General features: G+C 71.8%; 107 protein-coding genes and 2 pseudogenes (1 of these 109 only partly in view). 55 read left to right on the top strand and 54 right to left on the bottom strand.

Annotated features, from left to right (window positions below; genetic code table 11):
• Together ACIQM0_RS23340 and pip are read right to left on the bottom strand one after the other, a co-directional pair.
• A protein-coding gene (locus tag ACIQM0_RS23340) for an aldo/keto reductase (protein ID WP_401289704.1) crosses the window boundary here: on the bottom strand, nt 1–191 show its 5' end (the start). The gene continues 805 nt to the left of window position 1, outside the view; the window shows 191 of its 996 coding nt (coding positions 1–191); the start codon lies at nt 189–191; the stop codon falls past the left edge of the window.
• Nucleotides 192–280: 89 nt separating this feature from the next.
• Nucleotides 281–1,258: a prolyl aminopeptidase gene (gene pip, locus ACIQM0_RS23335; protein WP_401289702.1), complete on the bottom strand. Its 978-nt coding sequence runs from the start codon at nt 1,256–1,258 to the stop codon at nt 281–283.
• 261 nt (nt 1,259–1,519) lie between these two features.
• Between pip and ACIQM0_RS23330 the strand changes: the two genes are divergently transcribed.
• Nucleotides 1,520–1,795 carry a hypothetical protein gene (locus tag ACIQM0_RS23330; protein ID WP_401289699.1) on the top strand — a complete coding sequence of 92 codons (276 nt, stop codon included), beginning with the start codon at nt 1,520–1,522 and terminating at the stop codon, nt 1,793–1,795.
• Between the two features lie 31 nt (nt 1,796–1,826).
• Here ACIQM0_RS23330 and ACIQM0_RS23325 read toward each other — a convergent pair whose 3' ends face one another.
• The gene (locus ACIQM0_RS23325; protein WP_401289697.1) at nt 1,827–2,816 is read right to left on the bottom strand and encodes a LuxR C-terminal-related transcriptional regulator; all 990 of its coding nucleotides are present in this window, start codon (nt 2,814–2,816) and stop codon (nt 1,827–1,829) included.
• Nucleotides 2,817–2,961: 145 nt separating this feature from the next.
• Between ACIQM0_RS23325 and ACIQM0_RS23320 the strand changes: the two genes are divergently transcribed.
• Together ACIQM0_RS23320 and ACIQM0_RS23315 are read left to right on the top strand one after the other, a co-directional pair.
• Complete coding sequence (locus ACIQM0_RS23320) at nt 2,962–3,468, top strand: hypothetical protein (RefSeq protein WP_401289694.1); 507 nt, start codon at nt 2,962–2,964, stop codon at nt 3,466–3,468.
• A 47-nt stretch (nt 3,469–3,515) separates the two neighbouring features.
• Entirely contained in the window at nt 3,516–4,121 is a 606-nt protein-coding gene (locus ACIQM0_RS23315) for a response regulator transcription factor (protein WP_363027863.1), read from the top strand.
• Nucleotides 4,122–4,255: 134 nt separating this feature from the next.
• Here the strand turns inward: ACIQM0_RS23315 and ACIQM0_RS23310 are convergent, their stop codons facing one another.
• The 4 genes from ACIQM0_RS23310 to ACIQM0_RS23295 all read right to left on the bottom strand — a co-directional run bounded on the left by ACIQM0_RS23310 (nt 4,256) and on the right by ACIQM0_RS23295 (nt 9,536).
• Nucleotides 4,256–5,371: a 3-dehydroquinate synthase II gene (locus ACIQM0_RS23310; RefSeq protein ID WP_363027864.1), complete on the bottom strand. Its 1,116-nt coding sequence runs from the start codon at nt 5,369–5,371 to the stop codon at nt 4,256–4,258.
• Nucleotides 5,343–6,308 carry a 2-amino-3,7-dideoxy-D-threo-hept-6-ulosonate synthase gene (locus ACIQM0_RS23305; protein WP_401289691.1) on the bottom strand — a complete coding sequence of 322 codons (966 nt, stop codon included), beginning with the start codon at nt 6,306–6,308 and terminating at the stop codon, nt 5,343–5,345. The genes ACIQM0_RS23310 and ACIQM0_RS23305 overlap by 29 nt, the downstream gene beginning before the upstream one ends.
• Entirely contained in the window at nt 6,205–7,986 is a 1,782-nt protein-coding gene (locus tag ACIQM0_RS23300; protein WP_401289688.1) for a class I adenylate-forming enzyme family protein, read from the bottom strand. The genes ACIQM0_RS23305 and ACIQM0_RS23300 overlap by 104 nt, the downstream gene beginning before the upstream one ends.
• Before the next feature lie 65 nt (nt 7,987–8,051).
• Nucleotides 8,052–9,536 (bottom strand): multicopper oxidase family protein, encoded by a 1,485-nt coding sequence (locus tag ACIQM0_RS23295; RefSeq protein WP_401289686.1) that lies wholly within the window; start codon nt 9,534–9,536, stop codon nt 8,052–8,054.
• Nucleotides 9,537–9,801: 265 nt separating this feature from the next.
• On the opposite strand from ACIQM0_RS23295, the gene ACIQM0_RS23290 reads away from it, so the two are divergent.
• The 3 genes from ACIQM0_RS23290 (at nt 9,802) to ACIQM0_RS23280 (ending at nt 11,904) form a co-directional block, all read left to right on the top strand.
• Complete coding sequence (locus tag ACIQM0_RS23290; RefSeq protein ID WP_401289684.1) at nt 9,802–11,334, top strand: SagB family peptide dehydrogenase; 1,533 nt, start codon at nt 9,802–9,804, stop codon at nt 11,332–11,334.
• Nucleotides 11,335–11,519: 185 nt separating this feature from the next.
• Entirely contained in the window at nt 11,520–11,687 is a 168-nt protein-coding gene (locus ACIQM0_RS23285) for a thiazolylpeptide-type bacteriocin (protein WP_207319007.1), read from the top strand.
• A gap of 49 nt (nt 11,688–11,736) precedes the next feature.
• Nucleotides 11,737–11,904: a thiazolylpeptide-type bacteriocin gene (locus tag ACIQM0_RS23280; protein ID WP_363027874.1), complete on the top strand. Its 168-nt coding sequence runs from the start codon at nt 11,737–11,739 to the stop codon at nt 11,902–11,904.
• A gap of 121 nt (nt 11,905–12,025) precedes the next feature.
• Here the strand turns inward: ACIQM0_RS23280 and ACIQM0_RS23275 are convergent, their stop codons facing one another.
• Nucleotides 12,026–12,616 (bottom strand): hypothetical protein, encoded by a 591-nt coding sequence (locus ACIQM0_RS23275; protein WP_401289680.1) that lies wholly within the window; start codon nt 12,614–12,616, stop codon nt 12,026–12,028.
• A 279-nt stretch (nt 12,617–12,895) separates the two neighbouring features.
• Here ACIQM0_RS23275 and ACIQM0_RS23270 point away from each other — a divergent pair, with 279 nt between their 5' ends.
• The 6 genes from ACIQM0_RS23270 to ACIQM0_RS23245 are packed head-to-tail and all read left to right on the top strand — an operon-like array spanning nt 12,896 to nt 22,999.
• Nucleotides 12,896–14,074: a hypothetical protein gene (locus ACIQM0_RS23270; RefSeq protein WP_401289678.1), complete on the top strand. Its 1,179-nt coding sequence runs from the start codon at nt 12,896–12,898 to the stop codon at nt 14,072–14,074.
• Entirely contained in the window at nt 14,071–16,680 is a 2,610-nt protein-coding gene (locus tag ACIQM0_RS23265) for a lantibiotic dehydratase (protein WP_401289676.1), read from the top strand. The genes ACIQM0_RS23270 and ACIQM0_RS23265 overlap by 4 nt, the downstream gene beginning before the upstream one ends.
• Entirely contained in the window at nt 16,677–18,548 is a 1,872-nt protein-coding gene (locus ACIQM0_RS23260) for a hypothetical protein (protein ID WP_401289674.1), read from the top strand. Before ACIQM0_RS23265 ends, ACIQM0_RS23260 begins: the two co-directional genes overlap by 4 nt.
• Nucleotides 18,538–20,472 (top strand): TOMM precursor leader peptide-binding protein, encoded by a 1,935-nt coding sequence (locus ACIQM0_RS23255; RefSeq protein ID WP_401289671.1) that lies wholly within the window; start codon nt 18,538–18,540, stop codon nt 20,470–20,472. Before ACIQM0_RS23260 ends, ACIQM0_RS23255 begins: the two co-directional genes overlap by 11 nt.
• Nucleotides 20,469–22,016, top strand: a complete 1,548-nt coding sequence (locus tag ACIQM0_RS23250) for a nitroreductase family protein (protein ID WP_401289669.1) — start codon at nt 20,469–20,471, stop codon at nt 22,014–22,016. The genes ACIQM0_RS23255 and ACIQM0_RS23250 overlap by 4 nt, the downstream gene beginning before the upstream one ends.
• Before the next feature lie 35 nt (nt 22,017–22,051).
• Nucleotides 22,052–22,999 (top strand): thiopeptide-type bacteriocin biosynthesis protein, encoded by a 948-nt coding sequence (locus ACIQM0_RS23245; protein ID WP_401289666.1) that lies wholly within the window; start codon nt 22,052–22,054, stop codon nt 22,997–22,999.
• A 116-nt stretch (nt 23,000–23,115) separates the two neighbouring features.
• Here the strand turns inward: ACIQM0_RS23245 and ACIQM0_RS23240 are convergent, their stop codons facing one another.
• The 3 genes from ACIQM0_RS23240 to ACIQM0_RS23230 all read right to left on the bottom strand — a co-directional run bounded on the left by ACIQM0_RS23240 (nt 23,116) and on the right by ACIQM0_RS23230 (nt 25,614).
• Nucleotides 23,116–23,655 (bottom strand): YceI family protein, encoded by a 540-nt coding sequence (locus ACIQM0_RS23240; RefSeq protein WP_401289664.1) that lies wholly within the window; start codon nt 23,653–23,655, stop codon nt 23,116–23,118.
• 142 nt (nt 23,656–23,797) lie between these two features.
• A complete protein-coding gene (locus tag ACIQM0_RS23235; RefSeq protein WP_363027891.1) occupies nt 23,798–24,628 on the bottom strand; it encodes an ABC transporter permease in 831 nt (276 codons plus the stop codon).
• Nucleotides 24,625–25,614 (bottom strand): ABC transporter ATP-binding protein, encoded by a 990-nt coding sequence (locus ACIQM0_RS23230; protein WP_401289661.1) that lies wholly within the window; start codon nt 25,612–25,614, stop codon nt 24,625–24,627. Before ACIQM0_RS23230 ends, ACIQM0_RS23235 begins: the two co-directional genes overlap by 4 nt.
• Nucleotides 25,615–25,868: 254 nt before the next feature.
• Between ACIQM0_RS23230 and ACIQM0_RS23225 the strand changes: the two genes are divergently transcribed.
• Complete coding sequence (locus ACIQM0_RS23225; protein ID WP_401289658.1) at nt 25,869–27,116, top strand: FAD-dependent monooxygenase; 1,248 nt, start codon at nt 25,869–25,871, stop codon at nt 27,114–27,116.
• A gap of 35 nt (nt 27,117–27,151) precedes the next feature.
• Entirely contained in the window at nt 27,152–27,643 is a 492-nt protein-coding gene (locus tag ACIQM0_RS23220; protein ID WP_401289655.1) for a hypothetical protein, read from the top strand.
• A 48-nt stretch (nt 27,644–27,691) separates the two neighbouring features.
• On the opposite strand, the gene ACIQM0_RS23215 is transcribed toward ACIQM0_RS23220, so the two are convergent.
• The gene (locus tag ACIQM0_RS23215; RefSeq protein WP_401289653.1) at nt 27,692–28,639 is read right to left on the bottom strand and encodes an aldo/keto reductase; all 948 of its coding nucleotides are present in this window, start codon (nt 28,637–28,639) and stop codon (nt 27,692–27,694) included.
• Nucleotides 28,640–28,726: 87 nt separating this feature from the next.
• Between ACIQM0_RS23215 and ACIQM0_RS23210 the strand changes: the two genes are divergently transcribed.
• Together ACIQM0_RS23210 and ACIQM0_RS23205 are read left to right on the top strand one after the other, a co-directional pair.
• Nucleotides 28,727–29,374: a TetR/AcrR family transcriptional regulator gene (locus ACIQM0_RS23210; RefSeq protein WP_401289650.1), complete on the top strand. Its 648-nt coding sequence runs from the start codon at nt 28,727–28,729 to the stop codon at nt 29,372–29,374.
• Nucleotides 29,375–29,983: 609 nt separating this feature from the next.
• Nucleotides 29,984–30,073: pseudogene (locus ACIQM0_RS23205) on the top strand (DUF4157 domain-containing protein); the annotation flags it as partial.
• Between the two features lie 113 nt (nt 30,074–30,186).
• On the opposite strand, the gene ACIQM0_RS23200 reads toward ACIQM0_RS23205, so the two are convergent.
• The 4 genes from ACIQM0_RS23200 to ACIQM0_RS23185 form a co-directional block, all read right to left on the bottom strand.
• On the bottom strand, nt 30,187–31,332 hold the full coding sequence (locus ACIQM0_RS23200; RefSeq protein WP_401289647.1) for a methyltransferase domain-containing protein: 1,146 nt from the start codon (nt 31,330–31,332) through the stop codon (nt 30,187–30,189).
• Nucleotides 31,333–31,352: 20 nt separating this feature from the next.
• Entirely contained in the window at nt 31,353–32,219 is an 867-nt protein-coding gene (locus ACIQM0_RS23195; protein ID WP_401289644.1) for a radical SAM protein, read from the bottom strand.
• Between the two features lie 792 nt (nt 32,220–33,011).
• Nucleotides 33,012–33,311, bottom strand: a complete 300-nt coding sequence (locus ACIQM0_RS23190; RefSeq protein WP_401289641.1) for a hypothetical protein — start codon at nt 33,309–33,311, stop codon at nt 33,012–33,014.
• Nucleotides 33,308–33,562 (bottom strand): hypothetical protein, encoded by a 255-nt coding sequence (locus ACIQM0_RS23185; RefSeq protein WP_401289638.1) that lies wholly within the window; start codon nt 33,560–33,562, stop codon nt 33,308–33,310. The genes ACIQM0_RS23190 and ACIQM0_RS23185 overlap by 4 nt, the downstream gene beginning before the upstream one ends.
• Before the next feature lie 114 nt (nt 33,563–33,676).
• Between ACIQM0_RS23185 and ACIQM0_RS23180 the strand changes: the two genes are divergently transcribed.
• Both ACIQM0_RS23180 and ACIQM0_RS23175 read left to right on the top strand, forming a co-directional pair.
• The gene (locus ACIQM0_RS23180; protein WP_401289636.1) at nt 33,677–35,023 is read left to right on the top strand and encodes a tetratricopeptide repeat protein; all 1,347 of its coding nucleotides are present in this window, start codon (nt 33,677–33,679) and stop codon (nt 35,021–35,023) included.
• A gap of 433 nt (nt 35,024–35,456) precedes the next feature.
• Nucleotides 35,457–35,888: a hypothetical protein gene (locus ACIQM0_RS23175; protein WP_401289634.1), complete on the top strand. Its 432-nt coding sequence runs from the start codon at nt 35,457–35,459 to the stop codon at nt 35,886–35,888.
• Nucleotides 35,889–36,051: 163 nt separating this feature from the next.
• On the opposite strand, the gene ACIQM0_RS23170 is transcribed toward ACIQM0_RS23175, so the two are convergent.
• Nucleotides 36,052–36,642: a TetR/AcrR family transcriptional regulator gene (locus ACIQM0_RS23170; protein ID WP_401289631.1), complete on the bottom strand. Its 591-nt coding sequence runs from the start codon at nt 36,640–36,642 to the stop codon at nt 36,052–36,054.
• Nucleotides 36,643–36,758: 116 nt separating this feature from the next.
• Between ACIQM0_RS23170 and ACIQM0_RS23165 the strand changes: the two genes are divergently transcribed.
• Together ACIQM0_RS23165 and ACIQM0_RS23160 are read left to right on the top strand one after the other, a co-directional pair.
• Nucleotides 36,759–37,883, top strand: coding sequence for an ABC transporter permease (locus tag ACIQM0_RS23165; protein WP_401289629.1), 1,125 nt, complete (start codon nt 36,759–36,761; stop codon nt 37,881–37,883).
• Nucleotides 37,880–38,563, top strand: coding sequence for an ABC transporter ATP-binding protein (locus ACIQM0_RS23160; RefSeq protein ID WP_401289626.1), 684 nt, complete (start codon nt 37,880–37,882; stop codon nt 38,561–38,563). The genes ACIQM0_RS23165 and ACIQM0_RS23160 overlap by 4 nt, the downstream gene beginning before the upstream one ends.
• 81 nt (nt 38,564–38,644) lie before the next feature.
• On the opposite strand, the gene ACIQM0_RS23155 is transcribed toward ACIQM0_RS23160, so the two are convergent.
• Nucleotides 38,645–39,634: a helix-turn-helix transcriptional regulator gene (locus tag ACIQM0_RS23155; protein WP_401289624.1), complete on the bottom strand. Its 990-nt coding sequence runs from the start codon at nt 39,632–39,634 to the stop codon at nt 38,645–38,647.
• Between the two features lie 141 nt (nt 39,635–39,775).
• Between ACIQM0_RS23155 and ACIQM0_RS23150 the strand changes: the two genes are divergently transcribed.
• Nucleotides 39,776–40,186, top strand: coding sequence for a VOC family protein (locus ACIQM0_RS23150; RefSeq protein ID WP_401290205.1), 411 nt, complete (start codon nt 39,776–39,778; stop codon nt 40,184–40,186).
• Here the strand turns inward: ACIQM0_RS23150 and ACIQM0_RS23145 are convergent.
• From ACIQM0_RS23145 to ACIQM0_RS23135, 3 genes are all read right to left on the bottom strand, one after another.
• The gene (locus ACIQM0_RS23145) at nt 40,183–40,797 is read right to left on the bottom strand and encodes a hypothetical protein (protein WP_401289622.1); all 615 of its coding nucleotides are present in this window, start codon (nt 40,795–40,797) and stop codon (nt 40,183–40,185) included. The two genes, ACIQM0_RS23150 and ACIQM0_RS23145, sit on opposite strands and share 4 nt — an antisense overlap.
• Before the next feature lie 4 nt (nt 40,798–40,801).
• Nucleotides 40,802–40,963, bottom strand: a complete 162-nt coding sequence (locus ACIQM0_RS23140) for a hypothetical protein (RefSeq protein WP_401289619.1) — start codon at nt 40,961–40,963, stop codon at nt 40,802–40,804.
• Nucleotides 40,964–41,541: 578 nt separating this feature from the next.
• Nucleotides 41,542–41,685: a hypothetical protein gene (locus ACIQM0_RS23135; protein ID WP_401289617.1), complete on the bottom strand. Its 144-nt coding sequence runs from the start codon at nt 41,683–41,685 to the stop codon at nt 41,542–41,544.
• Nucleotides 41,686–41,807: 122 nt separating this feature from the next.
• Between ACIQM0_RS23135 and ACIQM0_RS23130 the strand changes: the two genes are divergently transcribed.
• The 3 genes from ACIQM0_RS23130 (at nt 41,808) to ACIQM0_RS23120 (ending at nt 43,426) form a co-directional block, all read left to right on the top strand.
• Nucleotides 41,808–42,002, top strand: a complete 195-nt coding sequence (locus ACIQM0_RS23130; RefSeq protein WP_401289615.1) for a hypothetical protein — start codon at nt 41,808–41,810, stop codon at nt 42,000–42,002.
• 94 nt (nt 42,003–42,096) lie between these two features.
• Nucleotides 42,097–42,753 (top strand): TetR/AcrR family transcriptional regulator, encoded by a 657-nt coding sequence (locus ACIQM0_RS23125; protein WP_401289612.1) that lies wholly within the window; start codon nt 42,097–42,099, stop codon nt 42,751–42,753.
• A gap of 43 nt (nt 42,754–42,796) precedes the next feature.
• Nucleotides 42,797–43,426, top strand: a complete 630-nt coding sequence (locus ACIQM0_RS23120) for a helix-turn-helix domain-containing protein (protein ID WP_401289609.1) — start codon at nt 42,797–42,799, stop codon at nt 43,424–43,426.
• Here the strand turns inward: ACIQM0_RS23120 and ACIQM0_RS23115 are convergent.
• Nucleotides 43,362–44,120, bottom strand: coding sequence for a GDSL-type esterase/lipase family protein (locus ACIQM0_RS23115; RefSeq protein WP_401289607.1), 759 nt, complete (start codon nt 44,118–44,120; stop codon nt 43,362–43,364). The genes ACIQM0_RS23120 and ACIQM0_RS23115 overlap by 65 nt on opposite strands.
• A 58-nt stretch (nt 44,121–44,178) precedes the next feature.
• Here ACIQM0_RS23115 and ACIQM0_RS23110 point away from each other — a divergent pair, with 58 nt between their 5' ends.
• Together ACIQM0_RS23110 and ACIQM0_RS23105 are read left to right on the top strand one after the other, a co-directional pair.
• Nucleotides 44,179–45,165, top strand: coding sequence for a WD40 repeat domain-containing protein (locus ACIQM0_RS23110; RefSeq protein ID WP_401289605.1), 987 nt, complete (start codon nt 44,179–44,181; stop codon nt 45,163–45,165).
• 64 nt (nt 45,166–45,229) lie between these two features.
• Nucleotides 45,230–45,745: a GNAT family N-acetyltransferase gene (locus ACIQM0_RS23105; RefSeq protein WP_401289603.1), complete on the top strand. Its 516-nt coding sequence runs from the start codon at nt 45,230–45,232 to the stop codon at nt 45,743–45,745.
• A gap of 10 nt (nt 45,746–45,755) precedes the next feature.
• Here the strand turns inward: ACIQM0_RS23105 and ACIQM0_RS23100 are convergent, their stop codons facing one another.
• The 9 genes from ACIQM0_RS23100 to ACIQM0_RS23060 form a co-directional block, all read right to left on the bottom strand.
• Nucleotides 45,756–46,265 carry a DinB family protein gene (locus ACIQM0_RS23100; RefSeq protein ID WP_401289601.1) on the bottom strand — a complete coding sequence of 170 codons (510 nt, stop codon included), beginning with the start codon at nt 46,263–46,265 and terminating at the stop codon, nt 45,756–45,758.
• A 59-nt stretch (nt 46,266–46,324) separates the two neighbouring features.
• Nucleotides 46,325–47,062, bottom strand: coding sequence for a Uma2 family endonuclease (locus ACIQM0_RS23095; RefSeq protein WP_401289599.1), 738 nt, complete (start codon nt 47,060–47,062; stop codon nt 46,325–46,327).
• Between the two features lie 159 nt (nt 47,063–47,221).
• Nucleotides 47,222–48,340: a phosphoserine transaminase gene (serC, locus tag ACIQM0_RS23090; protein ID WP_401289597.1), complete on the bottom strand. Its 1,119-nt coding sequence runs from the start codon at nt 48,338–48,340 to the stop codon at nt 47,222–47,224.
• A 106-nt stretch (nt 48,341–48,446) separates the two neighbouring features.
• Nucleotides 48,447–49,655: a cytochrome P450 gene (locus tag ACIQM0_RS23085; RefSeq protein WP_401289594.1), complete on the bottom strand. Its 1,209-nt coding sequence runs from the start codon at nt 49,653–49,655 to the stop codon at nt 48,447–48,449.
• A complete protein-coding gene (locus ACIQM0_RS23080; RefSeq protein WP_401289592.1) occupies nt 49,652–50,917 on the bottom strand; it encodes a cytochrome P450 in 1,266 nt (421 codons plus the stop codon). The genes ACIQM0_RS23085 and ACIQM0_RS23080 overlap by 4 nt, the downstream gene beginning before the upstream one ends.
• On the bottom strand, nt 50,914–51,564 hold the full coding sequence (locus ACIQM0_RS23075; protein WP_401289589.1) for a GTP-binding protein: 651 nt from the start codon (nt 51,562–51,564) through the stop codon (nt 50,914–50,916). The genes ACIQM0_RS23080 and ACIQM0_RS23075 overlap by 4 nt, the downstream gene beginning before the upstream one ends.
• Entirely contained in the window at nt 51,545–51,910 is a 366-nt protein-coding gene (locus tag ACIQM0_RS23070) for a DUF742 domain-containing protein (RefSeq protein WP_401289587.1), read from the bottom strand. Before ACIQM0_RS23070 ends, ACIQM0_RS23075 begins: the two co-directional genes overlap by 20 nt.
• Entirely contained in the window at nt 51,907–52,344 is a 438-nt protein-coding gene (locus tag ACIQM0_RS23065; protein ID WP_401289585.1) for a roadblock/LC7 domain-containing protein, read from the bottom strand. Before ACIQM0_RS23065 ends, ACIQM0_RS23070 begins: the two co-directional genes overlap by 4 nt.
• Complete coding sequence (locus tag ACIQM0_RS23060) at nt 52,341–53,885, bottom strand: sensor histidine kinase (RefSeq protein WP_401289583.1); 1,545 nt, start codon at nt 53,883–53,885, stop codon at nt 52,341–52,343. Before ACIQM0_RS23060 ends, ACIQM0_RS23065 begins: the two co-directional genes overlap by 4 nt.
• A 266-nt stretch (nt 53,886–54,151) precedes the next feature.
• On the opposite strand from ACIQM0_RS23060, the gene ACIQM0_RS23055 reads away from it, so the two are divergent.
• The gene (locus tag ACIQM0_RS23055) at nt 54,152–57,013 is read left to right on the top strand and encodes an FAD-binding and (Fe-S)-binding domain-containing protein (RefSeq protein ID WP_401289580.1); all 2,862 of its coding nucleotides are present in this window, start codon (nt 54,152–54,154) and stop codon (nt 57,011–57,013) included.
• Here ACIQM0_RS23055 and ACIQM0_RS23050 read toward each other — a convergent pair.
• The 3 genes from ACIQM0_RS23050 to ACIQM0_RS23040 all read right to left on the bottom strand — a co-directional run bounded on the left by ACIQM0_RS23050 (nt 57,010) and on the right by ACIQM0_RS23040 (nt 58,772).
• The gene (locus tag ACIQM0_RS23050) at nt 57,010–57,414 is read right to left on the bottom strand and encodes a type II toxin-antitoxin system VapC family toxin (RefSeq protein ID WP_401289578.1); all 405 of its coding nucleotides are present in this window, start codon (nt 57,412–57,414) and stop codon (nt 57,010–57,012) included. The two genes, ACIQM0_RS23055 and ACIQM0_RS23050, sit on opposite strands and share 4 nt — an antisense overlap.
• Entirely contained in the window at nt 57,411–57,692 is a 282-nt protein-coding gene (locus tag ACIQM0_RS23045; protein ID WP_362955933.1) for a prevent-host-death family protein, read from the bottom strand. The genes ACIQM0_RS23050 and ACIQM0_RS23045 overlap by 4 nt, the downstream gene beginning before the upstream one ends.
• A 147-nt stretch (nt 57,693–57,839) precedes the next feature.
• Nucleotides 57,840–58,772, bottom strand: a complete 933-nt coding sequence (locus tag ACIQM0_RS23040) for a LysR family transcriptional regulator (RefSeq protein ID WP_401289575.1) — start codon at nt 58,770–58,772, stop codon at nt 57,840–57,842.
• Between the two features lie 170 nt (nt 58,773–58,942).
• Between ACIQM0_RS23040 and ACIQM0_RS23035 the strand changes: the two genes are divergently transcribed.
• Nucleotides 58,943–59,905, top strand: coding sequence for an EamA family transporter (locus tag ACIQM0_RS23035; RefSeq protein ID WP_363027946.1), 963 nt, complete (start codon nt 58,943–58,945; stop codon nt 59,903–59,905).
• Nucleotides 59,906–59,912: 7 nt separating this feature from the next.
• On the opposite strand, the gene ACIQM0_RS23030 is transcribed toward ACIQM0_RS23035, so the two are convergent.
• On the bottom strand, nt 59,913–60,818 hold the full coding sequence (locus ACIQM0_RS23030; protein WP_401289572.1) for an alpha/beta fold hydrolase: 906 nt from the start codon (nt 60,816–60,818) through the stop codon (nt 59,913–59,915).
• Between the two features lie 305 nt (nt 60,819–61,123).
• Here ACIQM0_RS23030 and ACIQM0_RS23025 point away from each other — a divergent pair, with 305 nt between their 5' ends.
• Together ACIQM0_RS23025 and ACIQM0_RS23020 are read left to right on the top strand one after the other, a co-directional pair.
• The gene (locus tag ACIQM0_RS23025; protein WP_401289570.1) at nt 61,124–62,278 is read left to right on the top strand and encodes a DUF3103 family protein; all 1,155 of its coding nucleotides are present in this window, start codon (nt 61,124–61,126) and stop codon (nt 62,276–62,278) included.
• 265 nt (nt 62,279–62,543) lie between these two features.
• Nucleotides 62,544–63,041, top strand: a complete 498-nt coding sequence (locus ACIQM0_RS23020) for a phospholipase (RefSeq protein WP_401289568.1) — start codon at nt 62,544–62,546, stop codon at nt 63,039–63,041.
• Nucleotides 63,042–63,131: 90 nt separating this feature from the next.
• On the opposite strand, the gene ACIQM0_RS23015 is transcribed toward ACIQM0_RS23020, so the two are convergent.
• A complete protein-coding gene (locus tag ACIQM0_RS23015) occupies nt 63,132–63,386 on the bottom strand; it encodes a hypothetical protein (protein ID WP_401289566.1) in 255 nt (84 codons plus the stop codon).
• Nucleotides 63,387–63,581: 195 nt separating this feature from the next.
• Here ACIQM0_RS23015 and ACIQM0_RS23010 point away from each other — a divergent pair, with 195 nt between their 5' ends.
• The 10 genes from ACIQM0_RS23010 to ACIQM0_RS22965 all read left to right on the top strand — a co-directional run bounded on the left by ACIQM0_RS23010 (nt 63,582) and on the right by ACIQM0_RS22965 (nt 75,002).
• Nucleotides 63,582–64,382 (top strand): TIGR03084 family metal-binding protein, encoded by an 801-nt coding sequence (locus ACIQM0_RS23010; RefSeq protein WP_401289564.1) that lies wholly within the window; start codon nt 63,582–63,584, stop codon nt 64,380–64,382.
• A gap of 38 nt (nt 64,383–64,420) precedes the next feature.
• Nucleotides 64,421–66,151 (top strand): acyclic terpene utilization AtuA family protein, encoded by a 1,731-nt coding sequence (locus tag ACIQM0_RS23005; RefSeq protein ID WP_401290203.1) that lies wholly within the window; start codon nt 64,421–64,423, stop codon nt 66,149–66,151.
• Nucleotides 66,148–67,746, top strand: coding sequence for an acyl-CoA carboxylase subunit beta (locus ACIQM0_RS23000; protein ID WP_401289562.1), 1,599 nt, complete (start codon nt 66,148–66,150; stop codon nt 67,744–67,746). Before ACIQM0_RS23005 ends, ACIQM0_RS23000 begins: the two co-directional genes overlap by 4 nt.
• A gap of 8 nt (nt 67,747–67,754) precedes the next feature.
• Nucleotides 67,755–69,713, top strand: coding sequence for an acetyl/propionyl/methylcrotonyl-CoA carboxylase subunit alpha (locus tag ACIQM0_RS22995; RefSeq protein WP_401289559.1), 1,959 nt, complete (start codon nt 67,755–67,757; stop codon nt 69,711–69,713).
• Nucleotides 69,710–70,885, top strand: a complete 1,176-nt coding sequence (locus ACIQM0_RS22990; RefSeq protein WP_401289557.1) for an acyl-CoA dehydrogenase family protein — start codon at nt 69,710–69,712, stop codon at nt 70,883–70,885. The genes ACIQM0_RS22995 and ACIQM0_RS22990 overlap by 4 nt, the downstream gene beginning before the upstream one ends.
• 145 nt (nt 70,886–71,030) lie before the next feature.
• Nucleotides 71,031–72,635: a 4-coumarate--CoA ligase family protein gene (locus ACIQM0_RS22985; protein WP_401289554.1), complete on the top strand. Its 1,605-nt coding sequence runs from the start codon at nt 71,031–71,033 to the stop codon at nt 72,633–72,635.
• The gene (locus tag ACIQM0_RS22980) at nt 72,632–73,366 is read left to right on the top strand and encodes an enoyl-CoA hydratase family protein (protein ID WP_401289551.1); all 735 of its coding nucleotides are present in this window, start codon (nt 72,632–72,634) and stop codon (nt 73,364–73,366) included. Before ACIQM0_RS22985 ends, ACIQM0_RS22980 begins: the two co-directional genes overlap by 4 nt.
• Entirely contained in the window at nt 73,354–73,935 is a 582-nt protein-coding gene (locus tag ACIQM0_RS22975) for a TetR/AcrR family transcriptional regulator (RefSeq protein WP_401289548.1), read from the top strand. Before ACIQM0_RS22980 ends, ACIQM0_RS22975 begins: the two co-directional genes overlap by 13 nt.
• A 114-nt stretch (nt 73,936–74,049) precedes the next feature.
• Nucleotides 74,050–74,406, top strand: coding sequence for a DoxX family protein (locus ACIQM0_RS22970; RefSeq protein ID WP_401289545.1), 357 nt, complete (start codon nt 74,050–74,052; stop codon nt 74,404–74,406).
• 53 nt (nt 74,407–74,459) lie between these two features.
• On the top strand, nt 74,460–75,002 hold the full coding sequence (locus tag ACIQM0_RS22965) for a GNAT family N-acetyltransferase (protein WP_401289542.1): 543 nt from the start codon (nt 74,460–74,462) through the stop codon (nt 75,000–75,002).
• 17 nt (nt 75,003–75,019) lie between these two features.
• On the opposite strand, the gene ACIQM0_RS22960 is transcribed toward ACIQM0_RS22965, so the two are convergent.
• The 3 genes from ACIQM0_RS22960 to ACIQM0_RS22950 all read right to left on the bottom strand — a co-directional run bounded on the left by ACIQM0_RS22960 (nt 75,020) and on the right by ACIQM0_RS22950 (nt 78,011).
• Nucleotides 75,020–75,640, bottom strand: a complete 621-nt coding sequence (locus ACIQM0_RS22960; protein ID WP_401289540.1) for an RloB family protein — start codon at nt 75,638–75,640, stop codon at nt 75,020–75,022.
• Complete coding sequence (locus ACIQM0_RS22955) at nt 75,624–76,895, bottom strand: ATP/GTP-binding protein (protein WP_401289539.1); 1,272 nt, start codon at nt 76,893–76,895, stop codon at nt 75,624–75,626. Before ACIQM0_RS22955 ends, ACIQM0_RS22960 begins: the two co-directional genes overlap by 17 nt.
• Nucleotides 76,896–77,072: 177 nt before the next feature.
• On the bottom strand, nt 77,073–78,011 hold the full coding sequence (locus ACIQM0_RS22950; protein WP_401289536.1) for a MarR family transcriptional regulator: 939 nt from the start codon (nt 78,009–78,011) through the stop codon (nt 77,073–77,075).
• A 495-nt stretch (nt 78,012–78,506) separates the two neighbouring features.
• On the opposite strand from ACIQM0_RS22950, the gene ACIQM0_RS22945 reads away from it, so the two are divergent.
• Together ACIQM0_RS22945 and ACIQM0_RS22940 are read left to right on the top strand one after the other, a co-directional pair.
• Nucleotides 78,507–79,292: a Scr1 family TA system antitoxin-like transcriptional regulator gene (locus ACIQM0_RS22945; RefSeq protein ID WP_401290200.1), complete on the top strand. Its 786-nt coding sequence runs from the start codon at nt 78,507–78,509 to the stop codon at nt 79,290–79,292.
• Nucleotides 79,289–79,588, top strand: coding sequence for a DUF397 domain-containing protein (locus ACIQM0_RS22940; RefSeq protein WP_401289533.1), 300 nt, complete (start codon nt 79,289–79,291; stop codon nt 79,586–79,588). The genes ACIQM0_RS22945 and ACIQM0_RS22940 overlap by 4 nt, the downstream gene beginning before the upstream one ends.
• A gap of 103 nt (nt 79,589–79,691) precedes the next feature.
• Here ACIQM0_RS22940 and ACIQM0_RS22935 read toward each other — a convergent pair whose 3' ends face one another.
• From ACIQM0_RS22935 to ACIQM0_RS22910, 6 genes are all read right to left on the bottom strand, one after another.
• Nucleotides 79,692–80,513 carry a hypothetical protein gene (locus ACIQM0_RS22935; RefSeq protein WP_401289530.1) on the bottom strand — a complete coding sequence of 274 codons (822 nt, stop codon included), beginning with the start codon at nt 80,511–80,513 and terminating at the stop codon, nt 79,692–79,694.
• Nucleotides 80,510–80,863 (bottom strand): PadR family transcriptional regulator, encoded by a 354-nt coding sequence (locus tag ACIQM0_RS22930; protein WP_401289527.1) that lies wholly within the window; start codon nt 80,861–80,863, stop codon nt 80,510–80,512. The genes ACIQM0_RS22935 and ACIQM0_RS22930 overlap by 4 nt, the downstream gene beginning before the upstream one ends.
• A gap of 87 nt (nt 80,864–80,950) precedes the next feature.
• Complete coding sequence (locus tag ACIQM0_RS22925) at nt 80,951–84,826, bottom strand: AAA family ATPase (RefSeq protein WP_401289525.1); 3,876 nt, start codon at nt 84,824–84,826, stop codon at nt 80,951–80,953.
• Nucleotides 84,823–85,254, bottom strand: coding sequence for a hypothetical protein (locus ACIQM0_RS22920; RefSeq protein ID WP_401289523.1), 432 nt, complete (start codon nt 85,252–85,254; stop codon nt 84,823–84,825). The genes ACIQM0_RS22925 and ACIQM0_RS22920 overlap by 4 nt, the downstream gene beginning before the upstream one ends.
• A gap of 16 nt (nt 85,255–85,270) precedes the next feature.
• Nucleotides 85,271–87,484, bottom strand: a complete 2,214-nt coding sequence (locus ACIQM0_RS22915) for a PQQ-binding-like beta-propeller repeat protein (protein ID WP_401289521.1) — start codon at nt 87,482–87,484, stop codon at nt 85,271–85,273.
• 10 nt (nt 87,485–87,494) lie between these two features.
• Nucleotides 87,495–88,085, bottom strand: coding sequence for a toll/interleukin-1 receptor domain-containing protein (locus ACIQM0_RS22910; RefSeq protein WP_401289518.1), 591 nt, complete (start codon nt 88,083–88,085; stop codon nt 87,495–87,497).
• Between the two features lie 123 nt (nt 88,086–88,208).
• Here ACIQM0_RS22910 and ACIQM0_RS22905 point away from each other — a divergent pair, with 123 nt between their 5' ends.
• From ACIQM0_RS22905 to ACIQM0_RS22895, 3 genes and pseudogenes are all read left to right on the top strand, one after another.
• Entirely contained in the window at nt 88,209–89,396 is a 1,188-nt protein-coding gene (locus ACIQM0_RS22905) for a helix-turn-helix domain-containing protein (RefSeq protein WP_401289515.1), read from the top strand.
• A gap of 161 nt (nt 89,397–89,557) precedes the next feature.
• Nucleotides 89,558–90,298 (top strand): hypothetical protein, encoded by a 741-nt coding sequence (locus ACIQM0_RS22900; RefSeq protein ID WP_401289513.1) that lies wholly within the window; start codon nt 89,558–89,560, stop codon nt 90,296–90,298.
• A gap of 161 nt (nt 90,299–90,459) precedes the next feature.
• Nucleotides 90,460–90,917 (top strand): annotated as a pseudogene (locus ACIQM0_RS22895) (VOC family protein).
• A 15-nt stretch (nt 90,918–90,932) separates the two neighbouring features.
• On the opposite strand, the gene ACIQM0_RS22890 reads toward ACIQM0_RS22895, so the two are convergent.
• Nucleotides 90,933–91,580, bottom strand: coding sequence for a hypothetical protein (locus ACIQM0_RS22890; protein ID WP_401289511.1), 648 nt, complete (start codon nt 91,578–91,580; stop codon nt 90,933–90,935).
• A 264-nt stretch (nt 91,581–91,844) separates the two neighbouring features.
• Nucleotides 91,845–92,954: a citrate synthase 2 gene (locus tag ACIQM0_RS22885; RefSeq protein WP_363024181.1), complete on the bottom strand. Its 1,110-nt coding sequence runs from the start codon at nt 92,952–92,954 to the stop codon at nt 91,845–91,847.
• A 225-nt stretch (nt 92,955–93,179) separates the two neighbouring features.
• Between ACIQM0_RS22885 and pdxH the strand changes: the two genes are divergently transcribed.
• Both pdxH and ACIQM0_RS22875 read left to right on the top strand, forming a co-directional pair.
• Nucleotides 93,180–93,824, top strand: a complete 645-nt coding sequence (gene pdxH, locus ACIQM0_RS22880) for a pyridoxamine 5'-phosphate oxidase (protein WP_401290197.1) — start codon at nt 93,180–93,182, stop codon at nt 93,822–93,824.
• Between the two features lie 373 nt (nt 93,825–94,197).
• Complete coding sequence (locus tag ACIQM0_RS22875; protein ID WP_401289507.1) at nt 94,198–95,628, top strand: PAS domain-containing protein; 1,431 nt, start codon at nt 94,198–94,200, stop codon at nt 95,626–95,628.
• Nucleotides 95,629–95,676: 48 nt separating this feature from the next.
• On the opposite strand, the gene ACIQM0_RS22870 is transcribed toward ACIQM0_RS22875, so the two are convergent.
• The gene (locus ACIQM0_RS22870) at nt 95,677–96,432 is read right to left on the bottom strand and encodes an SIS domain-containing protein (RefSeq protein ID WP_385029401.1); all 756 of its coding nucleotides are present in this window, start codon (nt 96,430–96,432) and stop codon (nt 95,677–95,679) included.
• 208 nt (nt 96,433–96,640) lie between these two features.
• Here ACIQM0_RS22870 and ACIQM0_RS22865 point away from each other — a divergent pair, with 208 nt between their 5' ends.
• Complete coding sequence (locus ACIQM0_RS22865) at nt 96,641–97,333, top strand: metal-dependent transcriptional regulator (protein ID WP_363024186.1); 693 nt, start codon at nt 96,641–96,643, stop codon at nt 97,331–97,333.
• A 603-nt stretch (nt 97,334–97,936) separates the two neighbouring features.
• Nucleotides 97,937–98,830, top strand: coding sequence for an alpha/beta fold hydrolase (locus tag ACIQM0_RS22860; RefSeq protein WP_401290194.1), 894 nt, complete (start codon nt 97,937–97,939; stop codon nt 98,828–98,830).
• Nucleotides 98,831–98,865: 35 nt separating this feature from the next.
• Here the strand turns inward: ACIQM0_RS22860 and ACIQM0_RS22855 are convergent, their stop codons facing one another.
• From ACIQM0_RS22855 to ACIQM0_RS22845, 3 genes are read right to left on the bottom strand one after another with little or no spacing between them, the layout of a single operon-like run.
• Nucleotides 98,866–100,515, bottom strand: a complete 1,650-nt coding sequence (locus tag ACIQM0_RS22855; RefSeq protein ID WP_401289504.1) for a transporter — start codon at nt 100,513–100,515, stop codon at nt 98,866–98,868.
• Entirely contained in the window at nt 100,512–101,342 is an 831-nt protein-coding gene (locus tag ACIQM0_RS22850; RefSeq protein ID WP_363024190.1) for an ABC transporter ATP-binding protein, read from the bottom strand. Before ACIQM0_RS22850 ends, ACIQM0_RS22855 begins: the two co-directional genes overlap by 4 nt.
• 39 nt (nt 101,343–101,381) lie before the next feature.
• On the bottom strand, nt 101,382–102,068 hold the full coding sequence (locus tag ACIQM0_RS22845) for a bifunctional DNA primase/polymerase (protein ID WP_401290191.1): 687 nt from the start codon (nt 102,066–102,068) through the stop codon (nt 101,382–101,384).
• A gap of 294 nt (nt 102,069–102,362) precedes the next feature.
• On the opposite strand from ACIQM0_RS22845, the gene ACIQM0_RS22840 reads away from it, so the two are divergent.
• Both ACIQM0_RS22840 and ACIQM0_RS22835 read left to right on the top strand, forming a co-directional pair.
• A complete protein-coding gene (locus tag ACIQM0_RS22840) occupies nt 102,363–103,745 on the top strand; it encodes a transcriptional regulator (RefSeq protein WP_401289500.1) in 1,383 nt (460 codons plus the stop codon).
• A gap of 266 nt (nt 103,746–104,011) precedes the next feature.
• Nucleotides 104,012–105,505, top strand: a complete 1,494-nt coding sequence (locus ACIQM0_RS22835) for a hypothetical protein (protein ID WP_401290190.1) — start codon at nt 104,012–104,014, stop codon at nt 105,503–105,505.
• 43 nt (nt 105,506–105,548) lie between these two features.
• Here the strand turns inward: ACIQM0_RS22835 and ACIQM0_RS22830 are convergent, their stop codons facing one another.
• Nucleotides 105,549–106,829: an ABC transporter substrate-binding protein gene (locus tag ACIQM0_RS22830; protein ID WP_401289498.1), complete on the bottom strand. Its 1,281-nt coding sequence runs from the start codon at nt 106,827–106,829 to the stop codon at nt 105,549–105,551.
• A gap of 174 nt (nt 106,830–107,003) precedes the next feature.
• Between ACIQM0_RS22830 and ACIQM0_RS22825 the strand changes: the two genes are divergently transcribed.
• Nucleotides 107,004–107,450 carry a hypothetical protein gene (locus tag ACIQM0_RS22825; RefSeq protein WP_401290187.1) on the top strand — a complete coding sequence of 149 codons (447 nt, stop codon included), beginning with the start codon at nt 107,004–107,006 and terminating at the stop codon, nt 107,448–107,450.
• Nucleotides 107,451–107,478: 28 nt separating this feature from the next.
• A complete protein-coding gene (gene purU, locus ACIQM0_RS22820) occupies nt 107,479–108,381 on the top strand; it encodes a formyltetrahydrofolate deformylase (protein ID WP_401289495.1) in 903 nt (300 codons plus the stop codon).
• Between the two features lie 25 nt (nt 108,382–108,406).
• Here the strand turns inward: purU and ACIQM0_RS22815 are convergent, their stop codons facing one another.
• Both ACIQM0_RS22815 and ACIQM0_RS22810 read right to left on the bottom strand, forming a co-directional pair.
• Nucleotides 108,407–109,744 carry a zf-HC2 domain-containing protein gene (locus ACIQM0_RS22815; RefSeq protein WP_401289493.1) on the bottom strand — a complete coding sequence of 446 codons (1,338 nt, stop codon included), beginning with the start codon at nt 109,742–109,744 and terminating at the stop codon, nt 108,407–108,409.
• Complete coding sequence (locus ACIQM0_RS22810; RefSeq protein ID WP_401289490.1) at nt 109,741–110,337, bottom strand: RNA polymerase sigma factor; 597 nt, start codon at nt 110,335–110,337, stop codon at nt 109,741–109,743. Before ACIQM0_RS22810 ends, ACIQM0_RS22815 begins: the two co-directional genes overlap by 4 nt.
• A gap of 386 nt (nt 110,338–110,723) precedes the next feature.
• Here ACIQM0_RS22810 and ACIQM0_RS22805 point away from each other — a divergent pair, with 386 nt between their 5' ends.
• Nucleotides 110,724–111,092 (top strand): STAS domain-containing protein, encoded by a 369-nt coding sequence (locus tag ACIQM0_RS22805; protein WP_363024469.1) that lies wholly within the window; start codon nt 110,724–110,726, stop codon nt 111,090–111,092.
• Nucleotides 111,093–111,165: 73 nt separating this feature from the next.
• Nucleotides 111,166–111,687: an EF-hand domain-containing protein gene (locus tag ACIQM0_RS22800; RefSeq protein ID WP_401289487.1), complete on the top strand. Its 522-nt coding sequence runs from the start codon at nt 111,166–111,168 to the stop codon at nt 111,685–111,687.
• The last annotated feature ends 153 nt before the right edge of the window (nt 111,688–111,840 follow it).

Raw genomic sequence — 111,840 nt, 5'->3', positions numbered from 1 at the left:
TCCTCGGTGCGGCCCTTGTTCTCGCCCCAGCCGTAGACGTTCGCGGTGTCGAAGAAGTTGACACCCGCGTCCAGGGCGGCGTCCATGAGCGCGTGGCTGTCGCTCTCGTTGGTCTCTGGGCCGAAGTTCATCGTCCCCAGAACGAGGCGGCTGACTTTGAGTCCGGTGCGTCCGAGCTGCGTGTACTTCATGGGGTCAACCCAACGCCTTGGAGTCCGCTCGAAGCAAGGGCGGAGTCCCGCGGCGCGGCGCTCTCACCCGGTCCGCCGAACCGGGCCCGCTACGTGTCCGCGAACCGGTCCAGCGCCGCCAGCACCGCACGGCTCGTCGCCGCGCCGCCGAGATGGCCCGCGTCGCCGATCACGGTCAGCTCCGCGTCCGGCCACGCCTTCGCCAGCTCCCACGCGGTGATCAGCGGGCCGCCCAGGTCGAAGCGCCCGTGCACCAGCACGCCCGGGATTCCCGCCAGCCGCCCGGCGTCCCGGATCAGCTGCCCCTCCTCCAGCCAGGCGCCGTGCGAGAAGTAGTGCGCGCAGATCCGCACCAGTGCCTGCTGTGCCCGTGCGGGCCGGCCGCTGTACGGCGGCGGTCCGGTGTACGCCTCCTGGGAGAGCACCGCGTCCTCCCACGCGCACCAGTCGGCCGTCGCCCGCGCCCGTACCTCAGGGTCGGGGCTCTCGGCCCGCCGGGCGTACGCGGCGAGCACGTCCGGGGTCGCGTCGCTCGCGGCCTCCGGGACCCCGGCGCGGAACAGCTCCCGTGCCTCGGGGAAGATCTGCCCGGCGGCCCGGTACAGCCAGTCGATCTCGGAGCGCCGGGTCGTGGTGACGGCCGGGATCACGATCTCGCTGACCCTCTCCGGGTACCGCTCGGCGTACGCGAGGATCAGCGTCGAGCCCCAGGAACCCCCGTACAGCAGCCAGGTGTCGATGCCCAGCCGGACGCGCAGCCGCTCCATGTCGGCGATCAGCCGGTCCGTCGTGTTGAACCGCATGTCGGTGGCCGGGTCGCTCGCGTGCGGGGTGGAGCGGCCGCAGCCCCGCTGGTCGAAGAGGATCACCCGGTAGCGGTCCGGGTCGAAGTACTGCCGGGGCCGCTCCGTGCACCCCGAGCCCGGTCCGCCGTGCACGACGAGGGCGGGTTTGCCGGCCGGGTTGCCGCACGCCTCCCAGTACACGAGGTTGCCCTCGCCGACGTCCAACATCCCCTGCTCGTACGGCTCGACCGGCGGGTACTTCTCGTCCGGGCTGCGTTCCACGGCGGTGTCTCCTCGGCTCGGCGGCGTGCAAAGGGAACAGCCTAGGTGCACGGGTCACGAGGTGGTCCGCTGCTGGGCAACTCCCTGCCAGGCAGCTTCCTGGCCTCGCGGGATGCGGACAGCCGGGCCGCGCCGGTGGTTATCTCATCTCAGCGGCCGGAACGCGGAAATCGCGAACCGGTCCCGGGGGAGCTACGAGTACCACTGGCTCCGAAAGCACTGCCGATCCGGTCATCGTCACGCCTGGAATGGAGACCAGCCATGTCCCGAGCCATCCGCGCCACCCGCTGTACCGCCGTCGTCACCACCCTCGCCGCCGGGGTTCTGGGGGCCCTCGCCTGGGCGGCTCCCGCCCAGGCCGCCGGCGGCGAGGTGGCGGCGACGCGGCACAGCACCTACGACTTCGTGTGGCCGACGGCTCCGGGCGGCACGCCCCGCACGCCGGACGACTTCGTGTGGCCGGTCGCGCCGGGGCACAGCGGCGGTTCGCACACGCCGGACGACTTCGTCTGGCCCGCTCCGCCGGCCGCGTCGTGAACCGGGCCGGGAGCGCGGCGGGGGCCGCGCGTCAGATCCACTGCCGACGCGTCGCCTGCACCCCGGCCTCGAACCGGCTGGACGCGCCGAGCCGGTCCATCAGCTCGGCCATGATGCGCCGCTCGGTGCGGACCCCGATGCCCAGCGCCCGTGCCACCGCGTCGTCGGTCAGACCGGTGGCCAGGAGCTGGAGGAGTTTGCGCTCCTGCGGAGTGAGCCCGCCTGCCAGGGCCTCGCCCGGATGACCGGGGCCGTGCAGGGGGGCCGCGTGTTCCCAGTACGCCTCGAACAGGGCCCGCATCGCGAGCACCACCGGCTGACTGCTGAACAGCAGTGCGGAGGGGCCCGCCTGACCGGGCAGGCCGGCGACGACGGCGGCGGTGGTGTCGACGATGAGCAGCCGCATCGGCAGGGTGGGTGAGGTACGGATCTCGCTGTCCCGTTCCGCCATCCACTGCGCGTGGGCCTTGGTCACCCGGTCGTTGGCGACGCTGTCGAGGTAGATCGAACGGAACCGGACCCCGCGGGCGAGTGCCCGTTCGTTCAGTGGCCGGCCCGCCTCGATCGACTCCTCGGTCAGCCCGCCGACGGGGTGGAAGGCCAGGGACTCGCGCTGGCAGGACTCGGCGAGGGCCTCCAGCCTGATCCGTATGTCGTCGACGTTGTCGAGCTGTTCGGTCTGGTCGGAGGAGGAGCGGCCGGAGGCCGTGTACTCGGCGGCGAGGGCGGCCAGGGCCGCCCGGTTCTGTTCGATGCGCTGCTGGCGCGCGGCCAGTTCGTCCTGTTCCCGCTGGAGCAGTACCTTCAGGCCGAGTGACGGGTTGACCGCGCGCAGCGTTCCGGGTGAGTCCCGGGACGGTGCGAGCAGGGACAGCTGTGAGAGCCGTCCCAGGGCTTCCCGCACTCCGCAGGTGTTCATGTCGAGCAGCTGGGCGAGCTTGAGCGGATCGTGTTCCTTGTGGAACAGGATCGCGCGGTAGACCGCGAGTGTCTCCTGATCTAGCGACGAAACCTCGTCCACGTGTGTCTCCCCCGGTTCGCGGCCGAATCGTGCGCACGTGCTGAGTCGGGCACGTTGCTATCGACGCTGGTTGGCGTCACGCACCACGCAACTCCCCTTGCTCACCAGTTCACACGTTCAACACATTAACTGCTCAGGAGTCTCGGTGTCCCATGCAGCGAGTCACGTGCCTGCGGCCCTCGGGGGCCGTGTCGTCCTCGTCGTCGATGCCACCACCGGAATTGGCCGGATCGTCACCATCCGGCTGTGCGCCGCCGGCGCGAAGGTCGCGGTGGTCGGTGCGGAGCACCGGGGGCGTGGGGACGACGCGGCCACCAACGCGGCTTTTCTCTGCAAGGAGTTGGCCGAGATCGGGATGGTCGCCCTGCCCTACCGGGCCGACATCGAACGGGGCGACACCTTCCGCACGCTGCCCGCTCAGATCGCCGCGGACCTGGGTCCGGTCGCCGTCTGCGTGGTGGTGATCCCCTCGGCCCCCGGGGCCGAGGAGCGGGCGGCGGCCTACCGCGCCATGTCGGCGACGGTCGCCGCCGCGCTGCCGCCCGGCGCCCGGCACGTCGAGATCGACATGGCCGACTGCACCGAGGGTCACGAGGCGGCGGCCCACGCGCTCGTGGACCAGCTGCTGGACCGCAGACCGCACACCTGCTGAGGATTCGCCGCCCAGCGGATCCCGTCAACCATACGGGGGTTGATCACATGTCCGTACGTATCGTCGTCGCCGGCGACCACCAACTCGTCCTGGAAGCCTTCGCCGAGACACTGAACAGCGCGGACGGCCTGGAGGTCGTGGGTCTCGCCACGTCCTACGACTCGGTGCTGCCGGCCGTCGAGCGGCACCGGCCGACCGTGCTGCTGCTCGGCGAGTCCACCATGGGCGGCAAGGCCCTGCGGGCCGCGGCCGATGTGCGCACGCACCACCTCAGATGCGGTGTGGTGCTGATGGTGGGCGCGGCGACGCAGTCGGTGGTGGACCGGGCGGTCGCGGCCGGGGCGCTGGGAGTCGTACCGAAGAACGCGCGGCTGCCGCAGCTGATCACGACGCTGATGGGGGTGGCGGGCGGCTGTCTGACGGTCGATCCCTCGCTGCTGCGGACGGTGGCCGTGGGCGATGCCTCGCTGAGTGTGCGCGAGGTGGACGTGCTGCGGCTCACCGCCGGCGGGGCGACCGTCAAGGAGATCGCGGGGGAGCTGTTCCTGGCGGGCGGGACCGTACGCAATCTGACCTCGGCCGCGATCAAGAAGCTGGGTGGCCGCAACCGGTTCGACGCGGCCCGCATCGCGATCGAGCACGGGCTGCTGTGAGCGGCCCCCGGGGCACCGGCGGGACACACGCGTCGGCCCCGGCACAAGAGGTGCCGGGGCGTGGCGAGGTGATGCGGATCGTGCGCGTGGTGCTTTTGGTGTTAGTGGTGCTTCGCGGACGGGTCCGCGCCGGACTACTTCTCCAGGCAGAACTCGTCGATCGGGTAGCCGACATGGCGGTCCGCCGTCGGCAGGTGGCCGAGGATCGTGTCGCCCGGCTTCAGCTCGGTGGAGTTGAGGACCGCGGCGCCCGGACCCAGGACCCGCACGTGCCAGTCGTCCTGGAGGATCAGGTTGACCGGCTGGCCGCCCGGGGCCACCGCGTCGATGGAGATGAGCGGCCGGGTCTCTATCTTCACCCGGCCGACGCTGACCGGACGGGTCCGGCCCTTGACGTCGACGGCCAGGACCGTGCTGCCGGAGTGCAGTTCACTCAGGTAGTTGGTGCGGCCGTTCTCCGAGACGGTGTACGAGTGCAGGGCGCCGGCGTTGACCCGGAACGGGCGGGTCGGCATGTACGGCAGCGGGTGGGTCTCGCTGACGCACAGGACCATGCCCTTGGAGTGGCTGCCGACGAGGATGCCCTCGTCCTTGCGGAAGTGCGTCGTCGTGTCGACGCAGGCCCGCTCGCCCATGCCGATGTGGGTGGCCTTGACGACGGTCAGCTCCACCAGCCCGATCTCACCGCTGCGGGAGGTGGCCGCGGTGCGCAGGGCGGTGGCGTTGCCGACGGTGTCGGCCCGCATCAGCACCCCGTCCGAGCCGAGTTCGAGCACGCCGTAGATGATCTCGGCCTCCTCGGTGTTGGACGCGGTCGTGATGATCGAGCCGGGTGCGCCGGTCGCCGCCGCGATCACGATCTCCAGCGGGATCTTGGTCGGGTCGCGGAAGTCGAGGATGCTCCACGGCTCCAGCCGGGCCGCCAGGCAGGCGTCCTCCAGGGTGTCGGCGTCCACGATCTCGACGTACCGGCCGAACTCCACACCGGGGTGCGCGGCCATCAGTTCCGCCCTGGCGTCCCGGCCGCCGGGCACGATGACCACGTCGGTGGCGCCGAGGTCGGCGGGGACGGCGTCGAGGCCGTCCTGGAAGAGCAGGATCTTGCGCACGGTGGGCGGCAGGCCGTTGAAGACGGCCGGGTCGGCGGCGACGATGCCGTCGATCCGCTGGTGCATCGCCTCTTCGAGTACGGCGGCGGTGGCGTTGCCGGTTCCGCGAACGTCAAGCCAGCACAGTTTTGCGTCCGTCATGATGCGGACCTCCTGTCAGATCGGAAAGGCGGTGGGTGTTCTCGTCGTAGGGCGCCTGCGCTCCGGGATGGTCCGGGGCGTGGTCGGGTGTCAGCCGCTCGTCCGGCCGGTCGGCGGCCAGGTACGGGTACGCGGCCGGGTCCGGGCCGAAGTGGTGTTCGGGGAAGTGGTGGACGAGCCGGGCGACCTTCGCGGCGAGCCGCTGCGGGTTCTCGGCCTGGAAGATGTTGCGGCCCATCGCCACCCCGCCCGCGCCGCCGGCCAGGGCGTCGCGCACGTACCGCAGTACGTCCTCCTCCGTGGGCAGCGCGGGGCCGCCCGCGACCAGGACCGGCACCGGGCAGGCCGCGGTCAGGTCGAGCATCTCCGCGGTGGAGCCGAGGAAGACGGTCTTGACCAGGTCCGCGCCCAGATCGGACGCCACGGTGACGGCGTGCGCGACCATGTCCGGGTCGCGCGGGTTGGTGATGCGCGGGCCGCGCGGGTACACCATGGCGAGCAGCGGCAGGTTCCAGCGGTCGCAGGCATCGGCGATCCGCCCGAGGTCGCCGATCTGCTGCCGTTCGTCGTCGGAGCCGAGGTTGACGTGGACGCTGACCGCGTCCGCGCCGAGCCGCAGCGCCTCCTCGACCTCGGTCACCACGTACTTGGCGTTCGGGTCGAGTGCCTGGTTGGTGGACGCGTTGAGATGGATGATCAGCGACATCGCGGCGAACCGCTCCGGGCTGATGTGGCGCACGCTGCCCTTGTGCACGACGACCGCGTCGCTGCCGCCGGCGGCCAGCCGGCCGGCGAGCTGGTCGAGCGTCGTGCCCTTGGGCACCACGGGTCCCTCACTGATCGAGTGGTCGAGAGGGGTGATCATCAGGCCGGCCGTGCTGTGGCGGTAGAGCCGCCGCAGTCGCAGTGACCTGGCGAAGTGGCCGTATGCGGTCATGGAGCGCCCTTTCTGTTGCGCGTACCGGTACGCCGGCAGGCGGCGTGGCCGGGCCCGGTGGGCCCGTACCGCGCGTGTCCGCGTCCTCGCCGGGTGACGGGAGGGGAGCGGCGCGCGCGGGTCCTGGGGGGTGGGCCCGCACCGGTGCGGTCACGCTGCGCAGATGGGCGCGGTCCGGTTTCCCGGCGGGCGTGAGCGGCAGTTCGGGCCAGACGGAGACGCTGACCGGGGTGTGTTCCGGGGTGAGCGTCGCCGCCACGTAGTCACGCAGGTCGCAGGAGGTGTGCCCGGCGCCCGAGTGGAGTTCGACGGCCGCGTGCACCTGCTCGACGAGGTCGGCGTCGCGGACCCCGAAGACGGCGGCCTGCCGTACCTGGGGGTGCGCCGTCAGCGCGTCCTCTATCGCGGCGGGGTCCAGCTTGAGCCCGCCGTGCTTGATGACGTCGCCGACCCGGCCGTCCAGGCGCAGATAGCCGTAGGTGTCCCGGTGCCCGAGGTCCCCGGTGCGCAGCCAGCCGTCCCGGAGCGTCCTGGCGGTCAGCTCCGGATCGTCCAGGTAGCCGGCGGAGACCGTGGCCGAGCTGACCCAGATCTCGCCGCTCTGCCCGCGTCCCAGGGCCACCGTGCCGCCGGGTGCCCGGATCTCGACGCGTACCCAGGGGAAGGGCCGGCCGACCGAGCCGAGGAGCTCCGGTTCGCGGTGGTCCAGCGGGTTGAGGCTGGAGATGCCGCCGGCCTCCGTCGTGCCGTACACCTGGATCAGCACGTCACCGAAGAGCCGGACCGCCTGCCGCACCCGCTCGGGTGCGGCGGGGGTGCCGCTGTAGGTGATGCGCCGCAGGGACGACAGGTCGCAGGACGACACCAGCGGGTGGTCGAGCAGCCGGTACAGATGCGGCACGGCGAGGTACACGTCGGTCACCCGCAGCCGGTCGAAGGCGTGGAGGGTGGCGTCGGCGTCGAACTCGTCGTGCAGCACCACCGTTCCGCCGCCGGACAGTACGGCGTCGGCCATCGGCGCGGTGGTGTGGCTGATCGGGGTGACCGAGAGCAGCGTCGCCGGTCCCCGGGGATCGAGGCCGTCCGCGAGCCGCGCGACGAGCTGTTCGCGGGTTCCGTAGCGCTGGGCGACCATCTTCGGCCGGCCGGTGGAGCCGCTGGTGAAGTCGACGACGGCGATGTCGTCCGGGCGGGGCGCCAGCAGGTCCGGCAGCCGCGCCGGCCCGGTCGTCCGGCGGGCGATCGGCAGCACGGTGAGGCCGGGCAGCCGCCGGGCCAGCCACCGGCCGCGGGCGGCGCTCTCCTCGTCCCGGTCGTCCACCAGCAGCAGTGCCACGCCGAGTTCGCTCAGCAGCCGGGTCTGGGTGGCCAGTGAGAACGTCTGGGCGTCGGTCCGCGGGTTCATCGAGCGTACGTAGACGGAGGTGGCCCCCAGCAGGTTCACCGCGTACCGGGCGCTGAGCATCAGCGGGTGGTTCGGTCCGGTCAGGGTGGCGACGGTGGACCCGGGACCGATGCCCCGGGACTTCAGCAGGGCGGTGGTCCCGAGCACGGACGCGTAAAGCTCACCCGCTGCGACCGTCGAGCCGTGCCGGTGCAGGACCGTACGGGCGGGGTCCCGTCCCAGCGCGGCGAGTATCCGGCGCGCGTACGGAGGCGGAACGGTTCGGGTGGTCATGATCCTCCTTTCCTTCAAAGGGAGTTGGGGATGAGAGCGCTAGACGGGAAGAGGAAGGGGCCGGTTCAGGCGATCTTCATCTGGCCCATCATTCCCATGGCGCTGTGGTCGATCATGTGGCAGTGATAGGGATATACGCCCCGGTGCGAATTGAAGGTCAGCTGGAGTTTCGCGACCTGTCCGGGAAAGAGCAGAACGGTGTCCTTGAGACCGGCCTCCGCCGGATAGGGCGCCGCGCCGTCGCGTTCGAGAATGCGGAACTGCACCAGGTGCGTATGGAAGTTGTGCGGAATGGTCTCGCTCTTGTTCACCACCGTCCACACCTCGGTGGTGCCCCACGTGATGTTGGTGTCGATGCGGTTCGCGTCGAAGGTCTTTCCGTTGATGTACGCCTGGTGATTTCCGGTGCCCGGCTCGTCCATGTTCAGTTCGAAGGTGCGCTCGACGGTCGGTGCCGGCAGGGCCGGCAGCGTGGCGAGGGCGGCGGGCACCCGGCTGCTGTCGGCGGTCTTCTCACCCACGTCGAACCGCATGACCTGGCCGACCAGTTCGGTCGGGCCGGGGCCGAGCATGTTGGACAGGGTGAGCTGGGTGCCGGGGGCGTACTGGGCGAAGTCGACGACGAAGTCGATGCGCTCGCCGGGGGAGAGCACCATGACGGGTGTCTCCGCGGGGGCCGCGAGCAGTCCGCCGTCCGAGCCGATCTGCTGCACCGGGTGCTGGTCGGTCGTGCCGTCGGTGAGCGCCAGTACGAAGATGCGCAGGTTGCACGAGTTGACCAGGCGGAAGCGGTACTTGCGGCCCTCGACCCTCAGATACGGCCACGGCCTGCCGTTGACCAGGATCGTCGTGCGGTTGTCCGCGTCGTCCATCGTGTAGACCATGGCGGCGTTCTCGTCGAACGCCGCGTCCCGCAGGACGAGCGGGATGTCGTAGGCGCCCGAGGGCAGACCGAGCGCGTCCTCGTTGCTGTCGCCGATCAGATACGCCCCGGACAGGCCCCGGTAGACGTGCTCGGACTCCAGGTGGTGCGCGTGGTCGTGCGTCCACAGGGTGGCGCCGGGCTGCTTGTTCTCGTACACGTACGTCCGCGAGCGCCCCGGGGCGATGGTGTCCATCATGCCGCCGTCCTGGGCCACCGGGTTGTTGCCGCCGTGCAGGTGGACCGAGGTGGGGGTGTCCAGGGCGTTCACCTGCTGGACGACCGCGGCGCGGCCCGAGCGGGCGCGGATGGTGGGTCCGGGGAACGATCCGTTGTAGGTGAGGACGTCGGTGCGGGTGCCCGGCAGGATCTCGGTGCTCGCCCTGCGCATCGTCACGCGGTAGTAGTCGGCCGCCTTGGTGCTGCGGTACGGGGCCAGCACCGGCGGCACCGTCAGCGGCACCGTGAACTGCTCGACGGCGCCCGCCGCCGCGGTGCGGCCGGTGGACTCCGCGGCCTGGGCCGACTGGCCGCCGGCGAGCAGCTGGAACGTTCCGCCCGCAGCGCCGACCGCGCCGACGGCACCGGTGGTCAGACCGAGACGTATTGCATGACGACGAGTGAGCACGAGATTTTCCCTACCTGTGGTGAGTGCACCGGATGCGGTGCGGTGAGCCGAATGCGTTTTTCGAGCATGGGCCGCGGCCGCCGGATGTCCGAGCGAAAGGCGGGCGCCCCTGTCATGTGTCACGCGAACCGTGACCTCGGTCATCCACGGAAATGCTGAGTGTCATGTGGTGCGCTCAGAAGGGGAGTTGAGGGTGTACGGGACCGCAGAGTGGTTCTCTGCGCGCTGCGCAGTACCGCGAAGTTCCGTAGACCGGAGGCCCCGGATGATCCCCGTATCCACGACGAGACCCGCGAGGACGCACGCCCGCGTCCTGCGGGCCGACGTCCGTGTCGCCCTGGACGGCGCCACGGACACCGTGACCCTGCACGGCCCCGTCAGCTCCCTGGTGCTGCGGCCGGTGCGCGGGGCGCTGCGCACCGTGCTCGACCGGCTCGGCGGGGAGCCGCTGCCCGGCGAGGAACTGTACGAGGGGTTCACCCCGGCCGAGCGGGTCCGGGCCGCCGCTCTCGTGGAGCGGGCCTCGCAGATGCTCGCGCACAGCGTGCTCAGCCGCGACGGGGCGCCGCCGCGGCGGGAGCTGATGCGGCTGGAGCAGACGTCCCGGGACGCCGGGTACGAGCCGGCCCCGGTGGACACCGGCGCCCCGGTGCGGCTGTCCCGGTTCGCGTTCTGCCGCTCGCGCGACGGCGTACTGGTGCTGGAGTCGCCGCTCGTGAAGTTCCGTGCGGTGCTCGCCGACCGGGGGGCGCGCGAGCTCACGGCCGCCCTGGGGCAGCCGGTGGCGGCGGGCCTGGCCGGTGAGGGAACCGGTCTCGGGCCCGAGGAGAGCCTCGACGTGCTCGCCCATCTGACCGGGGCCGGCTTCGTCGAGGCCGCCGGGCCCGACGGGACGTTCGCCTCCGACACCGAACCGAAGCTGCGGCAGTGGGACTTCCACGACCTGCTGTTCCACTCGCGGGTGCGCTCGGGCCGCTACGACGGTGTCTTCGGCGCGGTCTACCCCTACCAGGGGGAGATCGAGCCGCGGCCCGCCGTGAAGCCCGTGCCGGCCGGGGAGACGGTCGATCTGTACCGGCCGCCGCGCCGGGACATCGACGCCCGGGACCCCTCGCTGACCGCCGCGATCGAGACGAGGCGCTCGCACCGTACGTACGGGGAACGGGAGTTGACCGCCAAGGAGCTCGGCGAGTTCCTGTACCGGGTGCAGCGCGTCCGGGTGCACCACACCCCGGACGGGCCCGGCGCCGAGGAGGTGATCTCCCGCCCCTACCCGAGCGGCGGCTCGCTCTACGAGCTGGAGCTGTACGTCACCGTGCTGCGCTGCGCGGGGCTCTCACCGGGCATCTACCACTACGACTCCTACGGACACCGCCTCGCGCTCGTCAACGACGCCGAGGTGGAACGCAGATCACTGCTGAACGTGGCGTCCCGCTCCGTCGGCTTCGACGTGCGCCCCGATGTGCTCATCACGGTGACCTCGCGCTTCCAGCGGATGGCGTGGAAGTACCGGGCCATGGCATACGCGACGACGCTGCGGCACACCGGTGTGCTCTACCAGACGATGTATCTGGTGGCCACGGCGATGGGCCTGGCCCCCTGCGGCCTGGGCAACGGGGACGCCGACATGTCCGCCCGGGTCCTGGGCCTGGACTACCTGGAGGAGTCCTCCGTGGGGGATTTCCTGCTCGGAACGCCCGGTCCGGACCCGGCGATCGCCGGCGACCCCGGTCCGGAATGGCACATGGTGAACAGTCCCGAATGGTCGCTGCCGGGCGAAGCGTCATTCGCCCCGTGATAAATGTCAGCGCGGCGCCGGAAAGTCTGGTGCGGAGGTGGCGGTCCGAGCAATATGGATATCGAAGCCGGACGGGAAAGCGAAAGACGCCGAATGGCTTCACATTCGCAGAACTGTTGTTCCGGGACTGAATTCAGGGAATCCGAATCCAGGTGAATCCCGGAACCAATCGAAGGGAACGCACCATGGCTGCCAACGACATCAAGAACGACGACACCGCGTTCGACGGCTTCGACGCGGACGAGCTGGAGACCCTTGAGGTCGCCCAGGGCGTGGCGCTGCCGGAGATGGGTGCCTCCAGCGGCTCGATCGGCACCTCGTCCTCCTCGTCCAGCACCTGCTCCGCCTGCTGACCCACCCCACCGACATCCGGACCGTCAGGTCCTCGAAAGGAACACAGACATGAGCATCAACGACGTCAAGAACGACGACGCCGCGTTCGACGGCTTCGACGCGGACGAGCTGGAGACCCTTGAGGTCGCCCAGGGCGTGGCGCTGCCGGAGATGGGCGCTTCCAGCGGTTCGATCGGGACCTCGTCGTCCTCGTCGAGCACCTGCTCCGCCTGCTGAATGCCGCTCGGCCGTAACGGCTGAACCGCACACAGAAGGATGCGCCCGCGCCCGGCCCACCGGCCGGCCGGGCACATCCTTGTGTGCGCAGGCGGGGAGAACGAGGCCTCCCGCCGGTGACTCAGCCCTTCACGGCCACGTGGTACGCGGACACCCACAGCACCACCGCGGAGGCCAGGCCCACCACGGCCCGCACGCCCTCGGCCGACAGGCCGGCCCCGATGAGCACGAACCCGACGACGGCGACGACGCTCAGCGCGACCGCCGTCCCCTTGTACTGCCACTGGTCGTAATAGCGCGCGAGCGGGAAGAAGTGCACGCCCACGACCAGCGCGATGGCGGCCGGGATGAACTCCGGGTGGTCCGAGGCGTTGGACGCCGCGATCACCGCGAAGACGGCGGCCACCTCGACGACGTTCACGATGCCGACGGCGCGCGCCCAGTTCTCCGGCAGGCTCACCATGCGGGGCGAGGGAGCGGCGCCCTTGCGGTAGGCGAGCACGATCGCCACCGCGGTGAGCGGCACGGCGACGATCTCGACGGCCAGGGCCGCGCCCGAGGACGCCAGCCCGGACGCGCCGGCGAAGGCCCAGATCACGGCGAACACCGACAGGACGAGGGTGCCCCTGCGGCGCAGGTTCCGGGTGAGCGCGACGCACTCGGCATCCGTGGCCGAAGGTGTGGAGGGCGTCGATGGCGTAGTGGGGGTCATTGGCGGAGAATACAACGATCATCCCGTCGGTTTGGCTGTTTTCGGCCGGCCCGCCCGGTTCGGGCCGGTGGCATCCCGAGGTGATGACATCTGTCACGGCCGGCCGAAGCGGAATCGCTGTTTCCGTGATTCCCGGAGCGGTGTCACGACAACGGTGACGTATGTAAGCGCCGGCCCTCCCGCTCTTCCCCAGGAAATTCACTTGGCCAATAGTGAAGCCACCAGTGAAGCCAATAGTGAATTCGCGTTCTCGATTTCATCCCGGAAGGTGCGAAAGACATGGGGTTTGACGCTCCGGAGCGCAGTGCCGTGAGGCCGGACTCCGCCGGCCTGACGGGGGTGCGCCTCCACACACGGATGCCGGTGACACCGGCCTGGATCGCCCGGCACGTCGTGCCGGCCGCCCGCTCCCTCGGTGAACAGGGCGCCCCCGGCGTCCAGTTGAGGCGCGGCTGGCTGCACGGCCCGCACTTCGACGTACTGGCCCTGGACGCCCCTGGGGCGCCCGGCGGCGCCGTCGACTGGCAGTCGGTCGCGGCCCGGCTGGACGCCGGACCGCTCGACGCGGCCCGCGCCCTGACCGACGAGGTATATCTCGACCAGGCGAGGGAGTTCGGCCGGCTGGAGGCGGTGCAGCCGCCCTATCTGCCGCTGCGCGCCCACGGTTCGGTGGAGATCATCGCCCCGGACGACCCCGCCCTGCGTTCCCGCGAACCGCGGCTGGACGCCCTGCGCCACGTCGTCGGCGGCGCGCTGGCCAGGCCCGTGCTCCGGATGATCGAGTCAATGGCCGCCGAACCGCGCAGCGGCACCCGGCGGCTGGCCGAGGCGTTCGCCGCCCTGGTCGACACACACTTCCTCGGACCGTCGTACGGGGTGTTCTCGCCCCGCTCCCACGTCGAGGCCTTCCTCGCCTGGGCGGCACCGACCAAGGACATGCGCCCGGTGTTCAAGGAGCGCCTCGCCGGGGACGCGGCCATGCTGCGCACGGTCGTGGAGGAGCGGCTCAGCGGTGAGGCGTCCCCGGCCGCCGCCGAATGGCGCACCGCGTTCGCCTACTCCTCCGGCGCGCTGGAGAGCGCGGTCGCGGCCGGCACCCTCACCCTCGACCTCCTCGACTCGGTCACCGACGGGGTGGACCGCAGCGAGATGGGCCCGCCCGGAGCCACCACCGTCGTCCCGCGGGGCGAGCAGCCCGACACCGAGTTCCACCGCGCCGTGCACGGCTCGGGCGCCATCAGCTCCCCGTCGCCGTTCTTCGCGGCCTACCGGCTGCTGACGAACCTCTTCTACCAGCAGCTGCCGCTGCTCACCGTGTCACCGATGCAGCGCTACTACATGTGCTTCGCGCTCGCCGAGACCGTGGACGAGGTGCTGGGCGTCAGCTGGCAGGACCGCCTGGGTGCCGTCACCGGCCCGGCCGCCGCCACCCCCGAACCGACGGGAGCCCCGAGATGACCAGCCCCGAACCCCAGTGGTTCCTCCGCGTCAACCCGCTGCGCCGGGCCCGCCTGGGCGACCCGGGACAGCGCACCCTGCTGGCCCGGCTCGCCCTGGCGGAGACGGAGCTCGCCGCGGCGGCGGACGCCTGCTCGCAGGAGCTGTACGAGAGCATCGGCACGGCCGGGTCCGACGACGAGCGCCGGGCCCTGATCGCCCTGCGCCGCTCCATCCACAACGGCCGCGCACCCAAGAAGACCCCCGAGGACCCCACCCCCGCGGTGGCGCACTGGCTGGCCGCGTACCAGGGGCGGGAGCGGCTCCGTACCGCCGTCGCCGACGGCTACCCGGACGCCGCAGAGCGCGAACGCGTCCTGCTGGCCGAGCTGTTGGGCAACGACGACCTGTTGCGCTCGCTGGCGCTGCTGGCGCCGGAGGTGCACCAGGAGGCCGAGCGCTACCGGGCCGCCGTCGCGGGCCCCGGCAAGCTGTCCGCCCGCACCCGCAAGTCCGAGCGCGGCCTCATCCAGTACGTCACCCGGGCCATGGTCCGTACGAGCCCGCTCTCCCGCTTCACCGCGGTGGGCATCGCCGAACCCGTCCCCGCCACCGACCCGGACGCCGTGCACCCCGGGGACGTCCCCTTCACCGGGGCGCGGGCCGTGCCCGGCCTGGACCGGGTCATGCTCGGCTACGTACTCGGCGGACTGCCCACCGCCCACGCCACGGACCTCACCGAGCTGTGGCTCGGGGTGCCGCCGACCTCCGCACCGGACCCGGCCGCCGGGAAGCTGTTCTTCCTCAAGCTCACCGACCAGGGGATGCAGCGCTTCGCCGTACCGCTGGACGGGCCCGCCGGCGACCTGCTCGACGCGCTCTCCATGGGGCCGCGCCGCTTCCCCGCCGTCGTCGCCAACGTCGCGGCGCGGGCGGGTGTCCCGGAGGCCGAGGCCGACCGCCGGGTGCGCCGCGCCCTGCACCAGGGCGTCCTGTGCACGTTCAACGAGGCGGAGGACGGCGCCGCCGACTACGAGGACCTCCTCACCCCCGAACTCCCCGACACCGAACACACCCCCGGTCTCCGGGAACTGGCCGGGGCCATCCGCACGGGAATGCCCCGGGTGGTCGAGGCCCCGGCCGCGGAGCGCGGCGCCGCACTGGCCGAACTGCGCACCACACTGGGCCGGTTCAGCCAGGCCGCGGGCCGCCCGGCGCAGATCACGGTCGAGGAGGACTACGTCATGCCGCCCCTCAAGGTGGCGACGTCCCACTGGCGGACCCCCCTCAACGACCTCGGCCCCGCCGTCGAACTGCTCTCCGTCTTCGACTGGCTGCACGACGTCCGGGTGCTGATGACCGCCGCGTTCACCGAACGCTTCGGCGCCGGAGCCAACGTCCCGCTCGCCGAGCACGCCGCGTTCGTCGTCGGCGAGGTCTCCCGCCGGGCCGCCGCGATGGACGCCGTCTACGGCCCCCGGGGCACCGGCGACGCCTCCGCGCTGACCGGGATCGGGCCCGCCGACGGGTGCCTGGAGCGCATGTTCCGGTTGCGCCGGGAGCTCTCCGAGGAGATCCACACCCGGCTCACCAAGACCGCCGACGCGGGCGAGGACACCCTCGCCCTCACCGCGGCCGACGTCACCGACCTGACCCGGTCGCTGCCCGACCGCTTCCGCCAGGACCCGCTGATCTACGGGGTGCTGCTCCAGGAGGCCGGCGACCGGCTCGTCCTCAACGACGGACTGCCCGGCCACGGCATGCTGTACGCCCGCTTCCTGGACGCCGACCGGCGCCTCGGCGGCGAGGCCCTGCCCCGGCTCGCCGCGCACCTGGGGCGCTTCTACGGCCACGACGGCGCACGCGTCACCGAGGACCTGGGCCTGCACCGGCTCAACGTCAACGCGCACGCCCCGATCCTGCCCGGCGGCCTCACCCCGGAGGACTGGTTCGGCCTCCGGCTGGCGCACGACCCGGCCACCGACACCCTGCGCGTCGAGGACGCGGACGGCGCCCCGCTGCGCGTACTGCCCCTGGGCACCGGCCACCCCGGCCTCTTCCCGCCCCCGCTGTCGGTCGCCTCCGGCCTCGCGATCAGCGGCCGGCTCTTCAACAGCTTCCCGAACTCCTGGCACGCGTCGCTCCCCTGGGACGGCGAGGAGACCCGCGTCGCTCCGCGGATGAGCGTCGGCGACGTCCTCATCGGCCGCCGCCGCTGGTACGGCGGCGCCGAGCTGGAGACGGCGGTCGCCACCGGCCAGGACGGCCCCGAGCGGCTGCTCGCCCTCACCGCGTGGCGGGCCAGGCACGGAGTCCCCGAGGAGGTCGTCATCAAGTCGGCCCCCGAGGATGAGGGCCCGCTCTCGGTGGGCGCCCCGGACGTCCAGTCCAAGCGCCTCCAGCAGAAGCCCCAGTACGTGGACCTGGCCAGCGCGCTGGCCGTCCGGGTGCTGCCCCGGATGCTGGAGCGCCGCGGCGACGGCCCGACCGGCGGCTACCTGGAGGAGGCGCTGCCCGGCGTCACGGACGGCACCCACGCCACCGAGTGGGTCGTCGAGGTCGGGCGCACGGCAGGCGGCACCTTCACCTACGACCCGGTGAACCACGCGGAAGGAGCGCGGTCGTGACGATCACCACCACGGCCCCGGCGGCCGTCGAGGAGGCGGCCTCCGGCGTACTGAGGGCGCGGCCCGGACTCCACTGCGCACCGGTCCCCGGCGGCGTCTACTTCAGCGGGACGCGCGGACAGTTCGTGCTGCGCGGCTCGGACGTCCTGTACGCCGTCGCCGAGGGCTGCCTGCCCCTCCTGGAGACGGGCACGACCCTGGACGCCCTGGTCACCGCGATCGGCACCGAGCGGGCCCGCCCCGCCGTGGTCCACATCGTGGGCCGCCTCCGGGCGAACGGACTGCTCCTGGACAGCACGGCGTTCACCGCCCCGGAGCCCCCGGCCCCGGTGCGTGCCCGGTACGCCGACTCCCTGGCCCGCCTGGAGTCCCGCCTCGACGACCCGTACGCGGCGTTCGCCCGGCTGCACGGGGCGGACGTCGAGCTGCGGGGCCCGGGGACGGCGACCGCCCCGGCGGAACGCGGGCTGCGGCGCGCCGGAGTGCGCCACGTGACGGCCGGCGAGGCCCCGAACACTTCCGTCGGCGACCCGGCGGCGCACCACAGGCACGACCCAACCCCCGCCGGCGACCCGGCGGTGCGCGGTACGGATGATCCGATTCCCGTCGGCGGCCCGGCGGTGCGTGAGGCGTACGACCTGATCCCCGCCGGCGACCCGGCGGCACGGACGTCCCCCTCCACCCGGACCGCCATCCGCTTCCTCACCGGGGACGGGACCTGGCACGGGCCGACCGGCGCGTTCGACGTGCCCGTGCTGCTCGGCCCCGGTCTCACCCTCGTCGGTCCCGTCGGGGCGACGCCCGCCACCTGGGCGGCGTTCCGGGACCGCGCCCTGTCCTGGGCGGCGGCCGAAGGCACCGGTCCCGCACCGGGACCCGTCGCCCACGCCCTCGCGGGGGCCCTCGCCGCCCAGCTCCTGGCCGACACCCTCACGGGTGTCGCGGAGCCCGGCGAGGCCCACGTCGTGCACGGCGACGACCTGACGGCCGACCGCGTCACCGTCACGGGCGCTCCCGTGACCGAAGCGGCGGCGGTCACGCTGGACGGGGCCCCCGTCCGGCCGTTCCCCGAGCCGGCGGCGGCCCTCGCCTCCGGCGGCGGACTCGCCACCCGCTGGACCGGGCTGTTCGCCTCGGCCGAGGGCGAGGACCTGCCGCAGATGCCGCTCGCCCTGCGCACGGCCGAACACCGCGCGGCCCCGCGGACCGGCGGCTCCGTCACCGCGTGGGCGGCCCACCAGGAGACGGCCACCCTGGCCGCCGCCCTCGCCGCCCTCCGCGACCGGCCGGGAGGTGCGGCAGCCGGACTCACCGAGGAGCACTGGCTCCTGGACGGCGCGCTGCGCCAACTCGCGGGTGCGACAACAGAGTTCATCGAGGAGGACGCCACTTCCCGTTCCGCCGTCCCGCATCCGCTCACCGCGGAGAGCGAGCGCGTCCTGACCGAACTCCGGTCGGACGGCGACCGGTTCACTCCCGCCGTCGCCGTGGCGCCGAGCCCGGAGACCGGCTGGTACCTGGCCCGGGTCACGGCCGGCGGCGACCGGCTCGGCGCGGGCTGGGGCCCGACGCCCGCCGAGGCGGCGCACGCGGCCCTGTGCACGGCGCTCGCCGCCGCCCAGGCACGCGCCACCGGTGGCGGGACCGTCGACCCGCTCTCCACCGACGCCCTCCTCACCGCCGACGACGCCACCCGCGCCGCACTCCGCGCCCGGCTCACCGCACCCGCCCCGGACCGCACCCGCACCTCCTACCGCGGCCGCGCCTCGCGGACCGACCCGGTGCTCGGCGTCATCCCCTTCTGGTACGGCCCCGTGGAGGCCGTCGCCCGTACCGCGCAGGAGCAGGAGACCCACGATGCCGACTGACACGATCGCGCCCGCCGCCGTGGCGGCGGGCCCCGCCCTGGCCCCGTCGGCGCACGGCGACTGGCTGCCCGCACTCGGCCGGCTGGCCGCCGCCACCGGCGCCACCGTCTCGGCCAACACCGGCTGGGACCTCGACTGGGAGCGGGCGCAGGTCACCCGCGCCGGGGCGGACCCGCTCCGCACCCCGCACCTCTCCGTCCGCGTCCACGAGGACGAGGTCATGATCGGCCCGCTGTGGGTCCCCGGCACCGACGCGGGCTGCGCCGCCTGCGCCGAGGTCCGTGAGCGGACGGTCCTCGATCACCCGCTCGTCGCGGACCTCACCCGGCCCGCCGCGACCCCCGCCGCCCCCGCCGCCGTGCTCCCCGGCCTCCTCGGCATCGCCGTCGACCACCTGGCGGCCCGGCCGCTCGCCCCGGGCGAGGCGTACTCGGTGACCGTCCACGGCACCCGCCGCCACCGCATCGCCCGCAGCTTCCACTGCCCGGCCTGCGGACCGTCCGGCCAGGACCTCACCGCCGGCGCCGAACCGCCCGCCCACCGCACCCTCGTCCCCCGCCCCGCCGTCCCCGGCGACTCCACCCGCACCGCCGCCAGCCGCCTCGTCGAGCCCGGAGTGCTGCGCGCCCGGCTGCTCGACGAGCGCTTCGGGCCGGTCCGCGGCATCCTGCGCGAGTCCCACACCCCGTTCGCGATGAGCATGGCCGTCGTCGCGGACGCCCCGGCGATGGGCCACGGCCGGGCCCGCACCTTCGCCGAGACCGAACCCGTCGCCGTCCTGGAGGCGTACGAACGCCTCGGCGGCTACCCGTACGACATCCCGCTGCTCACCGGGCGCTCCTACCGCGCGGTGGCCGAGCACGCCGTCGATCCCGGCACACTGGGCCGCTACACCGCGGAACAGCTCGCCCACCCCACCAGCCGGGCCACCCCGTTCACCGCGGACACCCCGATGGACTGGGCCTGGGGCCACGACCTCGCCGACGGCCGGCCGCTGCTCGTCCCGGCCGACCACGCCTTCTACCAGTACGAGTACGCCTACCGCAGGGACCGCCGCGCGGCCCGGGTCGCGGGCGCCGCCCGGCGCCGGCACTACTTCTTCGACTGCTCCAGCGGCTGCGCGGTCGGCGCCAACCACGAAGAGGCCGCGCTGCACTCGCTGTTCGAGCTGGCCGAGCGCGACGCGTTCCTCACCTCGTGGTTCCGCGCCGCACCGCTCCCGCACATCCCGGTCGCCGGCCTCACCGACCCGACCAGCCGGGCCATGGTCGAGCTGATCCGCTCGCGCGGCTTCGACGTCCATGTCCTGGTCGCCACCCGCGACATCGGCCTTCCGGTGGTCTGGGTGATCGCCGTCAACGAGAAGAACCCCTTCCCCGCGACGTTCTCCTCGGCCGGCTCGGGCGCCGACCCGGCCGCCGCGATCCGCGGTGCGCTGCGCGAAGTCGCCCAGCTGGTGACCAACCCGGTCGACTGGACCCGCGAGGACGTCGAGCCGATGGTCGAGAACCCCTGGCTGGTCGAGGAGCTGGCGGACCACGTGCGGTTCTCCTCGCTGCCCGAGACCCGTGACCGCGCCCTGTCCGGGCTCGGCGGCCCGGCCGTCACCACGGCGGAGGCCTTCCCCGACTGGCCGGGGAGGCTGGACCGGGCGGCCGGCGGCGATGTGCGCGGCACGCTGGAGTACGTCGGCGGGCTGTTCGCCGACGCGGGCCTGGACCGGATCGTCATCGTCGACCAGACCAGCCGCGAGCACGCGGACGCGGGCATCTCCGTGGCCCGCGCCGTCGTCCCCGGCATCCTCCCGATGTGCTTCGGCCACGCCCAGCAGCGCCTGGACGGACTGCCCCGGCTCCGGGCCGCCCTGAGCGGCACGGACCAGGAACACCGGGCGATCCCCTACGACCCCCACCCGTTCCCGTGACGGCGCGGGTGACGGCCCCCGCGACGGCCGCCGGCCGGCGGGACCCGGCCCGCTCGCCCGTGCGGCTCCCCGGCGACGCGGACGACAACAGCATCGCCCGCGAACCCCTGTGGCACGCGTACGGGGCGGGCGCGGACCACCCCGAACCGCCCCCGTGGACCTGGGCCGAGACGCCCCCGCCCGACAGCCACGTCCGGCCCCGGCCACCACGCGGCGCCGGACACCGCACCGCGCTCCCGCCGGGCGCCACGGCGCACCTCTCCTCGTATCCGTACCCCGCCACCCGGCACCCCCGCCCGGCGGACGGCGCCACCGCGCTCGCCCACGCGCTGACCACCGCCTTTGCGCCACTGCGCCGCGAACCGGAGAACCCGTACAACGAGCACCGCCCCTACGCCTCGCCCCGCTGCCTCTTCCCCGTGCACGCCTTCGTGGACGGGGGCGCGGCCGACGCGCCCTGGCGGCTGCTGGAACCCACCCGGCACGCCCTCACCGGTATCCCCGACCTCGCACCGCCCACCCGGATCGCCCTCACCGGCCGCTACACGGCCGTCCCCGCCGCCTACCAGTGGTTCCGGGGATCCCTGGTCGCGATCGAACTCGGCATGGTGCTGAGGGCGTTGACGCTCGGCCTCGAACTCTTCGACGTACCGGCCGCGCTCACCCTGCCCGGAGCCGACAGCGAGACCCTGCTGCGGGAACTGGACCCGGGGAACACCTGGGAGTGGTCGCTGCCCTGGCGACTGGACCTCACGGAACGGCCCGCCGCCCGCGCCGCACGGCCCGCCCCGGAACCCCCCGTTCCCGACGGAGACCCGGCCCTGACGGACGTCGTGCACGTCAACAGGCGGCAGCGGTACGCCAGTACGGCCGCCCGCCTCACCACCGCCGTGCCCGCCGGCCTGCCCGCGTCGGCCGCGGCCCCCGACTGGGCGGAGCTCCTCTGGCAGCGCCACTCCGGCCGGATGCCGCGCGGTCTGCACGGCATGGATACGGCCGCCCGCCACCCCGCCCTCCCGGCCGACGTGCTCCGTACCGCACTGGCCTGGCTCGCCGTACCCCCGCCGCACCCGGCGCTCGCCGCCGCGTTCGACGCGGTACGGGTGAGCGCGGTCGTGCAGCACGTCGAGGGGTACGAGGACGGTGTGTACCGGGCCCGTGGCGCGGCCGCCGAGCTGCTCCGCGCCGATCCGTCCGCGCCCGCCGCGCTGGAGGAGCACTACGGCTACGGCGTCTCCCCGGTCAACGGCTGCGGGGTGGCGAACGCCCCCGTCACCGTCTTCTTCTCCGTCCGCCCCCGCGAACTGTTCGCCCGCTTCGGGCCCGCCGGCTGGGGCGCGGCGCAGCACGCCTGCGGCTGGGCCGTCCACGGCCTGTGCCTGTCCGCCGCCGCGTCGGGGCTCTTCGCCCGGCCGGTGCGGGCGTTCAAGGAGATCCCCACCCAGCGGGTCATCGGCCTGGACGACGACGAGACGATCGTCCTGTCCGCGGTGGTGGGGGTTCCGCGCACCACGGGAGGCGCCCTGCTCGACCTCCGTACGTGACCGTGCCCCGACCCGCCCACCATCCGGAGCCCCACATGCCCGCTCAGCCCGAAACCGGCGCACCCACGCAGTGGAGCGCCTGGCACCTGCACCTGCCCACCGCCGCCCGCTCGGCGCACGACCGGGTGCTGACCGACGTCATCGGCCCCACGGTCCGTGAACTCCCGCCCGGGACACCGTGGTTCTTCATCCGCTACTGGCAGTCCGGCCCGCATCTGCGGCTGCGCGTCGGGAACCTGACCCCGGACGCGCACGCCGCGACGGAGGCCGCGCTGCGCACCCGCCACACCCTGGCCCGCCGGCTCGCCCCCGGGGAGGAGCCGCTCGCGGAGGAGGAGTACCTGGACGGGGCCGCCCGGCTGGCCGCGGCGGGGGAGACCGGACCGAACACCGCCGTGCGGACCCTGCTCGCGCCCGGCGTCCACCACGCGGTGTACGAGCCCGAGTTCGAGCGGTACGGCGGCCCCGCGCACATGCCGGCCGCCGAGGAGCTGTTCCGGCTCTCCAGCGAACTCGTCCTGCGCCTGACGCCCGCCGTGACGACCGGGGCCCGGCGCTCGCAGCTCGCCCTGCGCGGCACACTGTCCGCCGCCGTCGCCCTCGGCGGCCCGGCGGAGCGCGCCTTCTACTACGCCCGCGGACTGGGCGCCTGGCGCTCCTGGGCGAAGGACGCCGGACACCCGGAAGCCCTCCTGGACCGCATCACGCACGTGGACCAGGACCCTGCCGCGGTACGCGTCGACCCCGGGGCGCACGGCCCGTTCACCGCCTGGCACGAGGCGCTGGCCGGCCACGCGGCCGACCTTCGCCGCACGTCACCGGTGCACCCCGGGATGATCCTGTTCTCGCACGCCCACATGCTCCACAACCGGCTCGGCCTGAGCCTCCTGGAGGAGCTGCGCACCTACGCGTGGCTCTCCCACGCGTTCCCCCTCCCCGCGGACGCCCCCGATCCGCTCAAGAGCGCGGTACCCGCGGGCTGACCCCCCGCCCGCGGGTACCGGACAACGAAGGTCCGGCCGGATTCCCCCTCCGGCCGGACCTTTTCGCGTGCCGCACCCTGTGCCGCGGCCCGCACGACCCGCGGGCCCCCGCCCCGCTACGGGGTACGGACGAACACCGCGCGCACCCGCAGGGCGAGCCGGGGTCCGACCATCGCGCGCATGGCGCCGACCCCGCACGCGTGCCGGTCGACCTCGGCCGCGGCCCGCACCACGACCCGGTCCCCGGCGGCCGCCACCTCGTCCACGGCGAAGTCCAGCGGGACCTCCCGCTCCTTGACGGTGAGGACCCCGGAGAGCACCGACGGGGTCCCCTGTACGACGCGTTCACCGGTGTACCGCAGGACGGGGAAGCGGCCGGCGTCCAGGAACCCCGGGCCGCGCACCTTCCCGTCGCGCTGCGGGTTGCCGGTGTCGAAGCCGGCCACGCCGACCGTGGCGTCGAGGCGGGTGAGCGAGCCGTCCGTGTCGATTCCGGCGTGCCCGGACCGCACCGGGACCGAGCCCGTGACGGGAAGGAAGAGGAGGTGCCGGCCGGTGAACTCCACGGTGGACTGAGCCGGATCGAGCGTCCAGTCACCCGCCAGGGCGGCGAGATCGGCGGCGGCGGAGACGGTCACGTCGTTGCTGGAGGACATGAGAGGAATTCCCTTCGGTTGCGGTGTACGTCGTCGGCTCGCGGACGACGTCGGATACGCCGAGGGGGCCTCACCTGAAGGTGGAGGCCCCTCACGACGGAAGGCGCGGCACAGGAGCACGCCGGGCCGTTGAGCTTCCGGGCTACTCCGGCCGGGGGTCCCAGCGGAAGCTGCGTACGGAGATCAGCGCACCGATGACACCCCAGGCGGCGAGCACCGCGAGTTCCTTCCACTGGAAGCTCGCGTCCTGCGCGAAGGGCGCCAGCATGGCGTCGTTGAACGGCTTCACCGGGAGCAGCCCGGCGATCGTGTTCAGCACTCCGGAGTGGATCGGGAAGTAGCTGCCGGAGATGAACACCAGCGGGAACTGGATGAACTGCACCACGGCGGGCGCGGCCTCGGAGTTGCGGATCAGCGAGGCGACGCCGACGCCCAGGGCGCAGAAGCTGGCCGCGCCGAGGACCAGGGTGACGCCGACGGCCGCCCAGTGGGTGGGCAGCGACACGTCGTACAGCGTGCCGATCCCGATGACGAGGGCCACGTCGATGACGCTCACCACGATGCAGTGGACGAGCAGCCCGGCGAAGTACACCCAGGCGGGCAGCGGGGTGGCGTGCAGCCGCTTGAGGACGCCGGTCTGCCTCCGCATGGCCAGGACGATCGCCAACTGGCCGTAGCAGGCGCCGAGTACGGACACGGCGGCGATGGTCGGCGTGTAGTACTGCATGCCGCTCATGCCGAAGAAGAACTCTTCGCTGCCGCCCCCGCTGAACACCGCGCCGAAGATCGCGATGATGACGATGGGCAGCACGAACGTGAACACCATCGACTGCGGGTTGCGCCAGAACGACAGCTGCTCGTACCGGATCTGGTGGACGAGCATCGCGACCGAGCCGCGCCGCTCCGGCCGCTGCCGCGGGGCGCGCGGCTCGCGGGTGACCGACTCGGTGGTGGGGGGAAGGGTGCTGGTCATCGACGGCTCCGTCCGGGTCGGCGTCCCCGGCGTTCCGGGGACTTCGTGCGGCCCCGGTCGGCGGACGGGGACGAGGCATCCTGCTGCGCGTACGAACTGGTCAGACCGAGATAGACGTCTTCCAGCGTGGGCTGCTCGACGGTCAGCCGCTCCAGCGGCGTGCCCCGGTCGAGGGCCCAGGAGGTGAGCCGGTGCAGGGCGGCGGTCGGCTCCTCGGCCTCCGCGGTGACGAGACCGTCCTCCGCGTCGGTGACGGCGATCGGCACATCGGCTATCGCGGCGCCCCTGGGCAGCGCGAACCGGATGCGGGCGAGTGCGCTGTCCCGGCCGCCGAGCGTGTCCGGGGTGCCCTCGGCGACGATCTTCCCGCCCGCGATGACGGCGACGGAGTCGGCGAGCTCCTGCGCCTCGTCCATGTAGTGGGTGGTCAGCAGGATGGTCGTGCCGGCGTCCCGCAGGTTCCGTACGACGTCCCAGGCGCCGCGCCGGGCGTTGGGGTCGAATCCGGTGGTCGGCTCGTCCAGGAACAGCAGCTGGGGGTCACCGACGACGCCGAGGGCGAGGTCGAGCCGCCGCTTCTGCCCGCCGGACAGGTCCTTGACCTTCGCGTCACGCTTCTCGCCGAGCCCCACCAGGTCGATGACCTCGTCGGTGCCGCGCGGCGCCGGGTAGTAGCCGGCGTTACGGGCGACGGACTCGCGCACGGTCAGGTACGGCTCGATGGCGATGTCCTGGAGCACGAGCCCGATCTGCCCGCGCAGCCACCGCGCGTCCGCCTTCGTGCCCGGATCCCGTCCGAGCACCCTGACGCTGCCGCCGTCCCGTTCCCGGAACCCTTCGAGGATCTCCATCGTGGTCGTCTTGCCCGCGCCGTTCGGTCCGAGGAGCGCGAAGATCTCGCCCTCCTCGACACTGAAGTCGACGCCGCTCACGGCCTCGTGGTCGCCGTATTTCTTGAGCAGGCCCTCAACGGCCACGGCGGTCACCGTCGCCGCTCCGTGCGTCGTTCTCGCGTCATGGGTGCCTCCTGGATCGGAATGCCTGACCGGCTCTGTGTCCCTGGAAGCTAGGGCCGTTCAGCGGGGCGGCGGCAGCCGCGCAGCCGTCTCGATGACGTCCGTCACGCAACCGGCGACAGTTGTCAGGGCACCGGGTGACAGACGTTGCCGGGCGGCGGAGCGGTGCACATGCTCAGGGTGCGACCGATGGCATTGCTCAGACGCGGAAGGTGGTCCCAGACGTGCGGTTCGGGAAAGACAAGGATGCGGAGACGCCTCGGATTACCGTCGTCGGGGCGGGAATCGGCGGTCTGGCCCTGGCGGGCGCGCTCGCCGCGAACGACCTGCCGTACGTGATCCACGAGCAGACCCGGCAGCTCGCCGAGGTCGGCGCGGGCGTCCAGCTCTCGCCCAACGCGATCCGCCCGCTGCTGCGCCTCGGCCTCGGCCCGGCGCTGCGCGAGCACGCGGTACGCATCGGGGCGATGGAGGTACGCGGCTGGAGCGGCAGGCCCATCGCCCGTACCCCGCTGGGCGACGCGTGCGAGCGGATGTTCGCCGCTCCGTACCTGACCGTCCACCGGGCGCATCTGCACGAGGCCCTGCTCTCGCTCGTCGACCGCGACCGCCTCGGCCTGGGGCAGCGGCTGACCTCCGCCGCACCGGCCGGCGAGGGACCGGACGACGACGCCGTGCGCCTCACCTTCGCGGACGGCACCGAGTCCACCGCCGACGTGGTGGTCGGCGCGGACGGCATCCACTCCACGGTCCGCGAGACGTTCCTGCGCGACGAGCCGGTCTTCTCCGGCCTGGGCATCTACCGCGGCCTCGTCCCGGTGGACGCGCTCCCGGCCGGTGCGGAGAAGCCCCTGGTCCGCCTCTGGCTCGGCCCCGGCGGGCACTTCGTCTGCTACCCGGTCGCCTCCGGCGCGTACCTGAGCTACGCGGCCACCGTCCCGGTCACCGCGGACGCCCCGCCGCGCGAGTCCTGGTCCCGGCCCGGCGACCCGGAGGCGCTGCGCGCGGCGTTCGGCCACTGGACGGGGCTCGTCTCCCACATCGTCGACGCCGTGGAGTCCACCCACCAGTGGGCCCTGCACGACCGGCCGCCGCTGCGCACCTGGTCCACCGGCCGCATCACGCTGCTCGGGGACGCCGCACACCCCATGCTCCCGTTCATGGCCCAGGGCGCGAACCAGGCGATCGAGGACGCGATGGACCTGGCGTCCTGCCTCACCGGCTCCGCGCCTCACGACATCCCCGGCCGGCTGGCCCGCTACGAGTCCCTCCGGGTGCCCCGCACCGCCGAGATCCAGCGCGGCTCCCGGGGCAACGCGGGCGTCCTGCACCTCCCGGACGGCCCGGCGCAGCGCCGCCGCGACGCCCACATGGCCGTGCACGCGGCCCTCAAGGACCGCACGCTCCTGTACGCCCACGAGACGGGCCGCAGCGTGCTGCCCGCCCGCGAACCGCAGGCCCAGCCGGCCTGATCGGGCGCCGCGCCCGGCGGCGTAGCGTGGGAGCCGTGAACGCGAATCCCGAGGTACTGGCCGTACTCGACGACCTGCTCGCCGCCGCGGCCCCCGGCGCCCGCGGTGCGCTCTGGCAACTGGACCGGCAAGGGCGGGAGTTGGACGCCAACCTGGTGCGTCTTCCGGCGGGCGCGGAGGTCGGCGAGCACCAGGAGGACGTACTCGACGTCCTCCTGGTCGTCCTCGCGGGCGGCGGCCGCCTCACCCCGGCCGGTGGCGGCACGCCCCTGGAGCTGACCCCGACGACGGTCACCTGGCTGCCCCGCACCTCCCGGCGCGCGGTGACCGCGGGTCCGGACGGCCTCGCCTATCTCACGGTCCACCGCCGCCGTCCGGGCCTCACCATCAAGCCGGCGGTGTCCGCGCGGGAGGGCGGCGAGGCGCCGTGCTCGCTGGACCTGGTGTGCCCGGAGTGCGGCCGGATGTCCCGGGAGCCGGCGCCGAAGTACTGCGCCGAGTGCGGGGAGCGGTTCCCGGAGCGCTGAGCGTCCGGGCCGGCCGGCGCCGGGGCCCCCGCGGCAGCCGAGTGACCGTCAGCCGAGGGTGATATCGGCGAGGGACCGTGACGCGACGGCGTCCAGCGCGGCCAGTGCGTCGTCGTCGAGCTCGACCGTTCCGGTGGCGACGTTCGCCTCCAGGTGGCCGGTGTCCGCGGTGCCCGGGATGAGCAGCGTGTTCGGCGCGTGGTGGAGCAGCCAGGCGAGTCCGACCTGCGCGGGGGTGCGGCCGAGGGACTTCGCGGCGGCGGTGACGGCCGGTTCGCCGGTCACCTTCGGCAGCCCGGGGAAGGCGCCGCCGAGCGGGAAGAACGGCACCCAGGCGATCTGCTCCTCGGTGCAGAGCCGCAGCATCTCCTCGTCGCCGCGCGTCACCAGGCTGTAGAGATTCTGGACGCAGACGATTCCGGCGGGCAGGGCCCGGCGCACCCCGTCCAGCGTGACGGCGCTCAGCCCGATCGCGCCGATCTTGCCCTCGTCCCGCAGCGCGGTCATCACGGCGAGCTGGTCGTCGAGGTCGACCACCTGATCGCCCTCTGCGTGCAGGCCCGGCCTGGTGTCCAGGCGGCGCAGGTTCACCACCGGGATGCAGTCCAGGCCCAGGGATTCGAGGTTGGCCTCGACGCCGGCCCGCAACTGCTCGGGCCGCTGGGCGGGACGCATCGGAAAGGGGCCGCCGGGGTCGGGTTCCGCGCCGACCTTGCTGACGACCACGATGCCGTCCTCGGGGCGGAAGGCATCGCGGATGAGCCCGTTGACGAAGCCGTCACCGTAGAACTGGGCGGTGTCGACGTGGTCGACGCCGAGCTCGACGGCGCGGCGCAGGAGCGCGAGCGCCGCACCGCGGTCGCCGCGCAGGCGCTCCAGTTGCATCGCGCCGTAGCCGATGCGGGAAACGGTGAGGTCCCCGAGCGTTCCGGCGCCTCCGGCACGCGGGGCGCCGGTGGCCGTGAGCTGGGGGGAGGGGGAGCCGTTCGCAGCCATGGGAGATTCCGTCCTCATGAGAAGATGGAGAAGCGGAGGAGCCTCCGCTCAATCGACTGTAGCACTCTTATCGGAGGGTCCTCCGTTTTGAAGTCCGCCGACCCGACACCCCCCGATCCGGCACCCGGCGCGACGTCCCCGGGAACCGGTCCCGGGAAGAAGCCGCGCGCCCCCCGCGTCGACGCCCTGCGCAACCGGGACAAGCTCGTCCAGGTCGCCGGGGCCGCCTTCGCGGCGGCCGACGGCACCGTCTCGCTCGAAGGCATCGCCCGCGAGGCCGGCGTCGGCATCGGCACGCTGTACCGCCACTTCCCGACCCGCGAGGCCCTGGTGGAGGCGGTGTACGCCGCCGAACTCGACGACGTCGCCGCCGGCGCCCCCGCCCTGCTCCGGGAGCTGCCGCCGGATGCGGCGCTCCGGGCCTGGATCGCCCGCTACGCCGGGTTCGTCGCGACGAAGCGCGGCATGGCGGACACGCTCCGCGCGGGCTGGGCCTCTGGGCGCATCGCCACCCCCGCCACCCGGGAACGCATCACCACCGCCATCGCCACGATCCTTGCCGCCGGGGCCGAGGCCGGGTCGCTCCGCGCCGACGTCGAGCCGGACGACGTCACCGTGATGCTGCTGGGGATCTTCCTGGCCGGCAGCGCCGCCACCGGCGGCCACGCCTCCGAGCAGACCGGACGGCTGATCGATCTCGTCATGGACGCGCTGCGGCCGGCGACGGCCGGCTGACCCCGGCAGACAACGGCACGCGGCACCCCCTCATGACGGAACAGACGCGAAGAACGACACAGACGGAACAGACGGAACAGAGCGAGCGGATGGAACAGAGCGAGCGGACGGAGCCGACCGGGCACGCGCGACGGGCGGCACAGCCCAAGAAGGCGGCGCGGGCCGGTTCGCCCTGGACGCGGCGGTCGCGGCGCATCGCGCGCAGGAGGGCTGATCGGCCTTGCCTGGTACTGGGTGGTGTCCAACGGAACATCCCGGACGGTGCGTCACATCACCACAGTTTGAACGTTGCCTGATGCGGCGTTAGCCCTGCGTCGCTCCGCACTTCCGGCAGCGATTCGCGCCACTCCACTGGACCCGTTCGTGGTCGCAGTTGCCCAGAATCCAGGGCGGCTGGTGGGCTTGCACGACGCTTCACATGGCAGAGCCGGAAGCGGATTCGTTAGCCATGTTGCTCGGCCAGGATGTTTTCGACCGACTTCCCCCTCTTCACAGCCGCCTTTGCCGTGGCCGCAGTGCTCGCCGCCGCCGTTGGCGCGCGCCGTTGGCCGCGCGCCAACGGCCCACGCACATTGCCTGCCACCCTGCCCTCGGGGACCTGGCCCGACCGCCCGCGTCTACACCTCCGGCAACCACGTCGTCCTCGGCGGCGGCACGGACAGGTACACCCCCGCCCATGAGCTGACCCACGTCATCCAGTAGCGCCAAGGGCCGGTCGCGGGTACGGACAACGGCAGCGGGCTTTGGAGGCCGGGCGGGGCTCGGGACCTGCGGCCTGTCCGACACCCTCGGGCCGGACAGGCCGAAGGTGGTTAGCCGCCCCCGACAGACGCGCGCCACTTCCCGCGGGACAGGCGGCAGACCCCATCGGGCGTGATGCGGACCCGTGCGCCGAGTAGCGGCAACGAGCCCTCGGCGTTCAGACGGTTGCGGATGCGCTCCAAAGCCGTCCAGAGCCGTTGCGGTCCGCCCTGGTGGACTTCCGGCGGGTCGGTCCACTCGGCGGACGCTCGTGCCCATGAGCCGTCCGGGTGGACCAGGAAGGCGGTACGGGCCCGGTCGTGAGTCTCGTATCCGAGTTCTGCACCCGGTGCCGTGATCTCCAGCATGGACCGGAGTTCCCACGCTTCGGCCACGTCCACCACGGGATAGCGGCCCGTGCTGCGCTCGTCGCCTTCCGCGCTTCGGGCGAGGGCGAACAGCCCGGCGAGGGCCGGCGGGTAGTCGTTGCCGGAACGGGTGAGCATGAACCCCGCCATGTCTCTTTCCACCTGCCCGTACACGTCGCCGTCCCCGTGCTTCCACCCCGTGATGATCAGGCACGTGCGCCCGATGGTTGTCGCGATCCGCCCGCCGGGTGCGAGTGCGGAGAGGACGGGGCGGAGCCCTGGTCCGGCAGGGAGGCCCACCGTGGAAACGATGCGGTCGTACGCACCGGGAACGTGTTCGGTCGCGTCAGCCGTGATCATCTCCGGGTGATGCCCCATGCGCGAGAGCCGGTCCTCCGCAGCACTGACCAGATACGGGTCCACGTCCAGGCTCGTCACATGCTCGGCCCCGATGAGATGGGACGCGTACGCGGTGAGCCCGCCGGCTCCGGTGCCCAGGTCGAGCAGTGGCAGCCCCGGCCCGAGCCGTGCATGTCGCAGCATCCGAACCACCAGACTCGGCAGCGTGGCGGAGGACGTGGGCAGCCCCTCGGGGTGGTCATCGGGCTTCGCGTGGTCGGCGTGCAGTCTGCCGACCTTGGTCACCAACGACCGGTCCGCATAGGCGGCTTCGGCCCATGCCTCCGGGTTGCTTGCCCCGTCGCGGAGAACCCACGTGCCCGAGCTGTCCCTGTCCCACCAGCGCGGGACCAGCTTGTGACGGGGCACCCGTGCTACCGGGGCGAGCCACCGGGAATCCGGGTCCGTCACCCGGTCGGCGAGCCTGCCCGCTGTCTTTTCCCAATCCATGGTGCCGAGCCTTCCAGTCATCAGTACGCGGGGTCACACGCTTCGGTGTTCGCGGGGTCGCAGTCCCCGGAATCGTCCGGCGGGCACGCATTGCGGGCGGGCATGGGGATGCGGGCGGAGAGCTGTTGCCATGCCGTCCCGCCGAGCAGATCGGCGAGCCGGGTTTCCCGCACGTTGCCCGCCGGGAAGTCCCGCGAGAGCACGCAGCCGACGAGGTCACCGTTCGGCAGTACGGCAGCCCGCCCGCGCGTGCACCGTCCGCACATCTCGGCGAGGGTGGGCGACTGTCCCGGCAGTGCGGCCCGCCCCACGGCTCGCGCCCGGTCGGTGTTGATGTGCTTCACGCCCATGGACTGCAGTTCGACGCGGGCTTCGGCGACGCGTTGCTCCGGCAGGATGTCCACGATTCCGGCCCGGACCGTGATCCCTCGGTTCACGGCTTCGCGGATGTTGCACCGGGTGCGGACGTAGCTGCCGGTCCTGCCCGTGATCCGGTCGTGCTCCTCTGGGCCGTCGCTGTAGTAGCTCGTCCCGAGGGTGAGCCCATCCCGCTGGAACAGCTCCCACCACGCGGGCTTGACCACGTACAGGTTCGAGTACACCTCCACGTGCAGCCCGAGCGAGAGCCCGAGTTCGGCGAACGCTCGCCACTGCGGGTGAACGGTCGGCTCGCCCCCGATGAGCTGGACGGTACGGATGCCGAGCCCGGCAGCATCCACGATGACCCCCCGCCAGTCCTCGGGGGTCATGGTGCCGTGGGTCGCCTGGGGGCTGGACTCAGACAGACAGTGCGTGCACGTGGGCTGACACCTACCGGTGATCTCAAGTTCAAGCGACTGGATACCGGCGAGGGGTTCGCGGGTCCGGGGCTCGATGAGCGTGGTCATGCTGTGTTCCTCCCGTGTCGTCATGCGTGTGGGAACCGGCCGACTAAACCGTGATCATTGGCAGTTGACCAGGGCGGGGCCCCACTCCGCCGCAGAGCGAGTCGCGGCCCCCTACGCACGGGACCTATGCGGCGAGGCGGAAGCCTTAGAGGCGGAAGGGCGAAATGCGGGAGCCGCGAACAAGGGCAGCCTCGGAGAGGTCACGGCGGGGCTCGCCCCACGCTTCGAACTGAGCGGTGAGCCACCTGGAATCCACCTCCCAGGTACGACAGATGTTCTGCATGGATGCCCCCGCCCGGTACGCCTCCACCACGTCAGCCCGGTGGATGCTCAGTTGACGCCGTGCGGAGTGGACTTCGGATCTTGAACGACGGCGCACGCGGCTTCCTTGGCTTACGGGGCGGGCATTGATCGGGCGCTGGTCGCCTACGGCACGGGCAGACCGGACAGGCCAGCCGGCGAGCGTCACCAGCAGGCCGGCGGCGGGATCGAGCACAGTGAGCACATCCGGACAGCCGGATTCCAGCAGCCTTATTGCCTCCTCCTGTTGGTCCGGGTCCTCAGCCCACGCGCGGAGCCCGTTCGGAACGGCGGGGCCCCGAAAGCTGATCGGCCGGACGTCCCTTGCGCCGGTCGGCGGCGGCTCGGAGGCTCCAGAGTCATCTGCAAGTCGAAGTGCTCGCCGCCGCAGCCACCGGAGCGCGAGCCGACGATTCACCATGGTGGCCCCGCCGAGCGAAACAGCTTTGCGGCCAGTCGTTGCGGTGATCTCCGCTATGTAAGAGAAGCCGGTCATGTGGCACGCTGCCCGGCGCGAGGCTCGATCACGGCCTTTATCGCCGCGGCTGCCGCTTCCATGAACGCGGTCAAGTCGGCAGCGTCCGCCAGGTACTCGGCAATCGCACGGTCCAGCTCGGCGCGGAACAGCGCGCGGGTCTCGGGGTCCGATGCGACGCAGTCCAACTCTGCGACTAGGCCGTCCGGCCGGTGCCGGTGCGGGGTGATCGCGTCCAGGAACCGCGGAAGCCGGTTCCGTAGTCGGATCTCCGCGGCACCCGCAGCAAGAAAGAGCCGGACACGTAAGCGGGTCACAGGGCTTCCCCCCGACTCTGCCTGTTCGCGAGGGCAGTCCTTGCGCTAAGGCGTTCTATGGCGTCCGCAGGGCGTACGCGCTGGGGATCGGCTTCCCACTCGACTCCGCCACGAATCGGCCGAAGCGACCAGTGCGAGCCGGCGAGCCCCCGGAACTCCCCAACTCGGTCCGCGTGTCCCATGTCCACCAGGAGTGCCCCCACGGCGGGTACTAGCGGGTCTGTCACCACTGTCCTTGATCCCTTCCGCATCGGCTGTTCGCTCTAGGCAACAGCCTGGTTACGCACGGCGGTACTGTTGGGAAGCGCACAAGGATTAAGAGCGTTAAGCGCTTAGAGCCACCGTGCATGGGGAGTTGAACGAGCGTGGGGACCAGCGAGCCAAATACGGCCTTGGAGCGGCTGTTCCGTGAGACGGGTTGGTCGTTGCGGCAGTGCGCGCAAGCGATCAACCGCATCGGGACCGAGCAAGGCACTCCGAAGCAGTACCGTGCGCCTTCCATTCACCAGTGGCTGAGCGGGAGCGTGCCGCGTGAGGGAGTGCGACCACTCATCCTGGAAGCGTTCGCACGCAAGCTCGGGCGTCCCGTCACGCACCTTGAAGCGGGCCTTCCCGCATGCAATGAAGGTGAGGAGGCGGAGCCCCATGGCACAGTTGACGGGATCGTTGATCTTGGAAGGCTGGACATGGACCCTTCCCGCCGAAGCGTGGTCAGTGCCGCTCTCTTCTCTGTTGCCCTCACCGTGCCGAATTGGCCGGATGTGGTGGGGCGCATGGAATCTTCCCAGCATGGAACCCGGAAGCGCCTGGGAATGTCCGACGTAGCAACGGTCTCCGCAATGACCGAGCAGCTTTCATCCATGGATGACCAGTTCGGAGGCCGAACTGCCAGGCCGCTCGCTGCGGCATTCCTGGTGAACACCGTTGCTCCGTTCCTCCGAACCGATGGGTCGGAGGACGTACGTAAGGCGATGATGTCTGCGGCGTCCGATCTTTGCTACCTCACTGGATACATGGCCGTGGATGAAGGCTTGCACGGACTCGCCCAGCGCTACTACCTGAAGGCGTTGGAACTTGCCGGGGCTTCGGAAGATCACCTGACGTTCTGCACCACTCTTCGGGGCATGAGCGTGCAGGCCGTAGACCTCAACCAGGGCCCGATTGCCATGCGGCTAGCCGATGCCGCCGCAGCGTCATCCCTGCAAGCCGGACCCCGGATGCGCGCCTTCCTGGCTGGTCAACAAGCCCATGCAGCCGCGCAAATCGGCGACCACCGATCAGCGCGGAAGTACCTTTCAGAAGCCGAAGTCGCAATGGACCGAGCGGAGTCTCGCGGAAAGGCTTTCGGCTCATATGATCCTGCCTCGCTCAACTATCACACGAGCCAGGTGCGTTTTGAAATGGGAGACTTGACGGGGGCTGTAGCCGCCATGCAGGAATCAGACAAGTTGCGGCACAGCATCTATCGACGGACGCGCGTCAAGGAGCGGGCGATTCTTGCAGAGAGGCAACTGACCATCGGGCATCTTGAAGCCGCGTGCTCTACATGGGGTATGGCTCTGGACGACTACCCGCAAGTCAACTCCGGCCGAATCGACAAGCGGATTGCGAGCATGTTCAATCTCATCAGCCCGCACCTCAAGAACCACGATGCGCAAGCGCTGTATGAGCGCGCACGGACGATTGTCCGTCCCCAACTGATCTCTGCATGACGAAAGTCCCGTCGTGCACCCGAGTTGGAGAAACAGCCGGGCTCGCCTCGATCGTTCGTCAGTCCTCGTCGGATCGCTGACAGGACCCCGTGCTTGCGAGGTGCTGAATTGCGTGGCTGGGGCAGGTTGGCGGCCCGGCTGTCGCGTCGGGCGGGCGCCGGGCTCCACGGCCCCGGGGGTGTCGCCATGGCTCGTCGGGACGCTCGGAGTTGTTGGTCAGCCGGGGTTCGGAAGGGCTACGAGTCGCTGGATCGCGCGGGTGATCACGTCTGTCCAGGGTCATCGGGCGGTGAAGCGGAGCTGGCGGCGGCGGGCGTTGGTCGTGAAACTCTCCGGCCCCGATCCACCGCCGAAAGATCGTTGCTCTGCTTCGCGGCCGCATTCCATACTGACTGCCGCCGCCGGAGATCCTGGCGGTGTTCAAGGGGGAATCATGCGTATTGCTCGCAAGGCAGGCGTCGCGTTGGCCGGTCTCGTGATGGCCGGTGGCCTCGCCACCGCGACATCCGGCTCGGCTTCCGCCGCGGCGGACGAGGTCTGCGGGTACCCGTCCGTCGATGTCTTCAACGATGCCGGCAAGTGGGCCGGTTCCGCCCAGTGGAGTGCGAACCCCGGCTGTGGCGTGAAGGGGGACACCCTCGGCGCTTTCGACGCCACCGCCGACGGATATGGCGTCGTCGCCCATCTGAGCGCGCCCGACGGCAGCATCGCCGAACGTGTGGTCAGCACCTCCGGCCACAATTCGCCGTACACCGCGTGGAAGAGCGGCAACCTGCCCGAGGGCCATCAGTACGTCATGTGGGCCTGCCTGACGAAGGGCGGCGTCGTGTCCCACTGTTCGAAGACCAAGACCGTGACCTCCTGACGCTCGCGTCCGATGACTGCTTGCGTCTGACGGCCCGCGTCTTCTTCGCCGGGTGAGCCCGGCCGCCGCGGTGGATTACGCGGTGGCCGGGCCTTCGGCCGGGAGCCGCTGGTGTCGCCCCTCGCGGGCCGGCCGCCGTCCTGCGTCAGGCCGCCGGATCTTCTCACTGCCCCGGGAGCGTCCCGGTGATCGCGGTGACGGCCATGCGTACCGCCCGGTCCGTCACCGCGACCGGGTCGTCGCCGTTCTCGACCGCCGTCGTCGCCGCGTTGACGATTCCCTGCAGAAGCAGCGCGGTGCGCCGCGGATCCTCCTCGCCCAGCTCCGTCAGTGCGCCGATCAGCGGGGTGAGCAGCTCCCGGTGGGCCCGCACCGCGCTCTCCCGCACCACCGCCGTGTCCCGGACCCCGGCCAGCGCCTGGGCGATCCGGTGCTCCCCGTCGCGCACCAGGGCCAGCTGCGACGACACGTAGGCGGCGATCTTCTCCTCGGGCGTACCGGCCGCCGACATGCCGGCCCGGATGGCTTCCGTCCAGCGGGGCATCGCGTCATCGACGACCGCGGCGAGCAGCTCGGGCCGGCCGGGGAAGTACTTGTACACGCTGTTGCGGGCGAGACCCGTGGCCTTTGCGATCGCGGTGAAGGTCACGGCGTCGGCGTCACCTCTCTCCAGGAGTTCGCGTGCCGCCCGCACCAGGGCCAGCCGCTGCTGGGCATGGTGCTCGGCGACCGTGGCGGCTCTGATCCTGGGCACCGTCCCAGTCTAGAAGCCCGGACGGCCGTAACGACCCCCACTTAGGGACGCGGCGTCGCTATCCACTAGTTTGGCGACACACCGTCCCTAACATCGATCCATCGAAGGGAACCGCCGTGTTCCTCGCTCTGTTGGAGCTGCGCGCCGCCCGAGGGCGCTTCCTGCTCATGGGATCCGTCGTGGTACTCGTCGCCGCACTCGTCGGCATCGTCTCCGGCTTCACCACCGGCCTGGGCGACGACACGATCTCCGCGCTGCGCCGCCTGCCCGCCTCGCAGCTGGTCTTCTCCTCCGACGCCCGGTCCGACCAGTTCGCCCGCAGTCTCCTCGACGAGAAGACCGCCGCCGCCTGGAGCAAGGACGCGGACACCGAGACGACTCCGCTGGGGGTCTCCATCACCCGCGGCACGACGAACCGTGGCGCGGAGGTCGACCTCGCCGCCTTCGGCGTCGAACCCGGCTCCTTCCTGGCGCCCTCCGTCACCGAGGGCGACGGCCTCGCCGGTGCGGCGGCGGACAGCATGGTGATGTCCGCCAAACTCGCCGACGAGGGCGTGCGCGTCGGCGACACCCTCGTCATCGACCGGCTCGGCATCGAACTCCGCGTCGTCGGGCGGACCGAGCGCTCCAGCTACGGGCATGTGCCCGTCGCCTACGTCCCGTTGAAGACCTGGCAGCGCATCCGCTTCAGTACCCCCGGCGCACCGGCCTCCCGGACCACCGCGATCCCCGGCCAGTTCAGCGCCCTCGCCCTGCGCACCCCGCCCGACGGGTCCTCCGTCACCGACCTCGACGCGCGGTACTCCACCACCACGCTCAGCAAGGAGAAGGCGTACGAGGCGGCTCCCGGCTACACCGGGGAGCGCGTCACCATGAACTCGATCCAGGTCTTCCTCTACCTGATCGCCCCGCTCGTGGTGGGCGCCTTCTTCGCTGTGTGGACCGTGCAACGGCAACCCGAACTCGCCCTGCTGCGCGCCATGGGCGCCTCCCGCAGAAGGCTCCTTGCCCACACCGTCCTCCAGGCGGCCCTGGTCGTCGTCCTGGGTACCGCGGCGGGCGCCGTGCTCGCCGCAGCGGTCGGGCTGCTGGTCGGCGAACAGGTGCCGTTCAGCCTGCCCGCCACGACCCTCGTCGTCACCATGTGCACCGTCGCGGCCGTGGGCCTCGTGGGCACCGCCCTGACCCTGCGCCGGGTCACCCGAGCCGACCCGCTGACCATGCTGGGAGCCAACCGATGAGCCTCGAACTGACCGGTGTCACCGTCACGTTCGGCCGCACCGACGGCCTTACCACCGTCTTCGACAGCCTTGACGTCACCTTCGCACCCGGCCGGATGACGGCCCTCGTCGGCCCGTCCGGCTCGGGCAAGTCCACGCTGCTCGCCGTCGCGGGCGCGCTGTTGCGGCCCACCTCCGGGCAGGTTCTGCTGGACGGGGAGGATCTCGCCGTGCTCTCCGACGCCCAGCGCGCCAAGGCGCGCCGGGAACGGATCGGCTACATGTTCCAGAGCGGCAACCTGCTCTCCGGCCTCACCGCCACCGATCAGCTGCTCGCCGCCGTGTACATCAGCGGCGAACGCCCGCGCGCCCATCGCTCCCGCGCTGAGGAGGCCCTGACCCGGGTGGGGCTCGGCCACCGGCTGCGCCACCGACCCGAACAGCTCTCCGGCGGCGAACGCCAGCGTGTGGCCCTGGCCCGTGCGCTCTTCCTCTCGCCGAAGCTGCTGCTGATCGACGAACCGACGGCGGCCGTCGACCGTTCCCAGGCCGGGGACCTGGCCATGCTCCTCGCCGAGCGGGCCCACCAGGACAACTGCGTCACGGTCGTGGCGACACACGACCCGGCCGTGGCGGAGGCCGCCGACCGGGTCGTGGACATGGCCGCACTGACCGCCGGCGCGGCCCCGGCCGATCTCTGAGACGCTCCACTACGCGCGAGCGTGCGCGCGACCGTCCGCCCCAGCTGATCCCGGCCTGGCGAAAGCCCCGCTCCACCCCCGTCAGGGCTGCCGGGCGCAGGACGCCAAGCGGCCGGCGAGCGCGAGGACGAGGTCGCGCAGTTCATCGGGGCGCTCGATGACGAACGGCCGGTCCAGTGACGCGAGTACCGGCGGGAGCCAGTCGAGCTCCTCCACGCGCAGGCCCACGCGCATCCAGGGTCCGTCCGCCGGATCCGCGCCCGCCACGGGGGTGACCTCTTCCAGGGTCGCCACGCTCTCCGGGAGCCGGGCGCGGATCTGCTCGGCCGTTCCGTGGATCCGCAGGGTCACCTCGTAGCGGTACTCGGCCGTGGCGAACCCCGACAGCACGCGCTGTGCGGGATCGAGTCCGGCGGGCACCTCGAACGAGCCGGGCAGGGTCCTCGCGCCCGTGATGCGGTCGAGCCGGAAGGTCCGGTCCTCGCCGATCGCGGGGTCCGCGCCCGTGACGTACCACCGGCCCGCGTGGGCGACGATCCCGTAGGCGTGCAGGGGGCGTTCGCTGCGTCGGCCGTCGCGGTCGGTGTATCTGATCGTGAGCGGCCGGCGGTGACGTACCGCGTCCGCGACCGTGAGCAGCACCTCGGCATCCGGATGGGCGAACTCGCCGGGCGCGGACGTGAACGCGAGGGATTCCAGGACGGTGTCCAGCCTGCGGGCCACCCGCTCGGGCAGCACCCTGCGGATCTTGGCCGCCGCCGTCTCGCTGGCCGTGTCCGCCGTCGTCATCAGCCCCGTCCGGCGGCCCGCGACCAGGCCGAGCAGCGCGGCCAGGGCCTCGTCGTCGCTGAGCATGAGCGGAGGCAGGCGGTATCCGGGGGCGAGCCGGTACCCGCCGTAGCGGCCCCGCACCGCTTCCACCGGCACGTCGAGGTCGATCAGCTGGTCCACGTACCGCCGCACGGTCCGGCCGTCGACGCCGAGCCGGTCGGCGAGTTCGGCCACCGTCCGGATACCGCCCGACTGCAGCAGCTCCAGGAGGGTCAGCACGCGCACGGTGGGTCGGGACATGTACGGAGTCTAATGCGCATGCCGGACGGATACCGGGCGGATTCTGTCCCCTATTCGTCCTAGCCTGTGGAGCGCAAGGCCTCAACCGGCACCGGCACCGGAACCGACACGGGCACCGACCTTCCGACCTGGGAGAACACCATGGACTTCGTCTCGATCCGCATCATCACCGACGACATCACGCGCCTCGTCGAGTTCTACGAGAAGGCCACCGGGGTGACCGCGACCTGGTCCACCGAGGACTTCGCCGAGGTCGCTACTCCCGGCGCCACACTCGCGATCGGCAGCACCCGCACCGTCCCGATGTTCGCCCCGGGCTCCGCCCGCCCGGCGGACAACCACAGCGTGATCCTCGAGTTCCTCGTCGACGACGTGGACCGCGTGTACGAGAACCTGACCGGCTTCGTCACCGACTTCGTCAACGAGCCCACGACGATGCCCTGGGGAAACCGGGCGCTGCTCTTCCGCGACCCCGACGGCAACCTCGTCAACTTCTTCACCCCGGTCACCCCGGCCGCCATCGAGAAGTTCGCCCCGCGGGCCCGTCGCTAACTCCGGGCGGGGAAGGCCTCGTCGAGTGTGGGTAGCGAGAGGTGGTCGGTCGTCAACGCGTCCAGAACGTCGTCGAGGCGCAGGTAGCGGCCTTGATGGACCGCCGGTGTGACCTTGCCGATCGTGCCGGCTTCCTTGAGGCGGAAGACGGTCCACGGCCGGGCGAACGGACTGTCCAGCGGCTCGCCGTCGCGCGTGATCCGACGCGTCTGCGCGGACGTGGCCCGCGTGCCGTCGATCTCCTGGTTGACGGTCTCCACCGCGTCGACACCGAAGACCAGACCCGTACCGCCCGGCCGGTACATCACGAGCATCTTGGGGCGGGCCAGCCCGACGTGCTTGCTGTCCAGCGGGCATACGTACGCGCTGTGAGCGGCGAGATCGCCCATGGCCTGCTTGTTCCCGGGCACGATCACCGCGTGCTCCTGGAGGGAACGGAACCAGCCGAGTGCGGCCGCCTCCTCCCAGATGAACTTGTTGCGGTTGCGGGCCACCGGATCGGCGGCCAGCCCCCTGGACGCCATGCGTTCGATACCGCGCGGCGGCCGCGACACCAGTTGCCCGAAGTCGGCCCGGGTGATCACCTCGGGCATCTCGTCGAACCAGGACATGGATTCAGACCGCCGCGTGTCGGAGGGACGTGGACCGTGCGGGGCGGGTGGCCACCTCGACGCAGGCGTCGGCCCCTTCGCCGCTGCAGCTGCTCCTGGACCGGTCGAGTTCGGTCATCATCATTCCCCCTGCCGCCTGTTCGATCAACTGCTGGGACTGTTCCACCGCTCCGTGCGCAGCCGTGCACCGTTGCGTACAGACATCTTGTATCCCTGGTCACGGTAGGTGTCGGCGCCGACGCCTTGCGTACGGAATCGGAAACTTCACCCGACCTGATGCCCGCGCGAGCCCCGGTCGTCGCGGCGGGGGAGCGGCCTGCGCTGACGTGTCCGCCGGACTGGCGTTCGTCACCCGCCGCCCAAGTCCCTTTCGTGGGTGCGGAACTGCTGTTCGGGCCGCTGTCGGGTGTGGTGGACCGGGAGACGCGTGCTGTAGCGTGATCGCGTCATCACGCTCTGTGTGTTTCTGTGCACAGGGCGGCCCCCGGGGCCAAGGAGCAGCTCAAGGCCGAGGAGTTCGGGCACGGGTGGCGGCGGCAACGTGAGGGAGGCCTGTGGGTGACCGATCAACTCTTCGCCAATGTGCCCCTCAGCGCTGACGAGGCCCGCCGATTCCGGGACGCCTGGCCGGAATCGCCGCAGGCGGGACCGAGTAGTCACCATCCGGCGGTCGGGCGTCCGGGTACTCGGTCGGCCGGTGGTCACCTACCGGTGGATGAAGAACATGAGAAGAACTCACCCCGCTCACCCTCCGAAGCGCCTGCCGAACAGGCTCTGTGCGAACGGGTGGTTGAGGCGACGGTTGACGCCGCCGACGCGCTCGCGGAGGTCTCCGATCCCGAAGTCGCCGAGGCCGAGCGCGTCCTGCTCTCCCTCCGGCACGCGCACCCGCAGTTCCACCTCGGCGTCCGCGAGGCCCGTGGTCTGGCCGAGGCGGCTGCCGGGCGTCCGCCCCCGCGGCGCCCGCGCCCCGGCCGCCTGTCACCCGTGACGGACCGGGGTGGGAGCACGTGTGCCGGCCCCGGGGCGACGAGACGGTGTGCCCGCCGTGTGCGCAGGAGGCCGCGTGGCGGGCGCACTCGGCCAAGTGGGCCGTCTACGCCCCCGATCGGGACGAGGGGGACTTCGAGGCTCCCGAGTCGTTGCCCTGGCGGGAGCGGGTCGCGGCGGTCCTCGCGGAGGACGCGGCCGGCGGCGTCGACTGAGGCGTACGGCCGTTCGCTGGTGTGGCGGTTCCACCGCTGACGCGGTGGAGCGAGGAGAGTGGGCCCGGGGGCCTGGACGGACTGAGGAGGACCGGTGGTGGATGCCATGGTTGACCGATGGGACGGAGTTCGGGCGACGAGGGACCCGGTGCGGAGCCGTGAGCAACTGATGGCGGCCGCGCGTACCTTGTTCGCCGTGTACGGGTACGCCCGTACCTCCGTCGAGGATCTCTGCGCCGCGGCGCACGCACAACCACGCGATTTTTACCGCGAGTTCGAATCGCGTGAGGCCCTGCTCGTCGACCTGTACGACGAGGTCGCGATCGGCGGGATGCGTGCGGTCGAGGTGGAGCTCTCGGCCGAGGGCATGGAGACCTGTTCGACGGAGGAACGGATCCGCAGACTCTTCGGCGCCTATGTGCGGGTCGTCACCCGGGACGCGCAGGCGGCGAGGGTGGCGTTCGTCGAGGTGCTCGGGGTGAGCCGGGCGATGGACGACCACCTCGCGATGTGGCGGTCGGTGTGGGTCGAGTTCCTGACCCGCGAGGCCGAGCGCGCCGCGGAGCGGGGCCATGGGGCGGACGGTGATCTCACGGTCGTCGTGAAGGTGCTGACGCGTTCCGTCGACGAGCTCCTCGCCCACCACGGGCGCCGCCCGCGCCAGGTGCCGGGGGACTGGCTGGCCAGCGAGCTGACCAGGATGTCGCTGGCCATGATGGATCCGGGCGTCGCTCCCGAGGCCTCCGCATGACAAAGCCGGTTGCCGGACCGGCAACCGGCGGCATGATGGAGGGATGGCAGCACATGAGCACGCGGCGCAGGACGACGGCACGGCGGACGGCGACTTCTCGTCCGTCCTGACGGGTGTGGGGCCGCGGCTGCGCGCGCTGCGGACGGAGCGCGGTACGACGCTGGCCCAGCTGAGCGAGACCACCGGGATCTCGCTCAGCACGCTGTCCCGGCTGGAGTCCGGCGGCCGCAAGCCGACCCTGGAGCTGCTGCTCCCGCTGGCGAAGGCGTACGGGGTGCAGCTGGACGAGCTCGTCGGCGCGCCGGACACCGGCGATCCGCGGGTCACGTTCCGCCCGTTCAACCGGCACGGCATGACGTTCGTGCCGCTGACCCGGCACATCGGCCGGGTGAACGCGTACAAGCAGGTCATGCCCGGTCTGACGGGCCCGCCGGGTCCGGTCGAGCAGCGGGTGCACGAGGGGTACGAGTGGCTCTACGTGCTGTCGGGGCGGCTGCGGCTGGTACTGGGCGAACACGACCTGGTGCTGAAGGCGGGAGAGGTGGCCGAGTTCGACACGCGTACACCGCACTGGTGGGGCAACGTCGGGCCGGAACCGGTGGAGTTCCTCAGCCTGTTCGGACCGCAGGGGGAGCGGATGCACGTACGGGCGAAGCCGACGGAGAAGCAGTGACGGGCCGGTCCGCCGCCGGGACGTACGGGCGGCCCAGCCCCCATGCCCGGTGCATCGCGTCGGCGTAGGCGGCCGCGAGCCGGTGCTCCCCGGACGGTCCGGGATGCGTGCCGTCGTAGGTGTCCGTGTGGATGTCGTAGCCCGGCGGGCGGGACGCCAGCAGGATCGGGGACATCGGTTCGTCGAAGTCGGCCACGGCCTTGGCGAGGAGTTCGTTGAACCGGTCGCACTCGGCGGCGAAGGGCGCGTCGGACTCGGCCCTGATGTTCGGTATGACGGGGAGCAGTACGCACCTGACGTGCGGGTTCGCGGTGCGGGCCGCCGCGAGGAACGCGCGGGCGTTGCGGGCGGTCTGCTCGCTGTCCGTGTAGAAGCCGAGGTCTATCAGGCCGAGCGAGACGAGCAGGATGTCCGCGCGGTGCGCGGCGACCGTGTCCGCGATCACCGGGGCCATGTGCAGCCACCCCTCGCCCCATCCGGCCAGGTGGTGGCGGGCGGCGGCGGGGAAGGCCGGGGCGCCGTACGCGTACGAGGCGGGGGTGCCCGTGCCGGTGTCGTAGAGCCCGGTGCGCGGGCCGACGATCGCGTACGGTCCGCCGAGGGACGCTTCGAGGTGCTGCCACATGCGGTAGCGCCAGGTGAAGTCGCCGGCGCGCCCGATGGTCATGGAATCGCCGACGAACATGAAACGCATGGCGCCATCATGGCCGATCATGGCTCCGGCCTGCGACGTGACGATGGACACTTGTGCCATGCGCTCGTATCGACTGACTGCCTTCGGCGCCGCCGCGCTCCTGTCCCTCGCGGCGGCGGTGCCCGCCGTGGCCGACGACGGCGGGGCGGACCGGAGCTTCACGATCAAGGACCCGCGGATCACCGAGTCCAGCGGACTGGCCGCCAGCCGGGCCCACCCGGGGATCTACTGGACGCACAACGACAGCGACGACGGCCCGTACGTCTTCGCCGTCGACTCCCGGACCGGGAAGACCGTCGCGACGATCACCATGAAGGGCGTCGGGGAGCCGCGCGACGTGGAGGCGATCTCGCTCGGACCGGACGGGAACCTGTACGTCGGTGACATCGGCGACAACCTGGACGGCAGCTGGGACCACGTCTGGATCTACCGCTTCCCCGAGCCGAAGGAGCTGCGCGACGCGACGGTCCGCGCGACGCAGTTCGACGTGAAGTACGCGGACGGGCCGCGCAACGCGGAGTCGCTGATGGTCCACCCGAAGACCGGGCGCGTGTACATCGCCTCGAAGAAGGAGGGCGGCGGCGGGCTCTACGAGGGGCCCGCGAAGCTCACGGCCGGCTCGGACAACATCTTCCGGCGGGTCGGGGAGGTGCCGTGGGTGACGGACGGGGCGTTCTCGCCGGACGGCAGGGAACTGGTGCTGCGCTCGTACTTCAGCGCGCGCGGCTACGCGTTCGCGAACGGCAGGCTCGGCAAGGACTACCCGGTCGAGTCCCCGCTGCTGGGGCAGGCCGAGTCGGTCACGTACACGGCCGACGGCTCGGCACTGATGTACGGCTCCGAGGGCGAGCAGAGCGATGTGGTGCGGGTGGACCTGAAGAACGGCGGCGAATCGGGCCGTACCGGGGTGAAGTCGCCGTCGTCCGCCGGGGCGGGGAGCGACGGCGGCGGCGCGCCGGTGAAGGGCACCACGCTGACCGGGATCGCGGTGCTCGCCGGGATCGGTCTGCTGCTGCTCCTGGGCAGGCGGCGCAGGAAGGGCTGACAGCCGCGCGGACGCCCGCCACGCCCGGAGCCCGGCCCCTGCCCAGAAGTAAGATCATCCGATCATGACGACTGACGCCGGGCCTGCGCCCTTCTCCACCCCCCGCCTGGACGCCGAGCCCCTGCGGGTGGCGCACGCGGACGAGATGGCGTCCGTACTCGCCGACCCGGCCCTGCACACCTTCACCGGCGGCGCCCCGGAGGACACGGACGCCCTGCGGATCCGCTACGCCCGCCAGTCGGCCGGCTCCCCGGACCCGGCCGAGCGGTGGTGGAACTGGGTGCTCAGGGTGCGCGGCGACGCCTGCCTGGTCGGCTACGCGCAGGCGACGGTGAACCTGACCGACGCGCAGGCCGAGATCGCCTGGGTGATCGGGTCCGGATGGCAGGGCCGCGGCTACGCCAAGGAAGCGGCCGCGGGCCTCGTGGCGCACCTGCTGGACGGGGGAGCGGTGCGCACGGTCGTCGCCCACATCCACCCCGACCACGCGGCCTCCGCCGCGGTGGCCGCCGCGGCGGGGCTGGTGCGGACCGAGGAGTGGGAGGACGGCGAGGTGCGGTGGCGTCTGGCCGCCGGATGAGCCCCCGTCCTCAGGCCCCGGACGGGACCGGGCGCGGGTGGTCGCCCGTCGATCCGTCGATGAGTTCGCGGACGATGTCCATGTGCCCGGCGTGCCGTACGACGTCCTCCAGCATGTGGATGAGCACCCACCGCATCGACACCGTCCGCCCGTTCCACGACGTGCCCGTCACGTCCAGGTCCGTCTTCTCGATGGCCCGGTCGGCGGCGGCGCGGGCGCGGTCGTAGAACGCCAGGATGCCGGCGGTCGTCTCGTCCGGGGCGACCGTCATGTCCTCGGTGGCCGGGTCGAACCAGAGCTTCTCGACCTCGTACCCGAACGATGCGCAGAACCAGCCGTACTCCACGGTCGCCAGGTGCTTCACCAGCCCGAGCAGGTTCGTCCCCGTCGGCGTCATCGGGCGGCGCACCTGCTCGTCGTCCAGCCCTTCGAGCTTCCACAGCACCACGTCACGGTGCCGGTCGAGGGCGGCGTGCAGGGATTCCTTTTCGCTGCCGGTGTACGGCACAGGGGAGTTCATACGCGGAAGCTAGCAAGTGGCACTGACAACGCGGCGGGGCGAAGACCGGTCCTCGGGTCTCAGCCCTCTGACGGTTCCCGCGGCGGCTCCTGCTCCGTCTCCTGCTCCTGGGACGGATCGGGCTCCTCCGGTGGCTTGGGCCTGGGCTTCGCCTTCGGGCTGGGGCGGCCCGCCGCCACCAGGGCGGTGACGTCGAGCGTGACCTCGGCGCCGATGGAGTCGGGGAGCGTGACCTTGTGGCCGGGCGCGTACACCTCGTGGTTGTCGTACCCGCCGGGGAGGGGTTCCGTGAGGACGTGGACGCGGCCGTGCCTGCGGTCCAGGATGACGTACACGGGGATCTTGGCGGCGGCGTAGGCGGTCACCTTGTTCCGCAGATCGTTCTGGTAGTTGCCTGAGGTGACCTCAAGGACGAGGCGGAAGGCACCGGGGTCGTAGCAGTTGTTGTCGTTCGGGTGCTCGTCGAAATCGGCGTCGACGACTGCCAGGTCCGGGATGGCGTAGTCGGAGGGGCCGCCGGGCAGCCAGACGCCGACAGCCTGAAGGACCTTGGACTCCCCACTGTGGAGGCCTGCCGCCAGGAAGGGGACCATGAGCGAGGTCAGCGCATTCGCGTGCGCGCCGTCCGGCGATGGGGCCACGGTGATGACGCCTCCGATGATCTCGACGCGGTGACCCGGGAGCTGCTCCGAGAGCCGGTTGGCGCTTTCGAGCAGTGACTCCGGCTCCTGCCGCTCCTGCCACTTCGGCCGCTCCGGCTCACCGTCACAGGGGTGCTCGACTGCTGCTGCAGACATTGAGGGCCTCCTGAAAGGGCTGATGTCGAGAACATCATCGTAGGACTGTGTGCCCGTTCGCGGCGTGTACGCCCCGCGTCACCCCGGCGAGTGAAGCAGAAACGGCCCTGCATACGTGATCACGTATGCAGGGCCGTTCCGACGCGTCAGCGGTGAGCGCTACAGCTTCTCGATCACGTAGTCGACGCACGCCGTCAGCGCCTGGACGTCCGACGGGTCGATCGCCGGGAACATCGCCACGCGCAGCTGGTTGCGGCCCAGCTTGCGGTACGGCTCCGTGTCGACGATGCCGTTGGCGCGCAGCACCTTGGCGACCGCGGCGGCGTCGATCTCGTCCGCGAAGTCGATGGTGCCGATGACCTGCGAGCGCTTGGCCGCGTCGGTGACGAACGGGGTCGCGTACTTGGAGTCCTCGGCCCAGCCGTACAGGTGGCCGGAGGAGGCGGCCGTGCGGCCGGTGGTGAAGTCCAGGCCGCCCTGGGTGTTCATCCAGGTCAGCTGCTCGTTCAGGAGGAACAGCGTGGCCAGGGCCGGGGTGTTGTACGTCTGGTTCTTCAGGGAGTTGTCGATCGCCGTGGGCAGCGAGAAGAACTCCGGGATGTGGCGGCCGGAGGCGTGGACGCGGGAAGCGCGCTCCAGTGCCGCCGGGGAGAAGACGCCGATCCAGAGGCCGCCGTCGGAGGCGAAGGACTTCTGCGGGGCGAAGTAGTAGACGTCCGTCTCGGTGATGTCGACCGGCAGGCCGCCCGCGCCGGAGGTGGCGTCCACCAGGACCAGGGAGCCCTCGTCGGCGCCCGCGACGCGCTTGACCGGGGCCGCGACACCGGTCGAGGTCTCGTTGTGGGTGAAGGCGTAGACGTCGACGCCCGCCTCGGCCTTCGGGTCCGGGTGGGTGCCCGGGTCGGAGGCGATGACGGTCGGGTCGGCCAGCCACGGGGCGAGCTTGGCGGCCTTCGCGAACTTCGAGGAGAACTCACCGAAGTTGAGGTGCTGGGACTTCGACTCGATCAGACCGTGCGTCGCGATGTCCCAGAAGGCGGTGGAGCCGCCGTTGCCCAGGATCACCTCGTATCCCTCGGGGAGGGAGAAGAGGTCGCGCACTCCGTCACGTACCGCGCCGACCAGGTTCTTCACCGGAGCCTGGCGATGCGACGTACCGAGCAGGGACGTTCCGGTGGCGGCCAGCGCGTCGAGCGCCTCCGTCCGCACCTTGGAAGGACCGGCGCCGAAGCGCCCGTCGGCGGGCTTGATGTCAGCGGGAATCTGGATGTCGGCCACGACTCGGAGCGTAGCCGTTCGGTACGGCGGCTACGCATCCTGTCCGTCGGATGAGACGCGCGATCCGGTTCGTGGACCCCGGAGCGCGCGTCCCGGACGGGCCGGCTCAGCCCAGTTCGACCGGGAGGTCGAACAGGTCGTTCTGGGTGACGATCGGCTTGTTCCGCAGCTCGGAGGCCGGTACCGCGAGGTCCAGCTCCGGGAAGCGCTCGTAGAGCGCGGGGAGTGCGACCCCCGCCTCCAGCCGGGACAGCGCCGCACCCGGGCAGATGTGCGGGCCGTGACCGAAGGCGATGTGGCGGTTGGGGGAGCGGGACGCGTCGAACTCGCCCGCGGTCGGCCCGTGCTGCTGTTCGTCCCGGCCCAGTGCGCCGAAGGACACGATCAGCGCCTCGCCCTTGGGGAGGACCTTGTCACCGACCGCCACGTCCTCGGTCGCGAAGCGGATCAGGACGTGTGACGTCGGGGTGTTCCAGCGCAGGGTCTCCTCGATCACGTTCTCCCACGGCACCTCGCCGCTCAGTACCTGCTTGCGCTGCTCGGGGTGGGTCTCGAGGGCGACGACGGCGTTCACGATCAGGCTGATCGTCGTCTCGTGGCCGGCCGCGATGATCAGCTGGAGGGTGTTGACGATCTCCTCGTTGCTGAGGTGGTCGCCGTCCTCCGAGGCCGCGATCAGGGCGCTGGTCAGGTCGTCGCCGGGCTCGGCCCGCTTGCCGTCGACGATCTTCGTGAAGAGCGCGCCGAGGTCCGCCATCATCTGCGGGACCTCCTCCGGCGGCGTCTGCGTCGAGAAGAACTTCTCGAACAGCTCCTTGAGGCGGGGGTGGTCGGCCCCGTCCACGCCCATCAGTTCGCTGATGACGTTCATCGGCAGCGGGTACGCGAACTCCGCCTTCAGGTCGACCTTCTCGCCCTTGGGCAGCGCCGCGAGGCGGTCCAGGCTCGCGGTCGTGAGCGCCTCGATGCCCGCGCGCAGCCGCTCCACCCGCTTCACCGTCAGGGCCTGCGCCACCAGCGTGCGCAGCCGGCGGTGGTCGGCGCCGTCGACGGTCAGCATGGAGCGGCCCGGGTTGGCGAGGCCGATCAGCGGCCAGTCCAGGGGTATCTCGCCGCGCTGCCAGGCGCCCCAGACGTTGATGTCCTTCACGATCCGGGCGTCGGTCAGCAGTTGCCGCGCCTCCGCGTGGTGCGTCACCGCGTAGCAGTGCACACCGCCGGGCAGTTCCACCTCGGCGAGCGGCCCCGCGGCACGTAGTGCGGAGCTCTCGCCGTCGAGGTCGGCGACGAAGGGGTCGAGGACGATCCGGGTCATTGCTGGCCTCCGTTGGCGGGTCCTGCGGCGGGGGTGGGAGTGAAGGCGACTGGGAGGTCCGTCAGACCCCGCAGCCAGGGGGAAGGGCGCCGGGTGAGCTGGTCGGCGGGGACGGCGAGGTCGATGTCCGGGAGGCGGTCGAGGAGTACCTCGATGCCGGTACGGGCGATGACCTCGGCGGTCTCCTGGGCCGGGAAGGGGCAGCGGTGCTCGCCGTGGCCGAAGGAGAGGAACGCGTTGTTGCCGCCGGTCAGCGCGGAGCCGTCGGTGCGGACCTGCGGGTCGGAGTTGGCCGCGGCGATGCCCAGCAGCAGCAGGTCGCCCGCCTGGATGTGGCGGCCCCCGAGGTGGGTGTCGCGCGAGGCCCAGCGGCCCGCGACGTTCTGCGTCGGGGTGTCCTCCCAGAGGACTTCGTTCATGGCCTCGGCGACGCTGTGCCGGCCGCCCGAGAGCGAGGCGGCGAACCGGTCGTCGGTGAGCATCAGCCGCAGCGAGTTGCCCATCCAGTCCGCGGTCGGCTGGTGGCCGGCGGCCATCATGACCATCAGGTCCTGGGCGATCTCCTCGTCCGTGAAGCCGCCGGGGTCGGCCAGCATCCGGGTGGCGACGTCGTCGCCGGGTTCGGTGCGCTTGTCGGCCAGCAGCTGGAACATCGACGTGCCGAGGTGCTGCTGCCCGGCCAGCGCGCGCTCCCGGCCGTCGATCATGTCGTTGATCGAGCCGACGAGCGCGTCGCCGACCTCGTCGCTGAAGCCGTAGATCCGGGCCAGGACGCGGGCGGGGAGCAGCATCGCGTACTCGGCGATGATGTCGGTCCCGCCCGTGGAGCAGAACCGGTCGATCAGCTCGTCGGCGAACTCCTCCGCGTACCGCTTCAGCGAGAAGGGGTCGACCGCCTCCAGGGCGTCGCTGATCATCCGGGCGCGCTCGACGTGCCGGGGGCCGACCGTGTAGAGGATCGACGGCTGCTTGCGGCCGATCATCGGCAGCAGCGGCCAGTCGTCGGGGATGTGCTCCCACTGGTTCCACAGGTCGGAGTCGCGGCTGAACAGCACCGGGTCGCTGGTGAGCTGGTGCAGTTCGCGGTAGCCGAGCACCAGCCAGGCCGGGACGTCGCCGTCCAGGACGACGGGTGCCACGGCGCCGTGGTCCCGGCGCATCTCCCGGTACAGCTGGGTGGGTTCGGTCTGGAACCGTGGTCCGGACAGTGGCGCGCGGCCGTGCGCCGGGCAGCCCGGGGGCGGTTCGGTGGGCTGGGTCACGTGGTGTGCTCCGGGGTCTTCTCCGGCGTGGTCTCCGGACGGGTGGCGGCGGAGGAGCTGGCCGTGCCCCTGGAGAGGGCGTACAGGTGCTCCACCAGCGTGATCAGTACGTACTTGCTGGAGGACCGGTCCCGGGCGTCGCACTCCACGAGCGGTACGTCCTCGGAGAGGTCGAGCGCCTCCCGGATCTGCTGCTCGGTGTGGAAGCTGCCGCCGAAGTCGTTGCACGCCACGATGAACGGAGTGCCGTGGTGTTCCAGCCGGTCGATGGCGTACCAGGAGTCGGCGAGGCGCCGGGTGTCGACGAGCACGACGGCACCGAGCGTGCCGGAGAACAGCCGGTCCCACAGGAACCAGAAGCGCTCCTGGCCGGGCGCGCCGAACAGGTACAGCACCGAGCGTTCGTCGAGGGTGATCCGGCCGAAGTCGAAGGCGACGGTGGTGGACGTCTTGGACTGCACGCCGTCCAGGTGGTCGACCGCCTCGCCCGCGCGGGTCATCGTCTCCTCCGTGTTGAGCGGACGGATCTCGCTCACGGATCGGACCATGGTGGTCTTGCCTACCCCGAAGCCACCGACGACGACGATCTTCAGTCCGTTGTCGGCCGTGGCCTGCAGGGCGGCACGGTCAGAGGTTGCGGAGTCCAACGAGCACCTGTTCCAGGATGTCGGGGTCGGGGAGCCGGTCCGCGACGCGTGCGGTACGAGGGTGGCGGGCGCTGATCCGGCTGGTGTCGAGCAGGTCGCACAGCAGGATGCGCACGATGCTGACGGGCAGGCTCAGGCTCGCGGCGATCTCGACGACCGCGGTGGGCCGTTCGCACATGCGCAGGATCGCGACGTGCTCCGACTGCATACCGGCGGCCGGTTCGCATTCCGAGACGACGAGTGTCACCAGGTCGAAGGCGGCCGAGTCGGATCGGCTGCGGCCACCGGTGAGGGTGTAGAGCCGGTCCGGGTCGTCGTCCCGGCCGGGACGGGGGCGCGGCGTCATAGGGCCGCGTTCTCGGAGGCCCCGGGGGCCTCTGCGGGCTCGCGCGGCGGGGCGACGAGGTGTTCGCCGAGCTGCTCGACGAGCTCGCTCATGTTGTGCCCGACGAGGCCGACGTCGGCGTCCTCGGAGGCGACGACGGCGAGGTGGGCGCCCGCACCCGCCTCCACGATGAACAGCACGCCGCCGTAGAACTCGGCCATCGCGGACCGTACGCCGCCGGTGCCGTCGCCGAACTCGACGGACGCGCCGTGCGACAGGCTCTGGATACCGGCCGAGATCGCGGCCAGCTGGTCAGCCTGGTCGACGGAGAGCTCGGGGGTACGGCACAGCTTGAGGCCGTCCCTGGACAGCACGAGGGCGTGGCGGGCGCCGGGGGTGCGCTCAAGGAGCCCCTCCAGCAGCCAGTTGAGCTTCTCGTCCGTGGTCGCGGTCATCGGGTGTTGCCTTCCGGGTGCGGTGAGGTGGGCCGTACGGCCTGGCGGAAGCTGCTGAAGCGGGCTGCCTGGGCCTTGGGATCGGACGTACGGGTCCGGGGGTTCGTTCCGTCGGTTGCGTCGGCGTCGGCCGAGGCCTTGGCGCGGGACTCGGCGGCGGCCAGGGTGCGGCCGCGGGAGCGCTTGGGAAGGCCGCTGTCACCGAACCGGGGGAGGCTGCCGGTGGTGTCCGAGGCGGTGCCGGAGTCGGAGCGCGGGATCTCCTGGGTGCGGGAGCCGTCCCGGGTGCCGTCGGCCGGATCGGTGGCGTCGGTCCTGACCGCTGCTCCGGTCCTGTCGGGCCCGTCGGTCCGGTCGGTCCCGTCGGCTCCGGAGGCGTGGACCGGCTCGGGCTCACGCGGGGCTGCGGCCGCCGGACGGGCGGCGGGTTCGGGCGCCGGCGCCGAGGCCGGGGTTCTGGTGATGATCTCCTGCGGCAGCATCATCAGCGCGCCCGTGCCCCCGCGCGCGGAGGGCCGGAAGGAGACCGTCAGTCCGTGCTTGCGGGCCAGCCGGCCGACGACGGCGAGGCCGAGCCGGGTGCCGGAGAGACCGGTCAGGTCCTGGTTGGCCGCGGAGACGGCACGCTCGGCGCGGCGCAGCTGCACGTCGCTCATGACCAGGCCGCTGTCCTCGACGGTCAGCACGATGCCGGCCGGCACCTCCTCCACGTACACGTGGACCTCGGCGGTGGGCGGCGAGAAGTTCGCCGCGTTGTCGAGGAGTTCGGCCAGTGCGTGCATGACGCCCTCGGCGGCGTGCCCGGCGATGGCGACGTCACTGGTGGAGTGGAGGCGGATCCGCTGGTACCCGCTGATCCGGCCCATCGCGCCGCGCAGGATGGACTCCATGACGATGGGCTTCGCCCAGCGGCGTCCGGAGCGCGCGCCGGTCAGCACGGCGATGGAGTCGGCCAGCCGGCCCGCCTGGGCGGTGCGGTGGTCCAGGTGCAGCAGGTCGCCCAGGACGTCCTCCGAGGCGTGCCGGTTCTCCATGTCGCGGAGGTCGGCGAGCATGCTCGTAGCGAGGGCCTGCATCCGGCCCGCGGCGTTGGCGCACGCGGCGACGGCGGCGGAACGCTCGGTCTCGCTGCGCGAGACGCGGGCCTTGAGCTTGGCGTTCTCTGCGGTGAGGCGCTCGGCGGCGGCCGCGGCCTGGGCGGTGAGCCGGTCCCGCTCGGCGGCGGCGGCCGATTTCATCCTTGCCGTCTCGGCGGTGAAGCGCTGGGCGTCGTAGGCGGAGGCGGAGACCATCCGGGAGGTCTCGGCGGTGAACCGGCTGCTCTCGGCCGCGTGCATCTCGCGCAGCCGGCGCGCGGTGGCGCGGGCGTTGACGGAGGTGGCGACGGCGGCGGACAGCAGCACGGCGGCGGCACCCGCCCCCCACGCCACCGCGGTCCTGGCCGAGTCGGGGGCGGCGACGGCTGCCCAGAGGCACAGGGATCCGGTGATGGCCAGCGTGACCAGCAGGGCCAGTGCGGTCGGCTTGGTTGAGGGGCGCAAGCGGAGTCCTTGGGACGCGGACGGTGACGGACGGGACGGTTCGGGCAAGTCGGCATGGCGGGGATCAAATGTGACAACTGGAACAGATGATTCCCAGACAAGTCTGAGTCACTATATGAGAATTGACGATCTGTTTGGGAAGAACTTGTGGTGCTCTCTGTTGCGTATATGTTCGAGCGCCCGACAGATTCAGACGTATTGACGTATTCGGCGGAAACGCGGAGGCCCGGAGGACCAGCGGCCCCGACCGGCGGCATCCTGGCCGGATGGCACCTCGTGAGTCAACAACAGGCCCCGACGCGGGCCCCGAAGCCGGTCCCGACCGCACCGCGCTCGCCGGTGAGCTGCGGTCGGCCGTACGCGGTGACGTCGCGTTCGACGCCACCGCACGGGCCCTGACGACGATGGACGCGTCCAACTACCGCCGGGTGCCGCTCGGCGTCGTCGCCCCGCGCGACGCCGACGACATCGCCGCCGCGCTCGCCGTCTGCCGCGCGCACGGGGTGCCCGTCGTGCCGCGCGGCGGCGGTACGTCCATCGCCGGGCAGGCCACCGGTACCGGCGTCGTCCTCGATCTCACCCGCCACTTGCGGTCGGTCGTCGAGCTGGACGCCGGGTCCCGTACGGCCGTGGTCCAGCCGGGCGTCGTCCTGGACGACCTGCGGGCCGCCGCCGCCCCGCACGGGCTCACCTTCGGCCCAGACCCCTCCACGCACAGCCGCTGCACGATCGGCGGCATGATCGGCAACAACTCCTGCGGCTCGCACTCGGTCGCCTGGGGCACCACCGCCGACAACGTCCACGCCCTGACCGTCGCCCGCTACGGCGGCGACACCCTCCGCCTGGAACGGGGCGCGGCCGGCCCCGCCGGGCTCCCGGAGCTGGTCGCCGCGCATCTCGCCCTCCTGCGCACCGGATTCCCCGAACTCCCGCGCCGCATCTCCGGGTACGCCCTGGACGCGCTGCTGCCCGAACGGGGCCCCGACCCCGCCCGCGCGTTCTGCGGCAGTGAGGGCACGCTCGGCGTGGTGACGGAGGCGACGCTGCGGCTCGTCGAGGCGCCCGCCGCCCGCGCGCTCGCCGTACTCGGCTACACCGACGAGTCCGCCGCCGCCGAGGCCGCCCCCGGCCTCCTCCCGCACCACCCGCTGACCGTCGAGGGCATGGCCGCCGACCTCGTACGCGAACCGGCCGGGCTGCCGCGCGGCGCGGCCTGGCTCTTCGTCGAGACGGGCGGCGCCACTCCGGCGCAGGCGCGGGCGCACGCCGAACGGATCGCCCGGACCGCGTCCGCCGACGCGGTGGACACCGCCGTCGTCACCGACCCGGCCGGGCAGCGGGCGCTGTGGCGCATCAGGGAGGACGCCGCAGGCACCGCCACCCGGACGCCCGGGGGCGGTGAGGCCTGGCCCGGCTGGGAGGACTGCGCCGTGCCGCCCGCCCGGCTCGGCCCCTACCTCCGCGACTTCCGCGCCCTGCTCACCGAACACGGGCTGCGCGGCACCCCGTACGGGCACTTCGGCGACGGCTGCATCCACGTCCGCATCGACTTCGACCTGCTGAGCGGCGAAGGCGTGGCCCGCTTCCGCCGCTTCTCCGAGGAACTCGCCTCACTCGTCGTCGCACACGGCGGATCACTCTCCGGCGAACACGGCGACGGACAGGCCCGCGCCGAACTCCTGCCGAAGATGTACGGGAGTGAACTGGTCGCCGTCTTCTCTCAATTCAAGGATCTCTGGGACCCGGACGGCGGCATGAACCCCGGCATCCTCGCCCGCCCCGCCCGGCTGGACGAGAACCTGCGCTTCGACGTGCTGCCCCGCGAGCCGGTCGACGTGGCCTTCGGCTACCCGCACGACGGCGGCGACTTCTCGGCGGCGGTGCGCAGATGCGTCGGCGTCGCCAAGTGCCGTACGCGGGAGGCCTCGGGCCCCGACGTGATGTGCCCGTCCTTCCGCGCGACCGGCGAGGAGGCCCACTCGACCCGCGGCCGCGCCCGGCTGCTGCACGAGATGCTGGCCGGCCCCGCGGGCGGGGTGATCACGGACGGCTGGCGCTCGACGGAGGTACGGGACGCGCTCGACCTGTGCCTGTCCTGCAAGGGCTGCCGCAGCGACTGCCCGGTGGGCGTCGACATGGCCACGTACAAGGCGGAGTTCCTGCACCACCACTACCGGCACCGGCTGCGCCCCGCCGCCCACTACACGATGGGACGGCTCCCGGCGTGGCTGCGCCTGGCGTCGCCCTTCGCGGGCGCGCTGAACGCGCTGGCCCGGGTGCGGCCGCTCGCCGCCCTCGCCAAACGGCTGGCCGGGATCGCGCCGGAGCGCGGCATCCCGGTCCTGGCGCGCGAGACGTTCACCCGGTGGCTGGGCAGGCGCTGGGGCAAGGGGACGTTCCTCTTCTCCAGCGACGAGGTGGCCACCGTCTGGCCCGACACCTTCACCGAACACCTCTCGCCCGAGGTGGGCCGGGCGGCGGTGAAGGTCGTGGAGGCGGCGACGGGCCGCCGGGTGATCCCGGCCGGCCGCGGACTGTGCTGCGGCCTCACGTACGTCTCGACGGGGCAACTGGACCTGGCCCGTTCGGTGATGCGCCGCACCCTGGACCGGCTGACCGGCCCGCACGACTCCCCCGTGATCGTCCTCGAACCGAGCTGTGCGGCCACCCTCCGCGTCGACCTCCCGGAACTCCTCCCCGACGACCCCCGCGCCGCCGAACTGGCCGCCTCGGTCCACACCCTGGCCGAGTACCTGGAGAAGTACGCCCCCGACTGGCAGCCCCCGCACCTGGACCGCCCGGTCACCGGCCAGACGCACTGCCACCAGCACGCGGTCCTGGGCGACGGACCGGACCGCCGGCTGCGCGAACGGGCGGGCCTGACCGGCGAACTGACCGGCGGCTGCTGCGGACTGGCCGGCAACTTCGGCTTCGAACGCGGCCACTGGGATGTCTCCACGGCCTGCGCCGAGGACGCGCTGCTGCCGGCGGTACGGGAGGCGGCGCCGGGCACGGAGATCCTGGCGGACGGGTTCTCCTGCCGCACCCAGTTGGACCAGCTGGGCGGGGTGCGGGCCAGGCATCTCGCGGAGGTGCTGGCGGAGGGGCTGGAACGAGGGAAGCCCTAAGCCGGTGCGTGCACCGGAAGTCCGAAGTCCGTTGCGGCTCGGGCCAGTTCACTGTCATACGTGACGAAGGCGGTGAGGCCTACCCGGAACGGATCGGCGGTGGCGAGATGGATGGAGTCCAGGGTGCCCAGCCTGCGCGCCTGGTAGGCGGTGGCCCGCGCCAGTACGGTGCTGGTGAGGTCGATGAGATAGACGCCCCGGACGGCCTGTGCCGTGAAGTAGGCGATGCGCTGAGGATCGGCTCCGGCCCGGTGCAGTGTGCGGGTGATCTCCAGACGGGCCAGATCGCTCGTGAGCAGCTCGGTGCCCTCGGGCAGCCCCGCGCGCCATGCGCGCAGGGCTGCGGATTCCGGCTCCGGCTTGATGAATTTCATCAGTGCGCATGAGTCGAGGTAGATCAACGTCGACGCTCCTCGTCGCGCTCCGAGAGGAGCAGGCCGGAGAGGCTCGGCAGCTCCGGTGCGAGGTCGGGCGCCAGGTCCGGCATGCCCTGCTCGGCGGGGGGAGTGGCATCCCCGGACTCGATCATGCGGCGGAGCGGATCGGGTGTCTCGGTCTCGGGCACCATGCGCAGGACCGGTACGCCGCGGTCGGTGACGAGTATGGGCACGCCCGAGCGCACCAGGGCCACTGCCCTGGACGGGTTCTGGTTGAGTTCGCGAAGCCCGATCGTTTCCATGCTTCGAATGTAGCTACATTATGTAGCTACAGCAACAGGCGGCCACCCGATCCAGCTGGCCCGTACCGCCGCCGCAGTGGCCGAAGTCGTCCATCTCGCCGGCCCACGGATCGACGGATCGACGACCCGCCGGCCGCGGGAAGTCCCTCACCCCGCGACGTCCCGCCCCACGATCTCGCGGGCCAGCGCCGCGAGATCGCCGAGCGCCGGATGGCCGGGGGCGTCCCGGCGGGCGAGCAGGACCGGCACGGTCGGGGCGTCGGTGAGCGGCCGGTAGACGACACCGGTGTGCGGGTGCATGGCGGCGGTCGAGGCGGTGGAGACCCCGGCGCCCCGGCCCGCCGCGATGGCGGTCAGCCAGTCGTCGGTGTTGGCGACGGTGAGGGTGGCGGCGGGCCGCGCGGACGGCGGCCACAGGTCGGGGGTGGTGGTGCCGGAGACGGTGTTCAGGACGACGGTGCCGGTCGCCAGATCGGCGAGCCGGAGCGCGGCGCGGGCCGCCAGTGGGCCGTCCGCCGCCACGGCCGCGACGCGTTCCTCGTCGAACAGCACCTCGGTGAGGAGGCCGGGCGCCTCGACCGGCCCGCGCAGCAGTGCGGCGTCGACCTCGCCGCGGGTCAGGCCGGCCGTGCGGTCGTCGATGCGCAGGAGTTCGAGCGGGGTCTGCGGATACCGTTCCTGCCAGCTGCGGAGCAGCGGTGTGGTGTACCGGCCGAACGCGGACCAGGCGTGCCCGAGCCGCAGCGGCCACCGCCGCAGCCCGCCGGGGTCGAGCGCCTCGTCGAACGCGGCCACCGCGGCGGCGGCCTTGTCGCGGAAGGCGACGCCCTCGGGGGTCAGGTCCAGGTGGTGGGTGGAGCGGTCGACGAGGCGGATGCCGAGGTGCCGCTCCAGGGCGGCCAGGGTCCGTGAGACGGCGGGCTGGGTGAGCCGGAGCCGGGCGGCGGCCCGGGTGACGCTGTACTCGTCGGCCACGGCGAGGAACGCCCGCAGATGACGGATCTCGACCCCGCGCCCGGCGCTCCGGCCCGTGTTCCGGCCTGTCTCCGTGTTCCGGTGCGCGCCCTGTCCTGTACTCATGCGCGGGAAGCATAACGGGAGCCCAGTCGGCATTTCACGCGCCGCGCGGAGGTGCCTACGGTAGAGGGATGAGTTGCGCGGGGGGAGTGCAACATCTTCAATTGGGCAGTGCAGTGTGTTGCACTGGATTGTCTCTGCCGTATTCGTGAACTCAGGAAGTCGGGCCACAGGTGAACGACCAGGGCACCGCCGCAGAAGCGGCCGCAGCAGTCGCCGTCCCGGAGGCCGTCACCGCCCTCGGTGAACCGGGCGAGCCGGGCCGGGCCGGCGGGCGCCGAGCCGCGCTCGCCCCCGTCGCGCTCGTGGTGGCGGGCGGCCTCTCCGTCCAGTTCGGAGCGGCGGTCGCGGTCCTGCTGATGCCGAAGGCCGGCGCCCTCGGTGTCGTCACACTGCGGCTGGCCGCCGCCGCGCTCGTGCTGCTCGTGGTGTGCCGGCCCAGGCTGCGCGGGCACTCGCGCGCGGACTGGGGCACGGTGCTCGCGTTCGGCGTCGCGATGGGCGGCATGAACACGCTCTTCTACCAGGCCGCCGACCGCATCCCGCTCGGCGCGGCCGTCACCCTGGAGGTGCTGGGCCCGCTCGCCCTCTCGGTCTTCGCCTCGCGCCGCCTGGTCAACGTGGTCTGGGCGGGCCTCGCGCTGGGCGGGGTCCTGCTGCTGAGCGGCGGCGGCTTCGACCGGCTCGATCCGGTGGGCGCCGCGTACGCCCTCGGCGCGGGAGCCATGTGGGCGGCGTACATCATCTTCAGCGCCCGCACCGGCCGCCGCTTCCCGCAGGCCGACGGACTGGCCATGGCGATGGTGGTGGCGGCGCTGCTCTCGCTGCCGCTCGGCATCATGGAGTCGGGCTCGAAGCTCCTGGTGCCCAGCACGCTCGCACTGGGCGCGGCCGTCGCGGTGCTGAGCTCGGTCCTCCCGTACACCCTCGAACTGATGGCGCTGCGCCGACTGCCCGCACCCACCTTCGCGATCATGATGAGCCTGGAACCCGCCATCGCGGCCACGGCCGGCTTCCTCATCCTCGACCAGGCGCTCTCCACCACGGACGCCCTGGCCATCGCCCTGGTCATCGGGGCGAGCATGGGCGCGGTACGCAGCCAGGTGAGGGGCCTGCGGAAGCCGCGGAGCGGCTGAGCGGAAGCTACTCCGCGGCCTGCGCGGCGACGCTCCGGACGGCCTTGACGGCGAGCTCGGTCCGGTCGACGTAGATGTAGTGACCGCTGTCGGCGGCGGTGCTGAGCTTGCTGCGGCTGGAGACCGCGGTCCACTTGCGCTGCCCTTCGGACCACACCTTCTCCAGGCCGTCCCCGTACACGGGGAACTGGCCGAGGTACTTGGTTCCGTGCTGGATGACCTCCACCGGGATGTCTCCGGCCGAGCGGACCTCGGCGTCGGGGAAGACGAGCTTCTCCCGGTTCTGCCCCTCGCCGGCCGCGGCGGTCTGCGCGCGGAGGTCCGCGCTGTCGCCGGTGGCTGACTTGGGGATCACCTTCTTGATGTCCCCGTTCGAGGTGGGCGACGTGGCGTCCATCAGCACCAGTCCCCTGACCCGGTCCTGGTGGTCGGGGGCGTACCGGGCGGCGAGCAGCCCGCCCAGCGAGTGCCCGGCCAGGACGACGGATGTGTCACCGGCGACCTGGTCGAGCACGCCGGTGAGGATCTTCCCGCTGGCGGCGATGGTCTGCGGGCCGGCCGGCGCGTCGCTCGCGCCTTCCCCGAGCCGGTCGTAGGAGCAGACCCGGTCCTTCTCGCTCAGGGTCTTCCGGAAGGCGGCGGTCTTCTTCAGCCCGTCGTCCAGCCCGGCCAGGACGACGACGACCGGCTTGCCGTCGACCTGGCTGCCGGAGCAGGAGACGTTCACCGAACGGCCCTCGACGCGGATCTTCTTCGTTCCGGAGAGCCCGTCCAGGGCGGGCTTCGACAGCGAAGGGTTGCCGTCCAGTCCTTCCAGGAAGCCCTCGTCGTCGTCGTCGCACGCTACGAGCCCCGCACAGGCCGCGGTGATGCACAGTGCGGCCAGGGCGGTCTTCCTGATGATGCGCGCCATTTCGTCCTCCGAACAGGAAAAGGGGCAGGGGGTCCGCATCGGTTGCTGTGATGCGTCGTCGGCCCTGACGCTACGGAGACGGCGGCCTCGAATCATCACCCTGCGGAGCGCACCTGCGGGTAGCTCGCACGGGGGACAGGTGCCCGTGGTCGAACCCGAAGATCTTGGCGCTCAGGAGTTTGCATTTGTCATGTTCGGTACATCTTTTCCTGGGGGGCTATGCGGGTAGACCCCCAGGTCTACTCGCATAGACGCACCCGCTGTCACCCCCTGAATCGCCACGACTCATTCAGCAGGAGACCGCCTTGACCACATCAACACCCCTGCGCACCACCCTGATCGGGGTCGCGCTGGCCGCAACCGTCCTGTTGCCCCTCCAGGGCACCGCGTTCGCCGGACAGAACGACCGGGACGGTTCCGCCGCCACGCCGGTGTCGTCGGTCGCCGGTATCGAGGACGCGACTGCGCGTTCGCTCGCCGTGGCCCTCACCGATCCGGCCTGGGGGAGACAGGTCCGGGACGCGGCGCTGGCCGACGACTCGGTGGACCTGCGGGCGCTGACCCGCACGTCCACCACCGTCGCCGGTGCACGCCTCGCGCCGCAGGTGGCGGCGGCCGACCGGGGCGTCCGTGCTGCGAAGGGGCTGGGCGGACGGGTCGGTTCGCTGCTGCGGGTCGGCCTGGCGGACGCGTCGATGAAGGCCTCGCTCAAGGGTGGCGTGGCCCCCTTGGTGGCCGCCGCGCCGTCCGACGACGACGCGTCGACGTTCACCGCGTACGACAGTGAGGGCGCCGCCCACGAGCTGTCCCTCGCCGCCGCCCCGGACCGGCCCGTCTACCTCGTCGACGTCGACGGCGCCAAGGCCATCACCGAGGGCTTGAAGGTCGTCAATGAGGCGCTGGAGGCGAAGGGCCTCCATGTGCCGGTCCCGGCCGCCCGGCTGAACGCCGCCGCTCCGGCGGTCGACGAGGGGATCGACACCACGCTGATCAACTCGGTTCGGCTCTCCGACGACAAGGAGCCGTGGATCAAGGGTGACGCCGAGATCTTCACCCTGGTGACCGGCTTCGGCAAGGACGGTACGCCGCGCGTCGACACCGTCGAGATGCCGTACCTGAACAAGGACGCCACTACGTACTACCCGAACCAGGTCCTCGTGAACTGGTCGAACTACAAGTACGAGATGGCCGACGCGGTCATGATGGAGGACGACGGCGACACCAACTACCAGGCGCTCGCCAAGGCCCTCGTCACGGCCCTGCTGACCATCACCGACCAGGGGATGTACATCCCCCTGGCCGACGCGCTCCTGGACGCCATCCCCGCGTCCTGGTGGACCGACGACCCCGACTACGTCGACTCCTGGTACACCCTGGCCAAGGCCACCACGGGTACGCGCAACGGCGCGGCGGCCAACGGATGGATCAACGTGTCGCCCTACCACGTGGCGGCTCTCTGACCGCTGGTGCCTGTCCCTTCTCGTGCCCGGAGCGGCTCTCCTCCTGGAGAGGCCGTTCCGGGCTCGGCCGTTCCGCGCTCTACGCAACTGCCTGCGGAAACGCGGAATCCCGCACGCCATCCCTGAACGCGCCGACCGAAACGGCGAGGCCGATTGACGAAACTGTCGCGTTGGCCATGTACATGACGTCATGCTGGAGCTGCCTCATGAGACCCACGAGGCGATCAGCTTCCGCAACTCCCCCCACATTCCCCGGAGGTTGTACATGCGTCGCCGCTTCGCCACCTTGCTCGCCACGGCCGCCCTGTCGCTCCCGCTCGCCCTGCTGCCCGCCGTATCCGCTTCCGCCGCCCCGGCGGACAAGCCCCAGGTCCTCAGCTCCTGGACCCAGACGAGCGCCTCCAGTTACCACGCCTGGAACGCCGCCCGCAACAACCAGGGCGCCTGGGGCGCGTACGGCTTCGACTGGTCCACGGACTACTGCAGCTCCTCGCCTGACAACCCGTTCGGCTTCCCCTTCCAGACGGCCTGCGCCCGCCATGACTTCGGCTACCGCAACTACAAGGCCGCCGGCACGTTCTCCGCCAACAAGGCCCGCGTCGACTCCGCCCTCTACGAGGACCTCAAGCGCGTCTGCGCCGCCTACTCCGGTGCGACGCTGACCTCGTGCAACGCCACGGCCTGGACGTACTACCACGCGGTGGACATCTTCGGCGTCGCACCGGCGAAGGCCGGTGCCGGCAGCGTGACCCGGTCCGCCTGACCCGCCCCGCGGCGCGGAGGCTCGGGCCGGCCCGATCGCGGCCCGAGCCTCCCTCACCCACGTCTGGATCGGTGACGCCCCCGCCACCGTTCACGGTCGGCCCGCGGCCTTCAGCATCTGCCCGACCGCGGTGACGATGACGTCCGGGCGGCCGTGGGTGATGTCGTGCGAGCTCTTCGCGGCGGTCACGAGGCCGCGGTTCGGGGCGCCCTTCACGAACTCCTGCTGGGCGTCGCGCCAGAGCCGCGCGTCGTCGGGGGTCTCGAACGGGATCTGGTCGCAAGCGCATTTCCGGTCGATGGGTCTGCCCGCCCGGTACGTGACTGTCTGAGGCCCCGGTGGCACGTGGGGGTACCCCCTCCGGTGCCGGGGACCTGCTGGGTATCCGCCGGGTATCCGCCGGGTGCCTGCCGGGTGGGCGGCCCGGGGGGAGACGTCCCGGAGAAACCGCTCGGCAAAAATAATGCAAGCATGCTTGATTGTTTTCTGTCCCGCTGGCAGGCTCCGGGGCACACCGCCACGCCCCGAGGGGAGCGCACCGTGTCCGATGCTTCAGCCGTGCTCGACGATCTGCGTAGCGAGAGCGAGGAACTCGACCTACTGGTAGCCGGGTTGAGCGCCCCGCAGTGGGCCGGGGAGACTCCGGCCGCCGGGTGGACCGTCGCCCACCAGGTGGCCCATCTGAGCTGGACCGACGAGGTGGCGCTGCTCTCCGTCACCGACCCCGGGCAGTTCGGGGACGAGGTCGCGAAGGCGATGCGGGATCCCGAGGGCTTCGTCGACGAGGCCGCCGGTGAGATCGTGGCGGCGTACGCCCCAGGCGCCCTGCTCACCCGCTGGCGCGCCGGGCGCGAGCGTCTCCAGGAGGCTCTGCGGGCGGCCCCGGCCGGGACCCGGTTCCCCTGGTACGGGCCGCCCATGAGTGTCGCCTCCATGGCGACCGGGCGGCTCATGGAGACCTGGGCGCACGGCCAGGACGTGGCCGACGCGCTCGGTGTCACCCGCACCCCCACCGCCCGGCTGCGGCACGTCGCGCGGATCGGGGTACGGGCCCGGGACTACGCCTTCTTCGTCCGGGGGATCGAGATGCCCGGCGAGGAGTTCCGGGTGGAACTGGAGGGACCCGGCGGTGAGTTGATCGCCCACGGGCCCGAGGGTGCCGCCCAGCGGGTCACCGGTCCGCTGCACGACTTCTGCCTGCTCGTCACCCAGCGCGCCCACCGCGACGACCTCGCCGTCCGCGCCGAGGGGGCCGACGCCGAGGTGTGGCTCGGCATCGCGCAGGCCTTCGCCGGGCCCGCCGGACCCGGACGCGCCCCGCGGCAGGAGACCGGGAAGTGACGGACGCACCCGCACCCGTGCCTGCATCCGCGTCGCACGTGACGGACGCGCCCGCGCCCCCGCCGCTGCGGATCGGCAACGCCTCCGGGTTCTACGGCGACCGCTTCGACGCCGTGCGCGAGATGCTCACCGGCGGCCCCCTCGACATCCTCACCGGCGACTACCTCGCCGAGCTGACCATGCTGATCCTCGGCCGCAGCCGGCTCAAGGACCCCTCGCGCGGCTACGCCACCACCTTCCTGCGCCAGCTGGAGGAGGGACTCGGGCTCGCCCGGGAGCGCGGGGTGCGGATCGTCACCAACGCCGGCGGACTCAACCCGGCCGGACTCGCCGACGCGGTAAGGGAGTTGGCCGACAAGGTCGGCGTGCCCGTGCGCGTCGCCCATGTCGAGGGCGACAGCCTCCCCGTACCCGACGGCTACCTCACCGCCAACGCCTACCTCGGCGGCGACGGCATCGCCGCCTGCCTGCGGGCCGGGGCCGAGGTCGTCGTCACCGGGCGGGTCACCGACGCCGCGCTCGTCACCGGGCCCGCCGCCGTCCACTTCGGCTGGGGCCCCGGGGACCACGACGCGCTCGCCGGAGCCGTCGTCGCCGGGCACGTCCTGGAGTGCGGCACCCAGGCCACCGGCGGGAACTACTCCTTCTTCCGCGGCCACGACCTGCGGCGGCCCGGCTTCCCCGTCGCCGAGATCCACGCCGACGGCACGTCCGTCATCACCAAGCACGACGGCACGGGCGGCGTCGTCGACGTCGGTACGGTCACCGCCCAACTGCTGTACGAGACCGGCGGCGCCCGGTACGCCGGACCCGACGTCACCGCCCGCCTCGACACCGTACGACTGGCCCAGGAGGGCCCCGACCGGGTCAGGATCTCCGGGGTGCGGGGTGAGGCCCCGCCGCCCACCCTCAAGGCCGGACTCACCCGGCTCGGCGGCTGGCGGAACGAGGTCGTCTTCGTCCTCACCGGACTCGATGTCGAGGCCAAGGCACAGCTCGTCCGGGACCAGGTCACGGACGCCTTCGACCGCGCCGGACGCCGGCCGGAAGAGGTGCGGTGGGAGCTCGCCCGTACCGACCGGGCCGACGCCGCGAGCGAGGAGACCGCGAGCGCGCTGCTCCGGCTCGTCGTCCGCGACCAGGACCCGGACGCCGTCGGGCGGGCCCTGTCCGGTGCCGCGATCGAGCTGGCCCTCGGCAGCTACCCGGGCTTCCACGTCACCGCCCCGCCCGGAAAGGGCGCGCCCTACGGGGTGTTCGAGGCCCGGTACGTACCGGCGGGAGAGGTGACGCAGGTCGCCGTGCTCCCGGACGGTCGGCGCGAGGCGCAGACAACGCCCGCGCGGACACAGGTCCTCGCGGACGTCGAACAGCCGTCACTGCCGGAGCCGTTGGCCGCCGGGCTGCCCACCCGCAGCGCACCGCTCGGTCGTCTCGCGGGCGCCCGCAGCGGCGACAAGGGCGGGGACGCGAACGTCGGGGTGTGGGTGCGGAGCGACGAGGCGTGGCGGTGGCTGGCCCACGAGCTGACCGTCGAGCGCTTCCGCGAACTGCTCCCGGAGACCGCCCCGCTCACCGTCGTACGCCATGTCCTGCCCCACCTGCGCGCCCTGAACTTCACCGTCCACGGGCTGCTCGGCGAGGGCGTCGCCGCCCAGCACCGCTTCGACCCGCAGGCCAAGGCGGTGGGGGAGTGGCTGCGCTCGCGCCACCTGGAGATACCCGTGGCCCTTCTGGGCAGCGCCGACGCACCGGAGGTGCACGCATGACCGTCCTGCCCACCGGGCTCGACACCGCGAGCCCCGAATACAGCGCGAACCGCACGGCCATGCTCGACAAGCTCACCGAGCTGGACGCCGCGCACGCCAAGGCACTGGAGGGCGGCGGTGAGAAGTACGTCGAGCGGCACCGCTCGCGCGGCAAGCTGCTGGCCCGCGAGCGCATCGAGCTCCTGATCGACGAGGACACCCCGTTCCTGGAGCTGTCGCCGCTCGCCGCCTGGGGCAGCGACTACGCGGTGGGGGCCTCGCTCGTCACCGGGATCGGGGTGGTCGAGGGCGTGGAGTGCCTGATCACCGCCAACGACCCGACCGTACGCGGCGGCGCCTCGAACCCCTGGACGCTGAAGAAGGCCCTGCGCGCCAACGAGATCGCCTTCGCCAACCGGCTGCCCACCATCAGCCTCGTCGAGTCGGGCGGCGCCGACCTCCCCTCGCAGAAGGAGATCTTCATCCCCGGCGGGGCGCTCTTCCGCGACATCACCCGCCTGTCGGCCGCCGGAATCCCGACCGTGGCCGTCGTCTTCGGCAACTCCACCGCCGGAGGCGCGTACGTCCCCGGCATGTCCGACCACACCGTGATGATCAAGGAACAGTCCAAGGTGTTCCTCGGCGGTCCGCCGCTGGTGAAGATGGCCACCGGCGAGGAGAGCGACGACGAGTCGCTCGGCGGCGCCGAGATGCACGCCCGCACCTCGGGCCTCGCCGACCACTTCGCCGTCGACGAGCAGGACGCCCTGCGCCAGGCCCGCCGCATCGTCGCCCGCCTCAACTGGCGCAAGGCACACGGCGATCCGGGCCCGGCCGAGCCGCCGAAGTACGACGAGGACGAGCTGATCGGCATCGTGCCCGGCGACCTGAAGGTGCCCTTCGACCCGCGCGATGTCATCGCCCGGCTGGTCGACGGCTCGGACTTCGACGCGTTCAAACCGCTCTACGGGACCAGCCTGGTCACCGGCTGGGCGCGGCTGCACGGCTACCCGGTCGGCATCCTCGCCAACGCGCAGGGCGTGCTGTTCAGCGAGGAGTCGCAGAAGGCCGCCCAGTTCATCCAGCTCGCCAACCAGCGCGACATCCCGCTGCTGTTCCTGCACAACACCACCGGCTACATGGTCGGCAAGGAGTACGAGCAGGGCGGCATCATCAAGCACGGCGCGATGATGATCAACGCGGTGTCGAACTCGAAGGTCCCGCACCTGTCCGTGCTGATGGGCGCCTCCTACGGCGCCGGGCACTACGGCATGTGCGGCCGGGCGTACGACCCGCGCTTCCTGTTCGCCTGGCCCAGCAGCAAGTCCGCCGTCATGGGCCCGCAGCAACTGGCCGGGGTGCTCTCCATCGTCGCCCGCGCCTCCGCCGCCGCGAAGGGACGCCCGTACGACGACGAGGCGGACGCCGGACTGCGCGCCATGGTCGAGCAGCAGATCGAGTCCGAGTCCCTGCCGATGTTCCTGTCCGGCCGGCTGTACGACGACGGGGTCATCGACCCGCGCGACACCAGGACCGTCCTCGGGATGTGCCTGTCCGCCATCCACACCGCACCGGTCGAGGGCGCCCGCGGCGGCTTCGGCATCTTCCGGATGTGAGGCCACACATGATCACCACTCTGCTAGTCGCCAACCGCGGTGAGATCGCCTGCCGCATCTTCCGCACCTGCCGCGCGCTCGGTATCGCCACCGTCGCCGTGTACTCCGACGCGGACGCCGACGCGCTCCACGTACGGGAGGCCGACACCGCCGTACGGCTGCCGGGGGCCGCACCCTCCGACACGTATCTGCGCGGCGATCTCGTCGTGGCCGCCGCCCTCGCGGCGGGCGCCGACGCCGTCCACCCCGGGTACGGCTTCCTCTCCGAGAACGCCGGGTTCGCCGCCGCCGTGCAGGACGCGGGGCTGGTCTGGGTCGGCCCGCCGGTCAGGGCCATCGAGCTGATGGCGTCCAAGACCCGCGCCAAGGAGCTGATGGCCGCCGCCGGGGTCCCGCTCCTCGCCCCCGTCGACCCGGCCGCGGTCCGCGCGCAGGACCTGCCGCTGCTCCTCAAGGCGGCTGCGGGCGGCGGCGGCCGAGGGATGCGGATCGTGCGCGAACTCGACGAGCTCGACGCTGAGTTGACGGCGGCGACGGCCGAGGCACTGTCCGCCTTCGGGGACGGCGAGGTCTTCGCGGAGCCGTACGTGGAGCGCGGCCGGCACGTCGAGGTCCAGATCATGGCCGACGCGCACGACGGCGTCTGGGCACTCGGCACCCGCGACTGCTCCCTCCAGCGCCGCCACCAGAAGGTCATCGAGGAGGCCCCCGCACCCGGCCTCGACGACGGGCTGCGCGACCGGCTGCACGACGCCGCCGTCGCCGCCGCACGGGCCGTCGGCTACCGGGGCGCGGGCACCGTCGAATTCCTCGTCACCGACGACGGGCGGCCGTACTTCCTGGAGATGAACACCCGCCTCCAGGTCGAACACCCGGTCACCGAAGCCGTGTTCGGCCTCGATCTCGTCGCGCTCCAGCTGCGCACCGCGGAGGGCGAACCCCTGCCGTCCGCCGCACCCCCGCACCCCGCCGGGCACGCCGTCGAGGCCCGGCTCTACGCCGAGGACCCGGCCCGCGACTGGCAGCCACAGACCGGAGCACTGCTCTCGCTCGACGTACCGGACGAGCCCGGCGTGCGCCTGGACACCGGATACACCGGCGGCGACACCATCGGCGTGCACTACGACCCGATGATCGCCAAGGTCATCGCCCACGCCCCCACCCGCACCGAAGCCGTACGCCTCCTCGCCCGCACCCTGGAACGCGCCCGCGTCCACGGCCCGGTCACCAACCGCGACCTGCTCGTACGCTCCCTGCGTCACCCGGACTTCGTGGCGGCCCGCCTGGACACCGGCTTCTACGAACGCCACCTGAAGGCGCTGACCCCCGCACCCGATGAGGCGGCCGTCCGGCTCGCGGCCACCGCCGCCGCCCTCGCGGAGGCGGCCCGCAACACCACCGCCACCGCCGGTGTCACCCGTTTCGGCGCCTGGCGCAACCTCTCCTCGCAGCCCCGCCTCAGGCACTACCGCAGCGAACCGGACGGCGCCGAGCACGAGATCACCTACCGCACCACCCGCGACGGGTTCGCCGCCCCCGCGGAGGGCGTCCGTGTCGTCTCCGCGAGCCCCGGCCGCGTCACCCTCGAAACGGAGGGCGTCACCCGGCACTTCGACATCCACGGCCGGGACGACCGGCGGTACGTGGACACCGCCACCGGCTCGTACGCCTTCACCGCGCTGCCCCGCTTCACCGACCCCACCGAACGGACCGAACCCGGCTCCCTGCTCGCCCCGATGCCCGGCACGGTGGTCCGTCTGGCCGAGGGGCTGGCGGCCGGGTCCGCCGTCGAGGCCGGGCAGCCGCTGATCTGGCTGGAGGCGATGAAGATGGAGCACCGCGTCCTCGCCCCCGCCACCGGCACCCTCACCGCGCTCCACGCCGCACCCGGCCTCCAGGTGGAGGTCGGCGCACTGCTCGCAGTCGTCACGGACGACGCACCCGCACCTGTTGAGGAGACCGCATGAGCACCGTCCTCGAAACCGAAGAGCACCAGGCCCTGCGCGCCGCCGTCGCCGCCCTCGGGAAGCGGTACGGCAGGGAGTACTCCATCGCCCTCGCCCGCAAGGGCGAACACCCGCGGGAACTGTGGTCCGAGGCCGGCAAGCTCGGCTATCTCGGCGTGAACCTCCCCGAGGAGTACGGCGGCGGGGGCGGCGGCATGGCCGAACTCTCCATCGTCCTGGAGGAACTCGGCGCGGCCGGCAGCCCCCTGCTCATGATGGTCGTCTCCCCGGCGATCTGCGGAACCGTCATCGCCCGCTTCGGCACCGAGACCCAGAAACAGCAGTGGCTCCCCGGGCTCTCCGACGGCACGCTGTCCATGTCCTTCGGCATCACCGAACCGGACGCGGGCTCCAACTCGCACCGCATCACGACCACGGCCCGCCGCGACGGCGAGGAGTGGGTCCTCACCGGCCGCAAGGTCTTCATATCCGGCGTCGACACCTCCGACGCGACCCTCGTCGTCGGCCGCACCGAGGACGCCAGGTCCGGCAGGCTCAAGCCCTGCCTCTTCATCGTCCCGCGCGACACCCCGGGCTTCGAACGCACCGTGATCGACATGGAACTGCACGCGGCCGAGAAGCAGTTCGAGCTGGTCCTCGACGAGGTACGGCTGCCCGCCGACGCGCTCGTCGGAGGGGACACGTCCGGGGCCGATGCCGGTCTGCTCCAGCTCTTCGCCGGCCTGAACCCGGAGCGCATCATGGGCGCCGCGTTCGCCATCGGCATGGGCCGGTACGCCCTCGAACAGGCGGTGGAGTACGCGAAGACCCGCACCGTCTGGAAGGGCGCGCCCATCGGCTCCCACCAGGCCATCGCCCATCCGCTCGCCCAGGCACACATCGAGCTGGAGCTGGCCCGGCTGATGATGCAGAAGGCCGCGAAGCTCTACGACGACGGTGACGACGCCGGCGCGGGCGAGGCCGCCAACATGGCGAAGTACGCCGCCGCCGAAGCCTGCGTCAAGGCCGTCGACCAGGCCGTCCACACCCTCGGCGGCAACGGCCTCACCCGCGAGTACGGCCTCGCCTCCCTGGTCACGGCCGCGCGGGTCTCCCGTATCGCGCCCGTGAGCCGCGAAATGATCCTCAACTACGTCTCCCACCAGACCCTGGGACTCCCCAAGTCGTACTGACCGGCCCCGGCCCCGTCCCGGGCCTTCCGCATCCCCGTCCGCAGCGGCGATGCCGACCCAGTCCACCACCGAACGGCCACCCGGCGTCCCCGCTGACCCAGCGGCGGGCGCCGGCCAGGCCGTACCCGCGTCGAAGGGAACCGTCATGGTGTTCCACAGCGAGTACGAAGACGTTCCGGCCCTTGAGACACCCATCCACGAAACGGTCCTCGGCGGCGCCGCGGCCTTCGGTGACACCGTCGCCCTGATCGACGGCACCAACGGTCTCTCCGTCACGTACGCACAGCTCGACACGTTCCACCGCCGCATCGCCGCCCACCTCGCCGAGGCAGGTCTGCGCAAGGGCGACGTCCTCGCCCTGCACAGCCCCAACACGATCGCCTACCCCGCCGTCTTCTACGGCGCCACGCGCGCCGGAGCCGCGGTCACCACCGTGCACCCGCTCGCCACCGCGGAGGAGTTCGCCAAACAGCTGAGGGACTCCGACGCCCGCTGGATCGTCACCGTGTCCCTGTTCCTCGACGTCGCCCGCCGCGCGGCCGAACTCGCGGGCTCCATCCGGGAGATCTTCGTCTGCGACCAGGCCGAGGGCTACACCTCCGTACTCGACATGCTCGGCTCCACCGCCCCCGAGCCCGAGATCGCGTTCGGCCCCGACGACGTCGCCGCACTCCCGTACTCCTCCGGGACCACCGGCGTCCCCAAGGGCGTCATGCTCACCCACCGCTCCATCGGCACCAACCTGGAGCAGCTGCGCCCCTTCGTCCCCATGGAACCCGGCCACACCATCCTGGCCGTCCTGCCCTTCTTCCACGTCTACGGGCTGACCGCCCTGATGAACGTCCCGCTGCGCTGCGGGGCCACCGTCGTCGTGCTGCCCCGCTTCGACCTCGACCAGTTCCTCGGCGTGATCCAGGAACACCGCATCACCGGTCTCTACGTGGCTCCGCCGATCGTCCTGGCCCTCGCCAAGCACCCGGCCGTCGGCAACTACGACCTCTCCTCGCTCGAGTACATCGTCAGCGCCGCCGCACCCCTGGACGCCGACCTCGCCGCCGCCTGCTCCGCCCGCCTCGGCGTACCGCCCGTACGGCAGGCGTACGGGATGACGGAACTCTCGCCCGGCACCCACGTCGTGCCCCTCGACATCGAGCACCCGCCGCCCGGAGCCGTGGGCAAGCTGCTGCCCAGCACCGAGATGCGGATCGTGTCCATCGAGGACCCGGGCAAGGACCTCGGCACCGACACCGACGGCGAGATCCTGATCCGCGGCCCGCAGGTGATGAAGGGCTACCTCGGCCGCCCCGACGCCACCGCCGCCATGATCGACGCCGACGGCTGGGTGCACACCGGCGACATCGGACGGGTGGACGACGACGGCTGGCTGTTCGTCGTCGACCGGGTCAAGGAACTCATCAAGTACAAGGGCTACCAGGTCGCCCCCGCCGAACTCGAAGCGCTCCTCCTCACCCACGAGTCCATCGCCGACGCGGCCGTCATCGGTGTGTACGACGCCGACGGCAACGAGATCCCGAAGGCCTTCCTCGTACGCCAGCCGTCCGCCCCGGACCTCACGGCGGACGAGGTCATGGCCTACGTCGCCGAACGCGTGGCCCCGTACAAGAAGGTCCGCCGCGTCGAGTTCGTCGACGCGGTACCGCGCGCGGTCTCCGGCAAGATCCTGCGCCGCGAACTGCGCGACCACGAGAAGACCCACACCGCCCCCGACACCCCGGAGAAGACCCCATGACGCTCGCCGCCCCCACACACGAGCGCGGCATCACCACCCTCACCCTGGACTCGCCGGCCAACCGCAACGCGCTCTCCGCGCGGCTGGTCGGCGAGCTCTCGGCCGCGCTCGCCGCGTGCGCCACCGACGACACGGTCCGTGCCGTCGTCCTCACCCACACCGGCAACACCTTCTGCGCGGGCGCCGACCTGAAGGCACCGGCCGACCCGCACGCCTTCGTCGCCCTCATGCGCCGCATCGTCACGCTGCCGAAGCCGGTCGTCGCCCGCGTCACGGGCCACGTCCGGGCCGGCGGCCTGGGCCTGCTCGGCGCCTGCGACATCTCGGTCGCCGGGCCCGACTCCTCCTTCGCCCTCACCGAATCACGCCTCGGGCTGGCCCCCGCCGTCATCTCCCTGCCCCTGCTGCCCCGCCTGGACCCCCGCGCCGCAGCCCGCTACTACCTCACCGGCGAACGCTTCGACGCGGTCGAGGCCGCCAGGACCGGCCTCGTCACCCTCGCCGCCGAGGACGTGGACAAGGCGCTCGTACCGGTACTCGACGGACTGCGCAGGGCCTCGCCCCAGGGGCTGGCCGCATCGAAGGAGCTGGTCACGGCTACTGTGCTGGAGACTTTCGACCAGGACGCCGAAGACCTGATCGCACGCTCCGCCGCACTCTTCGCCTCCGACGAGGCACGGGAGGGGATGACGGCCTTCCTCGAACGACGGGACCCCGCATGGCGGCTCTGACACCCCCCAAACAGGACCGCAGCCGCGCCACCCGCCGCGGCCTCCTGGAGGCCGCGGTCTCCTGCCTGGCCGAACACGGCTGGGCAGGCTCCACCGTCTCCGTCGTCGCCGAACGCGCCGGGGTCTCGCGCGGTGCCGCCCAGCACCACTTCCCCACCCGCGAGGACCTGTTCACCGCCGCCGTCGAGTACGTCGCGGAGGAGCGCTCCGCCGCCCTGCGCGCCCTCCCCGACCAGGACCGCGCGGAGGTCGTCGCCGCCCTCGTCGACCTCTACACCGGCCCGCTGTTCCGCGCGGCCCTCCAGCTCTGGGTCGCCGCCTCCAACGAGGAACAGCTCCGTCCCCGCGTCACCGAACTCGAAGCCCGCGTCGGCCGCGAGACCCACCGCATCGCCGTCGGCCTCCTGCGCGCCGACGAGAACCGCCCCGGCGTACGCGAGACGGTCCAGGGCCTCCTGGACATGGCCCGCGGCCTGGGCCTGGCCAACGTCCTCACCGACGACACGGCCCGCCGCCGCCGCGTGGTGACGCAGTGGGCGGCGATGATCGAGGACGCGCTGGGCGGCTGAGCGCGGACGATGTCACAAGCCGGGCCACCGGTTTCGTCGTTCAGGGAAACGGCCTCCCGCGAGGGAGCACCGAGCACCACCGTTCCCCACTGAACCGAACGAATCGGAGACATCGTGTACGCCGCCTACCTCACGGCCACCATCCTCGGCGCCGTCTTCAACGGAGCCGCCGCCGTCACCTACCTGATCGGCCACGAATACCCCAAGGCCCAGGCGGACATGAAGGGCATCCACCGCAGATGGGTGCCGGTGCTGGGGTCGCTGCTCGCGGCGGGCACCGTGGGGCTGCTGGCGGGACTCGCCGTCCCGCTCCTGGGCACCCTCGCCGCCGCCGGCCTCATCCTCTACTTCATCGGCGCGATCATCGCCCACCTGCGGGTGGGCTCCCGCGACATCGTGGGCGGCATCGTCTTCCTCGCCACGGCGGCGGCCGTCCTGGTGCTGGGGCTGCTCGACCACGGGGCCCGGTAGCCGCGGCACGGATATCCTGATCCGTCCTGAACACGCCAGGGAGGACCCGCACCATGAGCAGCACCACATCACCCTTTCCCGCCCGGATCGAGCTCACGGGGGAGGGCCTCGTCCTGCGCGACTGGACGGAAGCGGACCTGTCCGCGATGCCGGACCTGTTCGACCACGCCGACATCGCGCACTGGACCCCGATCGTCACGCCCTTCGACGAGGAGGCCGCCCGGACCCGCCTGGACAAGGCCCGGCGCCTGCGGGAGGAGGGCTCGACCATCCTGCTCGCGATCACCGTCGACGGCGGCGCCCCGCTCGGCGAGGTCATGCTGCGACGCGCCCCCGAGGGCACGGAACTCGGCTACGCGGTCGGCCCGGCCCACCGGGGCCACGGTCTGGCCGCACGGGCGGTACGGCTGATGGCCGCGTACGCCTTCGAGGAGCTGGGGGCGGAACAGGTGATCCTGGAGCTGGAGGCCGACAACGCCGCCAGCGTCGGGGCGGCCACGAGGGCGGGCTTCAGCCTGCTCGACGTACCGCTGATCGAGGGCGAGGAGAAGGGACGCCCCTACGTGCTGCAGACGTGGGGCCTGGACCGTCCCTGACGGTGTGGGGCGCCGCCCTATTGCGGCCCGCCGATGGCGAGCGCGAGCTTCCACATGCCGGTCGAGGGGTTCACTTCCCGCTCCTTGCCGTCCGGAGCCAGCAGCCTCGCCCGGCGGACCGCCTCGCGCCAGCCGTCCTCGTAGTGACGGAAGTCAAGGTCCGTCTTGGAGTACCCGCCCGGCGTGTGCTTGTTCAGAATCGGAACGAGTCGGTCGTAGGAGGGTGCGTGCTTGCGGTGATCGGTGAAGTGCAGCAGCAGCCACACTTCGAAGCACGGGTTCGACAGCGCGATCCCGATGCGATTGCGGTCGGCTTCACGTAGGGCCTGATCGATATCGGTGAACTCGTCGACATCCAGGACGCACCACGCCTCGTCGTAGGCGTCGTCTGCCGTCTCCAGCAGTTTCACCGTGTGCGCGACGACTTGGGAGGGAGCCTTGGGATGCTTGACGATCTTGATCGATACGGCTGGATTCCGGGCCGCGTGCTTGAGGCCCTGGACATAGGCGTGTTCTGTCACCTCGGCGCCGCAGACGACCAGTAATCGCAGGCGGGGGGAGCGTAGCTCGGTTCTCCTGCCGAGCTGGGAATCCCGTGAGGGACGCTTGCGCCCGTCCGGCTTAGGTTGCCGCGCCATTCTGTTCCCCCCGTGTGGCCAGTGCCTTGGCAAGGCTCTCGTCGATGAACGGCACTCCGCCGTAGCTGCCTCCCAGGTAGCGTCGCTCGTGGTTCTCGCCGGCGCGTGGTTTGAACTCGGACAGGGCGAACAGTCTCGTCTCCCCGTACCGGTCCTTCTCCACGAACCACACCTGGTCCCGCTTGAGGATGTCCTCGCCGTCGACACGGCCGAGCAGGCTGGCGTCGTGGGAGGTGAAGACGAGTTGTGCGCCGCGCGGGTTGGTCTCCGGCTCCTGGAAGAGCTTGATGAGCTGGGTGGTGAGCAGTGGGTGAAGACTGGAATCGATCTCGTCGACGACGAGCGTGCCGCCTCGGCGCAGTACGGACAGAAATCGCGGGGCCTGCTCCAGCAGCGCCTTGGTGCCCGCGGACTGCTCGTGGAGTTCCATGCGGACTACGCCGGTGCGCCCGCGGTGGCCGATCCACGGTCGCACGGTTTCCCGCGGCCCCCGTTCCGCCAGCCTGGCGAGCTCACGCTGGGGTACCCGTCCGCCGTACAGCCGACGCAGGGCTTCCTCGTCCAGGACCTGCCGTTCGGTGCCGTACGCCTCGATACCCAGGTCGGCAGAGCGCAGGAGAGCCAAGAGGCCGGGAGTGTCCCAGGCCGGTCCCGGCGTCCCCGGAGCGATTCCCAGTGGTGAGCGCATGCGGCCCTCGCTGAACTTCAGGCCTGTCGCGAACCAGTCGTAGACGGGGCGGAAGTCCTGCTGCTTGGAGCGTGCGGCCATGGTCAGGAACAGCACATTCGATTCGGTGATGTTCTCGACCAGTTCCAGTTCACGTCGGGCCTGTGTGTCACCCGGATTCACTTCGCCCTCGGAGCGCTCGAAGATCTTGCGCTTCTTACCGAGCGGGTAGCTGTAGAGCCATTCGTCGAGGACTTGCTCGTCGTCGATGCTGAAGCCGTAGGTGTAGCGCACCCCGTCGAGCGAGAGATCCACCACGTACCAGGACGGCTCGTCGCTAGCCGAGGCATCCAGGCGGAACGCGCTGCGGGCGATGCCCCCACCGGGCTCCGCGTCGCGATGCGAGTTCAGGACCATCCCGGCCATGTACCCCAGTGCGCCCACAAGGTTCGATTTCCCTGCGGCGTTGGCACCGAAGAGGCCCGCCACGGGGACTGCGGCCCAGTCCGTACCCGTAGGACGGTCAGCGTCGTAGGCGGGATGAAGCTGGAGTTCTTGTTCCTCGCGGATCGAGCGATGGTTCGACATTCTGAAGTTCAGCAGCATGTGGACCCTCCCCTCTGTGATTTTCCGCCTATGTGCGCAAGTGAAACGCGCAATAGGGGGTCTGGCAACCTCTAGCAAGGGATTTCGCGGCTCTTTAGCCCTACAGGCTCAGTCGTGGGCCACGGCAAGTGGAGGCGAGGCGGAACGAGCGGATTCGGCTCAGGGTGCTTTGAGGAGGTCGCGGAGTCCGGCGACATGGGCGCTGACGTCGCGTTCGGCGGGCGAGCCCGCCTGGGTGTTGGTGGTGGTTTCGGGCTGTCGGCAGGGGTGGCAGAGGCCGTCGGGGAGTGCTTCGGGGCGGCCGGGGGTGCCGCATTCGGTGCATTCCATCATCACGCGCCGGGCGGGGGTTCCGGTGGGCGGCGGTGTGGGGGTGGTGGGGAGTGCGGGCGGGATTTTGTCGTGGAGGCGGCGGCGGACGAAGCCGACGGGTGAGTCGACGTGGGCGGGGAGTCCGGCGGTGAGGGCGCGGGTGAGGTAGTCGGCGTCCACGCCGCGTGCGAACCAGCGCTCGGCCAGGGCTTCCAGGGCCGTGCAGTCGGCGGCGGAGAGCGCGAGGCGTGCGTCGGCCCGCCCGATCCCGGCCAGCGCGAGGTACGCGGGGGTGTGGGCGGGGACCGTGTCCCGCGCGGGCTGGGGGGCCGGTTCCCGTACGGGCTCGGGGGCCGGCTCGGGAGCGGGTGCGGGTGCGGGCGCGGGCTCGGGTGCCAGGTGGTTCGTCCACCATTCGTTGTCGTGCGAGGTCCGTGACCAGTAGGTCTGGAACACCCAGCGCACCTGGTCTCCGCCGCCGATCGCGCACCGTACGCGCCGCAGGTGTCCGGCCACCGACAGCGCGGTCAGCGCGGAGGCGACGGCCTGCTGCCCGTACAGCGGGATCTGCTTGGCGAGGGACTTCACGCTCATCGTGGCGCCCTCGGGCAGCCGCTCGATGAACGCGGCCACGTACTGCTCCCGAAAGGGCAGCAACGCGAAATCAGCGGCGCGGGAGGGATGTTCGTCCGGAACGGATCGCTTGCCGTAACCGGGATGGGCCATCGGGTACGGGGGCGACACTGCGGACGCGGACACGGCGGGACTAAAGTGCTCAACAGCCACGAGATCGTTTCCTTTTGTTGCCGATCTTGGAGGTCAGACCCCGGCCGGTGTTGGAACACCGTGTCGGGGTCGTTTAGTTCTCGCACCGTAGACAGTCGCCACGCACCGTCGCAAGCTGTCACCATTAGTCATACTTGCTGGTCGTGACGGGTCAGGGAGGTCGGGAAGGTTTTCCCAACCACCCTTCTTTCCCTACCGGTTAAAAGAAGGCGCTCGAATCTCGCAGCTCGAATCTCGCAGCTCGAATCCCAAGCCCCAAGACCCGGGCCGACCTGCCCCTTCATACGCTCGAACGAGTGAACCGCCCCTCTCGAAGCCCGGGACCCGAGCCCCGAGCTGCGAGCTTCGAGCCACGAGCCTCGTGGCCGGGACGGCCGGCGACAGGGCACCCGTACAGATTTCCTGTACGAGTGCGCCGAGGCGTGAACCACGGACAAGGGTGGGAGTGGGGACCGTATGCACCCCAGTAATCGGCAGCGCAAGAACGCCTCGGCCATGAAACTCGTGGGCAAGCTGCTCGGCCTGTTCCGCGTCGCGGCGGGTCTGACGCAGGCCCAACTCGCGAATGCGGTGGGAGTGCAGGTGGAGACGATCGCCTCCATCGAGCAGGGCCGCCGCTCGCTCCTCCCGGACCTGGCGAGCCGGCTGGACCAGTTGCTGGAGACGAAGGGCGCGCTGGCCACGGCGGTGGAGAACATGCCGGAGGTCGACCTCGTACCGGCCTGGGCCGAGCAGTACATGGACCTGGAGCGGACAGCGCTGGCCCTCTCCTGGTACGACAACCAGGTCCTGCCCGGACTGCTCCAGACCGAGGCCTACGCACGGGCGGTCTTCCGCAACCGGGTCCCCGTGTTCAGCGAGGAGAAGATCGCGGTTCAGACCGCTTCCCGGCTGGAACGCCAGGAGATCCTGCACCGCAGCGAACCGCCGACGATCAGCTTCGTCATCTGGGAGCCGGTGGTGAGGCTTCAACTCGTCGACGACGAGACGCATGTGGAGCAGCTCCGCCACTTGCGGACGTGTGGAACGCTGCCGGGGGTCAGCCTTCAGATTCTCCCGCTGAGCCACCGGACCCATGCCGGGCTCGCCGGTCCGTTCACGCTCCTGGAAACACCGGACTATCAACAGGTCGCCTACTCCGAGACCCAGCGCGGCAGCCTGCTCGTCGCCGACCCCGATGAGATCAGCATCCTGTCCCAGAAATATGCGATGCTGCGAGCTCAGGCCCTCAGTCCCGAAGACACCCTGGGCCTGTTGGACCGTCTGCTGGGAGAGCAATGAGCACTGCACGCGCGTGGTTCAAGTCCAGCTACAGCAGCGACGAGGGCGGCCAGTGCCTCGAAGTCGCCTACGAGTGGCGGAAGTCCAGCTACAGCGGCGACGAGGGCGGCCAGTGCCTCGAAGTCGGCTACGCCTGGCAGAAGTCCAGCTACAGCGGCGACGAAGGCGGCGCCTGCGTCGAAGTCGCCGCGCACCCCGCCGCCGTACACGTCCGCGACTCCAAGCACCCCGAGGGCCCGGAACTCGCCCTCCCGCCCGCCGCCTGGGCCGCGTTCACCGCGCACGTGGGCCGCTGAGGCGCTCGACGACCACCGAGCCCCGCCCCTGTGCGGCATCTCGGTCGGCGAACCGCTGCGGTGGTCCGCCGACGAGCCGTGCCGGTCTGCGACGAGCCGGCGCTCAGGCAGTGGCGGAGAGCCGTCTGCGGGACACGCGGCCAACTCCCCAGGCCAGGAGCAGCGCTGTGACGACGATGGCGGCTCCGATCGGTGAGCCTGCCGGTGCGGTGGCCCATGGTGCCCCGGCCATCAGGATCGCGAGGATGTGCCGGGGGCGGACGTCCGGAGCCGCTGTGCGGATGGCGATCAGCAGCATGGTGGGGCCGAGTTGCTGGATCGCTCCGAGAAAGAAGGCGCTGTCACCCGAGACGGCCGCGTACAGAGAAGGCAGCCAGGTGATGACGGCGTAGGCCGAGGCCAGCCGACAGTCAATTCTCCCTGGGCCGACCGCCGCGGGCATCGCCGTCACCAGGGCCAGGAGCGGGATCAGCCAGGCGGACCCTTGAGCCCCGGCGAGCAGTGCCACGAGGGACAGCGCCCCCAGTGTCCGGGATGCCGACCAGCGTCCCAGGCAGGCCATGGCCCCGGCCACCAGCACGGCCGCGTACACCGCTGTGCCGAGGAGATTCACCCCGTCCGTGCTCGCGTCACGCACGGCGTCCGCCACGGTGGTGGTCAGCCCGGCGGCGGCGATCGACCCGGCGGCCGCCAAGGCGTACGGGGCGGTGGCCACCAGGAAGCGACCGGCACGATCGCTTGATCCGGTGCGCGTCCGCACACGCAACGCATGTGCCGCGATGTCCAGTTGCTCCAGACGTCCGGCTGTCGCTGAGGCGCCCTCGGCGGTGTCCCGGTACATCGCCAGGATCTCGGCGCCGTGGCTTGCCCGGTAGCGGCGCGGGTACAGGGACAGGACGCGGGGGGAGCGCAGGGAGTCGGTCATGCGGGGCCTCCGGCCGGGGCGATGGTGGCTTGCTTGAGGCGTCGGGTGGCCTCGCGGGCGTGGGCAGTGATGTGCCGGACCTCTGCGGCGAGGGTGTCCCGTCCGGTGCGGGTGAGCGTGTACGTACGCCGGAGCCGACCCTGGACCACCTCCTCCGAGAAGACCTCGATCAGGTCTTCCCCCTGCAGGCGTTCAAGAGACCCGTAGAGCGTCCCGGTGCGCAGCCGCACGCGGCCCTGAGAAATCGCCAGAATCTCCTGAGCCAGCGCGTAGCCGTGCCGGGGCCTGTCGGCCAGGGCCGTGAGGATGAGCAGGGTCGGTTCCTGCATGGATCTGCCAATGTCGACCATGCGAGTGACCATAGTACGGTCACCTGACTATTGAACAGCGAGGTGACCAGGGCAAGGGCCCTCCGGCGCGTGCACCACACCCTCGGCCTAGGTGGCCGCACACGGTGGGTCGTAGGGCAGCTCGGGAACGTACCGGCTCCACTGCTGTCGGCTCAGGGCGCCGGAACTCCCGGCGCAGATCCGGTTGATGGCGGACTTGGCTCGCAGGTCCCAGAGCGTGGCCACACCGTCGTCCGTGGTGGCGGCCAGGGTGTGACCGTCCGGGCTGAACGCCAGAACGGCGACGGCTCCGGTCTCCACGGTCAGTGGCCGGCCGATGGCGGTGGGGTGGTCGGGATCGGTGACGTTCCACAGGTTGATGGTGCCGCTGTCGGTGGCGCCGGCCGCTGCGAGCGTGTGCCCGTCCGGGCTGAACGCCACCGACCACATGCTGCCGTCGGGCACGGTCAGGGGGCTTCCCCTGCGCGTGAGGTGGTTGGGGTCGGTGGCATTCCACAGGGTGATGGTGCCGCGGCTGTTCCCGGTGGCGAGCGTGCGGCCGTCCGGGCTGAACGCCACCCAGGTGCTGGTGCCGGTCGGCTGCTTGATCGGCTCTCCGATGCGGATGCCGAGGTCCGTCGTGCTCCACAGTCCGACGGTGCCGTTGCTGCCGTCGCCGCCGGCCGCCAGCATCGTGCCGTCGCGGCTGAACGCCAGGGACTGGACGGACGCGGTGCCCGAATTGGAGATGTTGGACGGGTAGGCGGGGTTTGCGGGGTCGCTGATGTCCCACAGGGCGATGTGGCCGAGCTCGTTGTCGCCGGCCGCGGCCAGGGTATGCCCGTCGGGGCTGAACGCCAGGGAGAAGATGAGCCCGTCCGCCCCGGTGAGGGTCTTGGGGATGCGCACGGGATGACTGGGGTTGGTGGTGTTCCACAACGTGACGGTGCCGCCGCTGTCGCCCGCGGCCAGGGTGTGCCCGTCCGGGCTGAACGCCACCGCGTCGACCGGGTGCTTGGGGCCGGTGAGTGGATCACCCTGGGGAGCGGGGTTGTTGGGGTCGGTGGTGTTCCACAGCGAGACGGTGGCGTTCTGGTTTCCGGCGGCCAGGGTGTGCCCGTCGGGGCTGAACGCCACGGACGCCACATTGCCGCCGGCGCCGATGATCCGGGTCGGCGGCAGATTCCACAGATCGACGTTGCCGTCGCTGTTCCCGGCGGCGAGCGTGCGGCTGTCGGGGCTGAACACCACGCTGGTCACCGAGTCGCCGGGACCGGTCAGCGGCCGGCCCAGAGGGCCGATGGTCCCGGGGTGGGTGACGTTCCACAGATGGATGGTGTGGTCGGCGCTTCCTGCGGCCAGGGTATGGCCGTCGGGGCTGAACGCCACCGACATGACAGGCCGGTCGGGACCCGTCAGCGGCTTGCCCAGGGGGGTGAGGTGGCCGGTGTCGGAGACCTTCCACAGACGGACCTTGCTGTCGCCGGTGCCGGCGGCCAGGGTGCGGCCCCCGGGGCTGAACGCCAGGGAGTCGACGCGCTGCCCGGCCTTCAGGGTCTTGCCGATCCGGCCGGGGTGGGCCGGGTCCGTGGTGTTCCACAGACTGATGGTTCCGGCCTTGTCGTTGCATGCTGCGGCCAGGGTGTGCCCGGTGGGGCTGAACACGATGCGATCCGAGTAGACATCTGGGCACTTCAGGTTCAGGGGCGCCTTCGCGGGATCGACGTGGTCGGGGCGAGTGACGTTCCAGAAGCTGATGAGTCCGGCGTGCCATTCGGCGGCCAGGGTGCGGCCGTCGGGACTGAACACGAGCGACTCGACGGCGCCCATGGCGTCCAAGCCCTGAATGGCGGGACTCTTCAGCCGGCCGAGCCCCACCGGGTGACTGGGGCTGGTCAGGCTCCACAGGTCGACGAATCCGCCGGAACCGTTGTCGCCGTTGTGGTTGGTGTGGCCACCGACGGCCAGCACTCGGCCGTCCGGGCTGAACGCGAGCGACAGGATCGAATCGACAGAACGGTCCATGGGTACAGGTCGGCCCAGCGACACCGGACGGCCGGGATCGGAGACGTCCCACAGCCGGACGAGGTTCTGGTAGACGTTCCCGGCCGCCAGCATGTGCCCGTCGGGGCTGTAGGCCACGGTGTACACCGCGCCGCGCGGGCCGGGAAGCCGGGTGGCCAGCGGGATGTTCTCGGTCGAGATGAGCCGGGACGCCGCCTCCGGGGTCGGGTCCATGCGGTGCGCGGTCAGCGCGAGTTGAGCGGACAGTGAGGGATCGCTCTGCGCCAGTTGGACGGACGTGGAGGCGACGGCGGCGTTGACAGCCTTGTCGCGGGAGCGCAGGGCATCGGTGGCGGAGTCCCGGGCGTGGGACTCCTGCCGGAAGGCGAACACCGCGGCCATCGAGGCGAGCACGGCCAGGGTGGTGATGGTGGCGACCGCGGCGCGCCGGAGCTGTTGCCCGCGCCGCTGATGGTGGGCGGCGGCCGCCAGGAAGGCCCGGTCGACGGCACTGAGCTCCGCCCCGTGCGTGTCCGCCCAGGCGAGGGCCGTCTCCAGGCGGATGCCGCGGTACAGCGCGGCCGCCTCCCGGCCCGCCTGCTCCCAGAGCGCGGCCGCCTCCTCCAGATCCTGTCGTACGAGGTTCCCGTTGCGGTCGTGCTGGATCCAGTCCTGCAACAGGGGCCAGGCGCGGATGAGCACCTCATGTGTCATCACCACCGTGTCCCGGTCCCGGGTCAGCAGTCGGCCACGGGTGAAGTCGTCCAGCACCCTGATGGCCGCGCCCCGGTCCGGCGCGTGACGCAGCAGCTCTTCGTACCGGACGCGCCGTCGGCTGTCGTCGGCGTCGCGTCCCACGATGACCAGCCGCAGGAACACCCAGCGCGCGGCCTCGTGGCAGGCCAGCGGCAGAGTGTCGTAGAGCCGGTCCGCCGTGTTGGCGATGGCGCCCTGTATGCCGCCGGTGACGCGGTATCCGTCCACGGTGAGCGTGTGGCCGTGGCGCTGCTGCCAGGTGGCCCGCAGCGCGTGTGCGAGCAGCGGCAGCCGGCCCGTGGTGTTCCTGCCGCTCGGTCTGCCGACCGCGCCCAGGTCTGCCAGCAGCACTTCGACCAGGCCGTCTTCGACGGTGAGCCCCACGTTGCCGGCCGGGCGGCGGATCGCGTCCTTGAGTTCGTCCTCCGTCATCGGCTCCAGCAGGACCGGGCCGGCCCGGAGTGCCGCCATGAGCTGCGGATGGGCCGTGCACGCGGCATAGAAGTCCGCGCGCACTCCCAGTACCACGACCGCACCGCCCGTGGGCCGGGCCAGACGGTCGAGCACGTCGATGAGCCACTTCCGTTCGGCCTCGTCGTTGCAGGCCGTGAAGATCTCCTCGAACTGGTCGACCACGACGACCAGACCCGCCGAGGGGGACTCCCCGGCTTTGGTGATCTCGCGCAGCTCGGCAAGGCACCGTGCGGGATCGGCCCGCCACTCCGGTGCCGTGCGCTGGGCGGTCTCGGCGTCGAGGCCGGCGGCCGCCGCCAGCGCCAGGGCCGGGGTCGCCGTCGGGGTCAGCAGCAGCCGTGGCCAGGCGCTCGAACCCGCCACCGGGAGCCGGCCGGCGTCCAGGGCCGGCAGTACCCCGGCCGACAGCAGGGACGACTTCCCGGCCCCAGAGGGGCCGATCAGCACCAGGGGGCCGCCCTCCCGCAGCCGGGCGTCCATCCGCTCGCACACGAGGTGAACCATGCGCTCACGGCCGTAGAACCACTGCTTGTACGGCCCGCCGAACGGGGCCAGGCCCGGGTACGGGCAGAGCACTTGGTCGGAGCCGGGGCCGGGTACGGTTCTGCGCCCCTCGTCGCGGTGATGAAAGTGGAGGTCGCGGCCGACCTGGTAGATGTCGCCGCCGTCGGTCGTGCTCGCCTCCAGGTGTTTCGGCTGCCAGAGGGGTGGCCTGTCCGGGGGCGGGGCCCCGGTGCCGCGCTCCGTCACGCCTCTCCGCCCCTGGTGACGGTCATGTCCCGGCCGGCCAGGAACGCGTCGCCGTCGGAGACGTGTGCCTCCAGCGTCATCGAGCCCGTGATCTGCTGTTCCTGGGTTCCGGCGACGCTCAGTTCCTCGCCGAGCAGCGCGCGCAGCTCCTCGACGGCGTCCGGCCGCGTGGCCAGGAGCCGGATGAGGCGGGCCTGCCACTCGGCGACCAGGAGCCCCTGGAGTTCCTCGCCGCCACCCGTCCGCCGCGCCTCCAGCAACTCGCCCCGTGCGTCGGCGAGTTCGTCATCGACGCGCTCCGGGTGCGCGGACCGCCACAGCGACAGGACCGAGGACCTGACCGCGGCCCAGCCGTCCGTCGTCAGCAGATCGATCAGGCGCGCCGCGGCCGCCGATGCCAGGCCGGCGAGTTCCACACTCGTGTCCATGTCTTCTCCTTGTCCCTTACCGTCCGTGGGCCGCGATAGCGGTCATGGTCAGGTGGGAGGCGATGAACACGTGGTCGCCGCCCACTGCCCACTTGAACCCGACGTCCGGCTGCCCGGGGTCGTTGTATTTCCACCGGGCCCTGCCGGTGGCCGCGTCGATGGCCCACAGCGTCTTGGCGCCATCGGTGGCGAAGACGGTGTCGGCCGAACACTGCGCGTCCTTGCCGCCCAACCCGGAGGAGGCAGCGAACGAGTTGGCGCCACCCATGTCGTTGGCCCCATCTAGCGTCGCGACCCACTGGATCGTGCCGTCGGCCGTGGCCAGGGCGGCCAGGTCGCTGCCGACCGGTACGAAGACGGTCGCACCGTCCGGGCTGGAGAACGGGGTACCGATACGGACCTCGTCCCCGCTCTTCGCGTCGAAGCGCTGATGCCACTTCTCGCTGCCCGTGGCCGCGTCGACGGCGAACAGCTTGTTGCCGTTGCCGCCGGCGAAGAGGAACAGCCCGTCGGCGTAGCACGTCAGCGGCCAGCCGGTGGTGAAGTAGAACGCGTCGCGCTGGACGGGGACGTTCCAGCCGCGGGCGCCCTTCCGGCCGGCGTCGATCATCTGGACGCGGCCGGGCTTCTCGCCCGGAACGGCCGAGGTGGCCAGCAGGTGGGAACCGGTGGGCGGCACGAGCACGTTGTTGATGTCGGTGCCCTTGACCCGCCACAGTCCCTTACCGGTCGCGGCGTCGAACGCGCGGATGTAGCCGGTGCTCGGAGCCTTGTCCGAGTACGACTTCGATGTGTCCATCACATTCCCGCACACGTACACGGTGTTCCCCGCGGCCGCCACATAGTGGCTGGAGTACAACGTCAGATGCTTGCCGCCGCCGGGCTCTGCGTCGGCCATCTTGGTCGCCCACTTCACCTTCCCGCTGCCGGCGTCGAACGCCGCCAGCAGGCCTGACTTACTCGGTGTGTCGCAGAGCAGGTAGAACACTCCGTCCGCGTACGCCGTCGGGTACGTGGACATGCTCGTGCCGAACTGGTTGGTCGTGTTCAGCTTCTGGAACACGGAGTCCCCGGTCTCGGCGTCCAGGAAGGACGTGGCGGCGTCCGTGACCACCATGACCACCTTGTCGGACGCCTCCAGGCAGGTGGGAGCGTTCTTTCCGGTGCCTGACCAGGCCTTGGTGGCGTCGGGGCCGTCCAGGACGATCTGCGCCGGTCCGTCCGTCGAGGACGGCGACGCGGCGGAGGCCGACGGGGAGCGCACGCCTGACGGAGAGGCCGGCCGCGAAGTGGAGCCGGCCCGGCCATCGGGCGCCGGTGACGAGTCGCCGGAGAAGGCGAGTGCCGCCGCTCCTCCGCCGAGTACGGCCACGCCCCCGGCCAGACCGATGATCAGCTGCCGGCGGCTGACACCCGTGCCGGTGGTCGCCGGCGGCGGAGGAACCGGGTCCCGGGCGCCGCCCCCGGCGGACGCAGATCCCACGGCCGCGGCCGCGGCGGCCATGTCGGCGGTTACCGCCGGCGGCAGCCAACTGCATTGGAGAGCAGGCAGGTTCTGATGCCGCAGGTAGTCGACGAGCTGTTCGGCGGTGGGACGGTCCGGCGGGTCCGGGTACAGGCAGCCGCCGATCACGTCGCGCAGCGACACCGGGAGGGTGCCCGTGTCCGGCCTGTCGCCGCACGCCGCGAACAGCACGGTCGACCCGAGGTCGAACATGTCGTCCGTCGGGGCGGGCGCCGGGCTCGCGGTGGCCCCCGCCATCCCCAGGGCGGAGATGCGGGGCCCGTCCATGGTCAGCAGCACCGATTCCGGGGTCACCCCGCCGTGGACCGTCCCGGCCGCGTGGAGCACGGCCAGGGCCTGGGCGAGGCCGTCGGCGAGCATCCGCAGGGCAGGTTCGGACAGTGAGTCGTGCCGGTCCACCGCCTGCCGGAGCGGCAGCCCGGCGGTGAACCGGGTCGCCAGCCACGGAACCGACGCGTCGGCGTCGGCATCCACCACCGGTACGAGAAAGGCACCGGACAGGGCCCGTGCCGCCTCGACAGCGGCCCGGAACCGGTCCCGGAACTCCGGGTCCGCGGCGAGCGCGGGCCCCACGACCGTGACCGTGACGAGCAGCCCCTCGTCCGTGCGGGCCGAAAAGACCTCGTTCCCGCCGACCGCGCCCTGTGGTGCGAGCAGCGTGTACGGCCCGATCCGGTGAGCACCGTCCGCTCCGGGATGATTCATCGTCCGCCCCTCACGCCGGCCTGATCGTCTGATCACGGGCCGCCTGGTAGGCGTTGCCGCCGCCGGACACATGGGCCGTCATCGTCATGGACGGCTCCGCGGCCGGCGCCGTGCCGCGCCCGGGTCCGGAGGCGGTACGGGGCAGGAGATCGGTCACCGCGTCGCCCAAGTGGTCCAGCCCGTCCGGCAGATGGGTCTCCGGAACGCGGACGAACTGCAGATGCCCCAGCTGCGCGATCTCGGCCGGCAGCACCGAGGCGTCGGGCAGCGTCGTCGCGTCACCCAGAAGGACCGGGACGACGCGGTTTCCCGCCCGCAGAGCTGTCGCGATCTCCAGCCGGACCCAGTCGTGAGCCCGGTCCAGGAGCCGCACACCGTCCTCGCCCCGCGCGTCGAGCCACCCCGGCCCGATCAGTACGCACATGAGCTCGCACTCGGCGGCCTGCCGCCGCAGGATCTCGGCGTAATCGGCCCCGGGCGGGATCGACTGGCCCGACTTGAAGATCTCGGCGGCACCCAAACGGTCAGACAGCGTGCGGTAGACGCGGTCCCGCATCCACCGGGAGTCCGCCTTGCGAAAGCTGAGGAAGATGCGCGGCACAATTGCCCCCTCTCTGACGAGCCTTGACGTCAGGATCGTGCTCACCCCGGGTACGGAGTACACGCTCGGCCGCTATTCGCCGGGGATTGAATAGCGGCCGCGAGGCTCCGTACGCTGGCGGGTATGGATCCGGCGGACAGCGCGGCAGGGACGGTCCCGGCAGGGGGATCGCCCGGCACGCCGCTGCCGCCGGGCGACTTCGGCGTCGTCCTGGCCACACTCCGTGCACGTCAGGGGTGGAGCGTGCGCGAGTTCGCCCGGCGCGCGAACGTGTCCGAGGGGCAGATCTGCAACCTGGAGAGCGGGCTGCGCAACCCGACGCCCGCTGTGGCGGCGGCCTGCGACGCGGCCTTCGGCACCGGCGGGGAACTCGTCGAGCTGGCCGGGGCCGGCCGCCGCGCCGCCCGGTTCGAGGACGTCGTCGAGGCCGGTCCCGTGGTCGCCGGATACGAGCGGGTCCTGCGGGACCTCAAGGACATCGGCAGATCCACCGGCCCGAGGTTCGTCACCGCCTCGATGAAGTCGATCACGCACATCCTGACGGACGCCGGACCGCACGCCGTCGGCGAGCAGCGGGCCGAGATCTGGCTGCTGGCATCGAGGTTCGCCGAATACACGGGGTGGATGGCACAGGAGGCGGGAAACCCCGCGGAGGCGTTGCGCTGGACGAACCTCGCCGTCCGCTGGGGCGCGCAGGGCGGGGACGAAACGGTGGCCGCGTACGCCCTGGTCCGCAAGGCGTTCATCGCCCAGCACCGCGGCGACACCACTGCGGCGATCGGATTCGCCGACCGGGCCGCCGGGCACCCGGCCGCCAACCCGGTGATCCGCGCGCACGCCGCACGACGCGCGGCCCTGGGGCACGCGCGCCGTGGCGACGCGGTGGCCTGCCGGGAGGCGCTGGAGCGGTTCAGCAGCCACGCCGCCGAGGTCATCGGCCACCGGACCCCTCACTGGGGCCCGCGCGTCGAGAACGGCAACCCCCGGCTCATCGAGGCGTCCTGCATGCTCAGCCTCCGCCGCTTCGACCTGGCCGCCGACCTCTTCGCCGCCGAGCACCGGCCGGCCGCCCCGGCGGACAGCAACTCCCAGGCCCGCTTCGCGGTCCGGCAGGCGACAGCCCTGGCCGGTGCCGGCCGCCTCGACGGCGCCTGTCAGATCGTCGAGGCCACGCTGCCCGTGATCAAGCGCATCGACTCGGCCACCGTCCGCGCGGAGCTGGGCCGTTTCGTGGAACAGGCCCGGACCCGAAGAGCCAGTTCGGGCCAACTCGCCCTCATCGAAGCGTCGGCGGACCTCGCGAGCGGCTGACCGCCGAGGGCGGCCGACCGCTCGGCGGGCCGGGCGATAGAGTTCGCACGTGCGTTGATCTTTCGGGCGGTGGCCAAGCGCCACCGCAGAGGGTGCGGGCGACCCCGACGAGCCGGGGCCGCCGACTGGCATACCCGTCACACAACACCGGAGATCACGCAATGACTGCACAGGAGCCTCTCGGCTACGACGCGTTTGTGGAACTCGCCGCCGCTGATTCATCCGTTGTCGGCCTTGTCCTCAAGGGTTCCCGGGCGCACGAGGGCCTGGCTACCGAGCACTCCGACCACGACCTGTACGTCGTTCTCGCTGATGGCGCGAAGTCGGACCTCACCCAGTTCACGGGGCACCGCACCCCAGAACTCGACCTCGTCATCCTCTTCCTCGACGAGTTCCGCACCGCCGGAATGCCCGGCTTCGAGCGGTACGCCCTCGCCCGCGCCCGGATCGTGCTCGACCGACTCGATGGAGTCATCGCCCGGATCCTGGCCAGCAAGGCACGGCTCGGCGTCGGCGAAGCCTTCCGAGAGGCGGGCGAATGGCTCGATGCCTACGCCAACTCGCTCTATCGCTCGGTAAAGAACGACCGCGACGGACATGCCCTCGCGGCCCGACTCGACGCCGCCGACAGCATCCGGTTCCTGCTGGAGCTGCTTTTCGCCCTAGACCGGCGTCCCCGTCCCTACAACAAGTATCTGGAATGGGAGCTTGCCCGATTTCCGCTGCCCGGCTGGGACACCGGGCTGCTGCTCGACGCTGCAGACCACATCTCAGGCACGGGCGATGTGTCCACGCAGCGTCGTCTCTTCGCCCAGGTCGAGGCAGTGGCCCGGCAAGCTGGACATGGCGCGGTGCTGGACGCATGGGGTGATGACCTGCACCTGATGCGACCGCAGAAGTAGCGTGCCGCAGGGGTCCAGGCACCATCGCTCTTGCCGATCGAGGTCTTCGCAACAGGCCTTAGGCCGAACGGCCGATGCGCGCACGGGCGCCCCCTCGTTAGGCTCCGTCGCCGAGCACCGGCCGGCCCACGGCCGGTCCGCGCCCGTCAGGAGGTCGCCCCATGCCCGCCAACGCCGCGGCGCACGTACGCATCGCCCGCCCGTCACGCGATCTCCGGGCCGCCGAACGCTTCTGGGTCTCCGGGCTCGGCCTCGACATCCTGTACCGGCACGAGGCCGACGGCACGCCGGGCCGACACGCGTTGCTGATGGCCGGCTGGCCGGACGCGGCCTGGCACCTGGAACTCGTACACGACCCCGCCGCCCCCACCGCACCGCGCCCCACCCCCGAGGACCTCTGGTCGTCTACCTCGGTGAACCGGTGCCGGACACCCTCGTGGAGCGGCTCGAACTGCGCGGCGGCAAGCGGGTACCCGCGCACAATCCGTACGGGGACACCTGGGGCGTGACAGTCCGGGACCCGGACGGATATCTGCTGGTGCTCTCCACCAGGAACTGGTCCAACTCCGCGGCTCCGGCCGGGCATGCCGTCAAGGACGAGATGCCCGGCGCGCACTGACACGGGAACGGCTTGTCAGTTGGTCCAGAGGACCGGGCTGTCGCTGTACGCGTCACCCTCGTCGAACGAGGCGGCCGTGATGGGCGTGGTCTTCGTGGCGCTGAGCGAGCAGGTCTCGTACGAGGCGCCCTTGGTGGTGAAGTCGCGGGGTGCCGTCTCGTTGTCGCACTTGCCCGGGAGGTCGCCGATCAGGACGATGCCCGTGGGGCCGCGGTCCTCCAGCTCGCCGCGCAGCTTCAGCGACGCGTACGCCAGATCGGTGCCGCCGACGTTCTCGACCTTCATCCGGATGTAATAGGGCGTCATGCCCTTCGCCTTCGCGCCGAACCCGGCCATGTCGGCCTCTGCGCCCTTCTCGATCGCCGTGACGGTCACGGCGATGGTGCCCTTCTTCTCGGTCCCGTACGTGAACGGCAGAACCGCCTTGTCGCCGATCTTGAGCTTCGTGCCCGGCGCGGTGGTGTCGCCCCCGGCCGGCGCCGCACCGTCGTCGCCGGTGCTCGCCGACGGGCTCTCGCTGCCCGGGTCGGACGATGCCGGGGCGGACGCCGAGGGCGAGTCCTGCGCCGACGACGACGCGTCCTCGTCGTCATTGCAGGCCGTGAGCCCGAGCGCCATGGTGCTGAGAGCGACCGCGAAGAGGATGCGTCCCTTGTGCGTCAATGTGACCTCACTGGCAGTGAGAGCTGCCCGAGAGGACAGCCCGTACGTTCAACGGCTGGACGGCGCGACGACGGCAGTGCGTCACCGAAGCGCGCCGCGACGCATCCCAGAGTGCGGCGGCAATGACACAGGCATGACACAGGCGTGCGACGGGTGCGGCACGGCGACGCCCGGACGCCCGCGCTGACGGCGGAGCGGCGGGCGCCCGGCTGGTCGCTGAACCGTGTCGAGTCGGGGCCCGGCGTGCAGGGGGCCTCGACGTCCTCAGTTGCCCAGGTCCGCCAGCTGGTCGAAGCCCGGGATCTCCCGCGGGCTGCGCGTCCCCGGCCCGATGTACGTGGCCGAGGGCCGCACCAGGCGGCCCGTCCGCTTCTGCTCCAGGATGTGCGCCGACCAGCCCGCCGTACGGGCACACGTGAACATCGACGTGAACATGTGCGCCGGGACCTCCGCGAAGTCCAGCATGATCGCCGCCCAGAACTCCACGTTCGTCGCCAGCACCCGGTCCGGGCGGCGCGCGTGCAACTCCTCCAGCGCGGCCTTCTCCAGGGCCTGCGCCACCTCGAAGCGCGGCGCGCCCAGCTCCTCGGCCGTGCGCCGCAGCACCCGGGCGCGGGGGTCCTCCGCGCGGTAGACGCGGTGGCCGAAGCCCATCAGGCGCTCGCCCTTGTCGAGGGCCTTGCGCACGTACGCGGCGGCGTCCCCGGTCCGCTCGATCTCCTCGATCATGCCGAGCACCCGGGACGGTGCGCCGCCGTGCAGCGGGCCCGACATGGCGCCCACCGCGCCGGAGAGCGCGGCGGCCACGTCGGCGCCGGTCGAGGCGATGACGCGGGCGGTGAACGTCGAGGCGTTCATGCCGTGCTCCGCGGCCGACGTCCAGTACGCGTCCACGGCCTTCACATGGCGGGGGTCCGGCTCGCCGCGCCAGCGGATCATGAACCGCTCCACGACGGACCCCGCCTTGTCGATCTCGCTCTGCGGGACCATCGGCACCCCCTGCCCGCGCGCCGACTGGGCGACGTACGAGAGCGCCATGACGGCCGCCCGCGCGAGGTTGTTGCGCGCGGTCTCCTCGTCGATGTCCAGCAGGGGTTTCAGCCCCCACACGGGGGCGAGCATCGCCAGCGCGGACTGCACGTCGACCCGGATGTCACCGGAGTGGACCGGGATCGGGAACGGCTCGGCCGGCGGCAGGCCGGGGTTGAACGCCCCGTCGACCAGCAGCCCCCAGACGTTGCCGAACGACACATGGCCGACGAGATCCTCGATGTCGACCCCGCGGTACCGGAGCGAACCGCCTTCCTTGTCGGGTTCGGCGATCTCCGTTTCGAACGCGACGACTCCTTCGAGTCCGGGTACGAAGTCGGACATCAGGCGGCTCCCTCGGATCGGCGGCTCTGGACGGGCCCCGAAGGGCCTGCCCCTCGATACTGGCGGGTTCCGACGTGACCGGGAAGCGTGACATCCGGCACAGCTCCCCGTTCTCTCCCGGAACGGTTGGTGACCCTCCTCGCCGGGCAGACTCGGCCGCTGCGGCAGGATGAGCGTGTGTCCACCGCAGATTCCTCCTTCGATTCCACCACCGATCCGGCCGCGATGCGCGAGCAGTACCGTTCCGAGAGCTTCACCGAGGACAGCCTGGCCGCCGACCCCATGCAGCAGTTCGCCCGCTGGTTCCGGCAGATCGCCGCAGGTGGGATGCTCCACGAGCCGAATGCCATGGTCGTGTCCACGGCAACGCCCGAGGGCGTGCCGTCCTCCCGCACGGTGCTGCTGAAGATGTACGACGAGCGCGGCTTCGTCTTCTTCACCAACTACGAGTCCCGCAAGGGCCGCGAGCTGGCCGCGAATCCTCATGTGTCGCTGCTCTTCCCCTGGCACCCGCTGGCCCGCCAGGTCATCGTCACCGGCACCGCGGCCCGCGTGGGCCGCGAGGAGACGGCCGCCTACTTCCGCACCCGCCCCCACGGCTCCCAGCTCGGCGCCTGGGCGAGCGCGCAGTCCACGGTGATCGGCTCCCGCGACGAACTGGTCCGGCGCTACGAGGAGCTGGCGGCCCGCTACCCGGAGGGCGAGCAGATCCCGGCACCCCCGCACTGGGGCGGCTTCCGGGTCGTTCCGCGCACGATCGAGTTCTGGCAGGGCCACGAGAACCGCCTGCACGACCGGCTGCGCTACGTACGGGAGGCCGAGGCCGGCAGCGGTGACGGGACCTGGCGCGTCGAGCGGCTGTGCCCGTAGGGCGGGTCCGGACCCGTGTCCGCCCCCGGACACGCAGAAACCCGCAGGCTCTGGTCCCTCCTTGCGGAGGAGCCGGCCGGACTTACCGGCGAGCCTGCGGGTCGGTGACTGCTTGGGATTGGCCGGCGACCGGCCTGCACTGCAAAGAGCGCGACGACGGGCGTCAGCCCGCAGTCACCTCACGAGTCCGAAAAGAAATCACTTCCGGAGCACCTCCCTTCATGTGTACCCGCAGCCTAGGAACCTCCCCGCGGGCCGCACAACCGAATTATCCGTGCCATCGATTTCGGTGAAGTCGCTGTGTGCTGGGTCACGTTCGAGTTCAATGGTCTGACGTGCAGCAATGCCGGACACGTCCTGCGAGGGGTACGGGATGAGTGCTTCCAGGAGCAGCGGAACCACCGACGCCCTCGGGCCCGAGGAAGGCCCGGAGGGCCGGCCCGACGGGACGCCGGACGGAGTGCCGGAGGCCGGTCCGGGCGCGGTGCCGGGCTCGGAGCTGCTGGCGGCCCTGCTCGACGGGATGGACGCCGCGCTCTGCGCCTTCGACGCGGACGGCACCGTCACCCACTGGAACCGCGAGGCCGAGCGGATCCTCGGCTGGTCCGCCGAGGAGGCCGTCGGGCGGCCCGGGTTCGCCGGATGGGCCGTGCGACGGGCGGACGCGGACGAGGTGCAGGGGCGGCTGATGGCCGTCATGGACGGGCCGGGGCGGCAGGTGCACGAGTTCGCGCTGCTGCGCAAGGACGGCGGGCGGGTGCTCGTGCGGACCCAGTCGGCCGGGGTGCGGGGCGCGGACGGGAAGCCCGCCGGGGTGTACTGCGCGTTCAGCGAGGTCCATGCGCAGATCGACCTGGAGCGGGCCATCGCGCTGAGCGAGGCGCTGTTCGAGGACGCGTCATGGGGCGTCGTCCTCGTCGACGTGGACCTGCGGCCGACCGTCGTCAACGCCCACGCCGCCCGTGCGCTCGGAGGCGGCCGCACGACGCTGCTGGGGCGGCCGCTGGGCGAGCTCATCGTGCAGGGCGTGGAGGACCTGGAGGGGGCGCTCCAGCACGTACTGGCCGCCGGCGCCCCGCCCGGCCCCGCCGAGCTGTGGGTGACGCTGCGGACGGCCGAGGGCAACCGGCGCCGCTGCTGGCGCAGCGGCTTCCTGCGGCTGGCCTCACCGCTGGCGGAGGAGCCGGTGCCGCTGGGCGTCGGCTGGCTGTTCCAGGACATCACGGACACGAAAGTGGCCGCCCAGGACGCGGACCGGGTGCGCTTCCGGTCCAATCAGCTGCACCGGGCCTCGCGGTCGGCGGCCGAGTGCGAGGACCCCATGGAGGCGGCGACCACCTCGCTCGACTACGCACTCGCGGGCTTCGCCGACCACGCGCTGGTCGACCTGGTGGCGGGGGAGCGGCTGGTCCGCGCGGCGGCGACCCCGTCCGACGCACCGGGCCCGTGCCTGCCGGTGGCCTGCGGCGGCATCCCGCTGCGGTACGTACCGGGCCACCCGGCCCTGCGGGCGGTGGACCGCACGGGCTCGGTACGGGCCACGGCGGGGGCGGAGCGGGCCGCCGGGGAGTGGGCGGCCGAGCGCCAGTGGCCGGACGGCTCGGTGCACGCCCTGTGCGCGGTGCTGCGGAGCCGGGGGCGGACGCTCGGCGTGGTGACGTTCCTGCGCTCGGCGAACCGCGCCGCCTTCGAGCGCCCGGACGCGGTGTACGCGGAGAGCGTGGCGGACCGCGTCGCGGCCTCGGTGGACCTGTACCAGTCGCTGGGGGCGGGGCCCGGGGGGATCAGCCCGTCCGGCGGCTGAGGGCGGAACCCTCGCGCCGGAGGCGCCCCCCAGGGCCCGGTCAGGCCCTCAGTGCCGGTAGAAGATCCGGTCCGCGTACTGCGTCATCACGCGGCCGTTCCACTCGTGGCCCCCGTCGACGTTCCCCGACCGCAGCAGCGGCGGCTCCACGCCCCGCTCCAGCAGCCGTTCCGCCGCCGCCGCCATCATCGCCTGCATCACCGCGCTGGTGACCACGGTCGACGCGGGCGCGAACGGTGCCTCGATGCCGTCGACGTTCAGCTCCGCGTCACCGATCGCGATCTTGCTGTCGAGAACGATGTCGCAGTGGTCCCGCAGGAAGCCGCCCGAGCTGTGCCGGGACCGGGTGCCGTCCGCGTACGCGACCGAGGTGACGCCGATGACCTTCACGCCCAGCGCACGCGCGTTCATCGCCATCTCCACCGGCAGCGCGTTGCGCCCGGACAGCGAGATGATCACGAGGATGTCGCCCGCCCGCGCGGGGCTGGAGTCGAGGACCGCGCCCGCGAGGCCGTCGACCCGCTCCAGCGCCGAGCCCAGGGTCGCCGGCATGACGTCGACCCCGAGTGCGCCGGGGACGGCCAGGAGGTTCATCAGGGCGAGTCCGCCCGCGCGGTAGACGACGTCCTGGGCGGCGAGCGAGGAGTGCCCGGCGCCGAAGGCGAAGAGCCTGCCACCGGCCTCGACGGTGTCGGCGATCGCGCTGCCGGCTGCCGCGATGTTGCCGGACTCCTCGTCGCGCACCCGCTCCAGCAGGCCGATCGCGGCGTCGAAGAACTGACCGGCCAGCTTGCTTTCGCTCATCTGAGGAGGGCCTTTCCGGCGGGAGGAGGGGTGACCTGGGGCGTCCGTACCGCCGATCACGTTGCGGTCTGGACCAGTGACATGTCAATACCGCGAGGGGCGCTCCGGCCCACTCCGATGCACCGCATCGGACCGACGAGGCACGGTTGTCGGTGGTATGGGTCAGAATTGGGTGAGGGCCAGCGCACGATTGCATCGAGGGGCACGAATGTCCGGACTGATCGACACAACGGAGATGTATCTCCGCACCATCCTCGAACTCGAAGAGGAAGGCGTGGTCCCCATGCGCGCCCGGATCGCGGAACGGCTGGACCAGAGCGGTCCGACGGTCAGCCAGACGGTGGCGCGCATGGAGCGCGACGGCCTGGTTCAGGTCGCGGGCGACCGGCATCTGGAGCTGACGGAGGAAGGGCGCCGACTGGCGACCCGCGTGATGCGCAAGCACCGGCTCGCCGAGTGCCTGCTCGTCGACGTGATCGGCCTGGAGTGGGAGCAGGTCCACGCCGAGGCATGCCGCTGGGAACACGTGATGAGCGAAGCGGTGGAGCGGCGGGTGCTGGAGCTGCTGCGCCACCCGACGGAGTCCCCGTACGGGAATCCGATTCCGGGCCTGGAGGAGCTGGGCGAGAAGGCCGAGGCCGATCCGTTCCTCGACGAGGGCATGGTCAGCCTGTCGGATCTCGACCCGGGCGCCGAGGGCAAGACCGTGGTGGTCCGCCGGATCGGTGAGCCGATCCAGACGGACGCCCAGCTGATGTACACGCTGCGGCGGGCGGGCGTGCAGCCCGGTTCCGTGGTCAGCGTGACGGAGTCGCCCGGCGGAGTGCTGGTCGGCAGCAGCGGGGAGGCGGCGGAGCTGGACACCGAGGTGGCGTCGCACGTCTTCGTCGCCAAGCGCTGAGGCGTCGCCACGTACTGATTCACCGCCGCGCGCCCATGCGCCGGCAAGCACCGAGCGGCAGGCGGCCGGTGTCCGGTTCACGCCCCCAGGCGGTGCCGGGCACCGGCCGCCGCCGTCTCCTCCCCGTTTTTCCGGCCGGAATTGCAGCGCTCGGACGGATCGCGTGCCAGGCTGTGGCTGAGGGATACCTGAGAGTGTCGGCCACCTGGCCGCGCGGTCGGGGAGGGGAGCAGGGTATGCGCCCGTCGTGCTGGCAGGTCCGGCCTGCGCACCGGATGAGACACGCACCCACGCCCGCGCCCGGCCCCGGTCCAGGGCCCCGTGAACGATGGATGGCCCCGGCGCCTCACAGCGCCGGGGCCTGTCCTCCCCTGTTCCGACCTGGAGCCCCGAGCTCTTCAGGTCGGTCCCTGCGGGCCCTCATCCCCGAGTGGCCCGCCTCCCGGAGAAGATCTCCCCTCAGGGGCCGACGTCAATCCTTGGAAGCGGTCACTCGAACGAGCGGTGTTGTGTGCCGGAAGCCAGTTTTCGAATAAGAGTTCGATACTCTGGCGGGACGCGACCACGTGGTGATCGAGGGACCAGAAGGGGGTGCCAGAACATATGGTGCGGCGCATCGATGTGACCGGAAGCGACGGCGTACGCCTCGCGGCCTGGGAGTTCGCCGATCCGCCCAAGGAGCGCGCGGAGAGCGAACGCGCCCCCGGCGTCTTAATGCTTCACGGCCTGATGGGCCGGGCCTCGCACTGGGCCTCCACCACCCGCTGGCTCGCCGAGCGGCACCGCGCGGTCGGCCTCGACCAGCGCGGCCACGGCCGCAGCGACAAGCCGGCCGACGGCCCGTACACGCGCGACGTGTACGTGGCCGACGCCGAGGCCGCGATCGAACAGCTCGACCTCGGCCCCGTGACCCTCGTCGGGCACGCCATGGGGGCACTCACCGCCTGGCAGCTCGCCGCCAAGCGCCCCGACCTCGTCCGCGGGCTGGTCATCTGCGACATGCGGGCCTCCGCGCTGGGGGCGGCCTCGCAGCGGGAGTGGGAGGACTGGTTCACGTCCTGGCCGGTGCCGTTCGCGACGCTGTCCGACGTACGGAAGTGGTTCGGCGAGGACGACCCGTGGGTGGAGCGGCCCAACCCGTCGCGCGGCGAGTTCTTCGCCGAGGTGATGGCCGAGCGCGGCGACGGCTGGCGGCCCGTCTTCTCCCGCCGGCAGATGCTCCGGACCCGCGCCACCTGGGTCCTCGAGGCGCACTGGGAGGAGCTGGCCCAGGTCGGCTGCCCGACCCTGGTGCTCCGGGGCCTCGACGGCGAGCTGGGCCGGGCGGAGGCCCAGGAGATGGTCCGGGTGCTGCCGCGCGGGCAGTACGCGGAGGTGGCCGACGCGGGCCACCTCGTCCACTACGACCAGCCGGAGGGCTGGCGCGCCGCGGTCGAACCCTTCCTGGAGCAGCTGGCCGAGGACAACCGCGACGACCGGGAGCCGGTGGCTCCGTAGGGATCCGGAGCACGGGAACCCCGGAGCCCCGTCCGTCACCCCTTGCTGACCGCCGCCAGGATCTCCGGCAGCCGGTCCGCCGTACGGGGCGCCGCCACCCGCAGTCCGGCCCAGGCGATCAGCGCCCCGTACGCACCACCCACCGGCAACAGCAGCCACAGCCACTCCTCCGCACCGGCGAGATGCAGCCAGATCGTCGCGCCGATCACCGGCGCGCACAGCAGCGCGGCCGAGACCATGCCGCCGAAGATCGAGATCCAGGCGAGCCCGGCCTGACCGGGCGCCACGTTCTTGAACGCGCCGTCCTGCGGGATCGAGTACGGGAAGTTCGCCGAGGCCACCGCGCCCGTCGCCAGCATCGCGCCCAGCAGCGCGAACGACAGCCCCATGACCCCCGGCAGCGCCCCCCAGTCCCCGAGCACCGCGCACGTCAGCACCGTCACCAGCACCGTGTAGGGAAGGGTGATCAACAGCAACGCCAGGGCGCGCGCCCGCAGTTCCAGGTACGCGTCCCGGGTCGAGGAGATCGCCGCGGCCACCATCCAGAACGCGGAGGTGTCCTGCCCGAACTGGTTGTACATCTGAATGCCGAGCATCCCGGCGGCGAAGCAGGCGAAGTAGACGGAACCGGTGCCCTGCAAGGCGTTGAGCAGCGGCACGATCAGCCCGATCGCCAGCGCCGTCACCCACGCGGCCTTGGTCTTCGGGTCCCGTGCGACGTACCGCAGGCTGCGCTGCATCACCGTCCCGGTGCGCCCCTCCGGGAACAGCGCCCACAGGCCGGAGCCGCGCGAACCCGGCTTCGCGCGGTTCGGCTCCGCGGCGGCGAGCGTCGAGCCGTCCGGCGCCGTCATCAGCTTCACCAGGCTGCGCTGCCACAGCCACACCAGCAGGGCCAGCGCCGCCACGGAGAGCAGCAGCTGAACGGCTGCCCGGCCGTACGAGCCCTGGGACGCGGACTCCACGGAGCCGATCGCCGAAGCGGGCGGCAGCCAGCGCACCACGTCCGCGGCCGGGTCCAGCGCGGAGAGGCCGCCCGCCCGGCCGAGCCGCTGGGCCCCGAAGTTGACGGCCTGGATGCCCACCGCGATCACCAGTCCGCTGAGCACCGCCAGATCGCGGCCCTTGCGCGAGGTCAGCAGCCGGCTGTTGGCCGTGGCGACGGTCCGTGCCAGCGCCACGCAGACCAGCAGGGTCAGCGGGGCCGCCACGACCGCGAACACCGCCGCGCCCGCCCCATGGGCCAGCGCGATCACCGAACCGGCCGTCAGGCAGAGCGTGAACAGCGGGCCGATCCCGACCAGCGAGGCCATCAGCAGCGCGGCGATCAGGGGCCTCGGCCGCAGCGGCAGCATCACCAGCCGGCTCGGGTCGAGGGTCTCGTCCCCGGCGGCGAAGAACAGCGGCATCACGGCCCAGCCGAGCGCCAGCACCGCGGCCAGCAGTACGACGAGCGATTCCGCGTGGGCGTTGCCGCGCAGCGCGATCAGCCCGATCAGCTGGCCCGCGGCGATCAGCAGGGTCACGACGACGGACGCGATGTACGCGGCCCGCCGGCCGGCCGACTGCCGCAGCCCGTTGCGCAGCAGGGTGAGCTTGAGCCGTACGAAGACGGGGACCAGGGCCGTACCGTCCATGCCGCCCGTCCGGGGCCCGGATCCCGCCGGGGCGTCGAGGACGCTCATCGGGTGCCGCCCAGCCAGTCCAGGGCGTCACCGTTGTCGCGGCCGCCCGCGCCGACGAGCTCCAGGAAGGCGTCCTGGAGCGAGGGCGCGTCGCCGCGCACCTGCGCCAGGGTGCCCTGGGACCGGATGCGGCCGGCCGCCATGACGGCCACCCAGTCGCAGAGCGACTCGACGAGCTCCATCACATGGCTGGAGAAGATGACGGTCGCCCCGGAGCGGGTGTAGCGCTCCAGTACCCCGCGGATGGTCTGCGCGGAGACCGGGTCGACTCCCTCGAACGGCTCGTCCAGGAAGAGGACTTCGGGATTGTGCAGCAGCGCCGCCGCCAGCCCGATCTTCTTCCTCATGCCGGTCGAGTAGTCGACGACCAGCTTGTGCTGGGCGCCCGCCAGATCCAGGACGTCCAGGAGCTGGGTGGCCCGGCTGTCCGTCTCCGGACCCGGCAGCCCGCGCAACCGGCCGGTGTAGCCGAGCAGTTCACGTCCCGAGAGGCGCTCGAAGAGCCGCAGGCCCTCGGGCAGGACCCCGATCCGGGACTTCACCTCGACCGGATCGCGCCAGACATCCCGTCCGCCGACCTCGATCCGGCCCATGTCCGGGCGGAGCAGCCCGGTGACCATGGACAGGGTGGTGGTCTTGCCCGCACCGTTGGGACCCACCAGACCGATGAACTTGCCGGCGGGCAGCTCCAGATCGATTCCGGCCACCGCGGTCTGCTCGCCGAACCGTTTCCAGAGCCCCTCCACGCGCACCGCGGGGGGCGTCACCCGCGGTGTGTCCGCCTCGGGGGCCTGCTCTGCTCTGTCGGTCTCGCGCCGGTCCGGCATCGTGCACGCCCTTCGAAGTCCCCGTCTGTGGGGGCCACCCTACGAAAGGCGGGTCCGCGCGTCGGCTGCTTCCCTGCCGCAGGCGTAGGCGAGCGGGCTGATGAGCTCCTCCACCTCGGGCAGCCAGCGGTTGGCGGTGGTGGGGCGGCGGGCCCATTGCACCGCGCCGCTGCCGCCGACCCGGGTCGGCGGTGCCGTCACGTAGTGGCCCTCGCCGCGGCCCCGCAGATCGATCGCGGCGGCGCTCCAGCCCAGCCGCCGCACCAGCCCGTCCGCCTTGGCGGCGGCGCCCGGCAGGACGAGGAACTGCATCCGGCGGTCGGGGGTGCGGGTGACCGGCCCGAGCGGCAGGCTCAGCCGCTCCATCCGTGCCAGTGCCAGGAAGCCGGCCGACTCCGGGACGTCGATCGCGTCGAAGGCGCGTCCGGTCGGCAACAGGATCGCCGCCCTGGGGTGTTGGGACCACATCCGGTGGGCCGCCGCGCCGCTTCCGGTGGCCTGGCCCGTCCAGTCGGCCCGGGTGGGATGGGCGCCGGGAGCGGTGCAGCGGGCCTCGCCGCACGAGCACCACTCCGTCCCGTCGGCCGGTTCCAGCCAGGTGCCGGGGCACACGTCCCAGTGCCGCTCCTCGGTGTACCGCACGGCGGCGTCGAGCAGCGGCTCGGCTCGCTGCTGGGGGACCTGCGCGGCTTCCTTGACTCCGATGGGCTCTTCCACGCACAGCACAACTGCCCCCACCACCTGGGGTTACGGGCGGGAGTGCGGGCGGTTGAGGGCGCTTCGCGGCCGTCATGCGGGGCGCATCGAGGCATGGGCGGGGGCGCGCGGTAGGCGTCACGGCGAAGGAGGGGTAACCAGATACGGGAATTCCGGCACAGTTCGTCTCTCATCCTAGGGCGCTTGCTGTGACGAAAGATGCAAGACGCCGTGAAAGTGACCAACACGATGAATCGGTGCATTTCTCAGTCATATGTCGGGCAGTGATCCCGCAATGATCACTGCGGCCTCAGGGGGACAAACATGGCAGCCAGGCCTCTCGTCGCACGCCAGCCGAACGAACGGCTTCAGGCGCTTATTCAGGAAGCCGGATGCTCCAACGCGGGCCTAGCCCGGCGCGTCAACATGGTCGGGGCCGAACGCGGGCTCGACCTCCGCTACGACAAGACGTCGGTGGCCCGCTGGCTGCGCGGACAGCAGCCGCGCGGCAGGGCGCCGGGCATCATCGCCGAGGCGCTCGGCCGCAAGCTCGGCCGTACGGTCACGATCGACGAGATCGGGATGGCCAACGGCAAGAACCTCGCCTCCGGCGTGGGTCTGCAGTTCGCCCCGACGGTGATCGGGGCGATCGAGCAGGTCTGCGAGCTGTGGCGCAGCGACGTCGGCCGCCGCGACTTCCTCACGGGCTCCGCGGTGGCCTCCTCCGCACTGGTCGAACCCAGCCGGGACTGGCTGATCAGCGGCGCGGACCCGCAGGTCGCGCGGACGGCCGGGGCCCGGGTCGGGATGCCGGACGTGGAGGCGGTGCGGGCCATGACGGCCGCGCTGGTCGACCTCGACCACCGCTTCGGCAGCGGCCATGTGCGGCCGGTCCTGGTGCACTACCTGAACAGCGTGGTCTCCGGGCTGCTTTCGGGTGCGTACCGCGAATCGACCGGGCGGCAGCTGTTCGCCGCGGTCGCCCGACTCACCGAGCTCGCCGGGTACATGGCGATCGACACGGGTCAGCCGGGGCTGGCCCAGCGCTACTACATCCAGGCGCTGCGGCTGGCGCAGGCGGCGGGCGACCGCGCCTACGGCGGCTATGTGCTGGCCGCGTCGATGAGCCATCTCGCGGCCCAGCTCGGCAATCCGCGCGAGATCGCCCAACTGGCCAGGGCCGCGCAGGAGGGTGCGCGCGGACGGGTCACACCGAGGGCGGAGGCGATGTTCTACGCCGCGGAGGCGCGCGGCCACGCCCTCCTCGGCGACGCCGGCACCTGTCAGTCGGTGGCGGGCCTGGCGCAGGCGGCGCTGGACCGCGCCGATCCGGACAGCGGTGACGATCCCGACTGGATCGCGCACTTCGACCACGCCTATCTGGCCGACGAACTGGCCCACTGCCACCGCGACCTCGGCCAGGCGGAGGCGGCCGCGCGCCGGGCGAAGGAGTCCCTGGACGGCCACCCGGAGTCCCGCGCCCGCCGGCGCGGCATCGGACTGGCGCTGCTGGCCTCGGCACAGGTGCAGTTGCGCGACGTGGAGCAGGCCTGCCACACGGGAACGCGGGCCATGGAGCTGCTGAGCTCGGTGCGCTCCAGCCGGGGCGCGGAGTATCTGGAGGATCTGCAACAGCGGCTCGTGCCGTACGGGGACGAGCCCGCGGTACGGGAGTTCGGCGCCCGTCTGGAGCTCCAGGCGGCCTGATCCGAGGAGGTGCGGCCGGGGCCCGTACCGGCCGCCCGAGCGGCGGGTGGTGTCCGGCTGCCCCATAACTGCGTCCTGAGGCCGCTGGATGTTACAGCCGGTGCGAAGGGGAAGTGAGTGACCTCACGCGCTTGGCGAACGGCGGCAACCACCCGATAGCGTGAGCCGACGATTCCATAGGTACACACGTAGGAGTCCCGGTGACACAGAGCGGACAGGGCGACGAGCAGCACCTCCCTGCTGTACGACCCGCGCACGAGGGTGTCGTGCTGCCCGCGGGGGGTGGCGAGCCCTGGACACCGGGGGGACCCGCGGACCAGTCGGCCCCCGCGGAAGGGCAGCCGTGGGGCCAGTCCTGGGGCCCACAGGCGCCACAGGGCCAGGCACCGGGAGAAGGGCAGGGCCCGTACGGGCAGGACCAGCAGGCGCCCGCGTACGGCCGGCAGCCCTCGCCCGACTACGGGCAGCAGCAGGGGCCGTACGACCAGGGGCAGTACGGGCAGGACCAGCAGGCACCGGCGTACGGCCAGGAGCAGCAGCACGGGCCGCAGGGGCACCAGCAGGGGTACCAGGGACCGGCGTACGGCCAGTCGCCGCAGCCGCTGCCGCCCGCCCAGCAGCAGGGCCCGTACGCCCAGCCGCTGCCGCCCGAGGCGGTGCCCGGCATGAGCATGGGCGGGGACGCGGACGCCACGCAGTACATCGCGCCGGTGCCCTCGGGCCCCGCGCCGGGCGGGCTGCCGCCGGAGAACCCCGCGGAGTCGACCCGGTACCTGGGCCAAGGACAGCAGCAGGGGTACCAGCAGCCGCCGTCCGGTGGCCACGCCGCACCGCCCGCGCAGGGCGGCCAGGACTCCGACGCGACCCAGTTCATACCTCCGGTGCCCGGTGGCGCGCCCTACGGCATCAGGCCCGGGACCCCGGGTGAGCGGCCGCCGCCCGCCGAGTTCGACAACCTCTTCCGGAGCGACGAGCCCGCCGGCTCCACGCAGCAGATGCCCCGCTTCGACCCCGCGCAGCAGATGCCCCCGCAGCACCAGGGCTCCCAGCAGCCCCCGCAGGCGTACCAGCAGCCGCCCGCGTACAGCGGTCCCGAGGGCGGTCTGCCGCCGGAGGGGCGTGACGAGCGGCGCAAGCGGCCCGCGCACGTCCCGCTGATCGCCGCCGTCGTCGTCGGCTGTGCCGTGATCGGGCTCGGCGCGGGGGCGCTGCTGAGTGGCGGAGGCGACGACAAGGACAGCAAGCAGCCGGTGGCCTCCGCGAGTTCACCCGCCGCGGAGTCCTCCGAAGAGGCCCCGGCCGACCCGGCGAAGCCGCAGGCCGAGGAGCTGGACAAGCTCCTCGCGGACAGTAACAACAGCCGGTCCGCGGTCATCAACGCGGTGGAGAAGACCAAGACCTGCACCGACCTGGACCAGGCCGTGGCGGATCTGAAGGGCGCCGCCCAGCAGCGCCGCGACCTGGTCACCCGGCTCAAGGACCTGTCGGTCGACAAGCTGCCGGACAACGGCCGGCTGACCGCCTCGCTCACCAGGGCCTGGCAGGCGTCCGCGTCCGCCGACGACCACTACGCGGCCTGGGCCGAGCAGGCCAAGAGCAAGAAGGTCTGCAAGCACGGCACGGCCCGTTCGACCCCGCAGAAGGAGCAGGGCAACGTGCGGAGCGGCGAGGCGAGCAAGGCCAAGCGCGAGGCGTCCGGGCTGTGGAACACCATCGCGAAGAAGTACGGCCTGACCGAGCGCGAGGCCACCGCGCTCTGAGCACGGCGGTGAGAGGGGGTGGGCCGGGTCCGCCCACCCCCTCTCAGCCGGTCGCGCTCGCGTCCGCGAGGGTCTTCGTCACGTCCACGAAGCCCTTCTTGTCGGCGACCAGCTTGCCGTCGCGCACGATCTGGAACGTCACCTTGCTGTTCACGATGCGCGGGTACGCGTCCGAGCCGAGCATGTCCTCGTAGCGCCAGCGGAGCTCGGGGGTGAGGCCGCCGGTGTCGACGCGGATGCCCTTGTCGAGGGCCTTGGTGATCTTCCATGCGGTGATCCCCGGCTCGTGCAGGGACTCGACGATCGACCTCAGTGCGGTGTAGGCGATCCAGGTGGTCTGCACGCCCGTGTCGTCCGGGTCGATCCGGTTGTCGTCGAAGGCGTGCTCGCGGATCACCTGCCGCATCCGGTTCCAGCGGGCGTCGCCCGAGTCCGGGTACCAGCCGGTGACGTACGCGCCCTCGAACGGGCTGTCGCGGCCGCCGGTGCGGTCGATGAGCGGCTGGCCCACGCTGCCGAGCACCGAGGAGATCCTGACCGCCGCGTCCGGTGGCTCCAGCCGGCGGAAGGAGTCGAAGAAGGTCTCCGTGCGGTCGCCGAGCACGGCCGTCACGCATCCGCCGGCCGCGCCCGCCGCGTCCAGCGCCCGGCCGGCCGAGTCGTCGTACGAAGTGGCCGTCTCCGCCGCCCGGATGTCGACCGGCGCGGGCCGCCGCGCCTCGGTGAGACCGGTCTTCAGGAGCCAGGACTGCCCGTCGCCGCCCAGCGTGTCCGGCCGCACCAGCGAGACCCGGTCGCACCTGCGGGCCAGTTGCTTGGCGTTGCCCGCCAGCAGCGCGGACTGGCCGCCGGTCACGGGGTAGGACGCATAGCTGCGGAACTCCTCGTCGGAGGCGCCGTATCCGCCGATGTACGGAATCCCGGCCACCTCCAGCGGCGCCATGAACGCCCGCCCGTGGCGGCTGTACGAGCCGACGACCGCGACGGCCTTCTCCGCGACGGCCCGCCGGGCGCAGTTCCCCGCGCCGACCGAGGTGTCCTCCTCGTCGCAGGTGACCACCCGCAGCCTGTGCCCGTCGAGCCCGCCGCTGCCGTTGACCCAGCGGGCGTACGCCTGCGCCATCGCGGTCATGCCCGCCCTGTTGGCCGCGTCCGGGCCGGAGGCGCCGCTGGGCGCCCAGGTGACGACGGTGACGGGCTCCCTGGAGTCCCCCGACACCCCAGGGAGCGCACCGCAGCCGGACGTCAGCAGGCCCCCGGCCGCCACTGCGCTGATGAGCAGCCTCGAAGGGCGGGAAGCGATGGGGCGTTGCCGTCCGGTCATGCGCACAGACGATCCCCGCCCCGGGGTAACGCCGCAGTGTGCCGTGTTCAACGCTCGGTGACATCCGGGTGAATTGCAGGGGGCCGCACGGAAGGCCGGAAAGGGAACGTACGATCGACAGCTGTGCAGCAAGGTTCCGAGAACACTTCCCGTCGCGGCCGTCGCTCCTCCACCATGGGCGGCATGCCGCTCAACGACATTCCGTGGTGGCGCTGGCGCAGCAACGTGCGCTCGGCGCTGCACATGCTCTCCGACCCCGTCTTCCATCACGAGTGCTGGCTGGCCGGCCGGGAGGGATACGGCGACGTCACCGACGCCGTGTACCGCCTGGTCGAGGACACCTGGCTCGACAACTGGTCCGCCGAGAAGTACGTCGGCACGGTCTTCCGGGACTCCGGCGAGGCCGCCCTCGTCGACGTCGCGGTGCTGCGGGTGCTGCGCATCATGCACCAGGTCGGCGCGGACGCCCCGGTGTCGGCCTATCTGGAGCACCACGGCTGGCCGGAGGCCGTCCGGGCCGCCCGCGAGGCCCATGTGCTGCTCGCCTCGAACGACGGCGAGGACCCCGATGTGCAGCCGCGCTCACTGGACGTGCTCCGCATCATGACCAGAACGGCCTGAGATCCGGGCGGTGTGGCACCCTACGGGGATGACCGCGCCGCAGCCCGCCGATTCCGTTGCCTCCGCTGTCCCGGACGCCGCGTCCGAGCAGTACGTCCTCACGCTCTCCTGCCCGGACAAAAAGGGCATCGTGCACGCCGTGTCGAGCTATCTCTTCATGACCGGCTGCAATATCGAGGACAGCCAGCAGTTCGGGGACCACGACACGGGTCTGTTCTTCATGCGCGTCCACTTCTCGGCGGACAACCCGGTGACGGCGGAGAAGCTGCGGGCGAGCTTCGCCGCGATCGGTGACTCCTTCCGGATGGACTGGCAGATCCACCGGTCCTCCGACCGGATGCGGATCGTGCTGATGGTCAGCAAGTTCGGCCACTGCCTGAACGACCTGCTGTTCCGCTCCCGGAGCGGGGCGCTGCCCGTCGAGATCGCCGCGGTCGTCTCCAACCACACGGACTTCGCCGAGCTCGTCGCCTCGTACGGCGTGCCCTTCCGGCACATCCCGGTGACCAGGGACAACAAGGCGGAGGCGGAGGCGCGGCTGCTGGAGCTGGTCCGCGAGGAGGACGTGGAGCTGGTCGTGCTGGCCCGCTACATGCAGGTCCTCTCGGACGATCTGTGCAAGCAGTTGAGCGGCCGGATCATCAACATCCACCACTCGTTCCTGCCGAGCTTCAAGGGCGCCAAGCCGTACCACCAGGCGCACGCCCGCGGCGTGAAGCTGATCGGTGCGACAGCGCACTACGTGACGGCCGACCTCGACGAGGGGCCGATCATCGAGCAGGAGGTGGAGCGGGTGGGCCACGGCGTGACGCCGGACCAACTGGTCGCCGTCGGGCGCGACGTCGAGTGCCAGGCGCTGGCGCGCGCGGTGAAGTGGCACGCCGAGCGGCGCATCCTGCTGAACGGCCGCCGCACCGTCGTCTTCCCGTAGACCGGGCCGCTCGGACGGCCCGGTCTCACAGCCTGCTGAGCGAGGCCGCCGCGAGCAGCACGTCCTGGATCGCCTCGCGGTCCCCGCGCTGGCCGGCCGCCGCCTCCACGGGCAGCACATGACCCGCCACCAACTGGCAGAACTCGGTGCCGTCCAGCGCGACCTGCGCCACCGCGTGGTCCGGGGAGCCGATCGCGGCCGGTGAATCCAGTGCGATGTACCAGTCGCCACCGCCCAGGCCCTCGACCTCCAGATGGAGCGAGCGGCCCGGGGAACCGGCCGTCACCAGATGGCGGACCGGGCCGGCGAGCCCCGCCCGCCGCCGCTCCGCCAGGGCGGCGGGCAGCATCCGGGCCGCCAGGTCGATCATGCGGTGGAGATGGGCCGCGGAGGGCGGCTCGTACGGATAGTTCACCGCCTCCGCGATGTCACCGCCGTGCACCCAGCACTCGAAGGCCCGGTCCAGCAGGGCGTCCTGCAACGGCAGCGCGAAGTCCCCGTAGGAGACGGAGAGATCGGAGACACCGCGGCCCGCGAAGGACACGGTACGGATGAGGGTGTGGCTCTGGTCCCGCCACGGCTCGCGGACCGCGCGGGTCGGCGGCCGCCGGGCGGCCGACCAGTAACTCTCGGTCCGCGCGGTGGGCGCGAGTGCCGGTCCCGGGCCACGGCGCGGAATGCCCGGAACGCTGTCGGCGAGCGGGTCGTCGAGGCCGAGGGCGGTGCTGACCAGCCCGTCGACGGTCATCAGGTGGCCGATGACCCCGGCGACCGTCGTCTTGCGGTTGGTCGCGCGCTCGCCCTCGAACCACTTCAGCCGCACCGGGGCATGCCACTCGGAGGTGCCGATGTCGCGCAGCAGCGCATCGAGACGGGCGGTCTCCGCGTCGTACGGGCCCACCCATCCCGGCACCGGGATCTTGGCCGGCCGGCGGCTCAGGCAGTTCTCCAGGACCCGCGACCGGAGCAGCGGATCGAGGTCCAGACTGGTGTCGGTGTGCAGCAGCCCGACCGCGTCGCGCAGCCGCAGCGCCTCGTCCGCACAGGGGGCGCACTCCGTGAGGTGGGCCTCGACCGCCTCGGTCTCCTCCGCGGAGCAGGCGGCCAGCGCCCACGCACCGAGGAGGGCTTTCAGCACACGGTGCGGGAGCACCAGGGACGGCGGGCCCGGCGGGTCCGGTCGCGGCGGTACGGATTCCGGCTGGGACGCGGGTGGTGGCGATGGCGGTGGCGTTGCGTGCCCCAAGTCGAAGTCGTCCGCGGCTGCCCGCGGGCCCGGTATGCGACGGGCGCCCCGCACCTCGTCGTCCTGACTGTTCCACTCGCGGCCGTCGCCGTCGAGCCCTTCCGCGTCGTCGGTCACAGCCGCCGCCCGTATCCGGGCGGTGAGGAACCCTCCAGCGGCCGGGTGTGGGCGGTGGACAGCAACTGGAGCCCGAGCCGCAGCCGGCGACGGGCCTCGTCCTCTGTGACGCCGAGGTCGGCCGCGGTCTGCCGGTAGTCCCGCCGCTGTATGTACGCGAGCTCCAGCGCGGCCCGCAGCGGTGCGGGCATGGACGCGACGATGTAGTCGGCACGGGCGGCGGCCGTGGCCCGGTGCACCCGTTCCTCCAGATCGGCCGGATCCGCGCGGACCCCGCCGTCCTCCACGTCCTCGTACGTCTCGGCGGCGGCGGTGCTGCGCAGCCGCCGCACGGACTGGCGGTGGGTGAGCCGGGCCACCCAGGACCGCATCGAACCCTGCTTCGGGTCGTAGGCGTCGGGGTTCTCCCACACGTACCCGAAGACCTCCCGGGTCACCACGTCCGCGGCGCTCTCGTCGTCGAGCATCCGGTGGGCCTGGCTGTGCACGAGCGAGGCGAACCGGTCGTAGAGCTCCCCGAGGGCGGACGCCTCTCCGCGTGCCAGCCGCTGCTGCATCATGCGGTCCCAGCGGGGTGGTGCGTTATTGGCCATGAGACCCCCAGCCCTGTGCCCGTCTTCGTGTACGCCTCGTCACACCGAATGTAGTCGGCGGTACTGACAAGGCACGCTCTTTGTGACAAGTACGTCCGCGCGTGCGCCCTGGATGATAGGGAATGCGGCCCCGCGATGCAGGAATCAGACCCGAAGTGATCCTTTCTGCCTGAAACCCTTCTGTGCCTTCTGGGGGGAGGCGGTGTTTCATGGAGGGTGCCCCGGGGCAGCCGCGAGGAGGAACGCAAACTTCCGGATCGCGAATTCCCCGGAATCCCCGGAACGAGAGGCCCAGTCGCGTGACAAAGCCATCCCCTCCTGGAAACCACCCCACGGCTGCCGCCGCTCACGCCCACTGGCCGGCCCCGGAACGTTCCCGGAAGCCACTGAGCGTCGCCGAGAGCGAGCAGGGCGGCTGGACCGTGCTGCACATTCGCGGTGAACTGGATCTCGTGACCTCACCGGCGGTCCGCCAGTCCGTCCACGACGCGGTCGCCGTCGGCCGCCACGATGTCGTGCTCGATCTCTCCGAGGTCTTCTTCTGCGACTCCAGCGGCGTCGGCGTGCTGATCGCCTCCCGCCGTCTGATGCGCTCCTGCGGGGGCCGGCTGCGGCTCATCCTGCCCGCCCGGGGCGCGGAGGACGGGTCCCACGTCAACCGGGTGCTCGCGGCGCTCGGTGTGCGCCGGCTGTTCGAGGTGTACCCCGACTGGGACTCGGCCGTCGACGACGCGGCCCAGCCGCTCTCGGCCTGAATTCGTACCGCTCGTCACGGTACTGAAGTCGGTAAGTGACACGTGAACGCCGTGGGCGTCGTACGCTCCCCGCATGGACAGCGCAGAGTATGAGCGCAAGATCGCATTCCGCTTCGCCGCCTTCGACCAGGACGGCAATGGGTACATCGATCGCGCGGACTTCAACGCCGCAGCGGCCCGTCTGCTCGCCGAGTTCGGTACGACGGCCCGCTGCGACAAGGGCCAGGCGCTCTACAGCGGGGCCGAGGCGTTCTGGCAGGGCATGGCGGGCATCGCGGACGTGGACGGGGACCAGCGCGTCAACCGCGCGGAGTTCGTCGGCGGTGCGGTGAAACGGCTCCGGGACAGCCCAGACCGGTTCGCGGAGATCGCCCGCCCCTTCCTGCGCGCGGCGCTCGCCGTGGCCGCCCAGGACGAGGGCCTTCCGGCCGCGGTGCCTGCCGTGGAGCGGGCGCTCCGGGTGCTGGGCGCGAGCCCGGACGCGGCGGCGTTCGCCGCGCAGAGCCTGGACGCGGACCGGGACGGGCGGGTCGCGGAGGCGGACGCGGTGGCGGCGTTCGCCGCGTACTTCACGGTGATCGAGCCCGACGCGTAGCCCTCGGCCGGGCGGGCGCGCGGGTCCTTGGCGTGCGCTGGTCCGGGGTGCGGGTTTGTGTCCTCAATCGCCGGACGGGCTGGTTGGTGCGGGTGCCCCCGCGGGGTGCGCCTGGCGTGCGGGTGGGGGTTCGGTGCCCCTCCGGGGCGTCTC

The organism is Streptomyces sp. NPDC091387, from assembly GCF_044756945.1.
In the GTDB taxonomy this organism is placed as follows: Bacteria; Actinomycetota; Actinomycetes; order Streptomycetales; family Streptomycetaceae; genus Streptomyces.
This window is presented reverse-complemented; position numbering and strand designations above follow the sequence as displayed.

Bases quoted from the DNA above. Each gene is read 5' to 3' on its own strand.
- ACIQM0_RS23330 (WP_401289699.1), top strand. From the start codon at position 1,520: ATGTCCCGAGCCATCCGCGCCACCCGCTGTACCGCCGTCGTCACCACC.
- ACIQM0_RS23315 (WP_363027863.1), top strand. From the start codon at position 3,516: ATGTCCGTACGTATCGTCGTCGCCGGCGACCACCAACTCGTCCTGGAA.
- ACIQM0_RS23310 (WP_363027864.1), bottom strand. From the start codon at position 5,371: ATGACGGACGCAAAACTGTGCTGGCTTGACGTTCGCGGAACCGGCAAC.
- ACIQM0_RS23305 (WP_401289691.1), bottom strand. From the start codon at position 6,308: ATGACCGCATACGGCCACTTCGCCAGGTCACTGCGACTGCGGCGGCTC.
- ACIQM0_RS23300 (WP_401289688.1), bottom strand. From the start codon at position 7,986: ATGACCACCCGAACCGTTCCGCCTCCGTACGCGCGCCGGATACTCGCC.
- ACIQM0_RS23290 (WP_401289684.1), top strand. From the start codon at position 9,802: ATGATCCCCGTATCCACGACGAGACCCGCGAGGACGCACGCCCGCGTC.
- ACIQM0_RS23285 (WP_207319007.1), top strand. From the start codon at position 11,520: ATGGCTGCCAACGACATCAAGAACGACGACACCGCGTTCGACGGCTTC.
- ACIQM0_RS23280 (WP_363027874.1), top strand. From the start codon at position 11,737: ATGAGCATCAACGACGTCAAGAACGACGACGCCGCGTTCGACGGCTTC.
- ACIQM0_RS23275 (WP_401289680.1), bottom strand. From the start codon at position 12,616: ATGACCCCCACTACGCCATCGACGCCCTCCACACCTTCGGCCACGGAT.
- ACIQM0_RS23270 (WP_401289678.1), top strand. From the start codon at position 12,896: ATGGGGTTTGACGCTCCGGAGCGCAGTGCCGTGAGGCCGGACTCCGCC.
- ACIQM0_RS23265 (WP_401289676.1), top strand. From the start codon at position 14,071: ATGACCAGCCCCGAACCCCAGTGGTTCCTCCGCGTCAACCCGCTGCGC.
- ACIQM0_RS23255 (WP_401289671.1), top strand. From the start codon at position 18,538: ATGCCGACTGACACGATCGCGCCCGCCGCCGTGGCGGCGGGCCCCGCC.
- ACIQM0_RS23245 (WP_401289666.1), top strand. From the start codon at position 22,052: ATGCCCGCTCAGCCCGAAACCGGCGCACCCACGCAGTGGAGCGCCTGG.
- ACIQM0_RS23240 (WP_401289664.1), bottom strand. From the start codon at position 23,655: ATGTCCTCCAGCAACGACGTGACCGTCTCCGCCGCCGCCGATCTCGCC.
- ACIQM0_RS23235 (WP_363027891.1), bottom strand. From the start codon at position 24,628: ATGACCAGCACCCTTCCCCCCACCACCGAGTCGGTCACCCGCGAGCCG.
- ACIQM0_RS23215 (WP_401289653.1), bottom strand. From the start codon at position 28,639: ATGGCTGCGAACGGCTCCCCCTCCCCCCAGCTCACGGCCACCGGCGCC.
- ACIQM0_RS23200 (WP_401289647.1), bottom strand. From the start codon at position 31,332: ATGGATTGGGAAAAGACAGCGGGCAGGCTCGCCGACCGGGTGACGGAC.
- ACIQM0_RS23195 (WP_401289644.1), bottom strand. From the start codon at position 32,219: ATGACCACGCTCATCGAGCCCCGGACCCGCGAACCCCTCGCCGGTATC.
- ACIQM0_RS23185 (WP_401289638.1), bottom strand. From the start codon at position 33,562: ATGCGGAAGGGATCAAGGACAGTGGTGACAGACCCGCTAGTACCCGCC.
- ACIQM0_RS23175 (WP_401289634.1), top strand. From the start codon at position 35,457: ATGCGTATTGCTCGCAAGGCAGGCGTCGCGTTGGCCGGTCTCGTGATG.
- ACIQM0_RS23160 (WP_401289626.1), top strand. From the start codon at position 37,880: ATGAGCCTCGAACTGACCGGTGTCACCGTCACGTTCGGCCGCACCGAC.
- ACIQM0_RS23155 (WP_401289624.1), bottom strand. From the start codon at position 39,634: ATGTCCCGACCCACCGTGCGCGTGCTGACCCTCCTGGAGCTGCTGCAG.
- ACIQM0_RS23150 (WP_401290205.1), top strand. From the start codon at position 39,776: ATGGACTTCGTCTCGATCCGCATCATCACCGACGACATCACGCGCCTC.
- ACIQM0_RS23145 (WP_401289622.1), bottom strand. From the start codon at position 40,797: ATGTCCTGGTTCGACGAGATGCCCGAGGTGATCACCCGGGCCGACTTC.
- ACIQM0_RS23120 (WP_401289609.1), top strand. From the start codon at position 42,797: ATGGCAGCACATGAGCACGCGGCGCAGGACGACGGCACGGCGGACGGC.
- ACIQM0_RS23115 (WP_401289607.1), bottom strand. From the start codon at position 44,120: ATGCGTTTCATGTTCGTCGGCGATTCCATGACCATCGGGCGCGCCGGC.
- ACIQM0_RS23110 (WP_401289605.1), top strand. From the start codon at position 44,179: ATGCGCTCGTATCGACTGACTGCCTTCGGCGCCGCCGCGCTCCTGTCC.
- ACIQM0_RS23105 (WP_401289603.1), top strand. From the start codon at position 45,230: ATGACGACTGACGCCGGGCCTGCGCCCTTCTCCACCCCCCGCCTGGAC.
- ACIQM0_RS23100 (WP_401289601.1), bottom strand. From the start codon at position 46,265: ATGAACTCCCCTGTGCCGTACACCGGCAGCGAAAAGGAATCCCTGCAC.
- ACIQM0_RS23095 (WP_401289599.1), bottom strand. From the start codon at position 47,062: ATGTCTGCAGCAGCAGTCGAGCACCCCTGTGACGGTGAGCCGGAGCGG.
- ACIQM0_RS23085 (WP_401289594.1), bottom strand. From the start codon at position 49,655: ATGACCCGGATCGTCCTCGACCCCTTCGTCGCCGACCTCGACGGCGAG.
- ACIQM0_RS23070 (WP_401289587.1), bottom strand. From the start codon at position 51,910: ATGACGCCGCGCCCCCGTCCCGGCCGGGACGACGACCCGGACCGGCTC.
- ACIQM0_RS23065 (WP_401289585.1), bottom strand. From the start codon at position 52,344: ATGACCGCGACCACGGACGAGAAGCTCAACTGGCTGCTGGAGGGGCTC.
- ACIQM0_RS23055 (WP_401289580.1), top strand. From the start codon at position 54,152: ATGGCACCTCGTGAGTCAACAACAGGCCCCGACGCGGGCCCCGAAGCC.
- ACIQM0_RS23045 (WP_362955933.1), bottom strand. From the start codon at position 57,692: ATGGAAACGATCGGGCTTCGCGAACTCAACCAGAACCCGTCCAGGGCA.
- ACIQM0_RS23040 (WP_401289575.1), bottom strand. From the start codon at position 58,772: ATGAGTACAGGACAGGGCGCGCACCGGAACACGGAGACAGGCCGGAAC.
- ACIQM0_RS23030 (WP_401289572.1), bottom strand. From the start codon at position 60,818: ATGGCGCGCATCATCAGGAAGACCGCCCTGGCCGCACTGTGCATCACC.
- ACIQM0_RS23020 (WP_401289568.1), top strand. From the start codon at position 62,544: ATGCGTCGCCGCTTCGCCACCTTGCTCGCCACGGCCGCCCTGTCGCTC.
- ACIQM0_RS23000 (WP_401289562.1), top strand. From the start codon at position 66,148: ATGACCGTCCTGCCCACCGGGCTCGACACCGCGAGCCCCGAATACAGC.
- ACIQM0_RS22995 (WP_401289559.1), top strand. From the start codon at position 67,755: ATGATCACCACTCTGCTAGTCGCCAACCGCGGTGAGATCGCCTGCCGC.
- ACIQM0_RS22990 (WP_401289557.1), top strand. From the start codon at position 69,710: ATGAGCACCGTCCTCGAAACCGAAGAGCACCAGGCCCTGCGCGCCGCC.
- ACIQM0_RS22985 (WP_401289554.1), top strand. From the start codon at position 71,031: ATGGTGTTCCACAGCGAGTACGAAGACGTTCCGGCCCTTGAGACACCC.
- ACIQM0_RS22980 (WP_401289551.1), top strand. From the start codon at position 72,632: ATGACGCTCGCCGCCCCCACACACGAGCGCGGCATCACCACCCTCACC.
- ACIQM0_RS22975 (WP_401289548.1), top strand. From the start codon at position 73,354: ATGGCGGCTCTGACACCCCCCAAACAGGACCGCAGCCGCGCCACCCGC.
- ACIQM0_RS22965 (WP_401289542.1), top strand. From the start codon at position 74,460: ATGAGCAGCACCACATCACCCTTTCCCGCCCGGATCGAGCTCACGGGG.
- ACIQM0_RS22960 (WP_401289540.1), bottom strand. From the start codon at position 75,640: ATGGCGCGGCAACCTAAGCCGGACGGGCGCAAGCGTCCCTCACGGGAT.
- ACIQM0_RS22955 (WP_401289539.1), bottom strand. From the start codon at position 76,895: ATGTCGAACCATCGCTCGATCCGCGAGGAACAAGAACTCCAGCTTCAT.
- ACIQM0_RS22945 (WP_401290200.1), top strand. From the start codon at position 78,507: ATGAAACTCGTGGGCAAGCTGCTCGGCCTGTTCCGCGTCGCGGCGGGT.
- ACIQM0_RS22940 (WP_401289533.1), top strand. From the start codon at position 79,289: ATGAGCACTGCACGCGCGTGGTTCAAGTCCAGCTACAGCAGCGACGAG.
- ACIQM0_RS22935 (WP_401289530.1), bottom strand. From the start codon at position 80,513: ATGACCGACTCCCTGCGCTCCCCCCGCGTCCTGTCCCTGTACCCGCGC.
- ACIQM0_RS22930 (WP_401289527.1), bottom strand. From the start codon at position 80,863: ATGGTCGACATTGGCAGATCCATGCAGGAACCGACCCTGCTCATCCTC.
- ACIQM0_RS22920 (WP_401289523.1), bottom strand. From the start codon at position 85,254: ATGGACACGAGTGTGGAACTCGCCGGCCTGGCATCGGCGGCCGCGGCG.
- ACIQM0_RS22915 (WP_401289521.1), bottom strand. From the start codon at position 87,484: ATGAATCATCCCGGAGCGGACGGTGCTCACCGGATCGGGCCGTACACG.
- ACIQM0_RS22905 (WP_401289515.1), top strand. From the start codon at position 88,209: ATGGATCCGGCGGACAGCGCGGCAGGGACGGTCCCGGCAGGGGGATCG.
- ACIQM0_RS22900 (WP_401289513.1), top strand. From the start codon at position 89,558: ATGACTGCACAGGAGCCTCTCGGCTACGACGCGTTTGTGGAACTCGCC.
- ACIQM0_RS22885 (WP_363024181.1), bottom strand. From the start codon at position 92,954: ATGTCCGACTTCGTACCCGGACTCGAAGGAGTCGTCGCGTTCGAAACG.
- pdxH (WP_401290197.1), top strand. From the start codon at position 93,180: ATGCGCGAGCAGTACCGTTCCGAGAGCTTCACCGAGGACAGCCTGGCC.
- ACIQM0_RS22875 (WP_401289507.1), top strand. From the start codon at position 94,198: ATGAGTGCTTCCAGGAGCAGCGGAACCACCGACGCCCTCGGGCCCGAG.
- ACIQM0_RS22870 (WP_385029401.1), bottom strand. From the start codon at position 96,432: ATGAGCGAAAGCAAGCTGGCCGGTCAGTTCTTCGACGCCGCGATCGGC.
- ACIQM0_RS22865 (WP_363024186.1), top strand. From the start codon at position 96,641: ATGTCCGGACTGATCGACACAACGGAGATGTATCTCCGCACCATCCTC.
- ACIQM0_RS22860 (WP_401290194.1), top strand. From the start codon at position 97,937: ATGGTGCGGCGCATCGATGTGACCGGAAGCGACGGCGTACGCCTCGCG.
- ACIQM0_RS22855 (WP_401289504.1), bottom strand. From the start codon at position 100,515: ATGAGCGTCCTCGACGCCCCGGCGGGATCCGGGCCCCGGACGGGCGGC.
- ACIQM0_RS22850 (WP_363024190.1), bottom strand. From the start codon at position 101,342: ATGCCGGACCGGCGCGAGACCGACAGAGCAGAGCAGGCCCCCGAGGCG.
- ACIQM0_RS22840 (WP_401289500.1), top strand. From the start codon at position 102,363: ATGGCAGCCAGGCCTCTCGTCGCACGCCAGCCGAACGAACGGCTTCAG.
- ACIQM0_RS22830 (WP_401289498.1), bottom strand. From the start codon at position 106,829: ATGACCGGACGGCAACGCCCCATCGCTTCCCGCCCTTCGAGGCTGCTC.
- ACIQM0_RS22825 (WP_401290187.1), top strand. From the start codon at position 107,004: ATGGGCGGCATGCCGCTCAACGACATTCCGTGGTGGCGCTGGCGCAGC.
- purU (WP_401289495.1), top strand. From the start codon at position 107,479: ATGACCGCGCCGCAGCCCGCCGATTCCGTTGCCTCCGCTGTCCCGGAC.
- ACIQM0_RS22810 (WP_401289490.1), bottom strand. From the start codon at position 110,337: ATGGCCAATAACGCACCACCCCGCTGGGACCGCATGATGCAGCAGCGG.
- ACIQM0_RS22800 (WP_401289487.1), top strand. From the start codon at position 111,166: ATGGACAGCGCAGAGTATGAGCGCAAGATCGCATTCCGCTTCGCCGCC.